Source organism: Bradyrhizobium sp. CCBAU 53340 (assembly GCF_015291645.1).
GTDB lineage: Bacteria > Pseudomonadota > Alphaproteobacteria > Rhizobiales > Xanthobacteraceae > Bradyrhizobium.
Window position 1 is genome coordinate 2722819 of the sequence record NZ_CP030055.1, and the last position, 111312, is coordinate 2834130.

The window sequence follows — 111312 nt, forward strand, 5'->3', positions numbered from 1 at the left end:
GCGCGACCTCACGAAGCTTGTCCTCGCCCGCTTCCCGGAAAAACTTGACGACTGCAGCATCGACATAGCGGCGATAGGCGCCGACCTCGTCGGCGCTGGGCCGGGTGATGTCGCCGCGATGATTGCGGGCATGGCGGGGGCCGGCGCTGACGTAATAGGAATTGAACAGGAAGGCGAAATCGGAGTGGAAGGGCCGGTAGCCAGGGGCGTGCTCACCGAGCAGGAATTGCTCCCAGAACCACGTGGTGTGGGCCCGGTGCCATTTCGCGGGGCTCGCATCGGGCATGGATTGGATCTGCTGGTCCTCGGGCGACAGCGGCGCGGCCCGGTGTTCGGTCTCGTTGCGAACCGCGAGAAATGCCTCTTCCAAGCGCCGGGCGAGGCGACCTGAATCGGAGGACGGTGACGAAAGCGAGGGGGCGGCCGCAGCGGAGGCTTGTTTCGTCACGTTTTTCTCCAGACAGGACAAGAGAACGTTGTTGGCGAACCCAGGTTCCAAAACCAAGGTTCGTCCTAGATAGGGGTTCCGTTACGGTATGAAAGTCCTCTCCGGTGATGATATTCGTGTCATCATGCAATGGGCTTGGGGCATAGGCCCTGCCACCGGATGGCCCCTTTTGGCCCGTTCGCCGCCATTTTACTTTGGACGCACAACGGTTTGGGCTACATATATGGGCAGGTATCGGGTTAGATCGGCTGAGCCGGCCCGGATTGATTGGTGAGGGCTCTGCCCCAGAAGGACACGGATATGAGCATCGCGGAATTCATCGACAACGAAGTGAAGTCGAACGACGTGGTTCTGTTCATGAAGGGGACGCCGCAATTTCCGCAGTGCGGTTTCTCGGGCCAGGTCGTCCAGATCCTCGACCACGTCGGCGTCGGCTATAAGGGCCTCAACGTGCTCGAATCCGCCGAACTGCGTAATGGCATCAAGGAATATTCGAACTGGCCGACCATCCCGCAGCTCTACGTGAAGGGCGAGTTCGTCGGCGGCTGCGACATTGTCCGCGAGATGTTCCAGGCCGGCGAATTGCAGCAGCTCTTCGCCGAGAAGGGCGTCGTCGTCGCGGCCTGACGCGTGACCGCGCTGACACGCCGGATCGGCGGCGTCCAGCTCGAGGTCATCGTTGCTGACATCACCACGTTGAGCGTTGACGCCATCGTCAACGCGGCCAACACGTCGCTCCTTGGCGGGGGCGGCGTCGATGGCGCAATCCATGACGCTGCCGGCCCCGAGCTTCTTGCCGAATGTCAGACTCTCGGTGGATGCCCGACCGGGGATGCCAAGATCACGAAGGGCTACCTTCTGCCCGCCCGCCATGTGATCCATGCGGTTGGTCCCGTCTGGTATGGCGGCACTCGCGGCGAGGCGGACGCACTTCGCTCCTGTTACCGCCGCGCGCTGGAGCTTTCCCAGTCCAATGGGCTGACCTCGCTGGCGTTCTCCGCGATCTCGACCGGTGTGTATCGTTTCCCGGCCGACCAGGCCGCGAAGATCGCAGTCCATGCGACGATCGAAGCGCTGCCGGCTGCGCCGCTGGTGGCCCACGTCATATTTTGTTGTTTCTCCGAGACAAGCGCCGCGCTCCATACGGATATTTTGGCGCGCTACGGCAGCCCTTGTGCCTGATGGCGCGGCCAGTACACTCCGCCAGACCATGTTCCGGGGAGGGGATATGATTTTACAGTCTGGACTGCGGGCGCTGGTTTGCGGCGCATTGTTGTCGTTCGGCGCGATCTCGCTGGCGCGCGCGGAAGGCACCTACGAGATTCCGGCCGGCGCCCATTTCAACCAGGACAAGCTCGCCAAGGTCAGTGACTTCTTCAAGAACGAGGTCGCGACCGGCAAGATCGCCGGCGCCACCGTGCTGATCCAGCAGCACGGCAAGCCGGTCTACCACGAGGCCTTCGGCGTGCAGGACGTGGTCAGCAAGGCGCCGATCACCGACAAGACGATCTTCCGCCTGTTCTCGATGAGCAAGGCGATCACGTCCGTCGTCGCCGTGAAGATGATCGAGGACGGCCAGATCAAGCTCGACGATCCACTCTCGAAATACATCCCGTCCTTCGCCAATGTGAAGGTCGGCGTCGAGAAGAAAGCCGAGGACGGCACCAAGTCGCTCGAGCTCGTGCCGCCTAACCGGCCGATCACGATCCACGATTTGATGACGCAGACCTCCGGCATCACCTATGGCTTCTACGGCGACAGCCTGGTGCGCCAGGCCTATCGCGCCGCCAATATCTATGCCGGCGATTTCGACCTGGCCGAGTTCGCCGAGCGCATCGCCAAGCTGCCGCTGCACAACCAGCCCGGCGCGCTGTGGCAATATGGCCATTCCACCGATGTCCTGGCGCGTGTGATGGAGATCGCGGCCGGCAAGCCGCTGATCGACATCATGCGGGAGAAGCTGCTCGACCCGCTCGGCATGGTCGATACCGGCTTCTTCGTCACCGACCCCGAGAAGCAGAAGCTGCTGGCGCAGCCGGTGCCGAACGATGCCGACTTCCGCGTCGGCCGGATCAACGATCCGACGGTGGTCAAGAAGATCCAGTTCGCCAGCGGCGGCATGGTCACCACCATGACCGATTATGAGCGCTTCGCGCAGATGCTGCTCAACGGCGGCAGCCTCGACGGCAAGACGATTCTCAAGCCCGAGTCGTTCAAGCTGATGACGACCGACCAGATCGGACCGAATTCGGGCGTCGACCGCGATTATTTCTATTTCCCCGGCGACGGTTTCGGCTTTGGTCTCGGGCTCGCGGTCCGCACCGATCCCGGCAATGCCAAGCCGCCGCCGCCCGGTGATCTCGGCGAGCTGAAATGGGACGGCGCCTCCGGCTGCTATTTCGTGATCGATCCCAAGCAGGACATGTTCTTCGTCCTGCTGGAGCAGACGCCGAGCGAGCGCCAGCGCGTGCAGCGGACGCTGAAGCAGTTGATCTATGAGGCCATGGAGAACTGAGGCTCTCGCCAGGGTCGTCTTCGTTGCCGCGCTTGTCCTGCTGATGGGTGCGGCGCGGCCGGTCCGCGCCGAAATGCCGATCGGCCGCAGCTTCACGGCTGCGGGACTTGCGCGCGTCAGCGCGTTTTTCCGCGGCGAGGTCGCCGCCGGCAGGATTCCGGGAGCCGTCCTGCTGGTCCAGCAGCACGGCAAGCCCGTGCTCTCCGAGAGCTTCGGTCTGCGTAACGTGAAGGCGGGGCAGGCGATGACGGAAGACAGCATCTTTCGTCTCTATTCGATGTCGAAGCCGATCACCTCGGTGGCGGCGATGATGCTGGTGGACGACGGCAAGCTCGCGCTCGACGATGCCGTCGCGAAATACATTCCAGCCTTTGCCGACGTGCAGGTCGGCATCCCCCAGGCCGACGGCAAGCTGGCGCTGCAGCCGCTCGCCCGGCCGATCACGGTGCGCGACCTGCTTCGCCATACCGCCGGCATCACCTATGGCTTCTACGGCGACAGTCCCGTGCGGAAGCTCTATGCGCAGGCCGGCCTGTTCGACGGCGACCCCGATAACGCTCAATTCGTCGAGCGGCTCGCGCGGCTGCCGCTGGCCGAGCAGCCCGAGACAGTTTGGGACTACGGCCATTCCACCGACGTGCTCGGTCGGGTGATCGAGGTCGTATCCGGCCTGTCGCTCTATCAATTCGAGAAACAGCGGCTGCTTGATCCGCTGGGGATGCGGGATACGGCATTCTTCGTCGCTGAGGAGGCCAAGCGGCCGCTGATCGCCGAGCCCTTGCCCGGCGATTGGTTCGACCGGCCCGTCGCCGGCATCACGGAAGCGACCGCGCCGCGTCGCTGGGAATCCGGCGGCGCCGGCATGGTCGGCACGATTCGAGACTATGCGCATTTCGCGCAGATGCTGCTCAGCGGCGGCGAGCTCGCGGGCCACCGCTATCTCAGGCGCGAGACGCTTGCGCTGATGACCTCGGACCAGCTCGAAGGGACTGGGGTCGGGAAGAATCCCGAGTTCTACTTTCCGGGGCGCGACAGCAGCTTTGGTCTCGGCTTTGCCGTGCGCACGATCGCAAGCGGCCCGCTGCCGGCAGGCGAATATCGCTGGGACGGTGTCGGGGGCACCTTCTTCTTCATCGATCCCGCCGACGACATGTTCGTGATCTGCATGATGCAATCGCCATCGCAGCGCGGTCCGATCCAAGACGAGCTGAAGCGGCTGGTCTACGCGGCGCTGGCGCGGTAGTTTCTTAGCTTGACGCGTTTTCTTGACGCGAACCGGTATCCACTTCGCTTGAAAACGCTTTGGCTACGCCCCGCGCACGATCTCGCGCACGTATCCGATCGTCTCCTCGATCTGGCTCGCATTGACGTCGAGATGGGTGCAGGCACGGATGCGGCCATCCATCATCGCGAGCGTCACGCCGCGTCGGCGCAGCGCCGCGACCATCTTGTCGCCGGGCACGCCGGCGCCGTCCGGCTTGAAAAACACGAGATTGGTCTCGGGCTCCTGCACCTCGATGCCTGCGATCTGCGATAGCCCGCGGGCGAGCGCGCGCGCATTGGCGTGGTCATCGGCAAGGCGATCGACATGATGGTCGAGCGCGTAGATGCAGGCGGCCGCGCAGATGCCGGCCTGCCGCATCGAGCCGCCGAGGCGCTGCTTCCACTGCCAGACCGCGTCGATGAATTCGCGGGTACCAGCAAGCACGCCGCCGATCGGCGCACCGAGACCCTTGGAGAAGTCGATCCAGGCCGAGTCCCAGCCTGCCGTCATGTCGCGCGGGGAGATGCCGCTCGCGACCGTGGCGTTGAGCAGCCGCGCGCCGTCCATGTGGGTGACGAGGCCATGTTGTTTTGCGATCGCGACAATCTCGTCGAGCGCGGCCTTTTTCCAGATCGTGCCGCCGCCGATATTGGCGGTCTGCTCGACGCTGACGACCGTCTGCGGCGGCTGGTAGCGCGTGCGCGGATGCAGTGCCTTGCGAAGCGTCTCCGGCGTGAACTGGCCATCGGCGCCCTTCAGTTGCGTGACCTGGAAGCCGCCGATCGCAGCATGCGCGCCGCCTTCGCGGGCGATAATATGCGCGGTCTCATGCGCCAGGATCTCGTCGCCGGGCCGGCAATGCACCAGCGTCGCGGTGACGTTGCACATCGTGCCCGAGGGCATGTAGACCGCCGCCTCCTTGCCGAGCAGCGCGGCGACGCGTTCGCACAGCGCATTCACGGTCGGATCATCGCCAACCTGCTCGTCGCCGACCTCGGCCCGCGCCATCGCTTCGCGCATCGCAGCCGTCGGCTTGGTCTGCGTATCCGAGAGCAGATTGATGCGTACCGGCGGCGCCTTGGGATCGATGGGGGGAGGGGTATAGAGCATGCGACGGCTCCTCAGAAATGCGGCCACTGAAATGTGGCTCTTAAGCAAAAAGGCCCCGGCGAACCGGGGCCTTTCGATATTCAGATCTTAGCGCGAATAGAATTCGACGACCAGATGGGGCTCCATCTGCACCGGGAACGGCACATCGGAGAGGCCGGGGACGCGCACATACTTCGCGGTCATCTTGCCATGGTCGACTTCGAGATAGTCGGGGGTGTCGCGCTCGGGGAGCTGGCTCGCTTCGAGAACGTGGGCGAGCTGCTTGGAGGCTTCCTTGACCTCGATCACGTCGCCGATCTTGACCTGGTAGCTCGAGATGTTGACCTTGCGGCCGTTCACCTTGATGTGGCCGTGGTTGATGAACTGGCGGGCGGCGAAAATCGTCGAGACGAACTTGGCGCGGTACACGACCGCGTCGAGACGCCGCTCCAGCAGGCCGATCAGGTTCTCGCCGGTGTCACCCTTGAGGCGGCTCGCCTCGACATAGATGCCGTGGAACTGGCGCTCGCTGATATTGGCGTAGTAGCCCTTCAGCTTCTGCTTGGCGCGGAGCTGCACGCCGAAGTCCGAGAGCTTGCCCTTGCGGCGCTGGCCGTGCTGGCCGGGGCCGTATTCGCGGCGGTTGACGGGGCTCTTCGGGCGGCCCCAGATGTTCTGGCCCATACGGCGATCGATCTTGTACTTCGCCTCACTGCGCTTAGTCATCGCGTCCTCTTCGGTTGCATGGTTATGAGGAAACGCGCCCTCCTGTGTGACAGGCCTTAATCCTGGCACCGACAGGTCCAATCCCCAAAGCTTAAGGGACTAGACCACGGGTCGCGAAACGCTTCGCGGGCCGAAATCGGCCCGCGAGCAGGCGGCTTTTAGGGGAGTTTGGGGTTCGCTGTCAATGCGAACGGCCCCGGAATCAGGTCGCAACGGCCCGGATCGGCTTCGGGCCAGCGGCGCGCAATTCGGCAGCGATTTCAGTGTTCAGAACCTGTTCCAGCCGGGTCAGGACCCGGGCGATGGGGGCCGCATCGGTGACCCGATGGTCCCAGCGGATCACGACGTGGATGGTCTGATCGGGCTCGACCACCCCATAGCTGACGATGAAGGGGCCGGGCGTGACCGGATGGAGCTCGCCGCCGCCATAGGCAGCCACCGAGCTCACCGCGAAGCTGCCGAACCAGTTACCCCTCTGCCGGCCGAAATTGAGCCCCACGGCCCAGGAGAGGCGCCGCAGCGGCAGCGGCAGCCGGGTCGCCCGCATGATCTTGCGGAACATCGGGACGTCGTCGACCGGGGCGGTCTTGGCGCGCCGGATCTCGGCATCGACCGCGGACAGCGCCATGGTCTCCGGGGCTGCGATCCGCTGCGGCATCACGCATTCCTCGCCGTCCTCGACCCGGGCAATGGCAATCAGCGCCACGCTCTTCGGCAGCTCATAGAGTGAGGGCCAGGGCCATTTGGCATAGACGGTCCGCAGGACCGGCTCGTCCCTGGCGACCAGCGCGAAAGCCTTGACGAACATGGCCGCCCAGCCGGCCGGCGCCATCGCCCCCGCGCGGGCCTCCAGCAGCGGGCGGATATTGAGGGAACGCGACAGGGACACGAACGGCACGTCCATCGAGGCGCGCATCAGGTCGCAAATCAGGCGGCGCGGCAGCGAAATGGTCTTGGGCGTCCCGCGCATCGCTCTTTCGGTTCCCGGAGATGAAAATATGGGCAGCGAGCGGGTCGCCCGCACGTTCGCTTTAGCACAACCAACCCGCTTTGGGGCGGCTGGTTCGCCTTACGTCGACACCGGCGGGCCGTTCTTTTCAATGCGTAAATATATAGTAATTTCAATGCTTTAAGTCGAAATCCGACTATAGCGCACGACGGCCGCTGCGATGGCAGGTATCAATCAGCGCCTGATCCCGTCGAAGGCCGCCATGATGCCGCGCTGGAACAGCGACCAGTCGAAGCCGAGCGCGATGGCGCGGTAGCCGCGGTCGATCAGGGCATTGGCCTGGTCGGCGGTGCGCGCGACGCCGCCGATCGGCACGCCGCTTTTGAGAATGCCGGCCTCGGCGCGCCCGATCAGCTCCCGCAATTCCGGATCGTCCATCTGACCGCGCTTGTTGATGGAGGTCGCGAGATCGCCGGGGCCGATGACGGCGACGTCGATGCCCGGTGTCGCCATGATCTCGTCGATGCGGTTGACGGCATCGACATGCTCGATGGTGACCATGCAGATCATCTCGTCGTCCGCCGATGCCATGTAGTCAGGCATCGACTGGCCCCAGCGGAACGGCGCGTGAAACGGACCCCACAGCCGGTCGCCGCGTGGCGGATAGCGCACGCTGCGCACCGCTTTCTCGGCCTCGTCGCGATTGGTGATCATCGGAAAGTTGATGCCGAAGGCCCCGATGTCCATCGGCGCTTTCGCAAGCCACGGCTCGTTCGCCGCGATCCGCACCAGCGGGGTGCAGGGCGTGCCCGTCGTCGCGGCGATCATCGCATGCGCCTCGGTCAATCCAATCGGGCCATGCTCGAGGTCGACGATGATCCAGTCGAGCGAGCGCGCCATGATCTGCACCATCTGCACGCTCGGGATCGTCGCGATCGCGCCGAAGGCAGGGCGCCCCTCGCTCCACATCTGGCGGAGGCGATTGAGCGGCTTGGCGGGGACCGACATGGAATGACCTTGCGCAGGATGACGACGGTGCGAACCTAGCAGCGCGCCGCCGGGGCGCAAGGTCAGGCGACGGCGCGGCCGCCGAAGAACGGCGTCAAAGCCGGGCCAAGCCCATGCACGCGGTTCGACGTGAAGATCATCTCGGCACCCGACTGCACGGTGGTGCCACTGCTCGGACCGAGCAGATCGGAGACGCGGCGAGCGATAGCCGGTGCCGGGTCGATCCAGTCGACCGGCCATGGCGCCAGCTTCTTCATCCGCTCGAGCAGCAGCGGGTAATGCGTGCAGGCGAGCACGATGGTGTCGGTGCGCGTGCCAGCGTCCGCGGCATCGCCAACGAAGCAGGGGGCAAGCTCGGCGAGGATGTCGCCATCGCTGATCTCGTGGCCGCCGAGCTCCCGTTCTGCGAGCGAGGCCAGCTCGGGCGAGCCGACCAGCGTGACCTCGCAGCCTTGCGCGAAATCGCGGATCAGCGCCTTGGTGTATTCGCGCTTCACGGTGCCCTTGGTGCCGAGCACCGAGACACGGCGGCTCTTCGATTGAGCGCAGGCCGGCTTGATCGCCGGCACCGTGCCGACGAAGGGCACGGAATAAGCGCCACGCAAGTGCGATAGGACCAGGGTAGAAGCCGTATTGCAGGCGATGACGACGAGGTCAGGATCATGGGCGCCGATCAGCTCCCCCATCAGCGGCACCACGCGGGCGATGATCTCGTCCTCGCTGTGATGGCCGTAGGGGAAGAAGGCGTCGTCGGCGACGTAGGTAAAATGCGCGTCCGGACGTGCGGCCACGACCTCACGCAGCACGGTGAGGCCGCCAAGACCGGAATCGAATACCAGGATCGTCGGAGAATTGGTCACGTGGCTACCATAGGGCGTCATGGTTACCATTCGGTTTTTGGGGCGGTTTTGCGGCGGGGGCGGCCGGCACCACGTTTGGAGCGATTCAATTTCGCCTTTGCGGCCTGTTTCCGCTATCAGCCGTGCTGCGCTGCGGTTGGGATACCCGCAAATTCTCGGGAGCCCACATGATCAGAAACACGAGGACCGGCTGGGGCAGCGTCGCTCGGTGGTTTCACTGGGGCCTGGCGATCGCGATCATCGGCATGCTCGGCTTCGGCTGGTGGATGAATCATATCCCGGCGCGCGCCGACAAATTCTTCTACCGCTCGATCCACGCCGATATCGGCTACGTGATCCTGCTGCTGACGGTGCTGCGGATCGTCTGGCGCGCGGTCAACCCGACCCCGGCGCTGCCGATCGAGACCTCGCGCTGGCAGAGGGTCGCAGCCCATGTCAGCCATGGCGCGCTCTATCTCACGGTGATCCTGGTCGCCATGATGGGCTGCGCGCATTCGGGCGCGCGCGCGACCAACTACTCGGACTTCTTCGGCCTGTTTCACGTGCCGCAATTCACCTCTCCGGACAAGGCGGCGGCGGATGCCTTCGAGGACCGCCACATCTTGCTCGCCTATGTGCTGCTGGCCTTGATCGCGGTCCACGTGGTTGCGGCCCTCTGGCATCACTTCGTCCGCCGCGACCGTGTCGTGGCGCGCATGGTGATGGATGAAGCGGGGTAGGGGACGGCACGAGGGCGGAGCTTTGCGCGCGCTCTCTCCACGTCGTCATTGCGAGCGCAGCGAAGCAATCCAGAATCTTTTTGTCGGAGGCTGTCTGGATTGCTTCGCTGCGCTCGCAATGACATCGTATGGTGCGACATCGCGGCTCATCCCATTTACAGCCGCAAGGAGGCGCCATGCTCACCGTCCATCATCTCGGCAAATCGCAATCCGAACGCATCGTCTGGCTCCTGCGAGGAGCTCGGGATTCCCTACGAGTTGAAGTGCTACGCGCGGGATTCCGTCACCATGCTGGCGCCCCCCGACTACAAGGCGCTGCATCCGATCGGGGCGGCTCCCGTCATCGTCGACGGCGATCTCGTGCTCGCCGAATCCGGCGCCATTGTCGACTATATCATCGCCAAATATGGCAACGGTCGCCTCGTGCTCCGCGCCGATGATCCCGACTTTGCGCAGTTCCTGTACTGGTTTCACTTCGCTAACGGCACGCTGCAAGCCGGCATGGGGCGGCTGATGCTGCTGAACCGGCTCAAGCTCACTGATGACAATCCGATGCTGGTTGCGACCAAAGCGCGCGTCGATCGTGCTTTCGACCTCGTCGATGCGCGGCTGCGCGACGCCGAATATCTGGCAGGCAGCACCTTCACCACGGCCGACATCATGATCGGCTTCTCGCTCACCACGATGCGGTATTTCCAGCCCTATGATCTCCAGCGCTGCCCGAATGTGGTCAAGTATCTCGGCCGTATCGGTGCGCGACCGGCCTACCGGCGCGCGATGGAGAAGGGTGATCCTGGCATGGCGCTGCTGCTGGGTTGAATCGTGGTCAGGCGATCTTGTTCGTGGTCGCCGCCCGTGCTGCGGCCAGCTGCTTCTGCAAGCGATCGATGTTTTGCAAGAGGCGCTGGCTTGTCAGCACCAGGAAGTAATAGCCGAACTGTGGATCCTGGAAGTAGATCTCGAGCAGCCGGTCATAGGTGATCGTCAGCACCTGGCCGTCCTCGATGCATTCGATCGTTCCGGTGCGCCGGTTGTCGGGCGTGAGGAAGCCGAACTCTCCCATGAGAGAGCCAGGTCCGATTTCGACGCCGATCTCCTTCACCAGGAATCTGCCGGTGACCGTGAGGAGCATCTCCTTGGCCGGGTCGCCCAATTTGAACAGCGTGTCGCCGCGGCGATATTTGCGCTCGGCCATGAACGGCTTGAGCCATTCGATCGACATGTCGCCTTCGGCGGCATGGCGCGCCTTCTTGACCAGCTTGAGCATCTGCCGCAACCGAAGCGCGTTGATCGGAAGCAACAGCAGATAGAGCAGGAACGTCGAGACGTTGGCGGAGAGCGCGCCGAAGAGGGCAAAGAAAGCGCAACCGATCATGTTGGCGACGCGCAGCGGCACCATCGTCCGCATCAGCAGCGTGGCAACGAAGAAGACGGCGCCAACCGCGGCGAACATGTTGGCCAGCGTGATATTGTGGACGAAGATCTCGAGCAGCCGGTTGAAGATCGCGTCCCAGGTGACGTTGTTGGGGTCGAGGCCCATCTGGACCAGGATCTTCGCAATCCTGAGATTGTCCGTCGCCGCATCGAGAATGCGGTCGAGGATGGACGAAATGTCTGCGCTGCCGGACGGCATGGTACTAACCCCGCGTAAGGCCTTCAGTCCTGGTCGGTATCCGCGGCACGTATAGCCGACATCGAATGACGACCGCTTGAAATGAAGCCTTCGGTCGCCCCGCCGCAAGGGGCAAATTTTAGCCTGATCGGCGGTTTCGGCAATTGCCCGTTGGTCGCGCGCATGATTCCCGCGCATCCCGTGATTCGGGCCGGCGCGGCGGGCAGAGCCTGGCATCCGGAGCAGGCGGTCGGCGCCAAAAAAGGCCGCCCAGCAAATCCTAGGGCTTGGCGCCGGGCTGGATGACCTGCTGCTCGACGAGGGTCAGGTGCCCGGGCAGGGAGCCGGCGCGCAGCAGCATGGCGACGCTGTTGGCCTCCTCGAGAGTGAAATTGCCGGAGATCTGGACCGAGCCGCTGGTGATGGGCTCGCGGATCACGGGGGCCGAGATCACTCTGTCGTCGAGCACGATGGCGAAGGGCTTGCCGACGTTCTCTTCGGTGACGTGGGCGAAACGTCGTGCGCCGCGTCCGTTGAAGCGGAACTGGGCGATCGGATCCTTCGTGCCGGTCGCGAAGCCGGGCGCGGCATAGTTGATGTCTTCGCCGTCGAGCAGGCTGGTCTTGGCGACCAGATAGGGCCGCTTGTCCTTGAAGCCGAGCAGAACTTCGGAGCCTTCGGGCGGCGTGCGGGATTGGGCCAGCTCCGGCAACATCGAAACATCGATCGGGCGGAAGCCGACCTTGACCTTCCGCGCAAAGATCCCGGTGATCCGTTCGGGGTCCGTCACCCCGGGCAGGAAGATGCGGATGCGGTCGGTCCCGTCAGGGACAACACTGGCAGGCTTGACATCGGCGTCCTTGAGACGCTGCTCGACCATGGCGATGGAGTCTTCGACCAGTTCGTTTAGTCGCGCCCTGGATGCGGCATCGGTCGGCGCGAGCCGGACCGCTCCGTCGCCGCCGTCGGTCACGGAAACTGCATGCGACGGCAATCCCTCGGCGGCCGAGGCGAGCTTGCGTGCGAGTTCGTCGCGGCCTTTGGCGTCCGTGATCTTCACATCGACGCCGCCGTTGCGGATCGCAAGATCTGAGAAAGCGATATGGCCGTCGTGCAAGATCTTGTAGACGTCGTCGCGCAGATCCGTGACGACGCTCTCGCGCAAGGTGTCGCCGTCCACCTTGTAGATGATGCGCGATCCGCCCAGCTTCTCCATCTTGTCGCCGACGAAGGCCGCGATCTTGGCGCGCATCTTGTCGAGCTGGCTCTCCGCGAGCGCCGCGCGCGGCAGGGCGATCATCAAGGCCGAGATCATCGATGTCATGGCGAGCGCAAGGATGCGCCGTGTGGCACGGCTGCGCAGGGACATAGTCATGATCACCTCACGTCTTGCGGCAGGACGCTGGCAGATGAGTCCGGTGCCAGTACTTGGTAACCGGATCGAGCAGGCAGGTTCAAAAGTCGCCCAAGCGAGGTTGATCGTCACTGCCTCCAGGCAATGGACGAACGCCAAATCATCCATCATTGTGGTCCGGCTCGACCGGCCATCGGTCGAGGCCCCGCCGAACCAAATGTCAAAAAGACGGACGGCGAGGGACGACATCTGAGGGAGGACGGTATTCCATGGCGGGCATCCACGCACTCGATCGATTTATCGGCAATGACTATCCGGACCTGGCGACGGACGCGGAAGTCCGGGCCTTCGAGCAGGTCCCTTATGCCGATCGGGTCGCGGCCGAGAGCACCTACGACGCCATCAAGCTCGGTGCCGCGCGCAATCCCGACGGGGCGGCGATCCAGTTTCTGCAAAACGCCGATCCGGCCGACACGCCACTCGTGGTCACCTACCGCGACCTCATCGCGCGCGTCACGCAGGCCGCCAACATGTTTCACGTACTCGGCGCGGAGAAGGGCGACGTCATCTCCTTCATGCTGCCGCTGCTGCCTGATGCCTTCGTGACGCTGCTTGGTGCGGAGGCCGCCGGCATCGCCAATCCGGTCAACCCGCTGCTCGAGCCGCACCAGATCGCGGAAATTCTGGAAGCGGCGAACACGAAAATCCTGGTGGCGCTTGGACCGATGCCGGGCACCGACATTTGGCAGAAGGTCGAGCAGATCCGCCCCTCGCTCAAGCAGCTCAAGGCGATCGTGCAGGTGGGGGGCGGCGGCGATCCCGCCAACGGCATTTTCGCGTTCAGCGACCTGATCAAGCAGCAGCCGGCTGACCGGCTTGTCAGCGGGCGCAAGATCGCGGGCCACGACATCGCGGCCTATTTCCACACCGGCGGCACCACCGGCACGCCGAAGCTGGTGCGGCACACCCACGCCAATCAAGTCTATCAGGCCTGGGCGCTCAATCTGCTTCTGAAGTCGAGGCCCGGTGCCAACCTGCTGTTCGGCATGCCGCTGTTTCACGTCGGCGGATCGCTGACGCAGGTGCTGCTGACGCTGTCCAGCGGCGGCTCGCTGGTCGTGCTGTCGCCGAGCGGCTGGCGCAATCCGAACTCGGTGAAGAACATCTGGGGGCTGGTGGAGCGCTTCAGGCCGGAAGCGCTGTCGAGCGTGCCGACGGTACTGGCCGCGGCGCTCGCGGTGCCGCCGGGCAATGCCGACATCTCCAGTTTGAAATATGCCGCCGGCGGCGGTTCGGCGATCCCTGTTGCCGTAGGCTCGGCGATCCAGGACAAACTCAATCTGCCGGTGGTCGAGGTCTACGGCATGACCGAGACCTCGAGCGTGCACACGCTGGCTTATCCGTCACGGCCGATCCGGCTTGGTTCGGTCGGTCTTCCCATGCCTTATTCCCGCGTGCGCATCGTGCAGCTCGATGCCGACGGCAAATTGATCCGCGACTGCAAGCCGGACGAGATCGGCGTCGTCATCATGGCCGGGCCCGGCGTGTTCGGCGGCTATCTCAACGACGCCCACAACAGGGGCGCCTTCGTCGACGAGGTCTGGGTCAATTCCGGTGACCTCGGCCGGCTGGATGCGGACGGCTATCTCTGGATCACCGGCCGCGCCAAGGACCTCGTCATTCGCGGCGGCCACAACATCGATCCGGCCCCGATCGAGGAAATCATGTTCCGCCATCCTGCCGTCGGCTTCGCCGCCGTGGTCGGACAGCCCGATGCCTATGCTGGTGAGCTGCCGGTGGGCTACGTACAGTTGAAGCCGGGTGCATCCGTCGAGCCGGGCGAACTGGAAGCCTGGGTACGCGAGCGCACGCCGGAGCGCGCGGCTGTTCCGGTGCAGGTCATTCCGATCGATCCGATGCCGGTGACCGGGGTTGGCAAGGTGTTCAAGCCGCAGCTCCGCTGGGATGCGGCGCAACGCGTGTTCACCAAGGTGCTGTCGCCGCTCGTCGCGCGCGGCATCGAGTGCAAGGTGAAGGTCGGCGCCCATGGCAGCCACGGCTCGATTGCCACCGTCACGCTTGCAGGTCTGCCGCCGGACCAGCGCGAGGCCGTCGCCGGCGAGGTGCACACGCTGCTCGCGCCGTTCGTGATGCGGCACGAGGTGGTGCAGGCGTAGCTGAGCGCAGACAAGGCTTGCGCCTTGTCGCACGCGCGTTGCGGACTAACTCGCCGGCATCCGCGTCTCGATCAGGCGTACCCAGAATGATGCGCCGTGGCCGAGGATGTTGTCGTTGAAGACGTAGGCCGGGTGGTGGCACTCGTTGCCGTCGCCCATGCCGACCAGCACCATGGCGCCGGGACGCGCTTCCAGCATGAACGAAAAATCTTCGGCGCCCATCATCGGGATGAACTTGTCGTTGACGCGATCGGCGCCGACAATGTCGCGGGCGACGTCGGCCGCAAGCCCGGCCTCGCGCGCATGGTTCATCGTCACCGGATACATCCGCGTATATTTCGTCTCGGCCGAGCCGCCATAGGCGCGGGCGATGCTGTCGGCGACTTCGCCAATGCGGCGCTCGACGAGGTCGCGCACGTCAGGGTCGAGCGTGCGCACGGTGCCGCCGAGCTCGGCGACCTCCGGGATGATGTTGAAGGCGGTGCCGGAGTGGAACTGCGTAACCGAGATCACCGCCGACTTCAGCGGATCGACGTTGCGCGCGACGATCGACTGCAAAGCATTGACGATTTGCGAGCCGATCAAGACGCTGTCGACGGATTTGTGCGGCCCAGCGCCGGCGTGGCCGCCCTTGCCGTAGACGGTGATCTGGATGTTGTCGGAGGAGGCGAGCATCGGCCCGGGCGTGGTTGCGAAATGGCCTTCGGGCAGGCCGGGCATGTTGTGCATGCCGTAGACCTCCTGGACATTCCAGCGCGTCATTAATCCGTCCTCGACCATGGCCTTGCCGCCGCCGCCACCTTCCTCGGCGGGCTGGAAGATCATGACCGCTGAGCCGTCGAAATTGCGCGTCTCGGCGAGGTACTTCGCGGCGCCCAGCAGCATCGCGGTGTGGCCGTCATGGCCGCAGGCGTGCATCTTGCCGGGCACCTTCGAGGCGTACGGCACGCCCGAGGTTTCCATGATAGGCAGGGCGTCCATGTCGGCGCGCAGGCCGATCGCCTTGCCGGAGCCGGACTTACGGCCGTGGATCACGCCGACGACCCCGGTGCGCCCGATGCCCGTCACCACCTCGTCGCAGCCGAACTGGCGCAATTTGTCGGCGACGATGCCGGCCGTGCGATGGACTTCGTAGAGCAATTCGGGGTTCTCGTGGAAGTCATGGCGCCAGGCGGCCATTTCGTCGGAGAGGGCGGCGATGCGATTGACGATCGGCATGAGGGGATCCGTTTCTTGTGGGCTTTGTCGTCATTCCGGGGCGATGCAAAGCATCGGACCCGAATCTCGAGATTCTCTGGGTGCGCAGCGGCGCACCATAGTTCACGCTTCGCATGCCCCGGAGTGACGGGAAGTTCAGCTCTCGCCGAACACGCGCTTGAAGATCGTGTCGACGTGCTTGAGGTGATAGCCGAGGTCGAATTGCTCCTCGATCTCGGCGTCCGAGAGATACTTCTTCACGTCCGCGTCCTTCTTCAGCAGCTGAAGGAAGTCGCCTTCGCCGCGCCAGACCGGCATGGCGTTGCGCTGCACGAGCTTGTAGGAATCCTCGCGGCTGGCGCCCTTCTGCGTCAGCGCCAGCAGCACGCGCTGCGAATGCACGAGGCCGCCGAGGCGGTCGAGATTCTTCTGCATGTTGGCGGGATAGACCAGCAGCTTGTCGATCAGGCCGGCGAGGCGCACCAGCGCGAAGTCGAGCGTCACCGTCGCGTCGGGACCCATCATGCGCTCGGCCGAGGAGTGCGAAATGTCGCGCTCGTGCCAGAGCACGACGTTCTCCAGCGCCGGCGTCACATAGGCGCGCACCATGCGGGAGAGGCCGGTGAGGTTTTCCGACAGCACCGGGTTGCGCTTGTGCGGCATCGCGGAGGAGCCCTTCTGTCCTTCGGAGAAGAACTCTTCGGCCTCCAGCACCTCGGTGCGCTGCATGTGGCGGATTTCCACCGCGATGCGTTCGATCGAGGCGGCGATCACGCCAAGCGTCGAGAAATACATCGCGTGGCGGTCGCGCGGAATGACCTGGGTCGAAATCGGCTCCGGCACGAGGCCCATGGCCTTGGCGACGTGCTCTTCGACGCGCGGATCGATCTGCGCGAAGGTGCCGACGGCGCCGGAGATGGCGCAGGTCGCGACTTCCTTCCGCGCCGCGATCAGGCGCTCTTTCGCGCGCGAGAATTCGGCATAGGCATAAGCGAGCTTGAGGCCGAAGGTGACGGGCTCGGCGTGGATGCCGTGGCTGCGGCCGATGGTCGGCGTCATCTTGTGCTCGAAGGCGCGCTTCTTCAGCGCGGCCAGCACCTTGTCGAGGTCCGCGAGCAGGAGGTCGGCGGCGCGGGTGAGCTGGACGTTGAGGCAGGTGTCGAGCACGTCCGAGGAGGTCATGCCCTGGTGCACGAAGCGCGCCTCGGGGCCGACGATCTCGGCGAGATGGGTGAGGAAGGCGATGACGTCGTGCTTGGTCTCGCGCTCGATCTCGTCGATGCGGGCGACGTCGAAGGTGGCGTCCTTGGCCTTGGCCCAGACCGTTTTGGCGGCCTCCTTGGGGATGGTCCCGAGCTCGGCGAGGGCGTCCGCCGCATGCGCCTCGATCTCGAACCAGATCTTGAACCGGGTCTGCGGCTCCCAGATCGAGGCCATTTCGGGACGGGTATAGCGGGGGATCATCTGACGGCTCCAGGACGGTGGGCGGGCGGCCCAGCGGGCGGCGACCGGCCAAAATGCTTTTTACGCCGTGATTTACCAGAGCGGGCAGGGCGAAACAAACGATCTGCGCCCGGAACGAGGGCGATCGCCGGGCTATCCACCGGACCCAGCCTGAGCCTTTTGAGGAGGCCGCCGCTGCAGATATTAACTGTCAATCACGGATCATTGACTGACAGATATTGAAATCTGTCAGCGAGACGTGTATATCCGTTCCCGGACGCTCCAATTGGGCGTCTCGTGGTCAGCTCCAGGGGAGCCCGACATCCGAAATACCGCTCGGATCGAGGGTCGTCATTTTAGGGCGAGGGCCGCGGAGGAATGGAGACTTAAGACAATGACGACCGAAATCATCAACTTCACCGGGACGATTGGGCATTGGCTCAATTTGCTGGTTGCGCGCCAGATCGCGGCGCAGGCTGCAAAACTGCCTCATTAAGATTTGAGCATGGTCTTGTCGGAAAACCGCTACACACTTTTCCGGACCATGCTCTAGGCGAGAGCTTTCCGAAACGACCGGCAGGGGCGCTTCGGAAGCAGCTCGATCGCCGGATGAATGGGCCCCGAACGGGAACATGGTGCTGGCATGAACGAAGCCGTTATTTTGACGCCGGAGCGGATCCTCGAAGTCACCGAGGACGTCTTGCGGCGCTACGGACTTGCCAAGGCCACAGTGGTCGACGTTGCGCGTGCGCTCGATGTGAGCCACGGCAGCGTCTATCGCCATTTCCCGAGCAAGGCTTCACTGCGCGAGGCTGTCGCCAAACGCTGGCTCGACCGCATCGACGCGCCGCTCCTGGCGATCGCCAAGGAAGAGGGCCCTGCGCCTGACCGGCTCGACCGCTGGCTGCGCACGCTGTTCGCGGCCAAGCGTTCGCGCGTGCTCGACGATCCCGAGATGTTCGAGACCTATCTGACGCTGGCGCGCGAGGCCTGCGCGGCCGTCAAATGCCACAAGGACACCATGATCGACCAGATCGCGGCGATCCTGGCCGACGGCGTCAAGCAGGGTGTATTCGCCGTGGACGACGTCAAGATGACGGCACGCGCGCTGTTCGATGCGACCTGCCGCTTCCATCATCCGGCCCACGCCGACGAGTGGAAGGATGCCGAGCTGCCGGCGCGTGTGGACGCGACGCTCGCGTTGTTGCTGCGCGGTTTGAAGGCCTAGATTTCCGCTTAGCTGACCCGTTTGTTCTGAAGCATAGCGCCGTCGCGAAGCGAGCGCGGGGACGGATTGTGTCTTCGTGGCTGAAAGGCGCCGTCGGACGCCGCCACAACCGGCGGACTCTCCGGATAGACGGCAATCGCGATCTCGACGTCGTCCTTCGATCGCTTTCGAAGGCGCTCGAATGTGAGTTCCTGATCGAGCGTAGGGCAGCGGAAGTGAACGACGGCGGTATCCGGCAGGCGACAAAGTTCATCGATGAGATCGCCTACCGTGATGATGGGGGAATGGGCGACTGCCCTGTGATGACCCTTGCTCATGACCCTCTACTCCTTCACTCCGCTAACAGGGATAGAATAGCCTCCGTTCCAGTCCACTCGACGGATTGAGAAATTTCTTGTCATTTGATGGAATGCGGCAGTCCTGCTGCTAGATTCTCGTGAGTCCACAGCCCGCCGCCAGCCGCACGAGCTGCGCGTCCGTGCGCGCACCGGTCTTGGTCTTGATCAGGTAGTGATAGTTCTGCACCGTCTTGACGCTGAGATTGAGCTGCGCGGCGATCTGCTCGGTGGTGGCGCCGCCGGCAAATTGCCGCAGGATCTCGATCTCGCGCTCGCCCAGTTGGTCCAGCACGGACCCCGCCGACAGGCTGTCCTCGGCCAGCACATGGGCGATGTCGTCGCTCATGGCGCGCTCGCCGCGCGCGACGCTTCGGATCGCATTGACGACGGCGGACGGCGCGCTGCTCTTGGTGACGAAGCCGGCGGCGCCGGCATTGAAGGCGGCTTTCACCAGCACGGCCTCGTTGTGCATGGTGAAGACGAGGATGCGCGCCCGCGGATTGCGCGCGCGGATGTTGCGGATCGCCTCGAGACCTGAGGCGCCCGGCATCGAGATGTCCATCACGACGACATCGGGGTCGTGAATCTTGAAGGCGCCGTAGGCATCCGCGGCGTTCTCGGCCTCCGCGACGACATGGAGATCGCCTTGGCTTTCCAGCACGCGCCGGTAGCCCTGGCGGACGATCGGATGGTCGTCGACCAGCAGCACCGCGATGCCTGTTGCCGCGACCTCGCTCATGACGGCCTCACGCGGCAAGCGGGATTGTCGCGGCGACACTCAGCCCGCGCCTCGCAGGCAGGATCGACAGCGAGCCGCCAGCCGCCGTCACGCGCTCGCGGATGCCGGTGAGGCCGAAGCCGGCCGATTGCTCGACGCGTGCCGCATCGCCGCCGCCATCGTCCTCGACGCGGATCAGAAGCGCACCGTCCTCGCCGGCGCATCGTTCGACATGCAACGAGATCTCGCGCGCCGCACCGTGGCGCAGTGCATTGGTCAGGCATTCCTGGGCGACGCGATAGGCGGCCGTGGCGGCCGGGCCGCTGATGTCGGTGAAATCGCCCTTGAGGTCGAGCTGGATCGTCGGCTGCGTCGCGCTCTGTGAGCGCCAGCTGTCGACGAGGTTGACGAGGCTCGCCTCGAGCCCGAGCTCCTCTGGCAGGGGATTGCGCAGCCGCCTCAAGGCATCGCGCAGCGAGGCCATCAGATGGTGCGTGGCCTGCGAGATCATGCGTGCATCCTGGGCGATGCCGCTATCCTTGCCTTGCTGTGTGCTCGCAGTCTCGATCGTGTTGGCGAAGGCCAGGATGGCCGAAAGATTTTGTCCGAACTCGTCATGCAGCTCGCGGGCGAGCGCGCGCCGCTCGTCATCGCGGATCTCGATCAGGCGCCGCGTCAGCGCGGCGCGCTGCTCGGTGGCCTCTTCCAGCCGGTTGCCGAGCGCATCGACGGCGCCGCCGATCATCGCGAGCTCCATGGAGCGGAAGCGCGGCAGCTTGGTGCGATACTGACCGCGCGCCATGCGTTGCAGGGCAAGCACGATGGCCCGCGCCGGAGCAAGCGTGTGTGCGATCGCCAGTGAAGCCAGCAGGGCAATTGCCGCTGCCATCAGCAGTGCGACGTCGATCACGTTGAGGATGTACTCCCAGGCGAGCGAGATCGCGGCGGCTTCGTCGGGCGTCGCAACCACCGTGCCGGCGGCCGCGGCGCGCGGACTGACGGGCCGCACCACTTCCGCATGGCTGCCGAGGAAGGTCGGAACGATGGCGGCGAACCAGCGCGGCGGCGTCCGGCCGATCCCCTGGCTCTGGCCGCAGAGCGGCTTCTCGAATGCGGTCGCCGGCTGGAACTCGACGCAGACGCCGGGCGAGATCAGCTTCATCGTTTCCAGCGTCCGCCATTCCGGAACCGGCATGAGATGCTCACGCATTCTGGTGCTGCGCAGCAAGAGTTCGTGCCAGTACAGGCCCTGAAGCGCCTGCGCGACCCGTTGCGCGGATGCCGCCGTCGCCCGGTCGACGCTGCGATAGGCATCGAACGTGGCCCAAACGGTCGCCGCGCCGAGGCACAGCGTAACGATGAGAAGCAGGCGGGCGACAAGCTGAAGCACGAGGCGCATGCGATCACCCCAAAGTTTGGTAAGCTCAGCCTAACAACGCCGCCGCGCCTTGCCAATTGCGGCGGTTGGGCCGGATTGCAGCTCGGGCAAATTTCCCAAGCCGGATTGGGCATGGGTCTTTGGACCTGAAGCGGCGGCTTTGGTCTAATCGGGACGAAATTGCAGGTGAGGAGCGGTGCAGCATGAGTTCGATGACGATTGGACCGATCGCGGGCTCGACTGCCGACCCATCCGAGCGCAGCGCGCTGCTGTTCTGGATGATCTTCACCGGGCTGTCGGTGTTCGCCGTCGTGCTGCTGTGGCGGTTCGGTCTGATCCATCTGATGCTGACGTCGGACCGGACCTACATTTCGAGCGTGATCGCGGTACTCTATCTCGTCACCTGCGGCCATTGCTTCCTGCGCACGCGGGCGATGGCCCGTGAAGGTGCGGCCGCGCGGCGCTGCCGCACGGTGCTGGCGGCGCCCGATGGCAGCAAAGTGCTTGATGCGAGGGCGACCACGCTGCCGCGCGGGCTGGTGCGCGATCATATCGAGAGCCTCGTGACCAAGGCCGCCGCGCAGGATTATCGCCCCGTCGACCAGACGCTGCTGCTGCGGACGCTCGCCGATCGCCTGCGCGGCTCCAACGGCTTCGGTGCGTTCGTCTCCGATACGCTGATGAAGCTCGGCCTGCTCGGCACCATCATCGGCTTCATCATCATGCTGGCGCCGATCGCCGGGCTGGATGCTGCCGACAAGGTCGCGATGCGCTCCTCGATGGGGCTGATGAGCGATGGCATGGCGGTCGCGATGTATACGACGCTGGCGGGGCTCGTCGGCTCCATCCTGGTCCGCATCCAGTACTACATGCTCGATGCCGCGACCCAGCGGGTGTTCTCCGATGCCGTGGTGCTGACCGAGACTTATGTGACGCCGGTGCTGGAGCGCAAAGGTGCCGGAACGCCGTCATGATGGATGATTTCGGCCTCTATCCGCGCGAAGAGCCGTTTGATCCCTTGGGCGTGATGCTGTTCAAGGCGCTCCAGGTGGTCGCCTTCCTGTTCTTTCTCGCGCTGCTCGCGGTCTCTCCAGATTCCAAGGACGGCAAGATCGACTCCAAGGCCGAGTTCATCATCACGCTGGACTGGCCGGACAATCATCCTGACGACCTCGACCTGTTCGTGCAGGATCCCGCCGGCAACATCGCCTGGTATCGGCATCGCGAGGCCGGCTTCCTCACGCTCGACCGTGACGACCGCGGTGGGGCCAATGACTTCATCACGGTCAACGGCAAGAAGATCGCTTCGCCGATCCGCGAGGAGATCGTGACGGTGCGCGGCATCGTCGCCGGCGAATACACCGTCAACGTCTCGCATTTCGTCGCCACGACCGGCGAGCCCGTGATGGCCAATGTCAAGGTGCAGAAGCTCAATCCGACCGCGCAGGTGATCTTCGACAACAAATTCACGCTCGACCATACCGGCGATGAGAAGACTGCGGTGCGGTTCCGGCTCGATGCCGAAGGCAAGGTCATCGATGTCAGCCAAAGACCGAAATCGCTGATGGAAACCTTCCGCAGCACCTGGCGCAATGGTGCCGATCTCGACCCCAGCACCGGTGTGAGCAGGAACGCGAAGAGGATCCGCCGTGATTAATCTGCAGACGGTGATCCTCTCGCTGTCGGTCGCCTATGCGGTGATCGGGGCGCTGCTGCTGGTCGTGCTGGTCTATGCCCGGCTGCACTGGTCGCTGAAGGCGGTTGCGGTGGTCGTGACCAGCGTGTTCTATGTCGTGAGCTTCACGGAAATGCGCGGGCTCTTGGGCTGGGCCAGCACGGACAGGCTGCCTGCCGCCTTCAAGCTGCTCAAGGCGCGGATCGTCGAGCCGCATTCGCTGGAGGGCGATCCCGGCTCAATCTATCTCTGGGTCGAGGAACTCGACGAGGATCACCGCCCGAGCGGCATCCCGCGCGCCTTCCGCGTCCCCTACAACGACACCCTGGCTGACAAGACCCATGCGGCGGAGAACGAGATCGCGGCCGGCCATCCGCAAGGCGGCCGTGCGGCGGACTTTGGCGGGGGTGAAGGCAGCCTGATCGACATGGTGCGGGAATATGTGACGCCCAAGGCCATCCTCGAGACCAGCGGCGGCGACTCCTCGACTGGAGAGTTCAATGCCCCACCAGCCGGTGCCCAGGGAGCGGTATTCACGCCGCTGCCGCCGCCCCGGATGCCGCCCAAGGACGAACAATAGGCTCCTGACCATCACGCAGCGGTCCGCTGGTAAACTGCCCCGCGCTGGCGCATCTTGTTGACCTCCCTCAAATTGGCTTTATCGGCTTCCAATAAGAATTTGAGGGTGGAGGGTGCGTGCTTCTCGCTGTCTTCTCGGATATCCACGGCAACCGGCAGGCGTTCGAGGCATGCCTGAAGGTGGCCCGCGCCAGGGCTGCGGAGCGGTTCATTCTGCTCGGCGATTTCGTCGGCTATGGCGCCGACCCGGAATGGGTCGTGGATACCGCCATGGATTTGGTCGCGCATGGCGCCGTGGCCGTTCGCGGCAACCATGACGAAGCCGTCAACACGACCACCGAAAACATGAACAACGAGGCGCAGATCGCGATCGAGTGGACCCGCAGGCGCCTCGATGCGGCGCAGCGCCGGTTTCTGGCCGAGCTGCCGATGCTCGTGGAGGACAGCGACCGTCTGTTCGTGCACGCGGAGGCCTCGAGCCCCAAGCGCTGGAACTACGTCCGCTCGACCGCGGATGCCGCCAAGAGCCTGATCGCGACGCCGTCCCACGTCACCTTCTGCGGCCACATCCACCGGCCCGCGCTCTATTCGATGTCGGTGACGGCGAAGATGACGAGCTTCGTGCCCAAGACCGACGTGCCGGTGCAGCTCCTGCGCGGACGGCAATGGCTTGCCGTGCTCGGCTCGGTCGGCCAGCCCCGCGATGGCGATCCGTCGGCATCCTTCGTGCTGTTCGACACGGTCTCGTGCCAGATCACCTATTGCCGCGTGCCCTATGACATCGCGAGCGCGGCGAACAAGATCCGCGAGAACGGCCTGCCACCCTGGCTCGCCGACCGACTGTCCCAGGGGCGCTAGGTCGATGCCGAAATCCCTGGTCAAGTCCGGCGCCGAGATCGACGGCTACACGATCGGCGAATGCGTCCATGCCGGCGGCATGGCGACGCTATGGATGGTCACCCGTCCCGGCATCGAGGCGCCGCTGCTGATGAAGGTCCCGCGGGTGTCGGAGGGTGAGGACCCCGCGGCGATCGTCTCCTTCGAGATGGAGATGATGATCCTGCCGCGGCTCGCCGGACCGCACGTGCCGCACTGCTACGGCACCGGCGATTTCGCGCGCCAGGCCTATGCCGTGATCGAGCGCATTCCGGGCACCACGCTCTACAAGCGGCTGCCTGAGCTGCCGCTGCCTTACGACGAGGCGCGGCTATTGGTCGCGAAGATCGCGGCCGCTCTGGCCGACCTGCACCGGCAGCACGTGATTCATCACGACATCAAGCCGAGCAGCGTGATGTTCCGCGAGAGTGGCGATGCCGTGCTGATCGATTATGGCCTGTCGCATCACGACCATCTGCCCGATCTGCTGCAGGAGGAATTCCGCCTGCCTTACGGCACGGCGCCCTATATGGCGCCGGAGCGGCTGCTCGGCGTGCGCGACGATCCGCGCAGCGATTTGTTCTCGCTCGGCGTGCTGCTCTATTTCTTCACGACCGGCGAACGCCCCTTCGGCGAGGGCGAGACGCTGCGTGCGATGCGTCGGAGGCTGTGGCGGGATCCGCATCCGCCGCGAAGTCTGCGCGCCGACTATCCGCCCTGGCTCCAGGAGGTGGTGTTGCGTTGCCTGGAGATCGAGCCGGTCTGGCGCTATCCGACAGCGGCGCAGCTCGCCTTCGATCTCGCCCATCCCGACCAGGTCAAGCTGACCGCGCGTTCGGAGCGGCTCAAGCGCGATCCCTGGAGCGTCGCGTGGCGGCGCCGTTTCAACCAGGACGTCAAGCAGCCGCGGGCAAGGTCGGATGTTGCCGAGCAGATCGCCTCGAGCCCGATCCTCGCAGTCGCGCTCGATACGGTGGAAGGTGAGCCGGAGCTGAATGAGGCGCTGCGCGTCACCACGGAACGGATCCTCGCCACGCTGCCGTCAGCGCGGCTTGCCTGCGTTAATGTCTTGAAGCTCAACCGCATCGCCATCGACAAGACGCTGGACGAGCAGGGCTCCAACAAGCATATCGACCGCCTTGTCTCGCTCCGGCATTGGGCAACGCCCCTGAAGCTCGACGAGAGCCGGCTGTCGGTCCATGTGCTGGAAGCCGTCGACCCCGCCGCTGCGCTGCTGGAATTCGCCGAGGTCAACCAGGTCGACCATGTCATCATCGGCGCGCGGCAGAGCTCGTTTCGGCGCACATTGCTTGGCAGCGTCTCGGCCAAGGTGGCTGCGGAGGCGACCTGCACCGTCACCGTGGTGCGGCCGCCGCGAATGGCTGCGGCGAAACCAGACGCCGGCGTGGTGTGGGGTTAGAGCATGATCCGGAAAAGTGCGCAGCGGTTTTCCGAAAAGATCATGCTCAAACAACAACCTAAAGTGCGATGACGATTCATCCTAATCGCATCGCGCTTTAGGAAAGATCAGGCCGCGTGAGCGGCATGGATCGCGCGCTTGCGGCGGATAGGCCAGGCGAACTGAGGTCCGGGATCGCCGTGGTCGGCATGGCCGCCGAAATACTGGATGATCTCCCGGCAGGGTTCGCAGGCGAAGAGGTTACGCGACGCGGCTGCCTTGGCCATTTCCTTAAGGCAGTTGGGGCAGTGCGGTTTCATGGTTTCAATCCGGAAAAGAAGTCTCAATGATAACGCTGCGATGCGAACGAATGATCGAGGTCTGAATTGTCGGGGCCCGCGTCGTCTTCGAGCCTATCGTCGGCGCGCTCAAGGCGGCCGAAGAAATAATCGAGGTTCGGATGCGGGCGACGCCGGATGCGGCAGCGGCGCTTCGGCTGACGCTTGACCAGGGCGATCTGCATGGCGTCAGGCACGGTCGCGGCGGATCATACGGGCGGAACGCGCCGGGACTTTCTCCGGCTCGGCCGATGGGCCAAACACAACGAACGCGCTGAAACCGATCCACAACGCCACGCCAGTCCAAATCAGGGTCGTCGTCATGATGTGCTCCCGTCAAAAGCAGGCAGGAGCTAGTAGCGATGATTTGCGCGAATCAGTGAAGCCCGGATGAGTACGGATCGTGGTTGCAATTTTAAGCATTGCCCGCCGCGGCCTCCGTAAAAGCCGCAGGCTTTCGGTGCTTGCGCTGCCTTGTGCAGCTCAGATCGCTTCGCCGCGCGCACCCGCGGCAGCATTGCGGATCGCTGCGATATTGTTCTTGTAGGCGTCCTGCGTGCCGCCCTTGAACACGGACGTGCCGGCGACGAAGGCGTTGGCGCCGGCAGCTGCAAGCGCGCCCGCGACGTCGGGGCCGACGCCACCATCGACCTCGATGTCGATCGGCCGACCGGCCGTCATCGCGCGGATATCGCGGATCTTGCCGATCGCGGAGGGAATGAAGGCCTGGCCGCCGAAGCCCGGGTTGACCGACATCACCAGCACGAGATCGACCAGGTCGAGCACGTATTCGAGTACGCTTATCGGCGTGCCCGGATTGAGCGAGACACCGGCCTTCTTGCCGAGCGCACGGATCGCCTGCAGCGAGCGGTGCAAATGCGGACCCGCCTCGGCGTGCACGGTGATGTGGTCGCAGCCGGCCTTGGCAAAGGCCTCAAGATAGGGGTCGCAGGGCGAAATCATCAGATGGGCATCGAACACCTTCTTGGTGTGCGGGCGCATCGCCTTGATGACGTCGGGGCCGTAGGAGATGTTGGGCACGAAATGCCCGTCCATCACGTCGAGATGGATCCAGTCGGCGCCGGCCGCATCCACCGCACGAACCTCCTCGCCGAGCCTGGAGAAATCCGAGGCCAGGATCGAGGGTGCGATGGCCAGGGGGCGGGGGGCGAAGGCTTGGGTCATGGCGCTGTTTCCCGTGGCGGCCGAAACGAGGATGGGGTCTCGCCTAACATGGGCCCCCGTGGCGGGCAATGCGGGACAGGCGTGCTTCCTGTGGGCGGAAATTTCTGCCGCGACCGGCATGAATTGCCGGTGTTCCCTCGCTGCTCCGGCCACTGCAAATGCGGATTTCATTGAGCTTTTTGCGCTGGCACGTCGCTTGCTGACCCAACCTCCAGAACATTGGCCGCGGCGTGCCGCATCGGTTGGAGTTGTGCAATGTTGTTTGCCCTTGGTGCCGTCTCGAGCGCGCTCGACGCGATCCAGTCGCTGACGAATTCGAAGTCCACCTCGTCGACCCAGAAAACGACGTCTTCGCAAGGTGGGGCCAATCCGTTCGCGATCGACAGCAGCAGCACGGTCAGCGGCGCGACCTCGCCGGTCAATTCGGGCAATGGTGCACAGATCTCGCCGGAGACGATGAGCGCCTTGATCGCCGCGCAGAGCCAGGACAGCGCGGGCACCGCGACGACCTCGACCTCGTCGAGCTCGACGTCCTCGACTCCGATGGGCCGGGATGCTGCGTTGAAGGACCTGTTCTCGCTGATCGATGCGGACGGCGACGGCAAGATCACCAAGTCCGAATTCGAGAACGCGCTCGGGGCCGGCGGCACCAATCTGGCCCAGGCCGACGATGTGTTCTCGAAGCTGGATTCGAATTCCGACGGCAGCGTCAGCCTGGACGAGATGTCGAAGGCGCTGAAGAGCGGCCATCACGGCCACCATGCCCATGGAGCGAGCGGCTCGGGCGATGCGTCCGGCAGCGGCTCGTCGAGCGGCGGATCGACCGCGACCACGACGGCCAATGCAGACGGCTCGACCACCACAACCGTCACCTATGCCGACGGCTTCAAGATGTCGACGACCGTGCCGGGCGCCTCCAGCTCGTCAAATGGGAATGGCGGCGGCCATTCGCCGTATGACTGGTTCGGCCAGATGATGCAGCGCCAGGCGCAAACCGCAGCGGGTTCCGCGGCCTCGTCGATGTCGATGAGCGTGTAGGCCGCATCCGCAGCTAGCCGGCATATTCGTGCGTGACGTCGCGATAGGTGTAACGGTCACGGATCTCGTGGTTGAAGAATGTCCCTTTCGAGCGTGCATTCCTGAACGCGGCGGCGACCTCGGGCGGAACATCCTCGTAGACGTAGAGGCGGCCGCTGACGAAAGTGACCTTCAGCTCGTGGCTGTCGGGGGCATAGCGAAAAAAGCGGATCACGGAAGACGGCATGACGGTGCACCTTTGCCCGTCGACTAACGTCTGATCCGCCGTTTCGTTTCTAGCCGAACCGATCCTTCCACGCCGGTTGCGCGCCGGGGAACGGCAGCGCGGCGGCGCTGTAGACGCCACGGGCGATCGCGCGGGCAACGACGTTGGCGGCGACCATGCCGAGTTCGGTCATGCCGACCACAGGATCGATCGGCTTCGCACCCGTCGCGGCGGCAAACAGCACGTCACCATCGGTCGGCGCATGCACGGGATAGATCGCACGGGCAAAACCGGTATGCGCGATCATCGCCAACCGTTTGGCCTGGGGCTTGGTCAGCACCGCATCGGTGACGACGACGCCGATCGTGGTGTTCTCGCGCTCGGTTGCGGCGGGGCCGCCCTTGATGCGCATCTTGAGCATGTCGCCGGTGAACTTGTCCGGCAGTCCGCGGCCGCCGAACTCGCCATCGACCTCGAACGGCGCCGCCCAGAACCACGGACCGTCGCCGACGGTGGCGCTGCCGACCGCATTGACGGCGATGATCGCCGCGACCCTGACGCCGTTGCTGGTGACGGCGGATGCCGAGCCGAGCCCGCCCTTGAACGTCGCCGTGGTGGCACCGAAGCCTGCGCCGACGCTGCCGAGCTCGTACTCCGTTCCGGCAGCGACGGCCGCGGCATAGCCGAGATCGCGATAGGGCGCGAAGCGACCCCATGCCTTGTCGCCGCCATTGAGCAGATCGAACAGGATCGCGCCCGGCACGATCGGGATCAGCGCCTCGCGCACACGGAAGCCGCGGCCCTGCTCGGCGAGCCAGGCCTGGATGCCGCCGCCGGCCTCGATGCCGAAGGCGGAGCCTCCGGACAGCGCGATCGCGTCAACGCGCTCGACCGTGTTGGCAGGATCGAGCAGCGCGTCCTCGCGCGTGCCGGGGCCGCCGCCACGGACGTCGATCGCGGCCACCGCCGGCTGGTCGAACACGATCGCCGTTGCGCCCGAGGCAAGCCTGGCGTCGTGGGCATGGCCGACGCGGACCCCGGCGATATCGGTGAGGAGGTTTTTCAAAGGCGGCACTCCATGCGCTGCAGCATGATCCGGAAACGTGCGAAGCGGTTTTCCCTCGCGACAAACGCGGAACGCGTTTGCGCGGAGATCATGCTCAAACAAGATCTGAAGCGCGATGGCGCTCCGACCAACATCGCAGCGCGCTTCAGACCTCAGCGATAGCGCAGGTGAGCGAGCGGCTCAACTCGCCAGCGCTGTTCTCAGCATCTTGGCGAGCTCCGACTTGCGGTAGGGCTTGGCCAGCAGCAGCACGCCGGAATCGAGCCGGCCGTGATGGACAATGGCGTTTTCCGTATAGCCGGAGGTGAACAGTGTCTTCAGATCCGGTCGCCGCCGCGCCGCTTCGTCGGCGAGCTGGCGACCGTTCATGTTCCCCGGCATGATGATGTCGGTGAAGAGCAGGTCGATGTCCTTGTCGGCGTCGATGATGACGAGGGCTTCGGCGGCGTTGGCCGCTTCGAGCGCGGCATAGCCGAGGCTCTTGACCTGGGTCACGACATACTGCCGCACCAGCGCGTCGTCCTCGACGATCAGGATCTTCTCATCGCCGCCGGTGATAGGCACGTTCTGAAGCGCCTCATACTCCGTTTCCTGCACGCCGGTGGACCGCGGCAGGTAGATCTTCACGCTCGTGCCGTGGCCTTCCTCGCTGTAGATCTTGATGTGTCCGCCGGACTGCTTGACGAAACCGAACACCATGCTGAGACCGAGGCCCGTGCCCTTGCCGACCTCCTTGGTGGTGAAGAAGGGATCGAAAACCCGCTCGAGCAGGTCCGCCGGAATCCCCGAACCGGTGTCGCTGACCGCGATCATCACGTAATTGCCGGCGACGACATCAGGATTCATGCTGGCATAGCCGTCGTCGAGGAAGATGTTGCGGGTCTCCAGCACAAGCGTGCCACCATCGGGCATGGCGTCGCGCGCGTTCAGCGCGAGATTGAGGATCGCGGTCGAGAGCTGGCCCGGATCGACCAGGGCGGGCCAGGCATCCTCGGTGAGCTGCGGCATGATGGTGATCTGCTCGCCGAGCGTCGGGTGCAGCAGCTTGGCGGCTTCGAGCGCCAGCGCATTGACGTCGATCTCGCGCGGCTGGAGCGGCTGCTTGCGGGCGAAGGCGAGCAGGTGCTTGGTCAGCTGCGCGCCGCGCTCGGCGGCGTCGTCGATCAGCTTGGTGATGGCGGCAAGCTCGGGTCGGTCGGCGACGGCGTCCGCCAAGATGCCGATCGTGCCGGTGATGACGGTGAGCACGTTGTTGAAATCGTGGGCGACGCCACCGGTCAACTGGCCGATCGAATCCATCTTCTGGACCTGCCGGAGCTGCGCCTCTGCGGCCTGCTTGTCGGTCAGGTCGCGGCCGATGAAGAAGTGGCGCTTGACGGGCTCCGACCAGGTGCCCATCCAGTTCAGTGTCACCTCGTGGCCGTCATAGTGATAATAGCGCGCCTCGAAGCTGCGCTTGACCGCGCCACGTCGCGCCGCGCGCATCTCGCTCCGGGTCTTGTCGAGGTCGTCGGGATGGATGAATTCGGTCGCACTGTGCCCGATCAGATCGGCCGGGGTGAAGCCGAGGATGTCCTTCACGCTCGGGCTGACCTGGATGAAATTGCCGTATCCGTCGGTGACCAGGATCAGATCCTGCGAGGTCTCGAAGATGCGTTCGCGCTCCTCGATCTCGCGGCGCAGTTTCTCTCGCGCTTGCTTTTCCTCGGTGATGTCATGCGCGATCTTGGATGCGCCGATGATTTCACCGTTGTCAGATCGCAGCGGCGAGACGTTCAGGACGACGTCGATCTGCCGGCCGTCCTTGTGGGTGCGGACGGTCTCGTGCTGGGCAATCGACTCGTTGCCGCTGATACGGTTGAGAAGGCCCCTGGCTTCGGCCTTCCGGTCCTCCGGGACCACGAGATAGATCGACTGGCCGATGGCTTCGGTGGCCGAATAGCCGAACAGGCGCTCGGCGGCCTTGTTCCAGCCCGTGATGAGGCCGTCGAGCGACTCGGTGATGATGGCATCGTTGGAGGACTCGACCACGGCGCCGTAGAGCGCAAGACGCTTGCCGTAATAGTCGCGATCGGACGCCGATTGTTCGCGCAACCGGCCGACGAGCCCCATCGTGCTCGCCTGGAGGCGGACGTTCTCGATCAAGAGCACGGCGAGCACGAAGCTCGCGGCGCAAAGCCCGTAGAGCCGGCCGACGTAGAAGCCGAGGTCATAGCGGGCGACATTGACGATGGCCGATAGCGCGATGTCGAACAGCCAGGCGCACATCGTGACCATGAGCCAGATGTCGATCACCGTATGCGGCTTGCGGAACCACAGCGTGATCAGCGCCGCAAAACTCAAGGACCAGACGAACGACACCACGCCGATCATCGTGGTGGTATAGCGACCGTCCTTCAGCAAGACCGGCAGCAGATCGTGCTGCGCGGTGACGATCCAGGCAATGACGATCATCGCGGCGATCACGCCGAGCACGGCGAGCATAATCGAGCGCTCGGTCGGCGCTGCGATCATGTTGCCTCCGTTGCCGTCCTTCAACCATCCATAGGCCAGCACGAACAACGGGAAGCCGCCATGCCAGATCATGTAGAGCCAGACGGTGGTCTGTGAGCTGGCACCCAGCAGCCCGGTTGGAGCGAACAGTCCCGGGAAGGTGAGGGCGTGGGTCAATGCCGCCGCGGCCGTGAACAGATATCCGGTCGACAGCAGCAACAGCGCGCGGCTGCGCAGGACGGAGAATTGCGACAGCAGCAGAACCGCGGTGATGACGTCGCTGACGGCGAGCGCCGATTGGTAGCTGGCCACAAAGGCCGGCACCTCGATCAGCGGAATCCCCGCGAAGGGAACGGCCAGCGCGAACAGGACGGCGGAGATTCCGACAATCGCCAATGCTGCAGTGCGATCGCTCTGCTTGGCCGGTAAAGTCGAAAGAAATGTGCTTCGGTCGTTCTTTGCGTGCACGTTGACCTCTCGCTAGGTCGGCATGGGGCAGTCTACGTGACTTCGTTTGGCCGGCTGCCTTGGCTTTCCATGGTAGCCCGCTCCGGGCGCGTGTCTCGAGGGGATGCTCCGGCGACTCAACCGAGGGTTACAGCTTACTTAACCTGAACACGGAATCGGAATAGGGAATCGGTAAGATTGGCTTTACTGGACGGGCCTCATACTGCCGTGGCGCACCGCGCCGCTGAATTGAACCAATTAATGATGCAAATCCGGGAGTTGTTCCCATGCCCCGTGTCCTGATTGTTGACGACCAGAAGGACGTGCGCGCCATGGTTTCGATCGTCCTTCGGGTCAACCGTTATGACGTGGTTGAAGCAGATACGGGCGTGGCCGGCCTGAAGGCTTTTAGCGAGGGCGGCTTTGACGCGGTGATTGTCGACATTTTCCTGACCGACAGTAGCGGTATCGAGGTCATGGCCGCTATTCGCGAGCGTGTCCCCGGATTTCCGATCGTGGCCGTCTCGGGCATGACGGCACTGGATTTCATCGGCGAGGCGGCCGGCCTGGACGGTGTCGTCTGCCTGCAAAAGCCGTTTCGACCGAACGACCTGCTGCAAGCGCTCCGAAAGGCTCAGGAAGCGGCGGGCGGCGAACTCTCCGCTGCCGTCTGACGGTGCTGCAAAGGAAAACGCCCCGGCGAACCGGGGCGTTGACGTCGATTCGACGAAAAGGTCAGCCACCCTGTCTCAGGTGCCGTTGGCGTTGAGCTCAGCGTAGCCGCCCTTGGCATCCCACTTGTAGACGACATAGTCGATCTGCTTGATGTCGCCCTTGGCGTCATATTCGAGCTGGCCAAGCACCGTATCCCACTTGCCTGCCTTGATTGCCGCCATGACCTTCTTGGCATCGGTGGAGCCGGCCTTCTTGACCGCCTGCGACCAGACCTGCATCGCCGCGTAGGTGTAGAGGGTGTAACCCTCCGGATCGATGCCCTTGGCCTTGAAGGCCTCGACGATCTTCTTCGCAGTCGGCTTGTTGCGCGGATCGGGACCGAAGGTGAACAGCGTGCCTTCGCCGGCCGGGCCCGTGATCGAGGCGTATTCCTTATCGGCCAGCGCATCGCCCGACATCAGGATCGTCTTCATGCCCTGGTCGCGCATCTGGCGCAGGATCAGGCCGGCTTCCTGGTGATAGCCGCCGACATAGACGAGGTCGATGTTCTCCTTCTTCAGGCGCGAGACGATCGCGTTGAAGTCCTTGTCGCCCTTGTTGTAGGACTCATTGAGCTTCTCTGTGATGCCGGCCTTGTTGAGCGCCTTCTTGGTCTCGTCGGCCAGACCCTTGCCGTAAGTGGTCTTGTCGTTGAGGATCGCGATGTTCTTGCCCTTGAAGTTCTTGGCGATGTACTGGGCCGCGATCAGGCCCTGCTGATCGTCGCGGCCGCAGACGCGCGCCACGTTCCAGAGCTTCCGCTCGGTGAACAGAGGGTTGGTCGAGGCAGGGGTGATCTGGAGGACGTTACCGTCGGCATAGGCTTCCGAAGCCGGGATCGACGACGACGAGCAGAAATGGCCGGCGACGAACGGGATCTTCGCGCCGGCGATCTTTTCGGCGACTGAGCGGGCCTGCTTCGGATCGCAGGCGTCGTCCTCGGAATCGAGCACCAGCTTCTTGCCGGTGACGCCGCCGGCGGCATTGATGTCGGCCACCGCCAGCTCGGCGCCGTTCTTCATTTGGCGGCCAAAGGCGGATTCGGTGCCGGTCAACGGGCCGGCGACTGCGATGGTGATGTCGTCTGCGAACGCCGCCGTCGACAGCGCAACCGACGCGCCGAATGCCAGACCGATGAGTTTGAGTGATTTCATGAGATACCTCGCGAGTGATCGCCTGTGGGAGTTGCCGGGCAAGCCCGGTCCAAACCGACGCCATTGTTCAATGAATTTTTCGAGAAGTCACCGGCAAAATACGAGCATAGGCAAAGATATCTCGCCGCATTCGCGCGCAGGCCAGTCAGTGCCGACCGCCTTCCAGATAGGCCGCGCGAATTTCTGGGCGCTGCAGCAAGTCGGCACCGGACCCGGCCAGCGTGATCAGGCCGTTGACCATGACATAGCCGCGATGGGCAAGCTTCAGCGCGTGATTGGCGTTCTGCTCGACGATCAGAACGGTCAGGCCGTCCTGGCGGTTCAAGGTGCGGATCGCGTCGAAAATCTGCCGCGCGATCAGCGGCGCAAGCCCGAGCGAAGGCTCGTCGAGCAACAACAGGCGCGGGCGGCTCATGAGGGCGCGTCCGATCGCCAGCATCTGTTGCTCGCCGCCCGACAGGGTTCCGCCGCGCTGAGCGACCCGTTCCTTCAGACGAGGGAACAGCGCAAAGACGCGTTCCAGCGTTGTTTCCCGTTCCGCCTCGGTGCTGTCGGTGACATCGGCGCCCATGCGCAGGTTTTCCGCGACGCTCATGCGCGGGAAGATCCGGCGGCCTTCCGGCGACTGCGCGATGCGCAGGTGCGCGATATGATGGGTTGGGACAGAGGTAATGTCCTTGCCGTCGAACAGGATCTGGCCGGCGCGGGCGCGCGGCTTGCCGAAGATCGTCATCATCAACGTCGATTTGCCGGCGCCGTTGGCGCCGATCAACGCGACGATCTCGCCAGAATTGATCTCGATGTCGACGCCTTTCAGCGCTTCGATCTTGCCGTAGGCGGCGCGCAAGCCGCGGATGGCGAGCAGGGGGGGGGACACCGCGCTCACGATCCGCTCTCCATTACCGCCATGGCTTCCTCTTCGTCGGCGCCGAGATAGGCGGCGATCACCTTGGGATCGTCGCGGACCTCGCGCGGCGAACCTTCCGCGATCTTCACGCCGTGGTCCATCACGACGATATGGTCGGAGATCTCCATCACCACGGACATGTCGTGCTCGATCAGGAGAATCGAGGTGCCCTCGGCCCGGATCGAGAGCAGCAGCTCGCTCAAGGCCGCGCTCTCCCGCGCGTTGAGCCCTGCGGCAGGCTCGTCGAGGCACAGCAGCGCGGGCCCGGTGCACATCGCGCGCGCGATCTCGAGCCGGCGCTGATCGCCATAGGCGAGGTTGCCCGCGGCGTCGTCGGCGCGGTCCAGGAGGCCCACCCGTTTCAGCCAACGGGTCGCAAGGTCGATGGCGTCTTGCTCCGCGCTGCTGTAGGAGGGCGCGCCAATCAGGCCGAGGAAGGTGAGGCCCGAGGCGCGCATCAGCATATTGTGCTGCGCCACCATCAGGTTCTCGAGCGTCGTCATGCCCGGAAATAGACGGATGTTCTGGAAGGTGCGCGCGATCTTCGCCTGCTTAGCGATGCGGAAATCCTTCAGCCGCTCGATGGCGAAATGGCTGCCGTTTTCATGCGTCAGGCGGATCGAGCCGCCGCTCGGCTTGTAGAAGCCGGTGATACAGTTGAACACGGTGGTCTTGCCGGCGCCGTTCGGTCCGATCAGCGCGGTGATCTTGCCGCGTTCGGCGGCAAACGACAGATCGTGCACGGCGAGGATGCCGCCGAAGCGCATGGTCAGCCGGTCGACGCTCAGAATGGTCTCGCCGCTCATCCGTGGCCCTCCTTGACGAGGTCGGAGGAGATGGCTTGCGCCTTGGTCAGATACACGGTCGGCGCACGATGGCCGATGATGCCGCGCGGCCGCCAGATCATGATCAGCACCATCGCCATGCCGAACACCAGCATGCGGTAGGTCTCGAGTCCGCGGAATAGCTCGAAACCGCCGATCATGGTGAGTGCGGCAAGCGCCACGCCGAGCTGCGAGCCCATGCCACCGAGCACGACGATGGCGAGCACCAGCGCCGATTCCTGGAAAGTGAAGGACTCCGGGCTGATGAAGCCCTGGCGGGTGGCGAAGAACGCGCCGGCGAAGCCGCCGAACATCGCACCGGTTGCGAAGGCGGTCAGCTTGGTGGTCGTCGTGTTGATGCCGAGTGCGCGGCAGGCGACTTCGTCCTCGCGCAACGCCTCCCAGGCGCGGCCGATCGGCAGGCGCCGCAGACGGATCGTCACCCAGTTAGTGAGCAGTGCCAGCGCCAGGATCAGATAGAACAGGAAGACGATGCGATGGGTCGGCGAGTAGTCGATGCCGAGCTTTGCGGCCAGCCCGTCGTCGCTGTTGTCGAGTGGGATGCCGAACAAAGTGGGGCGTGGAATGCCTGAGACGCCGTTCGGTCCGCCGGTCAGGTCCTGCCAATTGATGATGACAAGCCGGATGATCTCGCCGAAGGCCAGTGTCACGATAGCGAGATAGTCGCCACGAAGCCGAAGCACCGGAAAGCCGAGCATCACGCCCCAGCAGGCGGCCAGCATGCCCGCAAGCGGCAGGCAGACCCAGAACGACCAGCCGAAATTGGTGGCCAGCAGCGCGTAGGAGTAGGCGCCCACCGCGTAGAAGGCGACATAGCCGAGGTCGAGCAGGCCGGCGAGCCCAACTACAACATTGAGGCCCCAGCCGAGCATCACATAGGTGAGCACGAGGATCGCGAGGTCGAGGATGTAGCGCTGATTGTAGAAGATCACCGGGACGAACAGGGTGAAGACGAGCAGCGCCGGTCCGAGGAAGCGGCCTGCCAGCGAGATGCCTTGTTGCACGGCGGGCGGCACGAGCTTCTCGGCCCCGCTCGGCCCGATCCACTGTCGCAGCAATTCAATCAAGATGGAGCCGCCGAACACGACACCGACGATGGAGGCGAGATCGCCGAACCGGGTCCAGAAGGTCAGTTGTCCGTCGGGACCGGCCTCGGTGCGGATGCCGATCATGAGCGAGAACAGCACCAGCGCAACGCATGCGCTGAGGAAGGCTTTTTTCAGGATGAAGGGGATGCCGGAGGTGCGGCTGACATGCGTGGTTTCGGTTGGAATGGCTGTCACGCGCGGCGCCCGTCAGACTTTTTCGACTTCGGGCCGGCCCAGCAGACCGGTCGGCATGAAAATCAGGACGATGATCAGGATCGAGAAGGCGGCGACGTCCTTGTACTCCACCGAGAAATAGGCCGACCAGAAGGTTTCGATCAGGCCGATCGCGAGCCCGCCCAGCACCGCGCCGGGCAGCGAGCCGATGCCGCCGAGCACGGCGGCCGTGAATGCCTTGATGCCAGCGACGAAGCCCATGAAGAAATCGACCTGGCCGTAATAGAGAAGGTACATCATGCCCGCGACTGCGGCGAGCGCCGCGCCGATCACGAAAGTCATGGAAATGGTTCGATCGACGTCGACACCGAGCAGCGCCGCCATGGTCTGGTCCTGCTCGCAGGCCCGCATGTCGCGGCCGAGCCGTGTCCGCGAGACAAGCCAGGTGAATATGGCCAGCAGCACGATGGTCACTAGCACGACCATGATCTGCATGTTGGAGAGCTGCACCGCAAAACCTTCGGGACCTTCATGCAGCGTATAGCCTCCCGTGATGATCGGCGGCACGGGCTTGACGCGCGCGCCCTGCGCGACTTGCGAATAGTTCGTCAGCACGAAGGACATGCCGATCGCCGACAACATCGGTGCGAGACGGAAGGAGTGCCGCAGCGGCCGATAGGCGATGCGCTCGACCGTCCAGCCATAGAGTGCGGTGACTGCCATCGCGACCAGCAGAACGACCAGCAGGATCAGTGGGATCGCGGTCAGACCGAGCGAGACCAGGAGCAGGAAGGAGATCAGTGCGATGAAGCCGCCGATCATGAAGATGTCGCCATGGGCGAAATTGATCATGCCGACGATGCCGTAGACCATCGTGTAGCCGATCGCGATCAGGCCGTAGATGGAGCCAAGCACGAGGCCGTTGATGAGCTGCTGGGTGAAATAATCCATAGGCCTGCCGTTACCAAACCTGACGCGGGCTCGAAGGGAGCTCAGATAGAGGGTGAGTTTCTTATGAGCTTCTCGGGCCCCGGCAGCCCCTAAGCGTTCTTCCCGTTTTGTAACAGGAGGGAACTGGCGGCTGCAACTGGCCAGGTATCGGCATAAAGGCTTGTACAGAGATCATTTCGTGGCGGAACTCATCTTCCTGGTTCCGCACCTGCGAGAAGCCAGGTTCCGCGGGGCAACCAAATCGGCCGCCGGTTGTTATCTTGCACTGACGTCCAACAAGGGAGTTTCCCCCAATGACGAAGCAGCAGAACCAGAATCCGGGCCAGCAGAGTCAGAGCCCCGGCCAGCAGCGCCCGAGCCAGCAGCCAGGGCAGCAGCAGGGCGGCGGCCAGAAACCCGGACAGCAGCAGCAGGACCCGATGCGCCAGGGCGACAGGCCCGGCCAGCAGGGCGGCCAGCGCAGTCAGGACGATTAGTTTGGAAGCCCAAGAGTGAAGGAGCAGGCCCCGCCGAAAGGCGGGGCTTTTTCTTTGGCCGAATGGCCGGCGTACGGTCCCTGGGGGCAGTTAAGGTAAACAAACGGTTTAAATTGCCGCCACAGTCTGATGCGAGTTAGCTCCCGGCAAAGCCTTCTGTCCGAAGGCGCGTAGCAGGCGAAGCGGGTAGCGGCATGTTCAGGAATTGGCGGATCGGCTCGGTCAACGGCGCATTGCTGGCGGCCTATTTCATCCCGGCCTGGACGCTGGTCGCTTTCAACATCTTCGTGGCACCGGTACACGGACTTTATGAGCGGCCGAGCGTTGCGGTGGCGCTGTTCCTCAGCGATCAACTCCAGATGTCCGGTATGAGCACGGTGCGCGCGGCGTGGCTCTTGGCGCTGGGACGGCTGACCGTCGTGGCGTTCTTTGCAATCTATCTCGCGCTGCTCGCCATTCCGCGCACCCGCAAGAGTGGGGCCAGCGACGAGGCGCTCGGCATTGCGCTTTCGATCGGCAGCCTGATCTCGTTCGCCAGCATGGTGATGGCCTCGAAGGTCGCCGAGATGGCCGCGCTTCGGCTGCACGCCACCGAGTTGCTGCTGCTGCTCGGCGCCGCGATCGTGCTGGTGATCGAGCGGCCGGCGGCTGCGCCGAAGTCCGTCGAGATCGCCGACACCGTGCCGCTAGGCCTTGATAAGGCCGAGCTCCTGCACAATCGCTGAGGCTTCCTTGACGGCGTGGTTCGCCGCCGGGACGCCGCAATAGATCGCCTGCTGCAACAGGATTTCCTTGATGTCGTCGGGGGTGAAGCCGCCCTCGGCCAGCGCTGCGCGCACGTGCAGGCGGAATTCGTCCCATTGTCCGAGCGCGACCATGGTGCCGATGACAAGCACGCGGCGCGTGCGTTCGTCGAAATGCGGCCGCGTCCAGATCTCGCCCCAGGCGTAGCGGGTGATCATGTCCTGGAAGTCGGTATTGAAGGCGTTGCGGTTTGCAATCGACTTGTCGACCCATGCATTGCCTAGCACCTTGCGGCGTACGGTCATGCCGGCATCGCGGCGCGTCTGGTCGTCCATTCTATCCTCCTCTCCGTCATTGCGAGCGCAGCGAAGCAATCCAGGGATGGGTCGACGGAGACAGTCTGGATTGCTTCGTCGCTTCGCTCCTGGCAATGACGGTTGTTGCTAGCGCTGCGTCAAAAATCCCACCACCGCGTCGGTGAACGCGTGCGGCTGCTCGACATTGGAAATGTGGGCGGCGTCGATGATGGTCATGCTGGCGCCGGGAATGTTGGAGCGGATCAATTCGCCCGCCGAGATCGGGGTTGCCTGGTCGTGGCGGCCGGCGATCACCAGCGTCGGGCTCTTGATCTTGGGCAGCAGTGCCCGCTGGTCCAGCGTCGACAGCGCCTCGCAGCAGGCCAAATAGCCCTCGACCGGGGTCGCGAGCAGCATCGATTTCATCCTGGCGGTGATCTCGGGCTCGCGCTCGCGAAAATCCTGCGTCAGCCAGCCCGCGATCACGCCGTCGGCGACCGCCGCGATGCCGCCCTTCTTCACCGCCTCGATGCGCTCCAGCCATTTGGTCGGCTCGGCGTAGTAGCAGGAGGTGTTGGCGAGGATGAGCTTGCCAAATCTTTCAGGCGCATTGGCGCCCAGCCATTGCCCGACCATGCCGCCCATCGACAGGCCGCACCAATGCACCTTCTCGATGTTGAGATCGTCGAGGATCGCCAGCACGTCGCGGCCGAAGCGCTCCATCGTATAGGGGGCGGGCGGGACGTTGGACTTACCGTGGCCGCGGCGGTCGTAGCGGATAACGCGGAATACCTGCGTCAGGGCCTTCATCTGCGGCTCCCACATCTGCAGCGTGCAGCCGAGCGAGTTGGAGAGCATCAGGGTCGGCCCGCCGTCGCGACCCTCGACGGAGACGTTGATCAGGCAACCGTCGGCATCGATCATGGGCATTGCGGCGTCTCCGTTTAGCTCTGTTCGCGGTCGAGGTTGTCGAGCAGGCGATCGATCAAGGCTTGTGACGCACCTTGATAGGCCATCGGCTCGAACAATGCCGCAATTTTCTCTGGCGTCAGATGCGCGGTCACCTGCGAATCGGCGGCGAGAATTTCGCGCAGATGCTTCTTCTCGGCGACCGCGCGCTTGCTCGCGCCTTCGATGAGATGATGCGCCTCGCTCTTGCCGATCTTGTCGGCCAGCGCAAAGGTGACGGCTTCCGCCATGATCAGCCCATGCGTTGCATCGAGATTGCTGCGCATGCGCGCGGCGTCGACGTCCAGCCCTTCGGCGATGTCGACGATGGCGGCAAGCGCGCCTGACGTGACCAGCATCAATTGCGGCAATGTCGGCCATTCCGCATGCCAGGGGCCGGCGCTGCGCTCATGGTCCTGCACCTGGGCCGCAAGAATCGTCGCGACAAGCTGCGGGGCCATGGTCGCGCAGCCAAGGGCGCTTGCGGCCGCGACTGGGTTACGCTTGTGCGGCATGGTCGAGGAGCCGCCGCGGCCTTCGCCGGCAGGCTCGAACGCTTCGCCGACATCGGTCTGCATCATCAGCGAGACGTCGCGCGCGATCTTGCCGCAACTTCCGGCAAGAATCGCAAAGCTCGAAGCGGCTTCCGCGATGCGGTCGCGATGGGTGTGCCAGGGCGCTTCGGGCAGTGGCAGGTTCAGCTCCTGGGCAAGCCGTTCGGCGACCGCGAGCCCCTTGTCGCCGAGAGCTGCGAGCGTACCGGCGGCGCCGCCGAATTGCAGGGCGAGGCCCTCGCGGCGAAGCCGGCGCAGGCGGCAGCGGGCCCGGGCGAGGCTGGAGGCATATTCGGCGGCCTTGAGCCCGAACGGCATCGGCAGCGCATGCTGGAGCCAGGTTCGCGCCACCATCGCGGTGTTGCGATGGGCGCGGGCGAGCGCGGCAAAGCCCTTGATGGCGCGGTTGAGGTCGGCGTCAAGCGCATCGATGGCCGCGCGCAAGCCGAGCATGGTTGCGGTGTCGATCACGTCCTGGCTGGTCGCGCCCCAATGCACGTAGCGCGCGGCCTCGCTGTCGGCCTTGCCGACATTGGCGGTCAGCATCTTGACCAGCGGGATCGCAAGATTACCCGACCGGGTCGCGGCCTCGGCCAAGGCCGTCATGTCGAAGGTCTCGGCCTTGCAGGCCGCTTCGATCGGTCCCGCCGCGGATGCGGGAATCACGCCTGTGGCAGCCTCGGCCCGAGCCAAGGTTGCCTCGAAATCGAGCATGTTCTGCAGCGTGGTCCGGTCGTCGCAGACGGTGCGCATGGCTGTGCTCGACAGCATCGGCGCAAGCAGGGGGGAGAGGGCTGTGCTCATGTTGCGCGGGACCTAATCACCATGATCTGGCTCTGCCAATCCCTGACGATCAGCACAAGGCTTTTTGCAGGTGCGAATATGCATTGCATGTGACCGGGGGCTGCCCTTTCCTTTGCGGCCGTCGTGCGTTACTTGAGCAATATTGTTCTGATGCAATCCCGGGAGGCGCGCCATGGCCATGACAATGAACGGCGAAGTCCAGCTAGCGGCGCCGCGCGAGGCCGTGTGGGACAAGCTCAACGACCCCGCGGTGCTGAAGGCCTGCATTCCCGGCTGCGAAGAGCTGGAGAAGACCGACGACGGCGGCTTTCGCGCGACGGCAAAAATGAAGGTCGGACCGGTCTCGGCGCGCTTCAAGGGCAAGGTGATGCTCTCAGATCTCGATCCGCCGAACGGCTACAAGATCTCTGGTGAAGGCGAGGGCGGCGTGGCCGGGTTTGCCAAGGGCGGGGCAACCGTGAAGCTTGCCGAGAAGGATGGCGGCACGCTCCTCTCCTATGATGTCGAGGCGCAGATCGGCGGCAAGTTGGCGCAGCTCGGGCAGCGCCTGATCAACGGTGCCGCCAAGAAGCTGGCCGACGAGTTTTTCGCGAATTTCGCCAAGGCGGTACAGGGCTGAGGCTCTGGCTTTTCGTCATGGCGCCTTGCGCTTGGGGCAATGTTGCCCCCGGCCATAATGGCCCATATGATGGGTTGGAATAATTATAAGAAAGAACCGCTTCGACGGGACCCGTCGGGGCGCTGACAGAGAGTGCTTATGGCAAAAATCTCCCTCATCGTGAACGGCAATCCTGTTACCGGCAATGTCGACCCGCGGACGCTGCTGGTGCAGTTCCTGCGCGAGAATCTGCGGCTGACCGGCACCCATGTCGGCTGCGACACCTCGCAGTGCGGCGCCTGCGTCGTGCATCTCGACGGCAAGGCCGTGAAGTCCTGCACCACGCTGGCCGTGATGGCCGACGGCCATGAGGTCAAGACCATCGAGGGACTGGCCGACGACGGCGCGCCGCTGCATCCGATGCAGGAGGCCTTCCGCGAGCACCATGGCCTGCAATGCGGCTTCTGCACGCCCGGCATGATCATGACCGCGATCGACATCGTGCATCGCAAGGGCCACGAGCTCGACGACCATACGATCCGGGAAGAACTCGAAGGCAACCTCTGCCGCTGCACCGGCTACCAGAACATCGTCGCCTCGATCGCCGCCGGCGCCAAGGCGATGGCGAAATCCGATCTCGCGTAACCGCGCGCGCATCCCGATCAGGACACCCCCATGTACGAATTCAAATACCATCGCCCCGGGACCGTCCGGCAGGCCGCCAATCTCCTGGTGAAGAACGAAGACGCCAAGGTGATCGCCGGCGGTCACACGCTGATTCCGGTCATGAAGCAGCGGCTCGCGAGCCCGCCGCATCTGGTCGATCTCTCCCATATCGAGGGGCTGAACACGATCGAGATGAAGGGCCGTTCGCTGGTGATCGGCGCTACCGCCAAGCACGCGGAAGTCGCGACCTCGGCCATCGTCGGTGAGGCCATTCCGGCGCTCGCCAATCTTGCCAGCCAGATCGGCGATCCCGCGGTGCGCCACAAGGGCACGATCGGCGGCTCGCTCGCCAACAACGATCCGACCGCTGACTATCCGGCCGCCGTTCTCGCGCTCGGCGCGACCATCGTCACCAACAAGCGCCGCCTCAAGGCCGAGGAGTTTTTCCAGGGCCTGTTCTCGACCGCGCTGGAAGCCGACGAGATCATCACCAAGGTGATGTTCCCGCTGCCGAAGAAGGCCGCCTATATCAAATTCCGCAACCAGGCCTCGCGTTACGCGTTGGTCGGCGTGTTCGTGGCACGGCGTCCGTCGGATGTGCGCGTCGCGGTCACCGGTGCCGGCTCGAACGGCGTGTTCCGCGTCGAGGCATTCGAGGAAGCGCTGAAGAAGCGGTTCTCGTCCAAGGTGCTCGATGGCATCGACGTGCCCGCCGAAGGGCTGAACAGCGACATTCACGGCAGCGCCGAATACCGCGCGCATCTCATTGGCGTGCTGACGCGGCGCGCCCTCGACGCGGCCAACGCCAAGGAGTGAGGTGTCTTCACTCCTCGGCCAAACTTGCCCTGGTGAGGGCGCAAAAGAGACTGGCTATTCATGACTTCAGCGACCCTGCCGGCATCGGTCGATGCGATGCTCGAACTCTTGACCTCGCGCGGCTATCTCGCCGAGCGGTCGCTGGCGACGGTGACGTATCTTTCGTTGCGCATGGGCCGGCCGCTGTTTCTCGAAGGCGAGGCTGGTGTCGGCAAGACCGAGATCGCGAAGGTGCTCTCGGCCGCGCTGGGGCGGAAGCTGATCCGCCTGCAGTGCTACGAGGGTCTCGACGTCTCCTCGGCGGTCTATGAGTGGAACAGCGCCGCGCAGATGATCGCGATCCGGATGGCGGAAGCCGCCGGCGACACCGATCGCGAGCAGCTCTCGAGCGATATTTTCGCCGACCGCTACATGATCAAGCGGCCACTGCTGCAGGCGCTGGAGCCTGATGTCGCAGGGCCTCCGGTGCTGCTGATCGACGAGCTTGACCGCGCCGACGAGGCGTTCGAGGCTTACCTGCTCGAAATCCTCAGCGACTTCCAGGTGACGATTCCCGAATTCGGCACCGTGAAAGCGCCGCACCCGCCGATCGTCATCATCACCTCCAACCGTACCCGTGAGATCCACGATGCGCTGAAGCGGCGCTGTCTGTATCACTGGGTCGACTATCCCGCCGCCGAGCGCGAGCTTGCCATCGTCAAGACGCGCGTGCCCGGCATCTCGGCAAAGCTGTCGCAGCAGGTCGTGCACTTCGTGCAGGCGCTGCGCAACCAGGATTTCTACAAGTCGCCTGGTGTCGCCGAGACCATCGATTGGGCCACCGCCTTGTCCGAGCTCGATGCCCGCTCGCTGACCCCGCAAGTGGTCGGCGACACGCTGGGCGCGCTGCTCAAATACCAGGACGACATCACGCGGATGCAGGGCGACACTCTGCAGAAGGTGCTGAAGGAAGCGACGAGCGAGAATTAAGCTCGCGCGTCACAACGAATTTGTCATTCCGGGGCGCGCGTAGCGCGAGCTAGGGTGCGCAATTGCGCACCTGAGAATCCATACTCCCGATCGTGGTTATGGATTCCGGGCTCGCGCCAAGGGGTGCCCCGGAATGACGGCTGAGAGTGCTGAACCATGGCCATCAACCACCTCGCGCCGGAGCAAACCGAGCAATTCGCCGACAACATTGTCGGTTTCGCCCGTGCGCTGCGCTCCGCCGGCATGCCGGTCGGCCCTGGCGCGGTGATCGACGCCATGAGCGCGCTGCAGGTGATCGAGATCGGCAATCGTCCCGACGTCTTCACAACGCTGGAGGCGATCTTCGTCAAGCGCCATGAGCATGCGCTGATCTTCAAGCAGGCTTTCAACCTGTTCTTCCGTGCCTCGGAGGAATGGAAGCACATGCTGGATTCGGTGCCGCTGCCGGAGCAGGCCAAGAAGAAGCCGCAAGCCGGCTCGCGCCGCGTGCAGGAGGCAATGTCGCAGCCGCGGATGACGGAGACGCAGCAGCACCGGGAGCAGGATCTGCGCCTGTCGGTCTCCGACAAGGAGATCCTTCAGAAGAAGGATTTTGCGCAGATGAGCGCCGCCGAGATCACGGAAGCGCTGCGTGCCATCGAGACGATGCGGCTGCCGCAGGCGGAATTGCTGACGCGCCGCTACCTGCCCGATCCACGGGGCCTGCGGCTCGACATGCGCCGCACGCTCCGGGCATCCTTGCGCACCGGCGGCGACATCATCGATATTCATCGCCTCGGGCGGATCGAGAAGCCGGCGCCGATCGTGGCTCTGCTCGACATCTCCGGCTCGATGAGCGAGTACACCCGCCTGTTCCTGCATTTCCTGCATGCCATCGGCGATGCGCGCAAGCGCGTCTCGGTGTTCCTGTTCGGCACCCGGCTCACCAATGTGACGCGTGCGCTGCGCCAGCGCGATCCCGACGAGGCGCTGGCGAGCTGCTCGGCCTCGGTCGAGGATTGGGCCGGCGGGACGCGGATCTCGGCTTCGCTGCACAACTTCAACAAATTGTGGGCGCGGCGCGTGCTGAGCCAGGGCGCCATTGTGCTGCTGATCTCGGACGGGCTGGAGCGGGAGGCGGATTCCAAGCTGGCCTTTGAGATGGACCGGCTGCATCGCTCCTGCCGGCGGCTGATCTGGCTCAACCCGCTGCTGCGGTTCGGCGGCTTCGAGGCCAAGGCCCAGGGCATCAAATTGATGCTTCCGCACGTTGACGAATTCCGCCCGGTACATAATTTGAGTTCGATCCAGGAGCTGATCACCACGCTTTCCCGGCCGCTGCCGCCGCATCACCGCAGCCTGATCCGCTCCGCAGCTTGAGAGGCCCACCATGCTCGATCGCGATGAGGATATCCTGAAGGCGGCGGAGGACTGGCAGAAGGCCGGCCGTGGCGTCGCGCTGGCAACCGTTGTGGAGACTTGGGGGTCGGCTCCGCGTCCGGCGGGCTCGAGCCTCGTCATCAATGACCAAGGCACGTTCCTGGGCTCGGTCTCCGGCGGCTGCGTCGAGGGCGCCGTGGTCACCGAAGCCATGGACGTGATCGAGAGCGGCAAGCCGAAGATGCTCGAGTTCGGCGTCGCTGACGAGACCGCCTGGAATGTCGGGCTGTCCTGCGGTGGTACCATCCGCGTCTTCGTCGAGAAGGTCGGCTGACCGTGAAACTCTCAATCCTGCACGAACTCAATGCCGAGCGCGCCGTGCGCCGGCCGGTGATCTTGGTGACCGATACCGAGAGCGGCGAGCAGCGCCTGGTGAAGGTGGCTGATTTCGCCAAGGATCCGCTGCGCGCCGAGTTGGACAAGCAGCTTCGCATGGGCAAGAGCGCCAATGTCGAGGCTGGCGGCAAGAAGCTGTTCCTGAATGTCTACGCGCCGACGGCAAAGCTCGTCATCATCGGCGCGGTCCATATCAGCCAAGCGCTGGCGCCGCTGGCGCGCTCGCTCGGCTACGACGTCACCGTGGTCGATCCCCGCACGGCCTTCGCGAGCCCCGAGCGCTTCCCCGACATTCCGCTGATCGCGGAGTGGCCGGACACCGCGCTGCCGCCCCTCAATATCGATGCCTACACTGCTTTCGTCGCTGTGACGCACGATCCGAAGATCGACGATCCCGCGCTGCTGCACGCCTTCGAGCGCAACTGCTTCTATATCGGCGCGCTCGGCTCGCGGAAGACGCATGCCAAGCGCGGCGACCGGCTGCGGGCGCAGGGTGCGAAGGAAAGCGACATCGCGCGCATTCACGCGCCCATTGGCCTCGCAATCGGCGCGGTCTCGCCGGCCGAGATTGCGGTAGCGATCATGGCCGAGATCACCGCGGTGCTTCGGCTGCCACCCAAAGAAAAAGAAGAAGCGGCATGAAGTTCGGCCCGGCGAGCCCCAGGGACGCGATCGGCGGGGTGACCGTCCACACCCTGCGCCAAGGTTCGCTGGTGCTGAAGAAAGGCACGACCATCGGTCCTGCCGAGGTCGAGCAGCTCACGCGCGCCGGGATCAAGGACATCGTCGTCGTACGCATGGAGCAGGGCGACGTCTCCGAGGATGTCGCGGCCGCCAGCATCGCGCTTGCGATCGGCGGCGAGGGCATTCATGTCGAGCGCGCCTTCACCGGTCGCGCCAATCTGTTCGCCGCCCAGCCGGGCGTGCTGGTGATCGACCGCGCCGCGGTCGACCGCATCAACAATGTGGATGAGGCCATCACCTTTGCCACGCTCTCGGCGTTCAAGCCGGTCGTCGAAGGCGAGATGGTCGGCACCGTCAAGATCATCCCGTTCGGCGTCGAAGGTGTCTTGCGCGATGCCGCGGTGAAGGCCGCTGGCAAGGACGTGCTGAAAATCGCGCCCTACGTCATCAAGCGTGTCGGCGTAGTCTCGACGCTGCTGCCGGGGCTGTCCTCCAAGGTGATCGACAAGACGCTGCGCGTCACCGCCGAACGGCTCGCGCCGGCCGGCGCGGCCGTCATCGCAGAGCGTCGGGTGCAGCATGACGAGCGCGCGCTGTCGGCTGCGATCAAGGAATTGCTCGCGCTCGGCGCCGAGCTCGTGATCGTGTTCGGGGCATCGGCGATCGCCGACCGCCGCGACGTCATCCCGGCGGCGGTCACGGGGATCGGCGGCGAGATCGAGCATTTCGGCATGCCGGTCGATCCCGGCAATCTCTTGCTGATCGCACGCGCCGGCAGCGTGCCCGTGCTGGGCGCGCCGGGCTGCGCGCGCTCGCCGGTCGAGAATGGTTTTGACTGGGTGCTGATGCGGCTGCTCGCCGGCATCAAGGTGACGCGCTCCGAGCTGATGGGCATGGGCGTCGGCGGCCTGCTGATGGAGATCGTGACGCGGCCGCAGCCGCGCGCAAAGCCCGAGACCGAGGGCAACAGCCAGGTCGCTGCCGTCGTGCTCGCCGCGGGGCGCTCGACCCGGATGGGCGGTCCGAACAAGCTGCTCGCCGAGCTCGAGGGCAAGAAGCTGGTGCGGATCGCGACGGAGCAGGCGCTGGCCTCCAAAGCCTCCGAGGTGATCGTCGTCACCGGCCATCAGAGCGAGCTGGTCGAGCAGGCGCTGCAGGGCCTGAAGGTGCGCTTCGTCAAGAACCCCGATTTTGCCGGCGGCATCGCGAGCTCGGTCAAATCGGGCATTGCGGCCGTGTCTGACGCTTGCGACGGTGCCGTGGTCTGCCTCGGCGACATGCCGCTGATCGATGCCGGCCTGATCGACCGCCTCATCGACAGCTTTGCGCCGGATCGCGGCAATCTCATCGTCGTGCCCGTCAGCGAAGGCCGCCGCGGCAATCCCGTGCTGTGGTCGCGCCGTTTCTTCAAGGAATTGATGACGCTCGACGGCGATGTCGGTGCGCGGCATTTGATTGCCAAGCACACCGAAGCCGTCGCCGAAGTGCCCGTCGACGGCGAGAGCGCCTTCCTCGACATCGACACGCCGCAGGCCTTGGAAGCTGCAAGAGGCGGATGACGGTGCCGTAGGGTGGGCAAAGGCGCGCAGCGCCGTGCCCACGGTCTTTCTGGGTTGTATCGCTGAATTGGTGGGCACGCTTCCGCCTTCGCTCTGCGAGCTTCGGCGGACAAGTCGCTTTGCCCACCCTACAGCGCCGTTTCTGTGGCGACACATTACGGATTGCCGCAGATCACCAATTTCAACCACCCGTTCACCATCTGGAAACGACCGCTGCTTAGAGTCCTCGCCACCTGCCTTGGGGGGAGGGGTTTTTCCATGGCTTCGAACGTCGTCGCGCGCCGTTGCGCGATGTTTTTCTTTGCGCTGTCGGTTTGTGTCGCCGGCGCCCGTCATGTCACCGAAGCCCATGCGGCCGGTGCGTTTGCCGTCGGCAAGTGCGGCGCCTACGGCCAGGCCTATGATTACGGCGCCGAGCGCGAGGCGCGCGCCGCTGCGAAGAAGCAGTGCAAGGGCGACTGCACGACGGTGACGATGAAGCGCGCCTGTGCGGCGATGTCGGTCGATATGGCCAACCCGTGCGGCGCCTATGGCTACGCCGTGAAGCCGAAAATTTCGGCCACGCTCAATGCCGCCACCCGCGAATGCTACAAATTTGGCGGCAAGGAATGCGTGATCCGCGCCTGGGCCTGCGACGCCAAGGGTTGATCAAGGCCCGCGCAGCCTCAAGGGCTAGCGCAGCCATCCCGCGTTGGTCGTCACCAGTTTTGCCGGTTGCCCCGGCGCATCCATCGACCAGGGTACCTTGGCCCCGGTGAATTCCGACCAGGCCTTGAGCAGGCGGGCCTCGATGCCGACCATGGCGTGGGCCTGCCAGCCGGCGATCGCTGCCGCGGCCATGCCGCTGCCGTTCGTTTCAGCGCCTACATCCGCAAGCAGTGACGTCGTCGTCGCCATGTCGTTGTAGATGCCGAGCTCCTGCTGGAGATCGGCGAGCCTGCGCGAGAAGCGCTTTGCCGATTTGCCATGGCCGCAAAGCGGTAGCAGGAAGTCGGCGACATAGCGCAGCTTCTTCGCGGCGAGGCGGACGCGGTGCCGCTCTTCGGTCGGCAGCGATTTGAATTTGCGGCCACGCTTCAGCACCTTCGCATACTGAGCCGACAGGATATTGCGCGCGAACTTGATCGCCGGCTCCGCAAGTTGCGATAGCCCCTCGGGAGCGACTTCGCCGCGCCAGCCCCGTGCTTCGATCCAGCCGCCGAGTCCGATGACGAAATACTGGCAGCGCCGGTCGGCGAGGGCGAGGCGGGCCTCGTCGTAGCAGGCCGCGCGACGCTGGTCGGCGAGCTCACCCAGCGCGTCGAAGCCGGCGACCGAGGGACAGCCTTCGGCAACGGTCCGCAACGTCTCCTGTCGAAACACGTCCCAATCGCGTGCGCCGGAAAGATGTCCTGCAAGCCACTTTGCCTCCGCACGCATCAAGTCGAGCTTGTTCAGCGACACCACCGAGCCCATCAAGTCGAGCGCGGATCGCAGGCGCCGCAGCGCGACGCGCAGCTGATGCATCCCTTCGGGATCGCGACCATCCTCCGCGGCGGGCAATGACTGGAGCAGGTGCAACAGACAGGAGCGCAGAATTTCGGAGAAGGCCTCGTCCAGCGAAATCGACGGATCGAGACGAAGCTTGGGCGGCTTCGGTGCCCGCGGCAGCGTATCGGCAGCGAGATCGAATCCGCGCGCCGATTTGGTCCGGATCGACGGCTTCACCGGTCCATGCTCGGCGAGCCGCAGCGCCAGCTCCCAGATGATGGACGCGCTGCCGCTCTTGAGCTCCAGCTCGATCTCGCTGACGGGCAGCGACCTCTCGCCAGAGATCAGTTGCCCTTGATCGAACGCGATCTCGACCGCACCCGGTGGCAGATCGACCACGCGCAGATGCCGACGAATGTCGGTTGTGAAGACGGCCTCGAGCGGATGACGTTCGAAATCATGACGCAGCTTCTCAGGGATGAAGGGGAGCGCCAGGGCGACGTCGGGAGTAAAGGAGGGCACGCTTGCCTCCCACTCGCCGCGCCGCAGCGGATCGTTGGCCGATTCAGCTTTCACTGTCTGCGTAAAGCGCGCGCCACTCTGGCGGACTCGAAAGCTCAATCCGCTACGTTGCAGTGCGCGCTTGGGCGTGTCGTAATACACCGCCTTGAGATGCTTGCGCGTGCCCTTGTTGCGCGCATTGGCCGCGATGATCGGTGCATTGTTGAAATCGGCCAGCCGATCGGAAGGCACGATCAACTTGAGTTCGATCTCCGTCCCGCGAGGTGCGGCGTCACGGGCAGGCGCGCCTTCCTTTTCACTCGTTTCAGCGCGCACTTCATCGGCGGGAAGGCCGGCTTGAAGAGACCCGTTGCGCGAGGAGTCGTGGTCGGCGTGCCCGGAACCGGTCACCTCACCAGCAGCAGCAACGGCAAAACTGTCGAATTTCTTGGCGTCATCCGGAACCGGATGGCTGTTGGTCTTCGCAAGCCGTTGCACGGGTTCGAGGGCTCGCTTGATCGCGCCAGTTTCGGACATGCAGAGTTTATGACAGTTCAGTGACAGAGCGCCGACGTATACCCGACTTGATCAGCGAGGAGAAGCGCAGCCGGTCGCATCTCCATTGAAATTTCCGAGCTGTGATCGATGCGGCAACCCGGGTTACGTTCATGTCCCACGTCGGCATGCGAAGAATCTTCGTTTCTTTCCCGACGCTTGGATGTGTTGGGAGATTTCATGCAGTTCGACACCAAGGTTGCCGTCGTCATTCGCAACGATCTGCAAGCCTGGCAGAAGCTCAATGTTGCATCGTTCTTGACAAGTGGCATCGCCGCCGCCTTTCCGGAGTGCATCGGCGAGCCTTATGAGGATGCCTCAGGCACCAAATATCTTGCGCTGATCGGTCAGCCGATCCTGATCTTTGGTGCTGAAGGTCCGGCCCTGTCCCGCGCGCTCGATCGGGCGCTCACGCGCAACGTCACGCCCGCGGTCTATACCGAGGACATGTTCAAGACGACGCATGATGCCGCCAATCGAGCGGCGGTGAGGGCCGTTGCCCGCGCCTATCTCAATCTCGTCGGCATCGCCATGCGCGCCGAGCGCAAGGTGATCGACAAGATCGTCGATGGTTTGAAGTTCCATCAGTGACGCCGTGCATGTCGCAGCGCCGCGATGGTGCGCCTTTGCGCAAACTTTGTGCGGTTTGACTCCGATCAAGGGGGAGCCGTGCGTCCTGGCTAGTCTGTTCCCGTGCAAGGAGCAGACTGATGCCAACCATGAAAGCCGCCGTTGTCAAACAATTCGGCAAGCCGCTCGTGATCGAGGACGTGCCGGTGCCGCAGCCCGGTCCGGGCGAGGTGCTGGTGAAGGTGAAGGCCTGCGGCGTCTGCCACACGGACCTGCATGCCGCATCCGGCGACTGGCCGGTGAAGCCGGTTCCGCCCTTCATCCCCGGGCACGAAGCCGCCGGCATCGTCGCTGCGCTCGGGCCGGGTGTGAAGAATCTGAAAGTTGGCGATGCCGTTGGCGTGGCCTGGCTGCATGACGCGTGCATGTCGTGCGAATATTGCGAGACCGGCTGGGAGACGCTGTGCGAGCACCAGCACAACACCGGCTACAGCGTGAACGGCGGCTTTGCCGAATATGTCATTGCTTCCGCTGCCTTTGCGGCAAAGCTGCCGGCGACGGTCGATTTTGCTGCCATTGCACCGATCCTGTGCGCCGGCGTCACCACCTACAAGGGATTGAAGGAGACCGAGGCGAAGCCCGGCGAGTGGGTCGTGATCTCAGGCGTCGGCGGGCTCGGCCACGTTGCGATCCAATACGCCAAGGCGATGGGACTCAAGGTCGCGGCCATCGACATCGCCGAGGACAAGCTCGCGCTTGCGCGTGAGGCGGGCGCCAATCTCGCGGTCAACGCACTCGCAGCGGGTGCCGTGGATAATGTCCTCGCAGCGACCGGGGGCGGGGCGCACGGCGTGCTGGTGACGGCGGTCTCGACCGCCGCCTTTGCCCAGGCGCTGAAGATGGTACGCCGGAAGGGTACTGTCAGCCTCGTCGGCCTGCCGCCGGGCGAATTCCCGACGCCGATCTTTGATGTCGTGCTCAAGCGCATCACCGTGCGCGGCTCCATCGTCGGTACGCGCCGGGATCTCGACGAGGCGATTGCCTTCGCGGTCGACGGCAAAGTCAAGGCCGAGGTGGCGAAGGTGCCGCTCGCGAAAATCAACGACGTGTTCGATCGCATGAAGGTCGGCAAGATCGACGGCCGCATGGTACTTGATTTCGGCTAGCCTCCGCGGGGAGAAACATGGCCCCGGCAACGAAGATCGTCTTCCTCGGTGCGAGCAGCGCATCCTTCGGGATGAGCATGTTCAGGGACCTGTTTTCCAGTCGCGATCTGGCTGGTTCAACGCTGGTGCTGGTCGGCCGAAACGTCGACCGGCTCGACCGATCGACGCGGCTTGCAAGGCTGCTCAACGAGAAGTCCGGCGCTGGTCTTGCGATCGAGATGACGACGGATTGGCGTGCGGCGCTCGATGGCGCCGAGTTCGTCGTGCACTCCACCGCGATCGATCGCAATCGGCTGTGGCGGCTCGACTTCGAAATTCCGCGCAAATTCGGCATACGTCATACGCTGGGAGAGAACGGTGGTCCCGGCGGCCTGTTCTTCACGCTACGCACCTTGCCCGTTGTCTTCGACTTCGTGCGCGAGATGGAACGCCGCTGCCCGCGCGCCACCTTCATCAACTTCTCCAATCCGGAAAGCCGCATCATCCTGGCGCTGAAGCGGTATAGCGGCATACGGAGCCTCGGCCTTTGCCACGGGATCTTCCTTGCCCGGGACAACGTGGCCCGAATTCTGGGGATGCCGGGAGAACGGATCGATGTGTGGGGTGCAGGCCTCAATCATTTCCAATGCCTGACCGAGATTCGAGATCGCGAGACGGGCGAGGATCTCTATCCGTTGCTCCGCGAGAAGGAGAGGGATTTCGATCCAAGCTTCTCACCCCTGACGCGCAAATTGCTGCATGCCTTCGGCTATTGGCTCGGCTGCGGCGACGCCCATGTCGGGGAGTACCTCTCGTTCGGTTGGGAGGCCGGGGAGGGCGGCTACAATTTCGATTGGGACGAGAGCGAACGCGTCAAGCTGACGAGGCTGATCGACGACGTGCTCGCGAACCGGGCTGAGGTGCCGGACTGGTGGCTGAAGCCCTCGGGTGAGCGCGCGATCAACATCATCACTTCCATCTTTCATAACCGCAAGCAGCTTATCGAGTCCGCCGTCGTCCATAATCGGCAGCTGATCCCCAACCTGCCGGCCGATGCCGCGGTCGAGGTGCCGGTCATGGCCGATGTCGCGGGCATCCATCCTGTTTCGCTCGGTCCGCTGCCGGATGGCGTGGCCAAGTTGATGACGGTCCAGGTTCAGGTGCAGCAAATGGCTGTGGAGGCGGCGATGCATGCATCGAAGGACATGGCGTTGCAGGCGTTGCTGCTCGATCCCGTCATCCACTCCGAACGGGCTGCGCGCGGCCTGCTCGACGAGCTGTGGGCGATCAATCGGCCTTACATCCGGGCATGCATTTGAAGCGCCGGAAACACTCGGCGCGTCGTGAGGCGAGGTTTTCACATCGCTGGCATGCCTGCGAACTTCGGCAGGGTGACATCGAGATGATCCCAACTGTGGCCGCGCGCAGCATAAGTGACCACCTGCGGCTTGTAGCGTGCGGGCTCGTCGAGGCTCGCGGCGCGGATGGTGAAAATATCAGGCATGGCCTGGAAGGTCATGTAGACCGCGACACCGCATGCGGGGCAGAAGGCGCGCGTCTTCACGTTGCCGCTGTCACCGGTCATGTCCCACGTCCTGGCTTCGCCCGTCACCGTAACGCCGGCGCGACCGAAGGTGGCGTAGGAGCCGTGACCGGTGCCGCTTTCGCGCTGACAGTCCCGGCACTGGCAGTGATTACTGAACAGCGGTTCGCCGGCAATGGAATAGCGGATCGCGCCGCAGGCGCAGCCGCCGGTAAAGGGCCTGGTCATCGCAACAACTCCTCAACTGTCTTCGCCGCTGATTTCGTCGAGCTGCCGAATGACCTTCTTCCAGCCGCCGCTCATGACGGTGTAGGCACTGTCGTTCCTCGGCATGGCGAAGCCCGCATGCACCAGCTGGATGCGCGTGCCGGCTTCAACCGGGGTGAGGGACCACGTCACAACAGTATCGAGCGGCGCGCCGTAGCCGGTGTTGCGTTCATCGCCACCCTTCCAGGCATAGACGAGACGCCTGAACGGGACGACTTCCAGAACGCGGCAATGGATGACGCCATCCCAGTGGCCGCCCGGCTTGGTCTGGTAGGTGAAGACATTGCCTTCGACCGCTTCGAAACCGGTCGGCGGCATCAGCCAGCGTGCAATCAGTTGCGCGCTGGTCAACACCTTCCATACCGTCTCCGGCGCGTGAGGGAGTACCTCGTCCATCACGATGTCTTTGGTCTCGGCTTGCAACGCAGCTGCACTCACGGGTCGATCTCCTTCAAGAGGTCACGCAGATTCTCGAAGCGCTCGCGCCAGAAGACACCGTAATGATCCATCCAGGTGACCAGCGGTTCGAGTCCTTGCGGGGCGGCGCGGTAATAGACGTTGCGGCCCTCGGCGCGTTCGGCGACGAGGCCGGCCTGCTTCAGCGATTTCAGGTGCTGCGAGATCGCGCCCTGCGTCACGCCACTGCCGCGCGTCAGCTCGGCGACGCTGATCTCCTTGCTGTCGAAAACGCGCTCGAACACCGCACGGCGGGTAGGATCGGCGAGGGCGCGCATCACGGCGGTGACGGGATTTGGGGCGGCTTCGATCATGTCAACAAATTAGCGATCGCTAATGAATTAGTCAATACTAATTCGTTCGCGCGCCAACGACCCGGAATCTCGATTGACTATGACTGACTAGTCAGTCATAAATTGAAAATGACAAAACGGCCCACCAAAGCGGCTACGGCCAAAGCAGCGCCCCACCATCCGGAAGGCGGCAGGGACGCCGCGCCGGCATCGAACCGCGCCGCGCGCGCAGCGGAGCGACGCGCGGCGATCGTGGAGGCGGCGATGGAGGAATTCATTTCGCGCGGCTTTGCCGCGACACGGCTCGACGACATCGCCAAGCGGGCGGGCGTCGCCAAGGGCACGATCTACCTGCACTTCAGGGACAAGGAATCGATGTTTGAGGAGCTGGTCCGCGTCGTGATCGTGCCCGTGGTCGCGCGGCTCACGGCGCTGCCGCCGCCGACCGGTTCGGTGCGGGACCTCATCGAAGGCTTCGCCGGCAACTTTCTGAAAGAGGTGATCGGCACAAGGCGCGGCGATCTCGTTCGGCTGATCGTGGCGGAAGGGCCGCGCTTTCCCTCGGTCGCCGACTTTTACTACCGCGAGGTCGTCTCGCGCGGGATCGCCAGCATGCGCGCGCTGATCGAACTCGGCGTCGCCCGCGGCGAGATTCACCAGAAGAATCTCGCGCGCTATCCGCAGATCCTGATCGCGCCGGCGATGATCGCGGTGATCTGGCAGAGCCTGTTTGCGCGGCATGCGCCGCTCGATGCGCAGGACATGCTGCGTGTCCATCTCGATTTGATTTTTGGCGAACGGAGGACGACATGACGTCGTCGCAAAGGATTTTCAGGTTTGCATTGGCCGCCGCGCTGGCAATCGGGCTTGCTGCCTGCAAGGAGAAGCGCGATCCCGGTTTCCAGGGCTGGGTCGAGGCGGACATGATCTTCGTCAGCCCGGACGAAGCGGGGCGGGTGACCAAGCTGAACGTCCGCGAGGGCGAGGAGGTCAAGGTGGGCGAGCCCCTCTATTCCGTCGACGACGATCTCCAGCTCGCCGATCTCAACCAGAACAAGGCAACGCTCGCGAATGCGCAGCAGACCTATGACCGCGCGGCGTCGCTGAGCAAGACCGGCTCGGGCACGCAGGCCAATCTCGATTCGGCCGTCTCCGCCTTGCGCGTCGCCGAAGCGCGGGTTGCGACGTCGGAGACTCGAATGTCGCGGCGCAAGGGCTTTGCGCCGGTCACCGGCACTGTTCAGCAGATCTATTTTCGCGAGGGCGAGATGGTGGGGGCACAGCGGCCGGTGCTCTCGATCATGCCACCCGGCAACATGAAGCTGCGCTTCTTCGTGCCGGAAACGGAGTTGCCGAAGCTGTCGATCGGCGACGAGGTGCGGGTCGCCTGCGACAATTGCGCCGCCGATCTCACCGCCAAGATCTACTTCATCGCGACCACGGCCGAATACACTCCGCCGGTGATCTACAGCCTCGATGAGCGCAACAAGCTCGTCTACCTGATCCAGGCGCGGCCCTCGCGGCCGGATGCCTTGCGCGTCGGCCAGCCCATCAGCGTCTATCTCAACCCGAAGACCCCGGTGGCGGACAAGCGATGAACGGTGCCAACGACATCGCGATCGACGTCAAGGGCCTGACCAAATCGTTCGGCGGACGCGAGGTCGTGCACGATCTGTCGATGCAGGTGAAGCGCGGCTCGATCTACGGCTTCCTCGGGCCGAACGGCTCGGGCAAGACCACCACCATCCGCATTCTCTGCGGCCTCTTGACGCCTGACAGCGGCGAGGGCACCTGCCTCGGCTACGACATCCTGAAGGACGCCGAAAAGATCAAGCGGCAGGTCGGCTACATGACCCAGCGCTTCAGCCTGTATCAGGACCTTTCGGTGCGCGAGAATCTCGAATTCGTCGCGCGGCTCTATGGAATCGCCGACGCACGCGGTGCGGCGCGCGACATGATCAAGCGGCTCGGCCTCTCGGGCCGCGAGGGGCAGCTCGCCGGCGAGCTCTCCGGCGGCTGGAAGCAGCGCCTCGCATTGGGGGCCTGCACGTTGCCCAATCCAAAACTGTTGCTGCTGGACGAGCCGACCGCCGGCGTCGATCCCAAGGCGCGGCGCGACTTCTGGAACGAGATCCATGCGCTGGCAGCCGATGGTCTCACCGTGCTGGTCTCGACCCATTACATGGACGAGGCCGAGCGCTGCCACGAGATCGCCTATATCGCCTATGGCCATCTCCTGGCACACGGCACCGTCGACGAGGTGATCGCGAAATCCGCGCTGACCACCTACACGGTCACCGGCGAGCTGAGCGGTCTTGCGGCCGATCTCGCCGGCAAGCCCGGGGTCGACATGGTGGCTCCGTTCGGCACCTCGCTGCACGTCTCGGGCCGCGACGTTGCGGCGCTCGAAGCCAGCATCGCGCCATGGCGGGAGAAGAGCGGCCTGCACTGGCAGAAATCGGCGCCGTCGCTGGAGGACGTCTTCATCGAGCTAATGGGCCGCTCCAGGGACAATTTCCAATGAGCACCATTCGCGCAACCGGCCCCTTGCGGGAGATCCGCGACCGTTTCGGCTTCTGGCGGCGCTCCTATGCCATGATGGCGAAGGAGTTCATTCAGCTTCGCCGGGACCGCGTCTCGTTCGCGATGATCGTGGCGATCCCGGTGATGCAGCTTCTTTTGTTCGGGTATGCCATCAACACCACGCCGCATCATCTGCCGAGCGCGGTGCTGCTGCAGGAGGATTCTGATCTTGCCCGCTCGGTCCTGAAGGCGCTGGAGAACACTGCCTATTTCCGCTTCGTCTATGAAGTGCACGACGTCGACGATTTCGACAATCTGCTGAAGTCCGGCAAGGTGCTGTTCGGCGTCGAGATCCCGCGCGGCTTCGAGCGTGCGGTGCGGCGCGGCGACAAGCCGGCGCTTCTGGTCGCAGCCGACGCGACCGATCCGGTCGCCGCAAGCTCCGCACTGGGCTCGCTCGGCATGATCGTGCAGACTGCGCTCGCGCACGATCTCTATATCGGCGATCCGCCGGCCCTGCCGTTCGAGATCCGCGCCCATGCGCGCTACAATCCGGCAGCGGAATCACGGCTCAACATCGTGCCGGGACTGGTCGGCACCATCCTCACCATGACCATGCTGATCTTCACCGCGCTGTCGGTGACGCGCGAGATCGAGCGTGGCACCATGGAGAGCCTGCTGTCGATGCCGATCAAGCCGGTCGAGGTGATGATCGGCAAGATCGTTCCCTACATCCTGGTCGGCTTCATCCAGGCCTTCCTGATCGTCAATATCGGAGTGTTCCTGTTCGGCGTACCCGTGCTCGGCAATCTGCTGCTGCTGGCGGCACTTTCGACCCTCTTCATCGCCGCTAATCTTGCGATCGGCTACACGTTCTCCACCATCGCGCAGAATCAGCTGCAGGCGATCCAGATGTCGTTCATGTTCTTCCTGCCGAGCATTCTCTTGTCCGGCTTCATGTTCCCGTTCGCGGGCATGCCGACCTGGGCGCAATATGTCGGCGAATGCCTGCCGCTGACGCATTATCTGCGCATCGTCCGCGCCATCATGCTGAAGGGCGCCACCATGCCGAACTTGCGCTTCGACACCGCGGCGCTGGCGGCGCTGATGCTGATCGCCATGACCATCGCCGTGACGCGCTTCCGCCGCACGCTGGATTGAGGCAGACTGCCCCGGAATCGGGGGATGGAATGGTCAGCCTTTTGAAAGCCCGGCACAAAGCCGTCCTGTCGGAGGAGTTCGAGCACGAGCTGACGCGCGAAGTGCTGCGCACCGAATTGCTGCGGGTGAAGGCGCTGATCGCCACAGGCCTCGTCATGATGGTCTTGCTCACGGCGACCTTCGTGATCGACCCTGCCATCGTGAACCGGATCTGGCACGGGACAGAGGGCATGACCCGCGAATACGTGCTCGTGGCGGGCTTCCTGCTCTTCGAGGTCTGGGTCCACAGCCAGATCAGGCGAAACCTGAAACTTGATCGCGACCTGCCGGTGATCAGACGCTATATCGGCACCCTGATCGAAACGTCGCTGCCGACGTTGATCCTGATCCTGCAGATCCGCAGCATGGGCGCCGGGCCCGCGCTCGGTTTCGTGTTGCCGATGGTCTATTTCATCTTCGTCATTCTTTCGACGCTGCGACTCGATTTCTGGCTGTCCACCTTCACGGGATTTGTCGCGGCAAGCGAACTCCTCGCCGTCGCGCTGTACTACAATTCGGCCAGCGACAGCGGCGAACCCCTGATCTACTTCCACACCGTGCGCAGCGCCATCATCCTGGTTTGTGGCGTGCTGGCAGGCTCGGTCGGCGCGCAGTTGCGCCGGCAGTTCGCCGCGAGCATCGCGGCGGCCACCGCGCGCGATCGGGTGACCAATCTGTTCGGCCAGCACGTCTCGCCACAGGTGGTCGAGCGGCTGATGTCGGAGGGGACGAGCGCGGCCGGGGACCTGCGCCGCGTCGCGGTGATGTTCGTCGATTTCCGCGGCTTTACAGCCGGGGCGCAATCGCGCACGCCACAGGAGGTGGTCGACCGGCTCGACGGCGCCTTCGCGGTGCTGGTCGATATTCTCGATCGCCATGGCGGCATCGTGAACAAGTTTCTCGGCGACGGTTTTCTCGCGCTGTTCGGCGCACCTTTGGAGGCCTCCGATGCGGCGCATCGTGCGGTCGCCGCCGGCCGCGACATGCTGACCGCGATGGACCACATCAATGCGCAGACGAGCCGGCCGCTGCGGATCGGCATCGGCATCCATTTCGGCGAGGTCGTCGCGGGCAATATCGGCTCGCCCCGACGCAAGGAATATACCGTCATCGGCGACACCGTGAATTTTGCATCGCGGCTGGAGGCGCTGAACAAGGAGTTCGGCTCACAGTTCCTGATCTCTGCATCCGTGCGCGATGTGCTTGGCGACGACGGCGAGGATGCGGTGGCCCTCGGCGAGGTCACGGTGCGCGGTTACGAACAGCCGGTTGCCGTGTTTCAACTTGGATAGGGAAGTGCTCGCGTTTCTTTGAAGCGGCACGCTGAAATATTTCAACTGGCTCTCCGCTCCTGCACTCAGGAGGCCGAAACCTCTCGGCCTTCTGATGTCACGCGGAGAAGATCCATGACCCGATTGACCTTTGTTTCGGCCGCCTTGATTGCCGCTTCCGTCTACCAGACCCAGTCTGCAGCCGCACGCGACGTTGCCCCGACGCGGCGCGCCGCAGCTCACGCCACGGCAGATTGCGTCAGGGCGCCGGCTGAGGGCGCGTATGCCTCCGCTCCCTACAAGGAGCCGCCCTGCATGCCAAAGACCACGAACTGACGACCGGCGCGGGCCGGTCCGGCGGCGTTCGCCGGACCGGCCCACGGCAGGCCGCAGCAATCACAATCGGGCTTGACTCCAGCTTCATATAGTCATCTATATGACTATATGAATTTGGCCCCGCGTGACGACCGCCTGCCACGTTACCAGCGCCTGCGCGACGACCTCGCCGCGCGGATCAACCGCAATGAGTGGCGGCCGGGCGAGCCGATCCCGTCGGAGGCCGAGCTTGGAGCGCATTACGGCGTCGCCATCGGCACCGTGCGCAAGGCGATCGACCAACTCGTGGCAGACGCGGTGCTGGAGCGGCAGCAGGGCCGCGGCACTTTCGTGCGTCGCGCACGCTTCAATTCCTCGCTGTTCCGCTTCTTCCGCTTCCAGTCCGAGAGCGGCGAGCGGCGCGTGCCGAAGAGCCGCATCCTCAGGCGCAAGAGCGTGCCGGCGACTTCAGCCGTGGCATCGGCGCTCCGCATTCCCACAGGCGAGCCCGTGATCAGCCTGTCGCGCCTGCGGCTGATCGACGACGTGCCGCTGCTCGCGGAAGAGATCTGGCTCCAGCAGTCGCGTTTTGCCGAAATCCTGGAGATCGATACGGCCGAGTTCGGCGATCTCTTGTATCCGCTCTACGAGGAGCGCTGCGGTGAGGTCGTGGTTTCCGCCGAGGAAATCCTGACCGTCGAGACCGCCAACGAGATGCAGGCGCGCCTGCTCAGGCTCGAGGCCCATGCGCCGCTGATCGTGATCGAGCGCCTTGCGCTCGACCTGGAGCGGCGGCCGATCGAATGGCGCCGTTCGCGCGGACCGGCGGACCGCTTCCGCTATCACGCCGAGATCCGGTGAGCGCGGCTTTCAACGACATCAAACAATAACGCGTACAGGGGTAGGAAACATGTCGAACTGGTACAGTGAGAGCTCGCCGCTGGAGCGGCGCACGTTCTGGGCAAGCTTTGGCGGCTGGGCGCTGGATGCGCTCGATGTCCAGATGTTCGGCCTCGCCATCCCCGCGCTGATCGCGGCTTTCGGCATCAGCAAGGCGGATGCCGGATTGCTCGGCTCGGTCACCCTGTTCTTCGGCGCGTTCGGCGGCTGGCTTGGTGGCGCGCTCGGCGATCGCTTCGGTCGCGTTAAGGCGCTCCAGATCACGGTCGCGACCTTTGCGCTTGCAACCTTCGCGTCGGCATTCGCGATGAGCTACGCCCAGCTCCTGGTGCTCAAGGCGGTCCAGGGCCTCGGCTTCGGCGCCGAATGGGCCTGCGGCGCGGTGCTGATGGCGGAGATCATCCGCCCCGAGCATCGCGGCAAGGCGCTTGGCACCGTGCAGAGCGCCTGGGCGGTCGGCTGGGGCGCGGCGGTGCTGCTGTCCGCACTGGTCTTCACCTATGCGCCGGCTGAGATCGCCTGGCGGATCCTGTTTGCGATCGGGCTGTTGCCGGCACTGCTCATCATCTTCATCCGCCGCGGGCTGAAGGAGCCGCCGCGTGCCATTGCAAAGGATGCAGAGGCGCCGTTCCTCGCCACGCTATCGGGGATCTTCCATCGCGACGTGCTGCGCTCGACGCTGGTCGGCGGTCTGTTCGGCATCGGCGCCCATGGCGGCTATGCCGCGCTCACGACGTTCCTGCCGACATTCCTGCGAGAGGTCCGGCACCTGTCGGTGCTCGGCTCCAGCTTCTATCTTGCCGTCATCATCGTCGCCTTCTTCTGCGGCTGTGTCGCGAGCGGCATCATCAGCGACCGCGTCGGCCGCCGCGCCAATGTCGCCTTTTTCGCAGCCGCCTGCATCGTCACCGTGTTGGTCTATATCTTTGCACCGCTGACCAACAACCAGATGCTGGTACTCGGATTTCCGCTCGGCTTCTTTGCGGCCGGCATTCCAGCGAGCATGGCGGCGCTGTTCAGCGAGCTCTATCCCGCGGGCGTGCGCGGCACCGGGGTCGGCTTCTGCTACAATTTCGGCCGCGTCGTCTCCGCTGCGTTCCCTTTCCTGGTCGGCTTCCTCAGTGATCGCATCGGCCTCGGTCCCGCGATCGGCATCGATGCGGCCTTTGCCTATGCGCTGGTGCTGATCGCGGTGCTGCTGCTGCCCGAAACCCGCGGCAAGGTGTTCGAGGTGCCAGCGGCAACGCGCGCCTGACCACGAATGAGGAGAAGCCACCATGACAATCTTCCAGCGCGGCCTTTCGCGCCGCCAGTTCGGCGTGGGCCTCGTGTCCCTCGCGATGGCACCGGCAACCCGAGCCATGAGTGAGACGGCCTTGCCTGTCATCGATACCCACGCGCATGTGTTTCACCGCGGTCTCAAGCTCGCGCCGGGCCGGCGCTATGCGCCCGACTACGACGCGCCGCTGTCGCTCTATCTCGAGCAGCTCGATCACAACGGCATGACCAATGGCGTGCTGGTGCAGCCAAGCTTTCTCGGCACCGACAATTCCTATCTGGTCGACTGCCTGAAACAGACCGGCGGCCGCCTGCGCGGCATTGCGGTGGTCGATCCCGCGGTCACCGCGGACGAGCTGCGCGCGCTCGACAAAGCCGGTATCGTCGGCATCCGCCTCAATCTCGTCGGTCAATCCTTGCCCGACCTTGCGGCAAGCGAATGGAAGGCGCTGCTCGCTAACGTGAAGGCGATGGGTTGGCAGGTCGAGATCCAGCGCAACGCGTCCGATCTCGCCGTGCTCACCCCGCAGCTGCTCGATCTCGGCGTCACCGTGGTGCTCGATCACTATGCGCTGCCGGATCCCAAGCTCGGCGTCTCGGATCCCGGCTTTCAGTCCGTGCTGAAGTTAGGGGCGACGCGGAACGTGTGGGTCAAGATCTCTGCGCCGTATCGCAACGGCCCGGCCGGCGAGAGCTTTGCCAAGGAGGCCTATCCGCTGCTGCGCAGTGCCTATGGTCTCGATCGCCTGCTGTGGGGCAGCGACTGGCCGCACACGCAGTTCGAGGCAACGCAGACCTACGCGAAGAACCGCCAATTCCTCGACACCCTCATCGCCGACGAGCGCGAACGCGTGCAAGTGCTGTCCTCGCCGCGGCCGCTCTTCCGCTTCTGACACGCGCAGCGATTGCTCCGATTGCACTCAATTTTGGGGCATGACTGATGATGTTTTGCGCTTGTAGAGTGCTGCGCGAGGCGGCCAGTTTGCGGCCGCCATTTGCGTGAGGACATGCCATGCAGCGCCGCTACGTCACCGTCGACGTGTTCACCGACCGCGCCTTCGGCGGCAACCAGCTCGCCGTGGTGCTCGATGCCGCCGGGCTGTCGACGCAGCAGATGCAGGCGATCGCGACCGAGTTCAACTATTCCGAGACGACCTTCGTGCTGCCGCCGCGCGACAAGGCCAACGATGCCGAGGTGCGCATCTTCACGCCGGTGCTGGAGATTGCGTTCGCCGGCCACCCCAATGTCGGCACCGCCTTCGTGCTGGCCTCGATGGCGAAGGAGCCGAAGCCGCGCCTGATGTTCGAGGAGAAAGCCGGCCTCGTGCCGGTCGATATCGTGCGAGAGCAGGGAAGGGTGATCAGGACCGAGCTCACCGCGCCGCAGCCGCTCGCGCGGTATGCGCCGCTGTCACCGGCTGAAGCCGCAAGCTGCATTTCACTCAATGCAGATGACATCAAGACCGACAACCACGCACCGCATGTGGTCACCGTCGGAAACGCATTTCTGGTGATGGAGCTGCATTCGCGCGAGGCGCTGAAGCGGGCCCGGCCGGATGCTGCGGCCTACGGCAAGATTCTGCCGCGCGATGGCGCCCGCTCGGTGTGGTTCTATACGCGCGACGTGCCTTCAACTGAGTCGCCATGCGAGCGGCAGGCGCGCATGTTCATGCGCGGCGCCAGCGGCCTCACCGAGGATCCCGCCACCGGCAGCGCAACGGTCGCGGCTGCCGCGCTGTTCGCCGATCTCGATCCTGTCAGGGATGGCGAGCTGAAGCTCACGATCGGCCAGGGCTTTGACATGGGCCGCCCCAGCATCCTCCAGACGCGCGTCGTGAAGCAGGACGGCAAGATCGTCTCCGCGCATGTCGGCGGTGCCTGTGTGCAGATGATGGAGGGGACGTTCAGGCTGGCGGGGGAGGGGTAGGCTCTCCTCGCCGGTCACTGTCGGCCCGCAGTGCGCGCCCGTGCTAGATCCGTCATCCTGAGGTGCGAGCGCTTGCGAGCCTCGAAGGATGAACGGTCAAGGTGCCGCCGCGTCGCCACGCCGTCGTCCTTCGAGGGCCGCTGAAGAAGCGGCCACCTCAGGATGACGGCTACTGCTAGACCGTTGTATGATCCGGCATGTGCCTCGAATGCGGGCTACACCTGCCGCCCCGCCAGATTCTTCACTGCCACCCCGTCGCGCTCCTCGATGATCTCCGCGATCATCTGGCGGTGGCAATGGGTATGATCGCGCTCGTAGCAGAGCAGGCAGACGGGACCCGCCTTCTTCACCAGCGCCGAGAGCTCATCCATCTGTTCCCTGGCCTCGGGCGTCTTCAGGTGCTTGGAGAAAATCTTCTCCAGCACGTCGTATTGGCCGCTGCGGGCCGCGAGGCGGCCTTCCTTCGGCGTGCCTAGCGCTGCCAGATGAACATAGGCGATGCCGCGCTCATCCAGCCCCGCGGCCAACTGTTTCTTGGAAAAGCCGGGCCGCCGCGACGACGTCACCGCGCGCACGTCGACGACGAGCTTGATGCCGGCCTGCTCCAGTTCGTCCAGCACGGCCTTGGGTGGCGTCTGCTCATAGCCGATGGTGAAGAGCTTTTTTGCCTTGGCCATAAGGCACCTCAGGCAATGAAAAGGGGGGGCGTCATGCCCGGGCTTGTCCCGGGCATCCACGTTCTTTGTGCGGCGGTGCAAGGCCGTGGATGGCCGGGACAAGCCCGGCCATGACGTGCGGAGGCTGTAGTGCTCCTAACCGCATGCATCATAGGCGCTAGCTCCTCAGCTCACTCGCGCGATCAGTTCCATGGCGCCGTGCGGTGCGCGCACCTTGCCCTCGTGGATGACATAGGCGAACACGTCGCGCAGTTCCTTCTTCGGCTTGGTCTTGTCAACCTTCGGCAGGTCGTCGGGTTCACTTCCCTCAGCCCAGGCCTGGAAGCGCGCGGCCCAGGCGTCGAGCTGCTTCGGCGGGTAGCAGGTCTTGATCTCGTCATTGCCCTTTTGCAAGCGCGCATAGACGAAATCACCGGCGACATCGGCGATCGCCGGATACTTGCCATGCTCGGCGAACACGACCGGCGTCTCGAACTCGCGGATCAGCGCGATGAAGTCAGGCGTGCAGAAACTGTCGTGGCGCACCTCCACCACATGGCGCAGTGCGCGCCCCTCGAGCTTGCGCGGCAGCAGCTCCAGGAACTTGCCGAAATCGGCACCGTCGAACTTCTTGGTGGGCGCGAACTGCCACAGCACCGGTCCCAGATGATCGCCGAGTTCCAGTACGCCGGAATCATAGAACCGCTTGATGGAATCGCCGGCCTCGGCCAGCACGCGGCGATTGGTGGCAAAGCGCGGTCCCTTCACCGAGAACACAAAACTATCGGGGACTTCGCTCGCCCATTTGCGAAAGCTTTCCGGCTTCTGCGAGCCGTAATAGGTGCCGTTGATCTCGATCGAGGTCAGCTTGGAGGCCGCGTAGGACAGTTCCTTCGCCTGCGTCAGCTTCTCCGGGTAGAACACGCCGCGCCAGGGCTCGAAGGTCCAGCCGCCGATGCCGATGTAGATGTTGCCGGATTTTTTGGACGCGGTTTTTGCTTTGGCCACGGGGGATCTCGCATCGACAGGAAGGGGAAGGGCGTATCCTATTCAAACCGGAAGTGATTGGCCAGTTGCGACTCCCCCAAACCATCAATAGCACGCCGACATCAACCCGAGCTTCGGATAGAGACGGTCAAGCGCGGCGATCTCGATCTTCATCTGCGCGATGATCCAGTCGCGGATCTCGGCGGCGACGGGGCGCATCGGCCGGTTGCGCGGCGGCAGGAATTCGCAGATACGGCGCGTCGTGGCGAGTGTGTCGGAGGCGGGCACCAGCGCCCCGGTTAGGAGCCAGTGAGAGGCCACGGTCAGCCAGCCGAGCGCAATGCCCTGGCCGAGCAGCGCGGCCTGCACCACGACCGCATAGTCGGTCAAGCTTAGCGCTTTGGCCGCGCCGCGGCGTCCGGTAAGGAGCGAGGCGTAATCTGCAGCCCAGTCGTCCGGCGTCTCCGCGAGGCGGATGATGGTATTGCCTTCGGCGGGATCAGCCTCGCCGAGATAGCCCGGGCTGCACATCGGCAGCATGACTTCCTTCATCACCAATGTGCCGCCGGAGGACGGCTCGTCGCGGTCGCGGAAGCGCATGCCAAGATCGACGTTCTCCACGGCTCCGCGCAGTGCGCCGGAGATGAGTTGGAAGCGCAAATCGACCTGCGGAAACTGCCTCTGCAGCTTGTCGATGCGCGGCATCAGCCAGTGCGTGGTGAAGGCGGAGGAGACCGACAGTGTCACGGTCTCGGTGCCCTTGCGACGGCGCTCGATCTCGGTGAGGCCGGTCTCGATGCTGCGAAATCCTTCGAGCACGCGGCGATAGAGCAGCTCGCCTTCTTCGGTGAGCACCGCGCGTCCCGCCTTGCGGTCGAACAGGCGCACGCCGAGATGCTCCTCGAATTGCCCGAGCATGCGGCTCACTGCCGGCTGCGTGACATTCAGTTCGGCGGCGGCAGCCGTGAAGCTGCCATTGCGCGCCGCTGCGTCGAAGACGAACAGGGCGTTACTTGAGGGCAGCATCCGGCGCAGCTCGGGCATAACACCATGTTATGAGCGCCGTGAGAATTTGGCAATTGCCGGTTTTCGGCAAGTCTGTTGTCATCGGCATCGCGAGCTTAAAGGCTAGGTTCGCGAGCGAGGATTAGGTGCACTGCACGCTGCAACCGTGCGTGCCCAAAATCGGTGTCTATAAAGCAAGCTTATGGCGCGCAGCGAGGCACGCCGTCGAGGGACATGGCGAGGTCGATCGTTGGACAAACGAGCGGAAAGCGTCGAGATCAGGTCCGCGAGCAAGTCATATGGCGCCGTTCGCGCCCTCGACCATGTGTCCCTCAATGTTGCCGCCGGCGAGTTCGTCTCGCTGCTCGGTCCGTCCGGTTCCGGCAAGACCACGCTGCTCGGCATTCTGGGCGGCTTCATCCTGCCGACGTCAGGCACCATCCTGTTCGGCGGCCGCGATGTCACTTACATGCCGCCGCACAAGCGCGACATCGGCGTCGTGTTCCAGAACTACGCGCTGTTCCCGCATATGAGCGTCGGCGAGAATGTTGCCTTTCCCCTGCGTGCGCGCCGTTTGCCGAAAGCGAGCTGGCCCGACAAGGTGCGCGCGGCGTTGTCGATGGTCGGCCTTGCCGGCTACGAGGAGCGCGGCATCGCCCAGCTCTCCGGCGGCCAGCGCCAGCGCGTGGCGCTCGCGCGCGCCATGATCTTCGAGCCGCGGCTGATCCTGATGGATGAGCCGCTTTCCGCGCTCGACAAGCAGCTGCGCGAATCCATGCAGATCGAGTTGCGCGCGCTGCACAAGCGCATCCAGGCCACCATCATATACGTCACCCATGACCAGCGCGAAGCGCTCACGATGAGCGACCGCGTCGCCGTGATGAGGGACGGCCGCCTGGTCCAGATCGACAAACCCGAGCAGCTGCACGATCATCCCGCCGATTCCTTTGTCGCGAGTTTCATCGGCGAGGCGACAATGCTGCCGGTCCGCCGCGTCGATGCGTCCAGCGTCGCGCTCGGCAACGCCTTGCTGCGCAGCGCTCGGCGCATTCCTGACGGTGACGCCCTGATGCTCGCCGTGCACAGTGAAAAGCTCCTAATCGACGACGGCGCACAAGACGCCGCCTGCAATCGCCTGACTGGGACAGTCACCGACACCGTCTACCAGGGCGAGAGCCTGCGCATCTTCCTGGCGCTGGCCGGCGGCATCACGCTCAGCCTGCGCCAGCCCAGCTATCACCAGGCCTATAGCCGGATCCCGCCGCTCGGCGGCAGCCTCACCGTCACCCTTCACCCCGAGGACACCATCGTCGTGCCCCGGGTGGACTGAATCCCTGTCGCAAACCTGAGAGAAGAAGAACATGTCGACCCAAGCCGCGTTCAGCAATTTCAAGGTTCTCACCTTCGACGTCGTCGGCACCTTGATCGATTTCGAAACCGGTGTGCTCGAAGCCGTGCGCAAGATCGGAGGCAAGAAGGCGGCCGAGCTCAGCGACGAGCAGATATTCGAGCCCTACAAGCGTGGCCGCGACAAGCATTACGAGCGCTCCAGCGAAGCGATGTTCCACGTCTATCGCCATCTCGCGACCGAGCTCGGACTGCCGGCTGATGATGCATCCTGCGACGTGTTCCAGCTCTCGGTGCTGCGCTGGGGGCCGTTCGTGGATTCGGTCGAGGCGCTGAAGCGGCTGCGCACGAAATTCCGTCTCGTGGCGATGACCAATGCCGACCGCGTCGCGCTGTCCTGCTACGCGCATGCGCTCGGCAATCCGTTCGACGACACCGTTTGCGCCGACGACACTGGCGTGGCGAAGCCCAACCCGGAATTCTTCGCCTATAACAAGGGCCGGCAATCCGCGTTCGGCTACAAGCAGTCCGACATCCTGCACGTGGCGCAGAGCCAGTATCATGACATCGGGATCGCGCGAAAACTTGGCTACAAGGTGTGCTGGATCGAGCGCCGCCAGGGCATTGCCGGCTTCGGGGGCACGCCCGCCGTAGAGGCGCTGACCAAGCCGGACTTCCATTATCCGACGCTGAAGGCGCTTGCCGACGCCGCCATTGGCCCCGCGTCATAAATCCGTGAGCGCGGGCATGACACGGGACTGGAGCGTGCTGCCATCGGCCAACTCGCTGTGGGAAGCCACGGCGGAGCCGGCACGCGACTTTCCCGTGCTCTCCGGCGAGCAACAAGCGGATGTGGTGATCATCGGTGCCGGCTACACGGGCCTCTCCGCCGCGCACCACGTCGCCAAAAGCGGGCTCAGCCCCATCGTGATCGAGGCCAATCGCCCGGGCTGGGGCGCGAGCGGACGCAATGGCGGCGTGATCACCGCGAAATTCCGCCTCTCGTTCCGCGAGATCGATGCCATGCACGGCCGCGCCATGGCAAAGCGCATGTACGAGATCGCGCATGAATCGACCGACATGGTCGAGGAGCTCGTCTCCGAATTCGGCATGACCGGCGCGAACCTCACCCGCACCGGCCAGGTCAAGGCTGCCCACAACGAGACGACGCTGAAGGCCGCGATCGACGAAGCCAACTGGATGACGCGCGAGATGGGCTCTGCCGAAGTCCGCATCCTCGACAAGCACGGAGTGTGCGAAGAGACCGGCTCCGGCGTCTTTGTCGGCGGCGTGCTCAATCCCGGCTCGGGCGGCATCCATCCGCTGAACTATCTGCGCGGGCTTGCCGATGGCGTGGCGCGCCGCGGCGTGCCGATCTTTCAGGAGTCGCCGGTCATCAAGCTTCGGCGCGAGAAGGAGGGTATCGTCGCCGAGACGCCACGAGGCGCAGTGCGTGCCAAGCAGGCGATTATCGCTACCAACAGCTATTCGGATCTGACCGGCGCCACCGTACATCTGCAACGCACGCTGATCCCGTTCCGCAGCGCCCTGGTCGCCACCGAGAAGCTGCCGCGCAATCTCGCCGGAAAGCTGATGCCGACGGGGCGCACCTATACCGAGACCAAACGCATGATGCGCTGGTTTCGCATGGTCGACAACCGCGTGATCTTCGGCGGCCGCGGCGCCTTCGGCAGGCAGGATTCGCAAGCCGCGTTCGACGCCTTGCGCAAGGCGATGGTCGGCATCTTCCCGGATCTCGCCGATATCCCGCTCGAATACAAATGGTCGGGCCTCGTTGCCATGACGCTGGACTCGGTGCCGCATATCGGCCGGCTCGACGAGCGCACGCTGTTCTCGGTGGGCTACAACGGCGCCGGAGTTGCGATGTCAAGCCTGATGGGCCGCTATCTGGCCGCTTTCGTGCGCGGCGAGACGCCCAACGTCGGCCTGCTCGACGCGCGGTGCATGAAGACCATTCCTTTCTATCCGCTGCGTGAGCCCGCCGTGCGCATGGTCGCCGGCTGGTATCAGTTTCTCGATGCGATCGGTCGGTGAAGATATCTTTGGAGGAGGCGAGGATGAATATGAGGCGGACTATTGGACTGGGTTGTGGGCTGGTCGGCGCAATCGGATGGATCAGCGCGGCTGATGCCGCCGAGCAGATCACTTTCGTCTCGCAAGGCGGCGCCTATCAAGAGGCGCAGACGGTGGCGATTCTCGATCCTTCAGCCAAGAAGCTCGGCATCACCATCAACCAGGATTCCATTCCGGACGCCTGGCCCGCGATCAAGACCCAGGTCGGCAGTGGCAAGCCGATCTGGGATGTCGTCGATACTCCGACCGGCTATTGCCTGCGCGGCGGAGAGCAGGGGCTGATCGAGAAGCTCGACTTCGCGAAAATGCCGAACGCCGCGGCGATGCCGGAGGCCTATCGCAGCCCCTATTCGGTCTCCTACGAATTCTATTCCAGCGTTCTGGCCTACAGCCAAAAGACCTTTCCGAAGGACGCGCCGAACAGCTGGGCCGATTTCTGGGACGTCAAGAAGTTCCCGGGCCGCCGCGCGCTGCGCAACCATCCGATCGCGACCCTCGAGGCCGCGCTGATGGCCGACGGCGTCGCGCCTGACAAGCTCTACCCGCTCGACGTCGATCGCGCCTTCAAGAAGCTGGAGGAGATCAAGCCGAACATCACGGTGTGGTGGACCTCCGGCGCGCAGTCGGCGCAACTGCTCAATGACGGCGAGGTCGATATGGAGATGGCCTGGAACGGCCGCGTCAGCGCGGTGGCCAAGGAGGGCGCCAAGGTCGCCTTCACCTACAACCAGGGCATCCTGCAGAGCACCTCGCTCTGCATCCTCAAGGGCGCGCCGAATCTCGACACCGCGGTCAAGTTCCTGAATGAAGCCGTCGATCCTGTGCACCAGGCCAATCTGCCGCTCAACATCGATTACGGCCCGGGCAATCCCAAGGCGTTCGAGACCAGCGTGATCAAGCCGGAACGCGCGGCGCAATTGCCGAGCGAGCCCGTCAATGCGGCCAAGCAGGCGCTGATGTCCTACGCCTGGTGGTCCTCGCCCGCGGGCGAAGCCGCCGAGAAGCGTTGGGCATCCTTCATGCAGAAGTAAGCGAGGTCAGCCGTGGCGACATCCGTGCCGGATCCCTCCCAAAAGCATCAGCGCCGCGAGCACGGCCTGATGCTGGCACTGGTGTCGCCGGCGCTGCTGGTGATCCTGGCGCTGATCGTGCTGCCGGTCGGCTGGCTCGCCTGGCAGTCGATCTACCATGACGGCTTCACGCTGGAGAACTATCTCCGCGTCTTCACCGAGGACATCTACTGGCGCAGCTTTGCGCTGACCTTCGAGATCAGTTTCGCGGTTACCGTCATCGCACTACTGCTCGGCTATCCCGTTGCCTACCTCGCCAATTCCGTGCCGAAGGGATGCAGCATTCTCATCCTGTCGCTGGTCGTGTTGCCGTTCTGGACGTCCGTGCTGGTGCGTGCCTATGCCTGGCTGGCCCTGCTCCAACGCACCGGTGTTATCAATCAGTTCCTGCGCTATCTCGATGTGATCTCCGAGCCGCTGGCGCTGGTCCACAACACTCTCGGCACGGTGGTGGCGACCGTGCACATCCTGCTGCCCTTCATGGTGCTGCCGCTCTATGCCACCATGCAGAAGATTCCGAGCGATCTGATGCAGGCCGGCGCCAGCCTGGGCGCGAGCCCGTCGCTGACTTTCTTTCGCGTGTTCCTGCCGCTGTCGCTTCCGGGCGTGCTCGCCGGCTGCACCATGGTGTTCGTGCTTTGCCTGGGCTTCTACATCACGCCGGAGCTGCTCGGCGGCGGACGCACGGTGATGGTGTCGATGCTGGTGAGCCGCAATGTCGAGCTCTACAACCAGTTTGGCGCCGCCAGCGCGGTCGCGGTGGTGCTGCTCCTCAGCGTGCTCGCCATCTTCTTTATGGTCAGCCGCTTCATTCCGCTCGATCGTGTGCTGGGGCAGAAATGATACGCCTCTCGCCCGCTCGGATTGCCCTCTACATGATCAGCGCGCTGGTGCTGGTCTATCTGATCCTGCCTGTGCTGATCATCGCGCCGATCTCGTTTTCCAGCGCGCGCTTCCTGACGTTCCCGCCGCCGTCGTTCTCGACGCGCTGGTACCAGCAATATTTTGGCAACCCAGCTTGGATGCAGGCGACGCGGGTGACGCTGACGGTCGCGCTGTCGACCGTGGTGATCGCGACCCCGTTCGGCGTGGCTGCGGCCTATGCCATCAGCCAGTCGAAACTGCGGATCATGCGTTTCATTCATATGGCACTGCTGCTGCCGCTGGTGGTGCCGATCATCATCACCGCAGTCGGCATCTTCTTCGTCTATGCCAGGGTCGGCCTGGTCGCGACCATGCCGGGCCTCGTGCTGGCGAACGTGATGCTGGGGTTGCCCTATGTCGTGATCTCCGTGCTGGCGGGCTTGCAAAGCTTCGACGCCGCGCAGGAGATGGTCGCGCGCAGCCTCGGCATGAACCGCCTGCGCAGCTTTTTCGCGGTGACGCTGCCGCAGATCAAATCCAGTGTCGTAGCCGGCGGCATCTTCGCCTTCATTTCCGCGATGGACGAGACCATCGTCGCGCTGTTCATCTCCGGTGGCCAGTACCAACCGCTGACCAAGCGCATGTTCACCGCGCTCCGAGATGAGATCGATCCCACGATTGCCGCGATCTCGACGCTGATGACCGCGGCTTCCTTCATGCTGGTGCTGCTGGCGAGCGCCCGGCAGCGGAGGAACTCTTGACGCGCGGCGTTCCGGGGCAGAGCTTCGCCCCTTGGTGCACCCACCAAATGTCCGCGTGGAAATACCAGGGTCGCGCAGATCGTGCCCTGACTTTCTTCTGTAGCTCATAGGCAGTGTTATTGTCGGTTCGAGGAGACTGTCGACAGCAAGAGAAAAGAAGGAGAACAAGATGCGGATGCTGATGCTCGGGGTGGTGCTCGTCGCGATGACATCTGCCGCCATGACCCATTCTGCTCTGGCGGATGATGACGGCACCAAAGGCGCGCAGAAGCTCGCCATGCAGGGCCGCGACGATTACTGGCATTGTCTGGCGCGGGAGTATTCGCGCGACAGCAATCAGGGCCTGTCGGAGCAGGAGTTCGGCCGCTCGGTCGCCGGAGCCTGCCCGTCGGAGCGGCAATACTACCGGGTGGCGCTGCTCGACTATCTCACCTCGCAATACCCGAACATCGAATCCGGCGCCCATCTCGCGACCGCGAACAAGGCGGTGGAGGCGGCGCAGAAGGACATCGTGACCGCTTTCGTCAAGCACAGGCCGCCGGCGAAGTAGGGAATGGGAGGTGGCGAATAGCGACTAGAGCAAGCCCGGGTTACGTCATTCGCGATTCGCCATTCGCCCTTCTTCGGCCCTTCCGGCACCGCGCTGATCCATGGTATCATTGGATCTATCTGGAGCAGGGATAGGCTTTCATGTCGTCTGAGTCGGTAGGTGGCATTTTTGGCGCGATCGTCGCGGCGGTCGTGCTGGCGGTCGCCGTCGTCTTCGGGCCGATCGGGCAGTACGGCAAGCCCCCCAAGCCGGCCAAGGTCGAGCCGGCTCCGACCGCCGCGGTGCCCATGACCCCGGTGGCGCCAACGCCGCGGGGCCCGGTGATCCGGGAAGTCCCGAACCAGTAATGGGCTCGAAATAGGGCCCCTTTGCCCCCCTTGCGAAGCCGATCTCGCATTCCTATCTAGGCTTCAACGGCGACGTTGAGCCAAAAGCTCCGGCGCTGGGACGACCTTGGAATAGCTTGGGCCTGCGCCGGATGTACGCGCGGTCCGCCGTTCCGGGGTCGTTGGCATTTTGGGGCCCCTTTTTGGGGCCGTCCCCCAGAGACCCCTGGCCCGGTAGCGCAAGAACTTGGCATCGCAGGACGCGGCGGATATACGCTGCCGTCATGAATGAAGCGATCAGACCGGGCGCCGACGGCCAGGCCCAAGAGGGGCCGGAACTGTCGGTCATCGTCCCGACTTTCAACGAGCGCGATAACGTCACGGTGCTGTACCGGCGGCTGGAGGCGACGCTCGTCAACGTCGCCTGGGAGGTCGTGTTCGTCGACGACAATTCGCCCGACGGCACCTCGGACGTAGTGCGGGCGCTGGCGCAGCAGGACAGCCGCGTGCGCTGCATCCGCCGCATCGGCCGCCGCGGCCTGTCGGGCGCCTGCATCGAGGGCATCCTGGCGTCGAGCGCGCCCTATGCGGCCGTGATCGACGCCGATCTCCAGCATGACGAGACGCAGCTGCCGAAGATGCTGCTGCTGCTCGCAAGCGATCAGGCCGACCTCGTCGTCGGCAGCCGCTACATCGAAGGCTACAAGAGCGAAGGGTTCAACAAGCAGCGCGCCGGCGCCAGCGCACTGGCGACCGAGGTCGCCAAGAAGATGCTCCGGGTCGAGATCGCCGATCCGATGAGCGGCTTCTTCATGGTTCGCCGCGATCGTTTCGAGCAATTGGCGCCGAAACTGTCGGTGCACGGCTTCAAGATCCTGCTCGATCTCGTTGCGACTGCGCACGGCAATTTGCGTGCGGTCGAAATTCCCTACACCTTCGGTGCCCGTCAGCACGGCGAGAGCAAGCTCGATTCCATGGTTGCGCTCGACTTCCTCGGCCTGGTGCTGGCGAAGCTGACCAACGACATCGTCTCGCTGCGCTTCATCCTGTTCGCGATGGTGGGCGGTATCGGGCTCGTGGTGCATCTCACCACGCTGTTCATCGCGCTTCAGCTGATCAAGGTGCCGTTCGCGGAGGCGCAGGCCGCCGGCGCCATCGTCGCCATGACGACAAATTTCATCATGAACAATTTCCTCACCTATCGCGACCAGCGGCTGAAGGGTTTTGCGATCCTGCGCGGCCTGATCATGTTCTACATCGTGTGCAGCGTCGGCCTGCTCGCCAATGTCGGCGTCGCCTTCTCGGTGTACGACCAGGAGCCGATCTGGTGGCTGGCTGGCCTTGCCGGCGCGATGATGGGCGTGGTGTGGAACTACGCGATGTCCGGACTGTTCGTCTGGCGCAAGAAATAGCGCGCCAAGGATCGAGGTATGGGCGGGGCTGACGCGCGGATCGTCCGCAATACGGCGCTGGTGATCCTTGCGCTGGTCGCATTGCGGCTGGTCGCGGCCGCCTTCACGCCGATTACCTTCGACGAAGCCTATTACTGGATGTGGTCGAAGAGCCTTGCGGGCGGCTATTACGACCACCCGCCGATGGTGGCTTATGTCATCCGCGCCGGCACCATGATCGCCGGCGATACCGAGCTCGGTGTCCGCCTGGTCTCGATCCTGCTGGCGCTGCCGATGAGCTATGCGATCTATCGCTCGGCCGCGATTCTGTTTGGCGGTGCTCGCGTGGCGGCGACCAGTGCCATCCTGCTCAACGTGACCATGATGGCCTCGGTCGGCACGCTGATCGTCACGCCGGACGCGCCGCTGCTGGTCGCCTCCAGCTTCGTGCTGTTCTTCCTTGCAAAGGTGCTGGAGACCGGTCGAGGCATCTGGTGGCTCGCAGTCGGCGCGGCGGTTGGCGCGGCGCTGCTGTCGAAATACACAGCGATGTTCTTTGGCGCCGCGATCCTGATCTGGCTCGTGTCCGTGCCGAAGCTCAGGCGCTGGTTCCTGTCGCCTTGGCCTTATCTCGGCGGCCTCGTTGCCCTTGCGCTGTTCTCACCGGTCATCCTGTGGAATGCGGACCACCACTGGGTCTCGTTCGTCAAGCAACTCGGGCGCGCCAGGATCGAGGATTTCCGACCGGTCTTCATAGCGGAGCTGATCCCGACCCAGATTGCGTTCGCAACGCCGCTGGTCTTCATCCTTGGTGCGATGGGGCTGCATGCGCTGACCTGGCGACGCGCTGGCGCGCTGGCTTCGCGCCTGCTGATCGAGACGATGTTCTGGACCATCGTCGCCTATTTCGTCTGGCATTCGCTGCATGCCCGCGTCGAGGCCAACTGGTTCGCGCCGGTTTATCCGCCCTTCGTGGTCGCCGCCGCAGCCGCAGCCAACCTCGCGCAATGGAAGCCGCGGGCTCAGCGCCTGGTGGGCTTTTGCCTGCGCTGGGCCGCGCCTGCCGGCATCGTTATGTTTGCCGCGTTGATCCTGCAGGCCAATACCGGTTTGCTCTCGGGCTATCGCCGCGATGCGACCGTGCGCAGCGTCGGCGTCGGCTGGCGCGAGCTTGCCAGCGGGATCGAGGCGGAGCGCGTGCGCAGCGGTGCGACCTGCGTGCTCACGCCGGATTACGGCACCACCGGCTGGCTCGCCTTCTACCTGCCGCGCGGCACCTGCGTGGTGCAGCAGAACCAGCGCATCCGCTGGGTCAACATGCCCGAGCCCGATCCGAAGCTGCTTGCGGGCAAGCTGCTCTATGTCGACGAGATCAGGCCCGACGGCCATCCGTTCCTGAACGAGCTGTTCGCGAAAGTGACGCGCCTCGGCGAGTTGCAGCGCAAGCGCGGGCCGCTCGTGGTCGAGACCTACGGCATCGATCTGCTGGAAGGCGCCAGGGGCGACGTACTGGACCGCTCGCCGCCGCCCGAACTTCAGCCTTGAGCGCAGCGCATCTCACCAGCGGGGGATTTCTCCGGTCGGAACGGTGGTCGAGACAGCGTTGTTGTTCCTGGGAATGACGAGCGGACTGAGGCAGGCGAAGGCCTCGATGGATTGATAGATGAAGTTCATCATGCCATCGACGCCCAGAACCGGGACCATGCGATTGAACACCGGAAGTTTGAGAAACCGGTTCTCCATCGGCAAGCACAGCTCCAGCAGTTTCTTTGCTCCGCGAGGCGAAACCACGTACCCGGCCGTGCCGAAGCAGCTGCTGAGCCGCAAGGCGGTGACCTCCGAGGTCGATGTCTGGAACGCCGCCGCGTTTTGATCGGTCGGCTGCTTGGGCGAAAACACCATGGCGGACCTGAAGCCAGGCGTCAGCTCAACTTCAAGGGTGGAGTCCGTGTTGTAGCCGAGTGCGACGTAGTCCCAGTCCTCGAGACGACGAACGACATCGAGGCGCTCGGTGATGTCATGGCGGACAATCGCATCGTCTTCGAACACGAGCGCCGGGATTCCGGATTGAATTGTCTGTTGCCAGATCCGGACGTGGGAGGCCGCACAACCGACGGCACCCGCAGTGAACTGCGATCCTGGTACAACCAGGTTCATGCCGAGTGCCTCTTCCGGCGAGAACGAGGCACCATCGGATGCCTCAAATCGTTCAAAGGCGATTCCCGTTCCGGCATTCAGCCTCAGGAAGCTTTCGAACTTCTCCGGCTGACGATTGAGGTTGACGACAAAGTTCTTCATGCAGGGACCAGATGCAAGGTTCGGATAAAGCGCGCCGATCGCTGCTCGCAGCCATATCAACGGTCCCGGCGATTCGCCACGCAGCGGCGCGGCGCGCCGGAAGCGGTGTCCAGCTTCAAGCAAGCTCCAGCGGATAGGTGGGAAGCGGCAACCTTTCTGACGTCCCGGGAATCGGGTTGCCGTCCGCTCTCCCATGATCCGGAAGGTCCTCGATGAATTATCATGACGGCACTCTCGCAAGAGCAAACGAGATCTCGACAGAGCCGTCATCGCTGACGCGGGATGAAGTCTACCAGATCTGCCTTCGTCACCTGAAGACGGGCGAGCTCGAGCAGGCCGAGGCCCGTTGTCGCGAAGGGCTTGCCTCGGATGCGAACCATGCCGGGTTGCTTCATCTGATGGCCGGTGTGTCGCTGCTCAACGGGGATTACGATGCCGCCATCAATTGGGCCGGCCGCGCACTCACGAACGAGATGAAGGCGACCTATCTCGCAACGTTCGGGACGGCGCTGCTGGGCAAGGGGCTGCAGGCGCAGGCGTTCGAAGCGTTTCAGCGCGCGGTGGCGCTCGATCCCGTTGATGCTTCAATCTGGGAGAATTTCGGCAATGCTCTGAACAGGGTGGGGCAGGCCAACCAGGCGAGCCTCTGCTTCCTGATCGCGCGTGCCTATCAGAAGCTGCCGTTCCTCGGCGAGTGCCGGTCTGTTCCTCGCAACGGCTGGAATGCCCTGACGGCGCAATTCAATCCGCATCTTCAAAGCCGCGCAAAGTCGAACGAAGCGCGCGATCCCATTCATTGCTTCTGGTCGAACGCGCCCTTGAGCGAGATGTCGCGCCTGTCGCTCCAGTCGATGGTCCGTCAGGGCCATCCGGTCAAGCTGTACACTTACGACAACGTCGCCGCCATGCAGGCGCGTGTACCGCCGGGGGTGATGGTGGCCGACGCCGGAAATCTCGTGCTCAGCGCGATCTACCAGCATGCGGTTCTGAACAGCGAGATCCGCTACTTCAGCGACATCTTCCGCTACGCCGTTCTGCACGAATTCGGCGGCTGGTGGCTCGATACGGATATCGTTCTTGTGAAGCCCCTGGATTTCGGACGGGAACACGTTTTCTCCGCGCAATGGTCGGGAGTCGAGAACGGGCACGTCTGCGTCGGCGACGTGATGCGCGCGCCCAAGGGCTCGGTTCACATGGCCAATCTGTATGCCTTGTCGCTTCAGCGCCTGTTCAGCGAAAAGCGCGTCGAATACGGCGCGGTGGGACCGCTGTTGCTCAGCGAATATCTGCTCGTGGCCGGTGACGAAGAGCTGCAAGCGTCGATCTTGCCGCCGACGACCTTCAACGCCATCGACTGGCGCGAAGTTGACTTGTTCGCCAGCGAAGGCCGGGCCGGCTTCGAGCTGTTGAGCGACGCGCGTGTGACCGGGGTCCATCTCTGGGGCAAGATGTGGGCCGAGCGGGGCTTGCGCTTCGATGCCGTCCCCGAGCAGAGCGTGGCCGGCTATCTCAAGAAGCTGGTGCTCGAACCGAACTGGTTGACGCAGCTCGCTGCGAAATACGACTCCGACAAGGGCGCCGTCTACAAGGGCCACATGGCCCATCACTATACCCGCGTCTATCACGAGCTGTTTCGATCGAAGGCCCTCGAGCCCATCCGCATCCTGGAAATCGGCCTATGCCGCGGCCGCGTCGAAGGCTGGGCCCAGGATCAGGTGCCGTCGCTGCAGATGTGGCTCGACTACTTCCCGAATGCCGAAGTCATCGGCGCCGATATCGAGGATTTCAGCTGGTTCTCCCATCCCCGCGTCAGGATCCACCGCGTCGATCAGGGCGACCGGACCATGCTGGAAGAACTCGCCGGCAAGGAAGAGCCGCTGGACATCATCATCGACGATGGCTCGCATGCCTCGGTGCACCAGCACCTGACGCTCGGCGTGCTGTTTGCCGCGCTGAAGCCGGGCGGCCTGTTCGTCATCGAGGATCTGGATTGGCAGCCGCCGGAGATTCCATCGGGCGGTGCGCCCCTGGTCAAGGATGTGCTCAACGCGATGAAAGCGGGCGGCGCCTTCACGTCCAACGTCATGACCGAGGCCGAAGCGAAGCTGATCTCGGACGAGGTCGACGAGATTCTTCTCAACGACAGCTTTCGCGAATTGATGTCGCGCGGCCTGCTCGGTGGCCTCGGCGTGCTGAGGCGCAAGGCGCAATAGCCGGAAGCGGGAGCGGCCTCGGTCGATCATCTCGACCTTGGCCGGCGCCTTTTTCGGGCGTCGAATCCTGGCCTCTCCGCACAGGCGGGGTGAGGCGGTGGCGGTGCGAACGCACCAGCCTCGCGCAACGCATCCCCCGCTATCTTCCGGACATTGATGACCACGAAAATGACTTGGTTGATGCGTTTAGAGATGCGGCCGAAGACGTCCGCTGAGCGTGCTGAACCGGCCGAGAATTATAGTTAACAGCGTCGCCTAAGTCCGTAGTTCTGCGGGCTTTTTTCTCGAAATGGCACAGCGTTAACGAGTTGCCCTACATCCGCCCGAACTTAATCCGCATTTAACTAAAAGTCGCCTTAATGACGCTCCGACCCTCTGCGAGATGCTGTTTCCGGATCGTGACCAGCGGCACTTCGGAGGGGGACTTAGTGACACCGTCCTGGACGCAAGGCGAATGAGTACGAGTATCGCTGCGCAGAGTTACGCGGCACGGAAGCCAAACAATTCTCGGAAGTCTTCCCGGAAAATGACCACCCAAAACGTGCTTGGCGCCGCCGTGGCCGGTTGCGTCTTGCTTGCCGGCTGGACCGTCTACAACAACATCTTCGCCGCCAGCGTCTATCCGACCGTCGGCAGCGCCGGTTACGACGAACCCGTGATCAAGCGCACGCCCAAGGTCGCGCTGCGCGAGGCGGACGAGGCCATCCGGGAGACGTTTGCGCTGCTGCCCGACCGGCTCCAGGTCGCCGCGCCGATTTCGCGCGAACAGTTCAACGAGCGCTTTGCCGCGGCGGCGACGCAGGGCGTGGATTCGAACGCGGCGAGCGCTGCGCCTGCGGCGAAGGTCGCTGAAGCTCCGAAGCCGACCGTTGTTGCCAAGGTCGCCGAAGTGCTGAAACCGCTCAACCCGGCCAAGGTGGCTGAGCGGGTCGCCGACAAGGTCGCTGACGTCGCGAAGGGCAAGCGCTCGGACGCGCAGGTCCAACTTGCTTCGGCCGACCCGGCCCAGATCGTGCCGGCGCCTGAAGCCAAGAAATCCTTTGCCGATCGCGCCAAGGCCGCGGTGATGTCGATCACCGGTCCGCGCCAGTCGATGGTCGAAAAGCTCTGGGGCAAGCGTGAGTCCTCCGGCGGCCTGCTGGCCTATGCCTCGGCCGACGCCAGCGTGACTTCGGCGATCGCGCCGAAGGAGCAGAACCCGATGTTCGGCGGCGCGCCGCCCTATGAGCGCGACACTGCAGTCTACGACATCACCGCCAAGACCGTTTACCTGCCCGATGGCACCAAGCTCGAGGCGCATTCCGGCCTCGGCGACAACCTGGACGATCCGCGCTCGCAGCGCGTCCGCATGCGCGGCGTCACCCCGCCGCACATCTACAATCTGAAGCCGCGCGAAGCGCTGTTCCACGGCGTGCCCGCGCTGCGCCTGACCCCGATCGGTGGCGAGAGCGCGATCTACGGCCGCGACGGCCTGCTCGCGCATACCTTCATGCTCGGGCCGAACGGCGATTCCAACGGTTGCGTGTCGTTCAAGGACTATTACGCATTCCTCGACGCCTATCGCAACAAGGGCATCCGCAAGCTCGCGGTGCTGGCGCGGGTTCAGTAGGCCCGGTCAATTCGAGATCATGCAAAAGGGCCGCTCGCTGCGGCCCTTTTTCGTTTTCTGTTTCCGTAGCGACCTCTACGCTGCGTTGGCCGGCATGGCCTTGCGCAGCGCCATCTCGGTGGCGATCGCCTCTCGCACTACGGGCCGCGCCTGCATGCGTTCGAGATATCGAGTGAGCGATGGCCATTGCGCGATGTCGACGCCTGCGGGACGAAGCAGCAGCAGAGCCCAGGTGAGATGTGCGTCCGCGACGGTGAAGCGGTGACCGACGAGGAATTCGCGGTCCGCCAGATGCGCTGACGGCACCGACAGCGTCTGCGCGATTCGCGCGCGCGGCTTGGCGAGGGAGCCGTCGTCCTTGTACCAGAAGGTCGGGAACAGGAACGCCTTGTGGATCTCGGCGCCGATGAAACTGAGCCATTCCTGCAGGCGGTAGCGATCCAAATCTCCCGGCCGCGTCGCAAGGCCGTGCTCGGGCTTCAGGTCGGCAATGTATTGCAGCACCGCCGCGCACTCGGTCAGCCGCTCGCCGTTCTCCAGCACCAGCACCGGCACGGCGCCCTTCGCGGAGATGTCGCGAAAATCGCCGTCGCCGTCCGCGACCGTCTTGGTCGCGAGATGTACCTGATGATAGCTCGCCTCGAGGCCAGCTTCCATCAGGGCGATGCGGCTCGCGAGCGAGCAGGCCATCGGCGAGAAATAGAGTTGCAGCATCGCATTGCTCCGTTATGTCAGCGCATCGCCGCGCGCGATGATCGCGAAGCGGTCGGACAGTTCGGCCAGCGCAACCTCGTGGATGGTCCGCGCATCCAGCGTGCCGCCGCGACCGTCCGGCAGGTCGCGCGTGGCGCAGGCGTCGGCATCGATGGTGGTGCGAAAGCCGAGATCGAGCGCGGCGCGTGCGGTCGAGCTCACGCACATATGCGTCATGAAGCCGGCCAGCACGATGTTCTTTTTTTCTGTCGCGTCAAGACGCGCCTTCAGATCGGTGCCGGCGAACGCGTTGGGCAACTCCTTTTCGATCACCAGCTCGCCGGCATGCGGCGTCAGCTCGGCGACGATGGCGCCGCGCTCGGCGCTGCGATCGAACAGGCCGCCCGCCTTGCCGCGATGGGCGATGTGGATGATCGCCGCGTTTGCTTCGCGTGCCCGTGCCAATAGCTTGGCCGCGTGCGCGATCGCGGGCTTGGCGTCGGGCAAGGCGAGGGGGCCTGCGAGATATTCGTTCTGGATGTCGATCAGCACCAGCGCAGCGTCGGCAAGGCGCGGCGGGGTGAGGTCGGCGTCGGCGAGCTGGAGCAGGGTCTTTGCGGTCGTCATGGTCTTGGCGATTCTCCGAAAGCGAAAGGCTGGTCCAGCATAGCCCCGGGACGGCCTGCCGATATGCAGGGATATTGCAGCGGGCGGCTGCGATATTGCAGGCGCCTCGCGGCCGATGTAGCCTCGCCCTATGAACTGGGACGATCTGCGCATCATCGCCGCCGTCAGGGACGAGGGCACCTATGCCGGCGCCAGCGCGCGGCTGCGCATCGACGAGACCACGGTCGGGCGCAGGCTGTCGCGCATCGAGCGCGCGCTCGGCCTGCGCCTGTTCGAGGCCGCCGACGGCGTGCGCAGGCCGACGCGCAGTTGCGAAGCTGTGCTGGCACATGTCGAGGCGATGGCGGCGCACGCCGCCGAGATCGGCCGGCTCAGCGAGAGCCTGGAAGGCCCGGTCGGGCGCCTGCGCATCGCCTCCACCAACACGGTCGCCGAGGCGGTGCTGTCGCCGCGCGCGAGCGACTTCCTGCTCGTTCATCCCGGGCTGACGCTGCAATTCCTCACCTCGAGCGAGAACGTCAAGTTCTCGCGCTGGGAGGCCGATCTCGCCATCCGCCTGCGTAAGCCCGACAAGGGCGACTTCGCGATCTCCAAGCTCGGCGACATCAAGCTCTATTATGTCGAGCCCCTTGCCACCGAGGGCGAGCCGATGTTGTGCGCCTATCCGGATGAGTTAGGTGCCATTCCCGAGATGCAATTCCTGCGCACCAGGAAAGCCCGCGCGCGCTGCGTCACCGATAACGTCCGCGTCATCCGCAATTTGATCCGCGCGCATCAGGCCGCCGGCGTGTTGCCGGAGTACGTTTGCGCGGACTTGCTCGGCGATCGCCGCCTGCGCGCCACATTGCTGCCGAAGCGGCGCGACGTCTGGCTGCTCGTGCAAAACCACCTCAAGCGCGACGCCGCAACCCGCGTGACGATCGACTGGGTGAGGGCGTGTTTTCAGGAGATGTCGCGGGAGTGAGGCGATGTGGCGATCGCAATATTGAGAGTACAGCTTTTGGTTGATGTGTTCTCCGCTTGATCCTAACATCCGCTCGTCATTCCGGGCTCGGCGCTTTGCGCCGCCCCGGAATGACAAATCAAAAAATCTTCTCATACCCCCCTTGCAACCCGAACGTGCTTCGTCTATTAGCGCGCTCCTTCGCTAGGCCATGTGCCCGGGCTCGTTGAGATCCCGGCTGGCGCGGATCGCTCTGCGATGTCGTGTTCCGCCGAATGAAGGCAAGAGCAGGATGTAGCTCATGGAGAGCGTCGGGGTGAAACCCGAAGGCATCGGTTCGATTCCGGTCTCTTGTCCCACAAAGGATAGCTCAGTTGGGTAGAGCAGATGACGTTAATCATCGGGTCGCGGGTTCGAATCCCGCTCCATCGCTCCGGGTCAGCCTGAAAAACTGACACCTCTGACGAGGACCGGACGCGCGCTTCAGTCGCAGTCCGGCCGTTTTGCCGCAAGGCTTTCCGTCCGAACATCGACACTGTGAGACCGGCTTTGCGCCGCGGGTAGATACCGCTTGCGCCGATGCCGGGTGGCTACGCACGGCCGCGCGACAGATGTCGCGCGATCGCGCGCGTGCGCCCGTCATCGCGCAAGCTAAAGCCCCGGCCCGCCGATGTCATGGGAAGCGTCGTCCGCGTCCTCACGTTCCTTTGCAAACGAAACCTGTTGTCCGGCATCCAGCCGGGCGCAAACGAAGGAGGCGTGCCATGAGCTGGCACTTGCTGACGTTGAACGTGACGGTGAAGGATGGCGAGCGCGCGTTGCTGACGCGCAATGGGCAGCTCGTGCGCGTGCTCGCGCCCGGTCGTCATCGCCTGTTCGATCCCCTGCACGAGCTGAAGGCCGAGGTGCTCGATGTGGTCCGCACCGAATTCTCCGCGGAGCGCTACGCGGTGCTGAAGGCAGCGCGGCCTGATCTCGCCGCCGAGCTGTTCGAGGCGGTCGAGACCCGGGCGGACGAGATCGCGATCGTCAGCCTCGACGGCCGGCCCGTGCATCTGATGACGCCCTGGCAGGTGCGTGTCTACTGGAAGGTCGCAACCCGCATCGATGTCGAGCGCATCGATGTGTCCAGCGATCCCAAGATCGACGCGCGGCACCTGAGCATGATCGAGCGCAACCGTTCGGCCGTGTCGTCCGAGACGGTGGTCGAGAACCACGAGGCGGGTCTGCTCTATGTCGAGGGCCGGCTCGTCGAGCGGCTCGCGCCCGGCCGGCACGCCTTCTGGACCGTCGGCCGCAAGATCGAGGTGAAGCGCCTCGACCTGCGGCCCCAGGCGGTCGAGATTACCGCGCAGGAGATGCTGACCAGGGATCGCATCGCCCTGCGGGTGACGCTGACGGCGTTCCGCAAGGTGGTCGATCCCGAGCGCACGGTTGCCACCGTGCCCGACGTGGATGCGTGGCTGTATCGTTTGGTGCAGTTCGCGATCCGCGAGGCGGTCGCGGGCCGGACGCTGGACGAGGTGCTGTCTGCGAAGGCGGCGCTGGATGCGGAGCTGCGCGACTATGTGCGTGCACGCGTTGCAGAGGCCGGTGTCGAGGTGACCGAGCTCGGCGTCAAGGACGTGATCCTGCCCGGCGAAATCCGGGAGCTGGTGACAAGGTGGTGGAGGCGGAGCGGGTCGCCAAGGCGAACCTGATCCGCCGCCAGGAGGAGACGGCGGCAACGCGCTCGCTCCTGAACACTGCCCGCCTGATGGAGGAGAACCCCTTGCTGCTCCGGCTCAAGGAGCTGGAGTCGCTGGAGCGGCTGGTCGAGAAGGTCGGCCGCATCGATCTCCACGCCGGAAACGGCGAGGGCCTCGATGCTCTCCTGACCCGGCTCGTGCGCCTGAAGGCGCCCGAGAGCGCGTGAGAACGAGGAAGGGCCGCCCACGGGCGGCCCTTCAACTATCCGTCAAATGACGGCTCGCGCTGAACGCCCGTTTGTACTCGCGCGACCAAGATCATCAAGTGCATCGGGATTGCGCGCGCCGTTGCGTGCGCTAAACTTGGCATACAACCTATCGGGCAGGCGTTCAGGCGATGACAACTGTTCAAGACACCATCCGGCCGAAGGCCAGATCCAGCGAATGGAAAGCCGTTATCATCCTGATCCTGCTTGTCCCCGTGTTGTGGTCGCCACTCTTCCTGTTCCGCACCTTCGTGTATCAGCCGTTCAACATTCCGTCCGGCTCGATGATTCCAACGCTGGCGGTCGGCGACTACGTCCTTGCCGCCAAATACGCCTATGGCTACGGCCGCTTCTCGTTTCCCTATGCGCCGTCATTTATCTCCGGCCGTTTCCGGGCGGCCGATCCCGCCTATGGCGATATCGTCGTATTCGCCGTGCCCAAGGACACCTCGACCGTCTACGTGAAACGCGTCGTCGGCCTGCCGGGCGATCGCATCCAGATGCGGAACGGCCAGCTCTTCCTCAATGACAAGCCGGTGACGCGCGTCGCATTGAAGGATGTGGCTGCCGCAGCCGCCTGCGGCGGCGAGGTCGGCGCAAGGGCCAAGCGCTGGCGGGAGACGATGCCGAACGGGGCGAGCTACATCACCTACGATTGCGTCGACAATGGCTTCGTCGACAACACGCAAGTCTACACGGTCCCGCCAGGCCATTTCTTCGCGATGGGCGACAACCGCGACAACTCGACGGACAGCCGCTTCCAATCGGCGATGGGCTTCATCCCCCTGGACAATCTGGTCGGCAAGGTGACGCGAATCTACTGGTCGCTGGATTCCAGAGGCGAGCTGCGCCCGGATCGGATGGGGAAGGTGTGGTGAGGGAGCCCGCCTCCTTCCATTCGTCATTCCGGGGCGGCGCGCAGCGGCGAGCCCGGAATCCATAACCACAGGCGGGTGCGATGGCCTATCCGGCAATAGCCAACTGACAATTGTGGTTATGGATTCCGGGCTCGCGCCCCAAGAGGGCGCGCCCCGGAATGACGAGTGGAGCGAGTTGCCCCCCCAGACAAAAACCCCGGCATCGCTGCCGGGGTTTCGCATTTCGTATTGTGCCTGAATGGCTGGATCAGAAGTCCATGCCGCCCATGCCGCCGCCCGGGGGCATCGCGGGGCCAGCGCCGCCCTTCTTGGGCAGCTCGGCGACCATGGCTTCCGTGGTGATCAGCAGCGCGGCCACCGAAGCTGCGTTCTGGATCGCGGTGCGGACCACCTTGGTCGGGTCGATGATGCCCTTCTTGACGAGGTCGGCATATTCGCCGGTCTGGGAATCGAAGCCGTAATTGTAGGCCTTGTTCTCCAGGATCTTGCCGACGATCACCGAGCCGTCTTCACCGGCGTTGATCGCGATCTGGCGAGCGGGAGCCGACAGTGCCTTGCGCACGATCTCGACGCCGGTCTTCTGGTCGTCGTTCTTGGTGCGCAGGCCCTTGAGCTGCTCGGAGGCACGGAGCAGGGCGACGCCGCCGCCCGGGACGATGCCTTCTTCCACAGCCGCGCGGGTCGCATGCATCGCGTCATCAACGCGATCCTTGCGCTCCTTCACCTCGACCTCGGTCGCGCCGCCGACGCGGATCACCGCGACGCCGCCAGCGAGCTTGGCGAGACGCTCCTGGAGCTTCTCACGGTCGTAGTCCGAGGTGGTTTCCTCGATCTGCGCCTTGATCTGGGCCACGCGCGCCTCGATGTCGGCCTTCTTGCCGGCGCCGTTGACGATCGTGGTGTTCTCCTTGTCGATCATCACCTTCTTGGCGCGACCGAGCATGTTGAGCGTGACGTTCTCAAGCTTGATGCCGAGATCTTCCGAGATCGCCTGGCCGCCGGTCAGGATCGCGATGTCCTGCAGCATGGCCTTGCGGCGATCGCCGAAGCCCGGAGCCTTGACGGCCGCGACCTTCAGGCCGCCGCGCAGACGGTTGACGACCAGGGTCGCGAGCGCTTCGCCTTCGACGTCCTCGGCGACGATGACCAGCGGCTTGCCGGTCTGCACCACGGCCTCGAGCAGCGGCAGCAGCTCGTTCAGCGAGGAGAGCTTCTTCTCGTTGATGAGGATGTAGGCGTCGTCCATCTCAACGCGCATCTTGTCGGCGTTGGTGACGAAGTAGGGCGAGATGTAGCCGCGGTCGAACTGCATGCCCTCGACGACGTCGAGCTCGGTCTCGAGCGACTTGGCTTCCTCGACGGTGATGACACCCTCGTTGCCGACCTTCTTCATGGCGTCGGAGAGGAACTTGCCGATCTCGGCATCGCCGTTGGCGGAGATGGTGCCGACCTGGGCGATCTCGTCGTTCGAGGTGACCTTCTTCGAGTTCTTCTCGAGGTCCGCCACGACGGCTTCGACCGCGAGGTCGATACCGCGCTTGAGGTCCATCGGGTTCATGCCGGCGGCAACCGACTTGGCGCCTTCCTTCACGATCGCGGCCGCGAGCACGGTGGCGGTGGTGGTGCCGTCGCCGGCCGCGTCAGCGGACTTGGAGGCGACTTCGCGCACCATCTGGGCGCCCATGTTCTCGAACTTGTCGTCGAGCTCGATCTCCTTGGCGACGGTGACGCCGTCCTTGGTGATGCGGGGGGCGCCGAACGACTTGTCGAGCACGACGTTGCGGCCCTTCGGACCGAGCGTGACCTTCACCGCGTTGGCGAGGATGTCGACGCCGCGCAGCATCTTGTCGCGCGCTTCAACCGAGAATTTGACTTCTTTGGCTGCCATCTGGATTTTTCCTTGAGGATTTTGACTGGAGGGAGAGAGGGGCTCTTAGGCCGCCTTCTTCTTGGAAGCGGGGACGTCGAGGACGCCCATGATGTCGCTTTCCTTCATGATCAGCAGGTCTTCGCCGTCGATCTTGACTTCAGTGCCGGACCACTTGCCGAACAGCACGCGGTCGCCGACCTTCAGGTCGATCGGGACCAGCTTGCCAGCTTCGTCGCGGCCACCGGGGCCAACGGCGACGACTTCACCCTGGGAGGGCTTTTCCTTGGCAGTGTCGGGAATGATGATGCCGCCAGCGGTCTTCTCTTCTGCGTCGATGCGCTTGACCACGACGCGGTCGTGAAGCGGACGGAATTTCATGCAGTCCTCCTAAGCATTTGCACGAGTTGAGGATTTCAACATTGTTAGCAATCTACGCTCGCGAGTGCCAGCGTAGGCGAAGGTGAAATAGGACAGGAATTTTGCGGGGGCAAGGGCTTCTAGCAGAAAAATCGGCACTCTGAAGGCCCAAGTGCCAGAAAGCTTTACCATCGTTAACCGATCTCGCAGGCCCTTTTGGAGGCCCCTTGGCACTGTATTAGCACGGAGCCGCTTCTGCTGCTAACGCATTGAATTTCAACAGCTTGTTAAACTTTTGGGCTTGAGATGAATTGTCAGTTTGCGTCACATTTCTCTCATGTGAGCGCATCGTTTCCGGGTGGCTCCCGGGGCACGGATCAAGCCACCCCCTGTATGCGCTCCTGCAAAGGAGGTTTGGCATGGGACTGCGCGTTGGGGGCGTTTCCGAGGACTTCCGGAAACAGATGCTGGGTTACGGGCTGACGACGGCACAAATTCTCTACCGGATGCCGGATCACCCCTCGCTGCTCCAGACCTACGTCTGGCAGAACTACGACACGTTTCCGAAATTCCCGGCGTTGACCGACTTCCTCGCGTTCTGGACCGAGAAGCTCGACGGCCCGCTGCATTCGGTGACGGTGGCGCATTCCAAGCTGATCAAGCCGGCCGAGCTGCGCGCCGTGGACGGCGTGTTCCGGTTGAACTGACGCAGACGCCGCTCTCGTAGGGTGGGCAAAGGCGCGGCTCTTCGCGCGCCGTGCCCACCATCTCTCCATGATCGCACACCGAACGTGCGCACGTTTGCGCTTTGCCCACCCTACAGGACCTGTTTCCGTGTTAGCCTTCCGCCCATAACAAACAACGGGAGGCCGGCCCATGGCCAAGAAAGCAAAATCGCGCAGCGCAGCCCAGACCGCGGTGAAGAAGCGGAGCGGCGCCAAGGCCGCATCACGATCCTCAGCGCGCAAGGCCGTGAAATCCAAGGCGCGCACGACGCCCACGAAAGCTGCTACGAAAAAGCCCGCCCGCCCGAAGCAGCGCATCGCCATCAGCCATCACCGCGAGGAAGACTTCAAAGCCGACGGCCTGCGCGCCTACGCGAGGTACCGCGACCTCGGCATCGCCGACGCGACCCATGGCCTCGCACAAGCTCACGTCATCCGCCTGCAAGGCCCGTGCGATCCCGCCGAAGTCTCAAAGCTTCACTTCCACGACGTCGACTTCCAGATGGTCTATGTGCTCAAGGGCTGGGTGAAGACCTACATGGACGGGCAGGGTGAGACCTTGATGACAGAAGGCAGCGCCTGGACCCAGCCGCCGAAGATCAAGCACATGATCCTGGATTATTCCGACGACGTCGAACTGCTGGAGGTGATCCTGCCGGCTGAGTTCAAGACGGTGGAGTTGAAGGCGTAGGAGCGGTCGGGAAGGGCACAGGTCTCTCCACTCGTTATTGCGAGGAGTCCTCGCGACGAAGCAATCCAGACTTTCTCCGCGGATGCAGACTGGATTGCTTCGCGGAGCCTGTCATCGGGCCGCGCGTTGCGCGGACCCGGTGGCTCGCAATGACGGCGGAGAGATTTACGGAACACGCAATCGCTAAAATGCACGCGATCCGCGACACCGGGCCGTTACTAGTTGGAAGGTTCCGGCCATCCGCAGCGCTGGCGGTAACCTCTCGAAAATACCTCTCGCATCAACTCAAGGTCGTAGAAATGCGGGAATGCTTTCATGGCGACCAACAGCTTTGGCCGACGCGGCGTCGCGGCACCAGCCCCAAGCCGATCGTTTCAACCCGCGCCGATCGCTCCTGCGGCCACGGACGATCGCGATCAAACCAGTGAGGGTTCGCTTTTTGCCGACAACAAGCTGCTGGCCGATATCCCCATCCTCACAATCGGCCTGATTTTCGGCCTGATGGCGATCTTCGCACTGCAACGCAGTCTGGCTGTCGACATTGCGCGCGACGGCTCACTTGATGTCCGCTCGTTGATTGCTCAGGGCGCGTCCGGCTACGACCTGGTTGTCGGACGAAACGAATGGTGGCGGATCGGACTGGCGCCGCTTCTGCATGGCAGCCAGTGGCACCTCATCGGCAACTGCGTTGCGCTGTTCATCGTTGGCGTCAGGGTGGAGAGCCTGATCGGCCGTGGCTGGTTTTCGCTGATCTTCGTCGTCAGTGCGTTGGCCGGTGAGGCCGCCTCGCTGCTGGGCAATGGCTCCGGCATGGTAGGCGTCGGCGCATCCGGCGCCATCACCGGGCTCATCGCCGCGCTGTTCGTTGCGAGCTTCGAGCCGGAGGCGGACGCCGAGACGACGATATCGAGGCTGAAGACGTCGCTCTTTTTCGGTGTTCCAGCGCTGCTGCCGCTTGCCTTTGGCGCCTCGGGCAATGTCAATTATTACGCCCATGGAGGCGGTGCGCTGGCTGGCGCTGCGCTTGCCATCACGCCGTGGCTCGCCTTCTGGTCCTATGACAGCCTGCCGCGAAGCGCCGGCCTGGTGTTGCTCGGAGGATTGGCCGGATCCCTGATCTGCGCCGGCTTCGCCGCTATTCATTATCGGTCCTACGTGGCTGACGTCGGGCAATATATCCGTGCCTCGGAAATGCCGGCGAGCACGCGCGAAATGGCCAGCCGATCCTCTGATTTCGTCAACCGCTATCCGAAAGACCCGCGAGCTCATGTGTTCCGTGCAATCTACTTCATTGAGCAAAACAGCCTCGGCCCTGCCGAGACGGAAGTGCAAACCGCGATGTCGCTCGCCGCTTCGGACGTGACGGGTGGGCCGGTGCGATCATTAGCCCAGGCCTTGTTGGCGCAGTTGCTGCTCGCGCGAGGACAGACCAGCGAGGCGAAGGCCATGGCGGCCGCGGTGTGCCGCGCCAAGCTGGGTGAGGTGCGTCGTATGCTGGAGAAGTCGAAATTGTGCGGTTGAGCGGGCAGGATTGACGGCGTAGGCGCTCTCTCCCCCGTCATTGCGAGGAGCCCTTGCGACGAAGCAATCCAGAATTTCTCAACGGAACGAATCTGGATTGCTTCGCGGAGCCTGTCATCGGGCCGCGCGTTGCGCGGACCCGGTGGCTCGCAATGACGAGCGGGGAGAGGCCTACGTCAACACCCCGACGATCGCGCCCATCAGACACGTCGTCAGCGTCCCCGATACGATCGACTTCAGCCCCAGCGCATTGATCTCGTCGCGCCGCTCCGGCGCCATGACGCCGAGGCCGCCGATCATGATGCCGAGGCTGGCGAAATTGGCGAAGCCGCACATCGCGTAGAGCATGATCAGGCGCGAGCGCGCATCGAGCGTGCCCGGCGGCAGCTTCGAGAAGTCGACATAGGCGACGAGCTCGTTGAGCACGGTCTTGGTGCCCATCAGGCTGCCGGCGGTGATCGCCTGGCCCCACGGCAGGCCCATCAGCCAGCACACCGGCGCCATGATCAGCCCCAGCACCCGCTGCAGCGAGATTGCGGCGCCGCCGACGTTCGGCAGCAGCCCGAGCACCGCATTGGCGAGATAGACCAGCGCTACCAGCACCAAGAGCATCGCGACGATGTTGATCAGCAGCTCGATTCCCGCACTGGTGCCCTTCACGATCGCATCCATCGTGCCTGATACCGCCATCTCCGGATCCTCCAGCGCACCGCCGGTGCGCTTGTCCGAGGTTTCAGGGATCATGATCAGGCTGACGAGGATTGCGGCCGGTGCGCCCAGCACCGAGGCGATGACGAAATGCGCGGCGGCGTCAGGGATCAGCGGCGCAAGCAGCGTCGCATAGAGCACCAGCACGGTGCCGGCAATGCCCGCCATGCCGCCCGTCATCACCAGAAACAGTTCGCTGCGCGACATCTGCGAAAGATACGGCCGCACGAACAGCGGTGCTTCGACCATGCCGAGGAAGATGTTGGCGGCCGTCGAGAGCCCGACCGCCCCGCCGACCCCGAGCGTGCGCTCGAGCAGCCAGGCCATGCCGCGCACGACAGGCGGCAGCACGCGCCAATAGAACAGCAGCGTCGTCAGCACGCTCATGACCAGCACGATCGGCAGCGCCTGGAACGCCAGGATGAAATCGGCGCCCGGCGCCTTCAGCTCGAAGGGCAGGGCGCCGCCTCCGACATAGCCGAACACGAAGGAGGAGCCGGCGCGCGAGGCTGCGGAGATGGCGCCGACTGCGTCGTTGATGGCGCCGAAGGCGTGCGCTACGAAAGGCACCTTCAGCAGCACGACCGCGCTGACGAAGGTGACGACAAGGCCGATCACCGCCTGGCGCAGCGAGACCGCGCGGCGATTCTCCGCGAGCACGAAGGCGATCAGCAGCAATGCGAAAACGCCGAGTGTCGATTGCAGCCGCAGCATGATGTCCCCAATCCCCCAATGATTATGGCCGCGCGTGCGTTGCAAAGGCAATGCCGGATAGCCCTGTGCGCCGCCCGCTGTTGACATCCAGGCCCGCCTCAGCCACGCGGGCGCGTCGATATCAGGGGCGAATACTCCGCGCGTGACCGAAGAGGCGATGCCAGAACAGCCAGTTGCAGCGAACCGGCCGGTCACCGCCGGTGAGCTCCTCCGCCATCCCGCCTTCCTGTTCTTTCTGCTCTCGCGCAGCCTGTCGCGTTTCTCCAGCCAGATCGCGGCGGTGGCGATCGGCTGGCAGATCTACGACCTCACCGGCTCGGCCTTCGACCTCGGCATGGTTGGCCTCGTGCAATTCGCGCCCACCGCGCTGCTCGTTTTCGTCGCCGGCCACGCTGCCGACCGTTTCGAGCGCAAGCGTGTGGTCCAGCTCTGCCAGCTCGTGGAAGCCGCGACCGCGCTCTATCTCGCATTGATCACCTATCTCGGCGCGGTCAGCGAGGTCCAGATCTTCGTCGCGACCTTCATGCTCGGCATTGCCGGCGCGTTCGAGAGCCCGACCACTGCGGCGCTGCTGCCGCTGATCGCGCCGCAGGGGTCGCTCCAGCGCGCCACCGCCGTGTCCAGCGGCGCGGCCCAGGTCGCGACCATCACCGGTCCGGCCCTCGGCGGCTTAGCCTACGCGATCGCGCCGCATCTGGCCTATGCCGTGATGCTGCTGTTCTGGATTCTCGGGATGATCCTGACCGGCTTCATCCAGCCGCGCCCGCAGGCGGTCGCCAAGGAGGGAACGGACGAGGACAACATCTTTGCCGGCGTCCGCTTCATCCGGCAGAGCCCGGCGATCCTCGGCACCATCTCGCTCGACCTGTTCGCCGTGCTGTTCGGCGGCGTCACCGCGCTCTTGCCGATCTATGCCCGCGACATCCTCCAGGCCGGTCCGGTCGGGCTCGGCGTGCTGCGTGCTGCGCCCGCGGTCGGCGCGCTGCTGATGACCACGGTGCTGGCGCGCCACGCCATCACGCGGCATGTGGGCCTGCGCATGTTTCAGGCCGTGATCGTGTTCGGCCTCGCCACGATCGTATTCGCGCTGTCGTCCTGGATGTGGCTGTCGGTGCTGTCGCTCGCCATTCTTGGCGCCGCCGACACGATCAGCGTCGTGATCCGCTTCTCGCTGGTGCAGCTTTCAACACCCGACGAGATGCGCGGCCGCGTCGGCGCGGTGAACTTCCTCTTCATCAACGCCTCGAACCAGCTCGGCCAGTTCGAGAGCGGCCTGACGGCGGCGCTGTTCGGGGCAATGCCGGCCGCCGTGCTCGGCGGCGTCTGCACGGTGGCGGTGGCCTTACTGTGGATGAAGCTGTTCCCCAGCCTGCGGCAGGTGGAGAGCTTGGAGTAGGGAAGCCGGGTTCGGGGCTTGGCCGATATTGCAGCGCCCACCGAACGAATGTCAAAAGAGTATCGGTTCGGCATCTGAATCGTGGTGGCGGCTCCGGCTGCCACCCGATACGGTTTCGAACAATAGAGAGAGCTGAGCAAAATTCAGCCATCGGGGACGAGCCCAGACGTTTACAAGCCGGGCCGACCCAGGAGGGAACGGAAATGGAACCAGACCTGGAAGTCGTGCAGATACGGCGCGGCGAGTCGTTCAAGGCTTGGTCGCACGGGTATCCGTTCCACACCGTCCGGTGGCACTTTCATCCGGAATACGAGATCCATCAGGTCGTGGCGACGAGCGGTCGCTATTTTGTCGGCGATTTCATCGGCCAGTTCGAACCAGGCAATCTCGTGCTCACGGGACCCAACCTTCCGCATAATTGGGTGAGCGACGTGCCTGCGGATATGACCATCCCGCTGCGCGGACGCATCATCCAGTTCAGCGAAGAATTCATCGGCGACACGATGAAGCTCATGCCCGAGCTCTCTGGCCTCGGTGCGCTGCTGGAATTCTCCCGGCGTGGCGTGCTGTTCTCGGGCAGCACAAGCAAGGAGCTCGCTCCGCTGATGGAGGAGATCGTGGCGGCGAAGGGCGTGCGTCGGATCGAGCTGTTCATGATGATCCTGGGGACGCTCTGCCGCGCTCGGGGCGCGTTGCCGCTCTCCAGCCCGGACTATTTGCCCGACCCGTCCGGCTACATGTCGGCCGGAATGAACAAGGCGCTGGCCTTCATCCGCGAAAACCTGACGCAGCCGTTTGGCGAGGCAGATCTCGCGGCGATCGCCGGCCAGTCGCAAAGCGGATTTTCGCGCTCGTTCCGCCGCCACACCGGCATGTCGCTGGTGCAATACGTCAAGCGGCTCCGCATCAATCTGGCCTGCCAGATCCTGACGAGCGACGAATACGCCTCCATCACCGACATCTGCTTCCAGGTCGGCTTCAACAATCTCTCCAATTTCAATCGTCAGTTCCTGGCCGAGAAGGGCATGCCGCCCTCGCGCTTCAGACGATTGCTGGCGGACAACATCAACGCGGCACGCGCCGCATAACCGGGAGGAGCAGAGGAGGAGGACGATTACGGGAAGAATGACGCGGGCGCGCCGATGGCCGCCTGCGAAGGAGATTGCTTGTCCGGAAATTCCGCGTGGCTTCGGAGGATATCGGCGCTGACCGCCGTTGCCGTCCGGCTGCGGAAGCAGGGACGGCGTGTCTCCTAGAGATCAATTGATGGCACTCTAACACCTAGTTTCGGAAAGGGAAGTCCGGATGACGAAACTCTTGTTCAAGACTACGGGTACAGCCGCGCTCGTCCTGTCGCTGCTCGGCGCAACGGCCTTGTTCTCGCAGGCTGCGGAGGTGAAGGACGCGACTGTTGCTTTCCTCATGCCCGACCAGGCCTCCACCCGCTACGAGCAGCACGACTATCCAGGTTTTGCTGCAGAGATGAAGAAACTCTGCGCGAGCTGCAAGGTCATCTACCAGAATGCCAGTGCGGACGCCGCGCGCCAGCAGCAGCAGTTCAATTCGGTGATCTCGCAGGGCGCCAAAGTGATCGTGCTCGATCCTGTCGACTCGACAGCCGCAGCTTCGCTGGTCAAGATGGCACAGTCCCAGGGCATCAAGGTGATCGCCTACGACCGCCCGATCCCCGACGCCAAGGCCGACTTCTACGTCTCCTTCGACAATGAAGGCATCGGCAAGGCCATCTCGGAATCGCTGGTCAAGCATCTGAAGGACGCCAAAGTCACGGCGAAGGAGGGCGAAGGGGTGCTCGAGATCAATGGATCACCCACCGACGCCGCCGCAGGCCTGATCAAGAAGGGCATTCATGCGGGCCTCGAGAAGAGCGGCTATCCTATCCTTGCGGAATACGACACGCCGGACTGGGCCCCGCCCAAGGCGCAGCAATGGGCAAGTGGCCAGGTTACCCGCTTCGGCAAGAAGATACTTGGCGTCGTGGCCGCGAATGACGGGACGGGCGGTGGTGCGATCGCGGCCCTCAAGGCCGCCGGTGTCGATCCATTGCCGCCGGTGACGGGCAACGACGCGACGATTGCTGCGCTCCAGCTCATCATCGCCGGCGATCAGTACAATACGATCTCCAAGCCCAGTGAGATCGTCGCGGGCGCTGCAGCCCATGCGGCGATGGAATTCCTCTCGGGCGGTACGCCCAAGGCGGAAACCACTCTGTTTAACACGCCGTCGAAGCTGTTCATTCCGGCTGTTGTGACCGAGCAGAACCTGAAGGCGGAGATCATCGACAAGAAGATTCAGACCGCCGATCAGCTCTGCACGGGCAGGTATGCCGCCGGATGCAAGAAGCTCGGCATCACGCAGTAAGCGAAGAAGTGTCCCGGCCGCTCGTTGCGGCCGGGACGAACGAAGGGAAGGCGAACGCGGAAATGTCCACGATCTCGGATGTCGATCACCCGCAGCAGAGGACAGGCGAACTGGTCCTGAGCCTTCGCGGCATTTCCAAGAATTTCGGCGCCGTATCCGCCCTGACCGACGTCGATCTCGACGTTCATGCCGGCGAGGTCGTGGCGCTTGTCGGTGACAACGGCGCTGGCAAGTCCACGCTGGTGAAGATCCTTGCCGGTGTGCACCAGCCCACCTCGGGTACGATTGCCTTCGATGGCGAACAAGTCGTCCTGCCCGATCCCGCTACGGCACTCGGTCTGGGCATCGCCACGGTCTTCCAGGACTTGGCGCTCTGCGAGAATCTCGACGTGGTCGCCAACATCTTCCTGGGCCGCGAGTTGAATCCCGCCCGGCTCGACGAGGTTTCCATGGAAGTCCGTGCCTGGACGTTGCTCAACGAACTCTCGGCGCGCATTCCGAGTGTGCGTGACCCCGTTGCCTCGCTCTCGGGCGGGCAGCGTCAGACCGTGGCGATCGCGCGCTCGTTGCTGACCGAGCCGAAGCTTATCCTGCTCGACGAGCCGACCGCCGCGCTCGGTGTCGCCCAGACCGCGGAAGTCCTCGACCTGATCGAGCGCGTGCGTGCCCGCGGCCTCGGCGTCATCGTGATCAGCCACAACATGGAGGACGTGCGCGCCGTCGCCGACCGGATCGTGGTGTTGCGCCTCGGCCGCAACAACGGCGAATTCGGACCCGACGTTTCCAACCAGGATCTCGTCACCGCCATCACCGGCGCCGACGAGAATTCGGTCTCCCGCCGTGCCAGCCGACGCCAGGCGCAGCAGTCGCGGCAGGTGCTGACATGACCGACGAGACGCAGCGGGTTCCGACCGCGCGGTTGCTGGACCGTCGCGACGAGCGCGTCGCACATGAGGATACGATCGGCAGCACGATCGGCGCCTTCGTCGACCGCGTGCGGTCGGGCGACCTCGGCTCTCTGCCAGTGGTGGTCGGGCTGCTGATCATCTGCACCGCATTCCAGAGCCTCAACCCGGTCTTCCTGGCGCCTGACAATCTGGTCAATCTGCTGTTCGATTGCTCGACCGTAGGCGTCATCTCGCTCGGCATCGTCTGTGTCCTGATGGTCGGCGAGATCGACCTCTCGGTTGGCTCGGTGAGCGGGTTCTCCTCCGCGCTGGTCGGCGTGCTCTGGGTCAACCAGGATTGGCCCGTAGCGGTGGCTGTTGTCACGGCGCTGGTGCTGGGCGCCTCGATCGGCGGGCTCTATGCCTTCTTGTTCAACCGGCTGGGCATGCCGAGCTTCGTCTCGACGCTGTCAGGCCTGCTCGCTTGGCTCGGTTTGCAACTCTATCTGCTCGGCTCGTCCGGCTCGATCAACCTTCCCTACGGGTCCCCACTGGTCAATTTCGGACAGATGCTGGTCATGCCGCCGATCGTATCTTACGCGCTCGCGGCACTTGCCGGCGTGGTTATGTTCGCGACCGGCTATCGCATGGCCGCGCGCAGGCGAGCGGCGGGACTGTCTGCAAGCTCGCTCGGCCGCCTTCTGCTGAAGGGCGCTCTGGTCGTCGTCGTGCTCGAATTCATCGTCTACTATCTCAATCTCGCGCGCGGTGTTCCGTGGATGTTCGGCCTGTTCGTCGGCTTGTGCGTGGTCATGAACTACGCGCTGAAGCGGACCAAATGGGGCCGCTCAATGAGCGCGGTCGGAGGCAATCGCGAGGCCGCCCGTCGTGCCGGCATCAACGTTCGCCGGATCCATACGAGCGCCTTCATGCTGTGCTCCACGCTGGCAGCCGCCGGCGGTATCCTTGCTGCCGCGCGGCTGGCGTCTTCCAGCCAGCAGGCCGGCACGGGAGATGTGAACCTCAATGCCATCGCCGCCGCGGTCATCGGCGGCACCAGTCTGTTTGGCGGCCGCGGCAGCGCTTATTCTGCATTGCTCGGTATCATCGTCATCCAGTCGATCGCCAGCGGCCTTACGCTGCTCGATCTCTCTTCGTCGCTTCGGTACATGATCACGGGTGCGGTGCTTGCCGTCGCTGTCATCGTCGACTCGCTGGCACGACGCTCGCGCGTATCCCATGGCCGAGCCTAGACAAACTCCAACAAGAGGACCGACCGTGGGCCAGGAACTTGCAGGAAAGGTTGCCGCGATTACCGGCGCTGCCTCGGGCATTGGTCTCGAATGCGCGAGGACAATGATCGCGGCGGGGGCGCGCGTGGTGCTGGTCGATCGGGCCGAGGATGCGCTGAACAGTGTCTGCCTTGAACTCGGCGACCACGCGATCCCGTTGCGCATTGATCTCACTGATCAGGCGAGCATGGCGGGCATGATGCCGCAGCTGCTGGAAAAGGCCGGCCGGCTCGATATCTTCCATGCCAATGCCGGCACCTATGTCGGCGGCGAGGTGCTTGGCGGTGACCCCGACGCCTGGGACCGCATGCTCAACCTCAATGTCAACGCGCTGTTCCGCTCGATCCACGCGGTTCTGCCACATATGGTGGAACGCAAGAGTGGTGACATCATCGTCACCAGTTCGATCGCCGGTCTCGTCCCCGTGGTCTGGGAGCCGATCTACACTGCCTCGAAACATGCCGTGCAGGCCTTTGTCCATACCGTGCGTCGGCAGGTCGCGAAATACGGCCTGCGCGTCGGCGCCGTGGCGCCCGGCCCGGTCGTGACCGCGCTCATCAGCGACTGGCCCAAGGAAAAGCTCGACGCAGAGATGGCGGCAGGTGGCCTGATCCAGCCGACGGAAGTCGCGCAGGCCGTGCTCTTCATGTTGACTCGTCCGAGAAATGTCACGATCCGCGACCTCGTGATCCTGCCGCAGAGCAACGATCTCTAGGCTTCCGCATCTGCGATCTGAACGTTGCTTCATGGTGAGGGTCTCCGGGATGACGCGCTATTTTCTGGGCATCGACGTCGGCACGGGCAGTGCGAGAGCCGGGGTCTTCGATCGCTCCGGCAGACTTGTCGCCACCGACAAGGCCGACATCACGCTTTGGCGGGAGGCCGGCGATATTGTCGAGCAGTCGAGCGAGGACATCTGGCGCGCCGTATGCCGCAGCGTGCGCAGCGCGGTCGGAAAGGCCGGCATCGCGCCGGACGGCATTGCCGGCATTGGCTTTGACGCGACCTGCTCGCTGGTGGTGCTCGGCGTTGGCGGCGCACCGCTTGCCGTGGGCCCGTCCGGTGATCCCGCTCGCAATATCATCGTTTGGATGGACCACCGCGCCGTCGAGCAGGCGCGTCGGATCAACCGCACCGGCGCGAAAGTTCTCGACTATGTCGGCGGAGCGATCTCACCCGAGATGGAGACGCCGAAACTGTTGTGGCTTGCCGAAAACATGCCCGGCAGCTTTGCGGACGCCTGGCAGTTCATGGACCTGACTGATTTCCTCACCTGGCGTGCAACCGGGAGCCTTGCCCGCTCCACCTGCACCGTCACGTGCAAGTGGAGCTATCTGGGCCACGAAGACCGTTGGGATGCCGATTTCTTCCGCTCGGTCGGTCTCGGCGCGTTGGCGGACGAGCAGTTTTGCCGGATCGGCACCGAGATCGTGCCTGGCGGCACGCGGCTGGCTGCCGGGCTGACAGCGGAGGCAGCGACCGACCTTGGCCTCAAGGTTGGTACGTCCGTTGCGGCAGGCCTCATCGACGCACATGCGGGCGGTGTCGGAACGGTGGGTGCTCGCGGAGCTGCGGGTACGGCGCTCACGCGTATGGCCTATGTGTTCGGAACGTCTGCCTGCACCATGTCGACCACGCAAAACCCGGTCTTCGTTCCCGGCGTCTGGGGACCTTATTTCTCGGCCATGGTGCCGGGGCTATGGCTCAATGAGGGTGGACAGTCAGTCGCTGGTGCAGCAATTGACCATCTCGTACAGATGCATCCGTATTCGGCACAGGCGACACACGCGGCGCGTCAGGACCAACGGACGCTCGCCGATTGGCTCGCCGGTCAGGTAGACGCGCGCGGCGGTGCAGAGAGGGTTCGGGACTTGGTCGGCGAGCTTCATGTCGTGCCTGAATTCCTCGGCAACCGCGCGCCCCTCGCGGATCCCGATGCGCGTGCGCTGATCGCCGGGCTGGATATGCGCTCCGACCTGGAGAGCTTGCTCGCCCTCTATCTTGCCGGCCTGTGCGGCCTGGGTTACGGCGCGCGGCAGATCGTGCGGGCCCAGCAGGATAAAGGCATTGCCATCGATACGATCGTCGTCAGCGGTGGTGCGGCCCAGAGCCGCCTGGTGCGGCAGGTGCTCGCCGATACGACCGGTTTGACGGTTGCTGCCTCGGCATCTCCGGAGCCGGTGTTGCTCGGCTCCGCGATGCTCGGATCGGTCGCTTCGGGCGATCACACCGATGTCAGCCAGGCGATGGAGGCGATGTCTGCCTTGGGAGAAATACATCCTCCCGACGCGGCGCTGGCAAGCTGGAACGACAAGCGCTCCGCAGCCTTCGAGGCCTTGCAGCAGGTCGGGCGATCAATCCGAAGCCACGCTGGTTAGCCTGGTTTCGCGATATGCGGGCAGGGTCCGCTCTGTTTCCCGTCATTGTAGAGGCAACGCAGGGATTTAGCTGACATCACTGCGCTTGCCGAATGCAGGTAGCAACCCCACGCCGTCTACTGTGCATGGGGTTGTTTTCGCAGTCTTCGTTCAGCCCCGTCCGACGAACGGCATCTTCGTCGCCATCACCGTCATGGTCAGCACGTTGGCATCGAGCGGCAGGCCGGCCATGTAGGCGACGGCATCGCCGACCGCCTTCGCATCCATGCGCGGCTCGTGCTTGGTGGTGCCGTCGGGCTGCAGCACGCCGGGGCCGTTGACCATGCGGTCGGTCATCGGGGTCGCGGCGTTGCCGATGTCGACCTGGCCGACCGCGATGTCGTACATGCGGCCGTCGAGGTTGCTGGCCTTGGTGAGGCCGGTGATGGCGTGCTTGGTCGAGGTGTAGGCCGCCGAGAACGGCCGCGGCGCATGCGCCGAGATCGAGCCGTTGTTGATGATGCGGCCGCCGCGCGGGGTCTGGTCCTTCATGATGCGGAAGGCGTGCTGGGTGCACAGGAACGGGCCGGTGAGGTTGGTGTTCACCACCGCCTGCCACTGCTCGAGGCTGAGGTCCTCGAAGTTCACCGCCGGCGCGCCCATGCCGGCATTGTTGAACAGCACGTCGAGACGGCCATAGGTCGCCTTCACCTTGTCGAACAGCGCGGCGATGGAATCAGGCTTGGTCATGTCGGCAGTCACGCACAGGCTCTTGCCCGCGGGGCCGAGCTTTGCGGTCTCCTCGAGCATGTCGAGCCGGCGGCCCGCCAGCACCACGGTGAAGCCGGTGTTCATCAGTGCGAGCGATGCCGCGCGCCCGACGCCGGTGCCGGCGCCCGTCACCAATGCGATCTTTTTCGCTTCACTCATCGTTTCCTGCCTTTTCTTTGAGTTGTCAGGTTTTGGGTTCTTTTTCGTTCTTGTAGGGCGGCCGCGGGATGTTCTGGTGTGCCGCGCGCAATGCCGCCGACCAGCGCGAGCGCAGGTCGTGGAAGTAGGGCTCGCCGGCCTCGATGCGATGGTTGAGGTCCGCATCGTAGACATCCGAGCGCACCACCAGCACGTCGATCGGCAGGCCGACGCCGAGATTGGAGCGCATGGTCGAGTCCATCGAGATCAGGCCGGTCTTCAGCGCCTCGTAAAGCTCGACGTCGTAATGCATGGCGCGGTCGAGCACCGGCTTGCCGTATTTGTGCTCGCCGATCTGCAGGTAGGGCGTGTCGGTCGTGCACTCGATGAAATTGCCGGCGGTGTACACCATGAACAGGCGCATGCGCGCGCCCTTGATCTGGCCGCCGAACAGGAACGAGACGTCGAAGGACACATCCTCCGACTTCAGCGCCGGTCCCTCGGTCGCGTGCACCGCCCGGATTGCCCGGCCGATGCGCTGGGCGGCCTGGAACATGGTCGGCGCGTTCATCAGCGTCTCGATCTCGCCCGTGTTGGGATCTTCCAGACCCTCGGTCAGGGTGGAGAGCACCGACTGGCTGATGGCGAGGTTGCCGGCGCTGGCGATCGCCATGATGCGGTCGCCCGGCTTGGAGAAGATGTGCAGCTTGCGGAAGGTCGAGACGTTGTCGAGGCCGGCATTGGTGCGGGTGTCGGCGATCATCACCAGACCGTCCCGAACCAGGATTCCGCAACAATAGGTCATTTCCAGTCCCCGAACGCGTTTGCGCGGAATTACTAGCCAATTTCGCCGGCCGCTCCAACCCCCGATTCCTCGGGGGAGGTCGGCGACCTCAGTCAGTTGCGTCGGCGAGGAACGCCTGGTCGACGGGAACGCCGAGCGCGGTGACCAGCCGGTTGGTCTCCGCGGCCATGCCGACGATGGCTAGCATCTCGCCATATTCGGCCTCGGTCATGCCCTTGGCCCGCGCGGCGGCCGTGTGCGAATGGATGCAGTAGCTGCAGCCATGCGCGATCGACACAGCGACATAGAGCATCTCCTTGACCTTGGGATCGAGCGCGCCCGGCGCCATCACCTCCTTGAGGCTCTCCCAGGTCCGCCGCAGCGTCTTCGGATCATGCGCCAGCGCGCGCCAGAAATTGTTGATGAAGTCCGATTGCCGCAGCTTGCGGATGTCGTCGAAGACGGCGCGCGCCTCGCTGGAAAGCTCGTCGTCCGAAAGCAGTTTTACAGTCGCCATAACATCCTCGCGGATCCATTCCGATCCGGCGATCGTAGCACGGCCCACGCGCTGGGTTGGTCGCGTCTAGCTCTGCCGCTGCGATTGTGATTGCGACGGCCCGCCGCGGCCGGCCTGCTCGACCTTGACCGCGACCGTCAGCGTTTCCGCCCCGCCGCCATAGCGGGTGCCGCGCACCGGCGCCGCGCCGAGATAGTCGAGCCCGATCGCGACGCGGACATGGGCATCCGTGGTGCAGATGCTGTTGGCCGGATCGAAGCCGACCCAGCCGAGATCGGGAACGTAGGCTTCCGCCCAGGCGTGGCCCGCATCCTGATGCACGGTGCCGTCGGAGCGCAGGAAATGGCCGGAGACGAAGCGCGCCGGCACGCCGCCGGTGCGGGCGCAGGCGATGAAGATATGCGCATAGTCCTGGCAGACACCGCGCTTGAGCGTGAACGCTTCGGCGGCCGAGGTGCCGCTGTTGGTCGGGTCCTCGTCGAAGGTCATGTGATCGCTGATCTGCGACATCAGCGTGTGCAGGAAGCCGAGCGTGTCGTTCTCGGCCTCGCTGCGCAGCTGGCGCGCCACAGCCGCCATCGCCGGATTGACGGTCGTAAGGTCGGTGGGACGCAGGAACATTCCGGCCGGAAAACGCTCGTCGGCGCCGCGCAGCACGCCGCCGGTATCATGGGTCTCGATCAGCCCTTCGGCGGTGATCTTGATGTCGCTGACGGGCCCGCAGGACAGCACATGGGTGACGTTGCCGAACGCATCTTCGTGCATGTCGAGCTTGGTGTCGGTCGAGACGTCGATCTGCCATTCCGCCACATATTGCCCGTCATGGCTGCAGGGCGTCGTGCGCAGGATCTGGATCACGCTCGTCGCCGCCGGCTCGTAGCGATAGGTCGTGGTGTGCTGGATTCGCAGGCGCATGGTGTTTTGATTCCGTCATTCCGGGCGTCCCGGAACGACTGCGTGGATCAGATCAAATACTGCTTCGTGATGATTTCGCCCAGCCTGGAATTGTCGGCGATGAATTCCTGAATGAATTCATGCACGCCATGCTGGAAAATGTCGTTCATATTGCTGTGTTCCAGCCGGTTGCGGATGCCGCGGGCGTGGCGCTGGGCCGGGCCCTGGCGGCCATAGGCGACGCCGATCTGGTCGAGATTGCGCACGAGATTGTCGTAGCAGCTCGCCAGGGAGCGCGGCAGCGTGCCGTTGAGGATCAAGAGATCGGCGACCAGCCACGGCTTCAGCGTCTCGCGATAGACCCAGTGATAGGCGGTGAGCGCCGACACCGAGCGCAGGATCGAGCTCCACTGATAGAAGTCGAGCGGGCCGCCGACATGCTCCTCTTCCGGCAGCAGTACGTGATACTTCACGTCGAGAATCCGCGCGGTGTTGTCGGCGCGTTCCAGGTGCAGGCCGAGGCGCGAGAACCAATAGGCGTCGTTGCGCAGCATGGTCCGGTAGGCCGAGCCGTCGAAGCGCAGCGAGGTCTCCTGCACGAAGCGCAGGAATTTTGCCAGGTCCTCGCGGGTCGAAGTGCCCTTGCTCCAAAGCGCCTGAAGCTCGATCCAGGCCGAGTTGATGGTGTCCCACATCTCGCTGGTCAGCGCGGTGCGCACCGAGCGCGAGTTCAGCCGCGCCGCCTCGATGCAGTTCCTGATCGAGGACGGGTTGTCGGCCGAGAACGAGAGGTAGTCGACGACGTTGTGCTCGTTGGCTTCCTCATGGGTCTGATAGAAGCTCTCCGCGACGCCGGCGGTCAGCAGCGCGGAATCCCATTCGTTGGTCTTGCCGATATAGGCGGCGGGAAGCGCGGTGACGCGCAGGGTCGCATCGATCGTGCGCGCGAGATATTCGGCCCGTTCGACATAGCGGGCGAGCCAGTAGAGGTTTTCGGCGGTGCGCGACAGCATCTCTCTACTCGTCCAGAATCCAGGTGTCCTTGGTGCCGCCGCCCTGGCTCGAATTGACCACCAGGGAGCCTTCCTTCAGCGCGACGCGGGTGAGCCCGCCCGGCACGATCGTCGTGCTCTTGCTGCCCGTGAGCACGAAGGGGCGAAGATCGACATGGCGCGGCGCAAGGCCACTTGCCGTGCAGGTGGGGCAGGTCGAGAGCGCCAGCGTCGGCTGCGCGATAAAGCCTTCCGGCTCGCGCTTGAGCTTTTCGCGGAACGCTTCGATCGTCGCCTTGGTCGCAGCGGGGCCGATCAGCATGCCGTAGCCGCCGGAGCCGTGCACTTCCTTGACGACGAGCTCGCTTAGATTGTCCAGCACGTAAGCCAGATCCTTCGGCTCGCGACAGCGCCAGGTCGGCACGTTCTTCAGGATCGGCTCCTCGCCGAGATAGAACTTCACGATGTCGGGCATGTAGGAGTAGATCGCCTTGTCGTCGGCGATGCCGGTGCCGACGGCATTGGCGAGCGTGATGTTGCCGGCGGCATAGGCCGACATCAGCCCGGGCACGCCGAGCGCGGAGTCGGGCCGGAAGGTGAGGGGATCGAGAAAGTCGTCGTCGACGCGGCGATAGATCACGTCGACCCGTTTCAGCCCCTCGGTCGTCCGCATGAACACTTCGTTGTTCTTGACGACGAGGTCGCGCCCTTCCACGAGCTCGATGCCGAGCTTGTCGGCGAGGAAGGAGTGCTCGTAATAGGCGGAATTGTAGACGCCTGGCGTGAGCAGGGCGACCGTCGGCTCGCTCGATGCGCCATGTGGCGCGACCGAGCGGAGCGCCGAGAGCAGCTCGTCCGGATAGCGCTCGACCGGCGCCACCCTGTGGCGGGCGAACAGATCCGGAAACAGCCGCATCATGATCTCGCGGTTTTCCAGCATGTAGGACACGCCGGACGGCGTGCGCGCATTGTCCTCCAGCACGATGAAGTCCTCGGCATCGACCCGGACAATGTCGATGCCGGCGATGTGCACGTAAACGTCGTGCGGCACCTGCTGGCCGTTCATCTCGGGCCGGAACACCGGGTTTTGGAAGATCAGATCATCGGGCACGATCTCGGCGCGGAGGATCTCGCGGCCGTGATAGATGTCGCGCAGGAACATGTTCAGCGCCTTGACGCGCTGCTTCAGTCCCTTTTCCAGCACCGTCCATTCCTTGCCGGACATGATCCGCGGGATCACGTCGAAGGGGATCAGGCGCTCGGTGGATTCGGAGTCGCCATAGACGGCGAAGGTGATGCCGATGCGGCGGAACAGGAGCTCGGCCTCCTGGCGGCGATATTCGAGCGCCTCGGGAGGCGTCTCCTTGAGCCAGCGAGCCAGCTCCTGATAGGCGGGGCGAAGGTCCCCACCGGGGATATTCATTTCATCAAACGCGACTGCCATAGATCCCGACTTGTCTCACTGGCCATGCGGCAAGAGTGCATGACTTTGAGGAGGTAGCAAGGGGCGGGCCAGCGGGATAAGCATGGAGAGCGGGCATTTGCCTGATGTGGCCGAGAAGGTGCCTGAAAAAATGGCTGAGGACTGCTTATTTCGGCAGCAAAAGCGCGTGACTTCAACGCGTTACCCCGGCAAATTCGGCGAGACAGGTGAGGGACTTAAGGCATGAGCGAGATCGTTACGGCGGGCATTCTGGTCATCGGGGATGAAATCCTGTCCGGCCGAACCAAGGACAAGAATATCGGCTTCATCGCCGAATACCTGACCAATATCGGCATCGACCTCAAGGAAGTCCGGGTCGTCTCCGACGACGAGGACGACATTATCGCGGCGTTGAATGCACTGCGGCAACGCTACACCTATGTCTTTACCACCGGCGGCATCGGCCCGACCCATGACGACATCACCGCCGACAGCGTTGCCAAGGCCTTTGGCGTCGGCATCGACCACCATCCCGAGGTGGTCGCCCGTTTCAGGGAGCGCTGGAGCGAGCAGGACCTCAACGAGGCCCGCCTGCGCATGGCCCGCATTCCCGATGGTGCCGAACTGATCCAGAGCGCGACCATCCTCGCCCCCGGCTTCAAGATCGGCAATGTCATCGTCATGGCCGGCGTGCCGTCGATCATGCAGGCGATGATGGACATCGTCTCGCCCAAGCTGAAGTCGGGCGTGCGCATGCTGTCCGAATCGGTTCGTGCCAATGCGCGGGAAGGCGACATCGGCAGCCCCTTGAGGGCGATCGCCGCCGCTCACCCCGACACCATCATCGGCAGCTATCCGTTCATGGACGAGGAGCAGAAGCCCAACACCAATCTGGTGGTGCGTTCGCGCGATGCGGATAAGCTCGCCGCAGCAATGGCGGCGGTGAAGGAAATGCTGGCGGGATTGAACATCACCCGGTAGCAAATGAGCTGCCGGCAGACGAATGTTAGGAGACGATGATGGCTGGTGAAACACCGCAATTGAGCGCGGAGGAACGGGCAGGTCGGCCCTTTCCAGTGTCGTGGGACCAGTTCCACCGCGACTGCCGGGCGCTGACCTGGCGTCTCAACGAAGTCGGTCCGTTCCACGCCGTGATCGCGATCACCCGCGGCGGCCTGGTGCCGGCCGCGATCGTGGCGCGCGAGCTCGGCTTGCGCGTGATCGATACGGTCTGCATCGCCAGTTACGACCATGACAAGCAGGGTGATCTCCAGGTTCTCAAGGGCATTTCCGAACAGGCGATGAAACTTGGCGGCGGCACCGGCAAGGGGCTGTTGATCGTCGACGACCTCGTCGACACCGGCAAGACCGGCAAGCTGGTTCGCGAGATGCTGCCGGACGCGCATTTCGCCACCGTCTATGCCAAGCCGAAGGGGCGTCCGCTGGTCGATACCTTCATCACGGAGGTCTCGCAGGACACCTGGATCTTCTTTCCCTGGGATACTGCGCTGTCCTATCACCCGCCGCTCCGCGACGGCGCGGCGTGAGCTTTCTTCACCTCGCCCCGCGTGCGGGGAGAGGTCGCGCCGAAGGCGCGGGTGAGGGGCACTCTCCGCGAGTCCAGCGCTCACCATATTTGCGGATGCAGCCCCTCACCCCAGCCCTCTCCCCGTAAGAACGGGGAGAGGGAGACGAGCAGCGCCCATGCCCCTGCAAAACCGCGTCACCCCCACCGGCGACATCATCGCCACCCCACATCGCGGGATGTTCACCGGCAATCGTGGCATCATCCATGATCCCGCGACCAAGACGCTTCTGAAGAAGCGTTGGTCCTCGCCGGCCTGGCTCACCTGCACCTGCGAATTCCGCGGCCGCCGCCGCGAGGTGATGGCGCAGCGAAGCTGGACCGAGCTGTTCTTTCTTGATGAGGCCACAGCGCTCGCCGCCGGGCACCGTCCCTGTTTCTACTGCCGCCGCGACGATGCCAATCACTTCCGGGCCGCGTGGGAGAAGGGCAACCGCGTACACGACGTCCGCATGCACGACATCGACACGGTGCTGCACCACGAGCGGCTCGATCACGGCAAGAAGCGGCTGCACGCGCTCTTGGTGCCGCTCGACCAATTGCCCGAGGGCGCGATGCTGCAGCAGGGCGAGGCAAGCTATCTGGTGATGCAGGGCAGGACGCTAAAGTGGTCGGCGGCGGGATATGCCGCGGCGGAGGACGTCCCCGGTGAGGCAACGCTGCTGACGCCGCCGTCGACACTCCGCACGCTGAACGCCGGCTATCGACCGGTGCTGCACCCCTCCGCGCAGCCCTAGCGCCGAATCCCTTCCATCACCCCAGCTTCTCGCGCGCGAGCGCGGCGCCGGCGCCGAGTGCCATCAGCTTGGCTTCGGCGATCTCGCGCCGCATCGGCGCCATGCCGCAATTGGTGGTGGCGATGATGTTGCTCTTGGGCACGAATTTCGAGACGGCGTCGATCACCTGCACGACGTCCTCCGCGGTCTCGACCGTGTCGCTGGCGACGTCGATGACGCCGGCCTGCACGATCTTGTTCTTCAACAGCGCGAGCAGATCAAGCGGAACCTTGGAGTTGCGGCACTCGATCGCGACCTGCTGAATCGGGCTGGCGTCGATCGCCGGGAAGATCTGCTCGTACTGCCGCCATTGCGCGCCAAGCGTCTCCTTCCAGTCGGTGTTGGCTTTGATGCCGTAGCCGTAGCAGATGTGCACGGCGGTGGTGCAGGTCAGTCCCTGCGCGGCGCGCTCCAGCGCCTTGATGCCCCAGTCATTGACCTCGTCCATGTAGACGTTGAAGGCGGGCTCGTCGAACTGCACGAGATCGACGCCGTCGGCCTGGAGCGCCTTGGCTTCCTCGTTGAGCAGCTCGGCGAAGGCAAAGGCCATCTTGACGCGGTCGCCGTAGTAACGGTCCGCGATGGTGTCGATGATCGTCATCGGGCCGGGCAGGGTGAATTTCAGCTTCTTCTTGGTGTGCGTGCGGGCAACGCGCGCCTCAAAGGCATGGACGCGGTCCTTGAGCCGGAGCGGGGCGACCACCTGCGGCACCATCGCCTTGTAGCGGTCCTTGCGGATGCCCATCTCGACCTTGTGGGCGAAGTCGATGCCCTCGATCTTCTCCAGGAAGCCGTGGACGAAATGCTGCCGGGCCTGCTCGCCCTCGGTAACGATGTCGATGCCGGCGTCCTCCTGGATCTTCAGCCAGATCAGCGTCGCATCGCGCTTGGCACGAAGCAGCTCGTCGCCGCCGGACTTCCAGGGCGCCCAGAGCATGTTGGGCTCGGCGAGCCATTCCGGCTTCGGCAGGGAGCCGGCGATCGTGGTTGGAAACAGCATGGCGGCCCTCCCGGCAGGTTATGTTGCGC

The 111312-nt window shown here is 64.2% G+C and carries 116 protein-coding genes, 2 tRNA genes and 1 pseudogene (1 of these 119 only partly in view); 71 read left to right on the forward strand and 48 right to left on the reverse strand.

All coding sequences use genetic code 11. The annotated features are described in order from the left end of the window. Nucleotides 1-499, reverse strand: the start of a protein-coding gene (egtB, locus tag XH89_RS12755) for an ergothioneine biosynthesis protein EgtB (protein ID WP_194468463.1). It extends 800 nt beyond the left edge of the window; 499 of the gene's 1299 nt are visible here — the first part of the coding sequence; its start codon is at nucleotides 497-499; the stop codon falls past the left edge of the window. 249 nt (nucleotides 500-748) lie between these two features. Here egtB and grxD point away from each other — a divergent pair, with 249 nt between their 5' ends. From grxD to XH89_RS12775, 4 genes are read left to right on the forward strand one after another with little or no spacing between them, the layout of a single operon-like run. Beyond that, nucleotides 749-1075 carry a Grx4 family monothiol glutaredoxin gene (gene grxD, locus XH89_RS12760; protein ID WP_194467391.1) on the forward strand — a complete coding sequence of 109 codons (327 nt, stop codon included), beginning with the start codon at nucleotides 749-751 and terminating at the stop codon, nucleotides 1073-1075. Between the two features lie 3 nt (nucleotides 1076-1078). Then, complete coding sequence (locus XH89_RS12765) at nucleotides 1079-1630, forward strand: O-acetyl-ADP-ribose deacetylase (protein WP_194467392.1); 552 nt, start codon at nucleotides 1079-1081, stop codon at nucleotides 1628-1630. A gap of 46 nt (nucleotides 1631-1676) precedes the next feature. Next, a complete protein-coding gene (locus XH89_RS12770; RefSeq protein ID WP_194467393.1) occupies nucleotides 1677-2963 on the forward strand; it encodes a serine hydrolase in 1287 nt (428 codons plus the stop codon). Beyond that, a complete protein-coding gene (locus XH89_RS12775; RefSeq protein WP_194467394.1) occupies nucleotides 2944-4206 on the forward strand; it encodes a serine hydrolase in 1263 nt (420 codons plus the stop codon). Before XH89_RS12770 ends, XH89_RS12775 begins: the two co-directional genes overlap by 20 nt. Before the next feature lie 63 nt (nucleotides 4207-4269). Here XH89_RS12775 and XH89_RS12780 read toward each other — a convergent pair whose 3' ends face one another. The 5 genes from XH89_RS12780 to murI form a co-directional block, all read right to left on the reverse strand. After that, nucleotides 4270-5337, reverse strand: a complete 1068-nt coding sequence (locus tag XH89_RS12780; RefSeq protein ID WP_194467395.1) for a low specificity L-threonine aldolase — start codon at nucleotides 5335-5337, stop codon at nucleotides 4270-4272. Between the two features lie 87 nt (nucleotides 5338-5424). Beyond that, nucleotides 5425-6042, reverse strand: coding sequence for a 30S ribosomal protein S4 (rpsD, locus tag XH89_RS12785; RefSeq protein ID WP_128965520.1), 618 nt, complete (start codon nucleotides 6040-6042; stop codon nucleotides 5425-5427). A gap of 202 nt (nucleotides 6043-6244) precedes the next feature. Continuing rightward, nucleotides 6245-7012: an acyltransferase gene (locus XH89_RS12790; protein ID WP_194467396.1), complete on the reverse strand. Its 768-nt coding sequence runs from the start codon at nucleotides 7010-7012 to the stop codon at nucleotides 6245-6247. 213 nt (nucleotides 7013-7225) lie between these two features. Next, nucleotides 7226-7999 (reverse strand): HpcH/HpaI aldolase/citrate lyase family protein, encoded by a 774-nt coding sequence (locus tag XH89_RS12795; protein WP_194467397.1) that lies wholly within the window; start codon nucleotides 7997-7999, stop codon nucleotides 7226-7228. Nucleotides 8000-8061: 62 nt separating this feature from the next. Further along, a complete protein-coding gene (gene murI / locus XH89_RS12800; protein ID WP_194468464.1) occupies nucleotides 8062-8859 on the reverse strand; it encodes a glutamate racemase in 798 nt (265 codons plus the stop codon). 167 nt (nucleotides 8860-9026) lie between these two features. Between murI and XH89_RS12805 the strand changes: the two genes are divergently transcribed. Both XH89_RS12805 and XH89_RS12810 read left to right on the forward strand, forming a co-directional pair. After that, a complete protein-coding gene (locus XH89_RS12805) occupies nucleotides 9027-9578 on the forward strand; it encodes a cytochrome b (RefSeq protein ID WP_194467398.1) in 552 nt (183 codons plus the stop codon). A gap of 176 nt (nucleotides 9579-9754) precedes the next feature. Next, nucleotides 9755-10397 (forward strand): annotated as a pseudogene (locus XH89_RS12810) (glutathione S-transferase family protein). A 7-nt stretch (nucleotides 10398-10404) separates the two neighbouring features. Here XH89_RS12810 and XH89_RS12815 read toward each other — a convergent pair. Together XH89_RS12815 and XH89_RS12820 are read right to left on the reverse strand one after the other, a co-directional pair. Beyond that, entirely contained in the window at nucleotides 10405-11211 is an 807-nt protein-coding gene (locus XH89_RS12815) for a Crp/Fnr family transcriptional regulator (RefSeq protein WP_194467399.1), read from the reverse strand. 259 nt (nucleotides 11212-11470) lie between these two features. Next, nucleotides 11471-12565, reverse strand: coding sequence for a preprotein translocase subunit SecD (locus tag XH89_RS12820; protein WP_194467400.1), 1095 nt, complete (start codon nucleotides 12563-12565; stop codon nucleotides 11471-11473). Here XH89_RS12820 and XH89_RS12825 point away from each other — a divergent pair. Together XH89_RS12825 and XH89_RS12830 are read left to right on the forward strand one after the other, a co-directional pair. Beyond that, a complete protein-coding gene (locus tag XH89_RS12825; RefSeq protein ID WP_194467401.1) occupies nucleotides 12564-12797 on the forward strand; it encodes a hypothetical protein in 234 nt (77 codons plus the stop codon). The genes XH89_RS12820 and XH89_RS12825 overlap by 2 nt on opposite strands. 16 nt (nucleotides 12798-12813) lie before the next feature. Further along, a complete protein-coding gene (locus XH89_RS12830) occupies nucleotides 12814-14721 on the forward strand; it encodes an acyl-CoA synthetase (RefSeq protein ID WP_194467402.1) in 1908 nt (635 codons plus the stop codon). Between the two features lie 45 nt (nucleotides 14722-14766). On the opposite strand, the gene XH89_RS12835 is transcribed toward XH89_RS12830, so the two are convergent. After that, nucleotides 14767-15939 (reverse strand): M20 aminoacylase family protein, encoded by a 1173-nt coding sequence (locus XH89_RS12835; RefSeq protein WP_194467403.1) that lies wholly within the window; start codon nucleotides 15937-15939, stop codon nucleotides 14767-14769. A 135-nt stretch (nucleotides 15940-16074) separates the two neighbouring features. Continuing rightward, nucleotides 16075-17382, reverse strand: a complete 1308-nt coding sequence (gene purB / locus XH89_RS12840) for an adenylosuccinate lyase (protein WP_194467404.1) — start codon at nucleotides 17380-17382, stop codon at nucleotides 16075-16077. Between the two features lie 622 nt (nucleotides 17383-18004). Between purB and XH89_RS12845 the strand changes: the two genes are divergently transcribed. Continuing rightward, nucleotides 18005-18589 (forward strand): TetR family transcriptional regulator, encoded by a 585-nt coding sequence (locus XH89_RS12845; RefSeq protein ID WP_194467405.1) that lies wholly within the window; start codon nucleotides 18005-18007, stop codon nucleotides 18587-18589. A gap of 8 nt (nucleotides 18590-18597) precedes the next feature. On the opposite strand, the gene XH89_RS12850 is transcribed toward XH89_RS12845, so the two are convergent. From XH89_RS12850 to XH89_RS12860, 3 genes are all read right to left on the reverse strand, one after another. Further along, entirely contained in the window at nucleotides 18598-18906 is a 309-nt protein-coding gene (locus tag XH89_RS12850; protein WP_194467406.1) for a hypothetical protein, read from the reverse strand. A 109-nt stretch (nucleotides 18907-19015) separates the two neighbouring features. After that, nucleotides 19016-19666, reverse strand: a complete 651-nt coding sequence (locus XH89_RS12855; protein ID WP_194467407.1) for a response regulator transcription factor — start codon at nucleotides 19664-19666, stop codon at nucleotides 19016-19018. 7 nt (nucleotides 19667-19673) lie between these two features. Further along, nucleotides 19674-21044 (reverse strand): sensor histidine kinase, encoded by a 1371-nt coding sequence (locus XH89_RS12860; protein ID WP_194467408.1) that lies wholly within the window; start codon nucleotides 21042-21044, stop codon nucleotides 19674-19676. Nucleotides 21045-21226: 182 nt separating this feature from the next. On the opposite strand from XH89_RS12860, the gene XH89_RS12865 reads away from it, so the two are divergent. The 5 genes from XH89_RS12865 (at nucleotide 21227) to XH89_RS12885 (ending at nucleotide 25573) form a co-directional block, all read left to right on the forward strand. Next, the gene (locus XH89_RS12865; protein ID WP_194467409.1) at nucleotides 21227-21997 is read left to right on the forward strand and encodes a MotA/TolQ/ExbB proton channel family protein; all 771 of its coding nucleotides are present in this window, start codon (nucleotides 21227-21229) and stop codon (nucleotides 21995-21997) included. After that, the gene (locus tag XH89_RS12870; protein ID WP_194467410.1) at nucleotides 21994-22680 is read left to right on the forward strand and encodes a hypothetical protein; all 687 of its coding nucleotides are present in this window, start codon (nucleotides 21994-21996) and stop codon (nucleotides 22678-22680) included. Before XH89_RS12865 ends, XH89_RS12870 begins: the two co-directional genes overlap by 4 nt. Further along, nucleotides 22673-23278: a hypothetical protein gene (locus tag XH89_RS12875; protein ID WP_194467411.1), complete on the forward strand. Its 606-nt coding sequence runs from the start codon at nucleotides 22673-22675 to the stop codon at nucleotides 23276-23278. The genes XH89_RS12870 and XH89_RS12875 overlap by 8 nt, the downstream gene beginning before the upstream one ends. A 116-nt stretch (nucleotides 23279-23394) precedes the next feature. Next, the gene (locus XH89_RS12880; protein WP_194467412.1) at nucleotides 23395-24135 is read left to right on the forward strand and encodes a metallophosphoesterase; all 741 of its coding nucleotides are present in this window, start codon (nucleotides 23395-23397) and stop codon (nucleotides 24133-24135) included. 4 nt (nucleotides 24136-24139) lie between these two features. Beyond that, complete coding sequence (locus tag XH89_RS12885) at nucleotides 24140-25573, forward strand: bifunctional serine/threonine-protein kinase/universal stress protein (RefSeq protein ID WP_194467413.1); 1434 nt, start codon at nucleotides 24140-24142, stop codon at nucleotides 25571-25573. A 107-nt stretch (nucleotides 25574-25680) separates the two neighbouring features. Here XH89_RS12885 and XH89_RS12890 read toward each other — a convergent pair whose 3' ends face one another. The 4 genes from XH89_RS12890 to rpe form a co-directional block, all read right to left on the reverse strand. After that, entirely contained in the window at nucleotides 25681-25872 is a 192-nt protein-coding gene (locus XH89_RS12890) for a hypothetical protein (RefSeq protein WP_194467414.1), read from the reverse strand. 23 nt (nucleotides 25873-25895) lie between these two features. Beyond that, nucleotides 25896-26075, reverse strand: a complete 180-nt coding sequence (locus XH89_RS12895) for a hypothetical protein (RefSeq protein ID WP_194467415.1) — start codon at nucleotides 26073-26075, stop codon at nucleotides 25896-25898. Nucleotides 26076-26079: 4 nt separating this feature from the next. Then, complete coding sequence (locus tag XH89_RS41820; protein WP_256440122.1) at nucleotides 26080-26214, reverse strand: hypothetical protein; 135 nt, start codon at nucleotides 26212-26214, stop codon at nucleotides 26080-26082. 159 nt (nucleotides 26215-26373) lie between these two features. After that, a complete protein-coding gene (rpe, locus tag XH89_RS12900; protein ID WP_194467416.1) occupies nucleotides 26374-27075 on the reverse strand; it encodes a ribulose-phosphate 3-epimerase in 702 nt (233 codons plus the stop codon). 255 nt (nucleotides 27076-27330) lie between these two features. Between rpe and XH89_RS12905 the strand changes: the two genes are divergently transcribed. Next, on the forward strand, nucleotides 27331-28113 hold the full coding sequence (locus XH89_RS12905; RefSeq protein ID WP_194467417.1) for an EF-hand domain-containing protein: 783 nt from the start codon (nucleotides 27331-27333) through the stop codon (nucleotides 28111-28113). 13 nt (nucleotides 28114-28126) lie between these two features. Here XH89_RS12905 and XH89_RS12910 read toward each other — a convergent pair whose 3' ends face one another. The 3 genes from XH89_RS12910 to XH89_RS12920 form a co-directional block, all read right to left on the reverse strand. Then, the gene (locus XH89_RS12910; RefSeq protein WP_194467418.1) at nucleotides 28127-28339 is read right to left on the reverse strand and encodes a KTSC domain-containing protein; all 213 of its coding nucleotides are present in this window, start codon (nucleotides 28337-28339) and stop codon (nucleotides 28127-28129) included. A gap of 49 nt (nucleotides 28340-28388) precedes the next feature. Beyond that, nucleotides 28389-29384, reverse strand: a complete 996-nt coding sequence (locus tag XH89_RS12915) for a P1 family peptidase (RefSeq protein ID WP_194467419.1) — start codon at nucleotides 29382-29384, stop codon at nucleotides 28389-28391. Between the two features lie 180 nt (nucleotides 29385-29564). After that, a complete protein-coding gene (locus tag XH89_RS12920) occupies nucleotides 29565-32345 on the reverse strand; it encodes a PAS domain S-box protein (RefSeq protein WP_194467420.1) in 2781 nt (926 codons plus the stop codon). A gap of 266 nt (nucleotides 32346-32611) precedes the next feature. On the opposite strand from XH89_RS12920, the gene XH89_RS12925 reads away from it, so the two are divergent. Beyond that, nucleotides 32612-32998, forward strand: coding sequence for a response regulator (locus tag XH89_RS12925; protein WP_194467421.1), 387 nt, complete (start codon nucleotides 32612-32614; stop codon nucleotides 32996-32998). 75 nt (nucleotides 32999-33073) lie between these two features. Here XH89_RS12925 and XH89_RS12930 read toward each other — a convergent pair whose 3' ends face one another. The 5 genes from XH89_RS12930 to XH89_RS12950 form a co-directional block, all read right to left on the reverse strand. Continuing rightward, entirely contained in the window at nucleotides 33074-34192 is a 1119-nt protein-coding gene (locus tag XH89_RS12930; protein ID WP_194467422.1) for a branched-chain amino acid ABC transporter substrate-binding protein, read from the reverse strand. Between the two features lie 145 nt (nucleotides 34193-34337). After that, complete coding sequence (locus XH89_RS12935) at nucleotides 34338-35069, reverse strand: ABC transporter ATP-binding protein (protein WP_194468465.1); 732 nt, start codon at nucleotides 35067-35069, stop codon at nucleotides 34338-34340. Between the two features lie 5 nt (nucleotides 35070-35074). After that, a complete protein-coding gene (locus XH89_RS12940; RefSeq protein WP_194467423.1) occupies nucleotides 35075-35905 on the reverse strand; it encodes an ABC transporter ATP-binding protein in 831 nt (276 codons plus the stop codon). Beyond that, the gene (livM, locus tag XH89_RS12945; protein ID WP_371825211.1) at nucleotides 35902-37227 is read right to left on the reverse strand and encodes a high-affinity branched-chain amino acid ABC transporter permease LivM; all 1326 of its coding nucleotides are present in this window, start codon (nucleotides 37225-37227) and stop codon (nucleotides 35902-35904) included. Before livM ends, XH89_RS12940 begins: the two co-directional genes overlap by 4 nt. A 12-nt stretch (nucleotides 37228-37239) precedes the next feature. Beyond that, nucleotides 37240-38157: a branched-chain amino acid ABC transporter permease LivH gene (locus tag XH89_RS12950; RefSeq protein ID WP_194467424.1), complete on the reverse strand. Its 918-nt coding sequence runs from the start codon at nucleotides 38155-38157 to the stop codon at nucleotides 37240-37242. 293 nt (nucleotides 38158-38450) lie between these two features. Here XH89_RS12950 and XH89_RS12955 point away from each other — a divergent pair, with 293 nt between their 5' ends. Together XH89_RS12955 and XH89_RS12960 are read left to right on the forward strand one after the other, a co-directional pair. Beyond that, on the forward strand, nucleotides 38451-38633 hold the full coding sequence (locus tag XH89_RS12955; protein WP_194467425.1) for a hypothetical protein: 183 nt from the start codon (nucleotides 38451-38453) through the stop codon (nucleotides 38631-38633). Between the two features lie 194 nt (nucleotides 38634-38827). Next, complete coding sequence (locus XH89_RS12960; protein ID WP_194467426.1) at nucleotides 38828-39358, forward strand: hypothetical protein; 531 nt, start codon at nucleotides 38828-38830, stop codon at nucleotides 39356-39358. Here the strand turns inward: XH89_RS12960 and XH89_RS12965 are convergent. From XH89_RS12965 to XH89_RS12975, 3 genes are all read right to left on the reverse strand, one after another. Further along, entirely contained in the window at nucleotides 39320-39712 is a 393-nt protein-coding gene (locus tag XH89_RS12965) for a carboxymuconolactone decarboxylase family protein (protein ID WP_194467427.1), read from the reverse strand. The genes XH89_RS12960 and XH89_RS12965 overlap by 39 nt on opposite strands. 108 nt (nucleotides 39713-39820) lie before the next feature. Beyond that, nucleotides 39821-40603 (reverse strand): 3-oxoadipate enol-lactonase, encoded by a 783-nt coding sequence (pcaD, locus tag XH89_RS12970; RefSeq protein ID WP_194467428.1) that lies wholly within the window; start codon nucleotides 40601-40603, stop codon nucleotides 39821-39823. 14 nt (nucleotides 40604-40617) lie between these two features. Beyond that, nucleotides 40618-41979: a 3-carboxy-cis,cis-muconate cycloisomerase gene (locus XH89_RS12975; RefSeq protein WP_194467429.1), complete on the reverse strand. Its 1362-nt coding sequence runs from the start codon at nucleotides 41977-41979 to the stop codon at nucleotides 40618-40620. 172 nt (nucleotides 41980-42151) lie between these two features. Here XH89_RS12975 and XH89_RS12980 point away from each other — a divergent pair, with 172 nt between their 5' ends. The 9 genes from XH89_RS12980 to XH89_RS13020 all read left to right on the forward strand — a co-directional run bounded on the left by XH89_RS12980 (nucleotide 42152) and on the right by XH89_RS13020 (nucleotide 49674). Beyond that, nucleotides 42152-42598 (forward strand): carbon monoxide dehydrogenase subunit G, encoded by a 447-nt coding sequence (locus XH89_RS12980; RefSeq protein ID WP_194467430.1) that lies wholly within the window; start codon nucleotides 42152-42154, stop codon nucleotides 42596-42598. A 138-nt stretch (nucleotides 42599-42736) separates the two neighbouring features. Then, nucleotides 42737-43222 (forward strand): (2Fe-2S)-binding protein, encoded by a 486-nt coding sequence (locus tag XH89_RS12985; protein WP_194467431.1) that lies wholly within the window; start codon nucleotides 42737-42739, stop codon nucleotides 43220-43222. A 30-nt stretch (nucleotides 43223-43252) separates the two neighbouring features. Next, the gene (locus XH89_RS12990; protein WP_194467432.1) at nucleotides 43253-44059 is read left to right on the forward strand and encodes a xanthine dehydrogenase family protein subunit M; all 807 of its coding nucleotides are present in this window, start codon (nucleotides 43253-43255) and stop codon (nucleotides 44057-44059) included. A 60-nt stretch (nucleotides 44060-44119) separates the two neighbouring features. Next, a complete protein-coding gene (locus XH89_RS12995) occupies nucleotides 44120-45028 on the forward strand; it encodes a MoxR family ATPase (RefSeq protein WP_194467433.1) in 909 nt (302 codons plus the stop codon). Nucleotides 45029-45184: 156 nt separating this feature from the next. Then, entirely contained in the window at nucleotides 45185-46387 is a 1203-nt protein-coding gene (locus XH89_RS13000) for a VWA domain-containing protein (RefSeq protein WP_194467434.1), read from the forward strand. Nucleotides 46388-46397: 10 nt separating this feature from the next. Beyond that, complete coding sequence (locus XH89_RS13005; RefSeq protein WP_008137521.1) at nucleotides 46398-46721, forward strand: XdhC family protein; 324 nt, start codon at nucleotides 46398-46400, stop codon at nucleotides 46719-46721. A gap of 2 nt (nucleotides 46722-46723) precedes the next feature. After that, nucleotides 46724-47425, forward strand: a complete 702-nt coding sequence (locus tag XH89_RS13010) for an XdhC family protein (RefSeq protein ID WP_194467435.1) — start codon at nucleotides 46724-46726, stop codon at nucleotides 47423-47425. After that, nucleotides 47422-49026, forward strand: coding sequence for an NTP transferase domain-containing protein (locus tag XH89_RS13015; RefSeq protein WP_194467436.1), 1605 nt, complete (start codon nucleotides 47422-47424; stop codon nucleotides 49024-49026). Before XH89_RS13010 ends, XH89_RS13015 begins: the two co-directional genes overlap by 4 nt. Before the next feature lie 258 nt (nucleotides 49027-49284). Then, nucleotides 49285-49674 (forward strand): DUF4189 domain-containing protein, encoded by a 390-nt coding sequence (locus XH89_RS13020; protein ID WP_194467437.1) that lies wholly within the window; start codon nucleotides 49285-49287, stop codon nucleotides 49672-49674. Between the two features lie 24 nt (nucleotides 49675-49698). Here XH89_RS13020 and XH89_RS13025 read toward each other — a convergent pair whose 3' ends face one another. Next, nucleotides 49699-51534, reverse strand: coding sequence for a CYTH and CHAD domain-containing protein (locus XH89_RS13025; protein WP_194467438.1), 1836 nt, complete (start codon nucleotides 51532-51534; stop codon nucleotides 49699-49701). 198 nt (nucleotides 51535-51732) lie between these two features. Here XH89_RS13025 and XH89_RS13030 point away from each other — a divergent pair, with 198 nt between their 5' ends. From XH89_RS13030 to XH89_RS13040, 3 genes are all read left to right on the forward strand, one after another. After that, the gene (locus tag XH89_RS13030; protein WP_194467439.1) at nucleotides 51733-52143 is read left to right on the forward strand and encodes a DUF2000 family protein; all 411 of its coding nucleotides are present in this window, start codon (nucleotides 51733-51735) and stop codon (nucleotides 52141-52143) included. Between the two features lie 119 nt (nucleotides 52144-52262). Beyond that, the gene (gene adhP / locus XH89_RS13035) at nucleotides 52263-53288 is read left to right on the forward strand and encodes an alcohol dehydrogenase AdhP (RefSeq protein WP_194467440.1); all 1026 of its coding nucleotides are present in this window, start codon (nucleotides 52263-52265) and stop codon (nucleotides 53286-53288) included. Nucleotides 53289-53305: 17 nt separating this feature from the next. Continuing rightward, nucleotides 53306-54586 carry an alpha-glucosidase/alpha-galactosidase gene (locus XH89_RS13040; RefSeq protein ID WP_194467441.1) on the forward strand — a complete coding sequence of 427 codons (1281 nt, stop codon included), beginning with the start codon at nucleotides 53306-53308 and terminating at the stop codon, nucleotides 54584-54586. A 38-nt stretch (nucleotides 54587-54624) separates the two neighbouring features. On the opposite strand, the gene XH89_RS13045 is transcribed toward XH89_RS13040, so the two are convergent. The 3 genes from XH89_RS13045 to XH89_RS13055 are packed head-to-tail and all read right to left on the reverse strand — an operon-like array spanning nucleotide 54625 to nucleotide 55847. Then, nucleotides 54625-55038: a GFA family protein gene (locus XH89_RS13045; protein WP_194467442.1), complete on the reverse strand. Its 414-nt coding sequence runs from the start codon at nucleotides 55036-55038 to the stop codon at nucleotides 54625-54627. A 12-nt stretch (nucleotides 55039-55050) separates the two neighbouring features. Continuing rightward, the gene (locus tag XH89_RS13050; protein ID WP_194467443.1) at nucleotides 55051-55515 is read right to left on the reverse strand and encodes an SRPBCC domain-containing protein; all 465 of its coding nucleotides are present in this window, start codon (nucleotides 55513-55515) and stop codon (nucleotides 55051-55053) included. Beyond that, a complete protein-coding gene (locus XH89_RS13055) occupies nucleotides 55512-55847 on the reverse strand; it encodes a helix-turn-helix transcriptional regulator (RefSeq protein WP_194467444.1) in 336 nt (111 codons plus the stop codon). Before XH89_RS13055 ends, XH89_RS13050 begins: the two co-directional genes overlap by 4 nt. Nucleotides 55848-55955: 108 nt before the next feature. Here XH89_RS13055 and XH89_RS13060 point away from each other — a divergent pair, with 108 nt between their 5' ends. From XH89_RS13060 to XH89_RS13105, 10 genes are all read left to right on the forward strand, one after another. Beyond that, a complete protein-coding gene (locus tag XH89_RS13060) occupies nucleotides 55956-56639 on the forward strand; it encodes a TetR/AcrR family transcriptional regulator (protein ID WP_194467445.1) in 684 nt (227 codons plus the stop codon). Then, entirely contained in the window at nucleotides 56636-57424 is a 789-nt protein-coding gene (locus XH89_RS13065) for an HlyD family secretion protein (protein ID WP_194467446.1), read from the forward strand. The genes XH89_RS13060 and XH89_RS13065 overlap by 4 nt, the downstream gene beginning before the upstream one ends. Further along, entirely contained in the window at nucleotides 57421-58350 is a 930-nt protein-coding gene (locus tag XH89_RS13070; RefSeq protein ID WP_194467447.1) for an ABC transporter ATP-binding protein, read from the forward strand. The genes XH89_RS13065 and XH89_RS13070 overlap by 4 nt, the downstream gene beginning before the upstream one ends. After that, nucleotides 58347-59510, forward strand: coding sequence for an ABC transporter permease (locus tag XH89_RS13075; protein WP_194467448.1), 1164 nt, complete (start codon nucleotides 58347-58349; stop codon nucleotides 59508-59510). Before XH89_RS13070 ends, XH89_RS13075 begins: the two co-directional genes overlap by 4 nt. A 29-nt stretch (nucleotides 59511-59539) precedes the next feature. Continuing rightward, complete coding sequence (locus XH89_RS13080) at nucleotides 59540-60841, forward strand: adenylate/guanylate cyclase domain-containing protein (RefSeq protein WP_194467449.1); 1302 nt, start codon at nucleotides 59540-59542, stop codon at nucleotides 60839-60841. 114 nt (nucleotides 60842-60955) lie between these two features. Continuing rightward, nucleotides 60956-61156 carry a hypothetical protein gene (locus tag XH89_RS13085; protein ID WP_194467450.1) on the forward strand — a complete coding sequence of 67 codons (201 nt, stop codon included), beginning with the start codon at nucleotides 60956-60958 and terminating at the stop codon, nucleotides 61154-61156. Between the two features lie 108 nt (nucleotides 61157-61264). Beyond that, nucleotides 61265-61996, forward strand: a complete 732-nt coding sequence (locus XH89_RS13090; protein WP_210345246.1) for a GntR family transcriptional regulator — start codon at nucleotides 61265-61267, stop codon at nucleotides 61994-61996. Nucleotides 61997-62045: 49 nt separating this feature from the next. After that, on the forward strand, nucleotides 62046-63290 hold the full coding sequence (locus tag XH89_RS13095) for an MFS transporter (protein ID WP_194467452.1): 1245 nt from the start codon (nucleotides 62046-62048) through the stop codon (nucleotides 63288-63290). Nucleotides 63291-63312: 22 nt separating this feature from the next. Further along, nucleotides 63313-64206 (forward strand): amidohydrolase, encoded by an 894-nt coding sequence (locus tag XH89_RS13100; protein ID WP_194467453.1) that lies wholly within the window; start codon nucleotides 63313-63315, stop codon nucleotides 64204-64206. Nucleotides 64207-64325: 119 nt separating this feature from the next. Next, on the forward strand, nucleotides 64326-65240 hold the full coding sequence (locus tag XH89_RS13105; protein WP_194467454.1) for a PhzF family phenazine biosynthesis protein: 915 nt from the start codon (nucleotides 64326-64328) through the stop codon (nucleotides 65238-65240). A 215-nt stretch (nucleotides 65241-65455) separates the two neighbouring features. Here XH89_RS13105 and XH89_RS13110 read toward each other — a convergent pair whose 3' ends face one another. The 3 genes from XH89_RS13110 to XH89_RS13120 all read right to left on the reverse strand — a co-directional run bounded on the left by XH89_RS13110 (nucleotide 65456) and on the right by XH89_RS13120 (nucleotide 67927). Continuing rightward, a complete protein-coding gene (locus XH89_RS13110) occupies nucleotides 65456-65917 on the reverse strand; it encodes a DUF488 family protein (protein ID WP_194467455.1) in 462 nt (153 codons plus the stop codon). A gap of 165 nt (nucleotides 65918-66082) precedes the next feature. Beyond that, nucleotides 66083-66904 (reverse strand): DUF72 domain-containing protein, encoded by an 822-nt coding sequence (locus XH89_RS13115; protein ID WP_194467456.1) that lies wholly within the window; start codon nucleotides 66902-66904, stop codon nucleotides 66083-66085. Nucleotides 66905-66988: 84 nt separating this feature from the next. Beyond that, the gene (locus tag XH89_RS13120; RefSeq protein ID WP_194467457.1) at nucleotides 66989-67927 is read right to left on the reverse strand and encodes a LysR family transcriptional regulator; all 939 of its coding nucleotides are present in this window, start codon (nucleotides 67925-67927) and stop codon (nucleotides 66989-66991) included. A gap of 211 nt (nucleotides 67928-68138) precedes the next feature. Here XH89_RS13120 and XH89_RS13125 point away from each other — a divergent pair, with 211 nt between their 5' ends. From XH89_RS13125 to XH89_RS13170, 10 genes are all read left to right on the forward strand, one after another. Continuing rightward, on the forward strand, nucleotides 68139-69218 hold the full coding sequence (locus XH89_RS13125) for an ABC transporter ATP-binding protein (RefSeq protein ID WP_194467458.1): 1080 nt from the start codon (nucleotides 68139-68141) through the stop codon (nucleotides 69216-69218). Nucleotides 69219-69249: 31 nt separating this feature from the next. Then, complete coding sequence (locus XH89_RS13130) at nucleotides 69250-69966, forward strand: HAD family hydrolase (RefSeq protein WP_194467459.1); 717 nt, start codon at nucleotides 69250-69252, stop codon at nucleotides 69964-69966. A 16-nt stretch (nucleotides 69967-69982) separates the two neighbouring features. Continuing rightward, entirely contained in the window at nucleotides 69983-71290 is a 1308-nt protein-coding gene (locus tag XH89_RS13135; RefSeq protein ID WP_194467460.1) for an FAD-binding oxidoreductase, read from the forward strand. Nucleotides 71291-71313: 23 nt separating this feature from the next. After that, nucleotides 71314-72360 (forward strand): ABC transporter substrate-binding protein, encoded by a 1047-nt coding sequence (locus XH89_RS13140; RefSeq protein WP_194467461.1) that lies wholly within the window; start codon nucleotides 71314-71316, stop codon nucleotides 72358-72360. A gap of 69 nt (nucleotides 72361-72429) precedes the next feature. Further along, a complete protein-coding gene (locus XH89_RS13145) occupies nucleotides 72430-73242 on the forward strand; it encodes an ABC transporter permease (RefSeq protein WP_194468467.1) in 813 nt (270 codons plus the stop codon). Beyond that, nucleotides 73239-74024 (forward strand): ABC transporter permease, encoded by a 786-nt coding sequence (locus XH89_RS13150; protein ID WP_194467462.1) that lies wholly within the window; start codon nucleotides 73239-73241, stop codon nucleotides 74022-74024. Before XH89_RS13145 ends, XH89_RS13150 begins: the two co-directional genes overlap by 4 nt. Nucleotides 74025-74193: 169 nt before the next feature. Next, nucleotides 74194-74574, forward strand: coding sequence for a hypothetical protein (locus XH89_RS13155; RefSeq protein ID WP_194467463.1), 381 nt, complete (start codon nucleotides 74194-74196; stop codon nucleotides 74572-74574). Between the two features lie 140 nt (nucleotides 74575-74714). Continuing rightward, a complete protein-coding gene (locus XH89_RS13160) occupies nucleotides 74715-74921 on the forward strand; it encodes a hypothetical protein (RefSeq protein ID WP_194467464.1) in 207 nt (68 codons plus the stop codon). A gap of 263 nt (nucleotides 74922-75184) precedes the next feature. Next, on the forward strand, nucleotides 75185-76312 hold the full coding sequence (locus XH89_RS13165; RefSeq protein WP_194467465.1) for a glycosyltransferase family 2 protein: 1128 nt from the start codon (nucleotides 75185-75187) through the stop codon (nucleotides 76310-76312). 18 nt (nucleotides 76313-76330) lie between these two features. Then, nucleotides 76331-77836, forward strand: a complete 1506-nt coding sequence (locus XH89_RS13170; RefSeq protein WP_194467466.1) for a glycosyltransferase family 39 protein — start codon at nucleotides 76331-76333, stop codon at nucleotides 77834-77836. Nucleotides 77837-77848: 12 nt separating this feature from the next. Here the strand turns inward: XH89_RS13170 and XH89_RS13175 are convergent, their stop codons facing one another. Next, entirely contained in the window at nucleotides 77849-78784 is a 936-nt protein-coding gene (locus XH89_RS13175; RefSeq protein ID WP_194467467.1) for a glycosyltransferase family 25 protein, read from the reverse strand. 17 nt (nucleotides 78785-78801) lie between these two features. On the opposite strand from XH89_RS13175, the gene XH89_RS13180 reads away from it, so the two are divergent. Both XH89_RS13180 and XH89_RS13185 read left to right on the forward strand, forming a co-directional pair. Beyond that, nucleotides 78802-80802: a glycosyltransferase gene (locus tag XH89_RS13180; protein WP_194467468.1), complete on the forward strand. Its 2001-nt coding sequence runs from the start codon at nucleotides 78802-78804 to the stop codon at nucleotides 80800-80802. 526 nt (nucleotides 80803-81328) lie between these two features. Then, nucleotides 81329-82411 (forward strand): DUF2778 domain-containing protein, encoded by a 1083-nt coding sequence (locus XH89_RS13185; protein ID WP_194467469.1) that lies wholly within the window; start codon nucleotides 81329-81331, stop codon nucleotides 82409-82411. A gap of 75 nt (nucleotides 82412-82486) precedes the next feature. Here XH89_RS13185 and XH89_RS13190 read toward each other — a convergent pair whose 3' ends face one another. Together XH89_RS13190 and XH89_RS13195 are read right to left on the reverse strand one after the other, a co-directional pair. Continuing rightward, nucleotides 82487-83125 (reverse strand): glutathione binding-like protein, encoded by a 639-nt coding sequence (locus XH89_RS13190; RefSeq protein WP_194467470.1) that lies wholly within the window; start codon nucleotides 83123-83125, stop codon nucleotides 82487-82489. 12 nt (nucleotides 83126-83137) lie between these two features. Then, nucleotides 83138-83731, reverse strand: coding sequence for a cysteine hydrolase family protein (locus XH89_RS13195; protein ID WP_194467471.1), 594 nt, complete (start codon nucleotides 83729-83731; stop codon nucleotides 83138-83140). A 130-nt stretch (nucleotides 83732-83861) separates the two neighbouring features. Here XH89_RS13195 and XH89_RS13200 point away from each other — a divergent pair, with 130 nt between their 5' ends. From XH89_RS13200 to lepB, 6 genes are all read left to right on the forward strand, one after another. After that, nucleotides 83862-84695, forward strand: coding sequence for a LysR family transcriptional regulator (locus tag XH89_RS13200; RefSeq protein WP_194467472.1), 834 nt, complete (start codon nucleotides 83862-83864; stop codon nucleotides 84693-84695). Nucleotides 84696-84961: 266 nt separating this feature from the next. Continuing rightward, nucleotides 84962-85033 (forward strand) — tRNA-Ser (locus tag XH89_RS13205). A 4-nt stretch (nucleotides 85034-85037) separates the two neighbouring features. Then, nucleotides 85038-85102 (forward strand) — tRNA-OTHER (locus tag XH89_RS13210). Between the two features lie 336 nt (nucleotides 85103-85438). Continuing rightward, nucleotides 85439-86374: a slipin family protein gene (locus tag XH89_RS13215; protein WP_246767821.1), complete on the forward strand. Its 936-nt coding sequence runs from the start codon at nucleotides 85439-85441 to the stop codon at nucleotides 86372-86374. Further along, entirely contained in the window at nucleotides 86341-86589 is a 249-nt protein-coding gene (locus tag XH89_RS41245; RefSeq protein WP_246767822.1) for a hypothetical protein, read from the forward strand. The genes XH89_RS13215 and XH89_RS41245 overlap by 34 nt, the downstream gene beginning before the upstream one ends. 170 nt (nucleotides 86590-86759) lie before the next feature. Then, nucleotides 86760-87506 carry a signal peptidase I gene (gene lepB, locus XH89_RS13220; protein ID WP_194467473.1) on the forward strand — a complete coding sequence of 249 codons (747 nt, stop codon included), beginning with the start codon at nucleotides 86760-86762 and terminating at the stop codon, nucleotides 87504-87506. A 247-nt stretch (nucleotides 87507-87753) separates the two neighbouring features. Here lepB and groL read toward each other — a convergent pair whose 3' ends face one another. Next, nucleotides 87754-89394: a chaperonin GroEL gene (groL, locus tag XH89_RS13225; protein ID WP_194467474.1), complete on the reverse strand. Its 1641-nt coding sequence runs from the start codon at nucleotides 89392-89394 to the stop codon at nucleotides 87754-87756. 45 nt (nucleotides 89395-89439) lie between these two features. Further along, nucleotides 89440-89754 (reverse strand): co-chaperone GroES, encoded by a 315-nt coding sequence (gene groES / locus XH89_RS13230; protein WP_128951016.1) that lies wholly within the window; start codon nucleotides 89752-89754, stop codon nucleotides 89440-89442. A gap of 398 nt (nucleotides 89755-90152) precedes the next feature. On the opposite strand from groES, the gene XH89_RS13235 reads away from it, so the two are divergent. The 3 genes from XH89_RS13235 (at nucleotide 90153) to XH89_RS13245 (ending at nucleotide 92670) form a co-directional block, all read left to right on the forward strand. After that, nucleotides 90153-90440: an usg protein gene (locus XH89_RS13235; protein WP_194467475.1), complete on the forward strand. Its 288-nt coding sequence runs from the start codon at nucleotides 90153-90155 to the stop codon at nucleotides 90438-90440. Between the two features lie 169 nt (nucleotides 90441-90609). After that, nucleotides 90610-91149 (forward strand): cupin domain-containing protein, encoded by a 540-nt coding sequence (locus XH89_RS13240; protein WP_194467476.1) that lies wholly within the window; start codon nucleotides 90610-90612, stop codon nucleotides 91147-91149. Between the two features lie 315 nt (nucleotides 91150-91464). Next, nucleotides 91465-92670, forward strand: coding sequence for a rhomboid family intramembrane serine protease (locus XH89_RS13245; RefSeq protein WP_194467477.1), 1206 nt, complete (start codon nucleotides 91465-91467; stop codon nucleotides 92668-92670). A 171-nt stretch (nucleotides 92671-92841) separates the two neighbouring features. On the opposite strand, the gene XH89_RS13250 is transcribed toward XH89_RS13245, so the two are convergent. Then, nucleotides 92842-94092, reverse strand: a complete 1251-nt coding sequence (locus tag XH89_RS13250; protein WP_194468468.1) for a NupC/NupG family nucleoside CNT transporter — start codon at nucleotides 94090-94092, stop codon at nucleotides 92842-92844. A gap of 157 nt (nucleotides 94093-94249) precedes the next feature. Here XH89_RS13250 and XH89_RS13255 point away from each other — a divergent pair, with 157 nt between their 5' ends. The 7 genes from XH89_RS13255 to XH89_RS13285 all read left to right on the forward strand — a co-directional run bounded on the left by XH89_RS13255 (nucleotide 94250) and on the right by XH89_RS13285 (nucleotide 102424). After that, nucleotides 94250-95488: an MFS transporter gene (locus XH89_RS13255; RefSeq protein ID WP_194467478.1), complete on the forward strand. Its 1239-nt coding sequence runs from the start codon at nucleotides 94250-94252 to the stop codon at nucleotides 95486-95488. A 203-nt stretch (nucleotides 95489-95691) separates the two neighbouring features. After that, entirely contained in the window at nucleotides 95692-96576 is an 885-nt protein-coding gene (locus XH89_RS13260) for an AraC family transcriptional regulator (RefSeq protein WP_194467479.1), read from the forward strand. A gap of 217 nt (nucleotides 96577-96793) precedes the next feature. Continuing rightward, nucleotides 96794-97867 (forward strand): sugar ABC transporter substrate-binding protein, encoded by a 1074-nt coding sequence (locus XH89_RS13265; RefSeq protein WP_194467480.1) that lies wholly within the window; start codon nucleotides 96794-96796, stop codon nucleotides 97865-97867. 62 nt (nucleotides 97868-97929) lie between these two features. Continuing rightward, nucleotides 97930-98754, forward strand: a complete 825-nt coding sequence (locus tag XH89_RS13270; RefSeq protein ID WP_194467481.1) for an ATP-binding cassette domain-containing protein — start codon at nucleotides 97930-97932, stop codon at nucleotides 98752-98754. Beyond that, a complete protein-coding gene (locus XH89_RS13275) occupies nucleotides 98751-100007 on the forward strand; it encodes a sugar ABC transporter permease (protein WP_194467482.1) in 1257 nt (418 codons plus the stop codon). Before XH89_RS13270 ends, XH89_RS13275 begins: the two co-directional genes overlap by 4 nt. A gap of 25 nt (nucleotides 100008-100032) precedes the next feature. Next, nucleotides 100033-100761, forward strand: coding sequence for an SDR family oxidoreductase (locus XH89_RS13280; RefSeq protein ID WP_194467483.1), 729 nt, complete (start codon nucleotides 100033-100035; stop codon nucleotides 100759-100761). Between the two features lie 49 nt (nucleotides 100762-100810). After that, the gene (locus XH89_RS13285; RefSeq protein ID WP_194467484.1) at nucleotides 100811-102424 is read left to right on the forward strand and encodes an FGGY-family carbohydrate kinase; all 1614 of its coding nucleotides are present in this window, start codon (nucleotides 100811-100813) and stop codon (nucleotides 102422-102424) included. Nucleotides 102425-102574: 150 nt separating this feature from the next. Here XH89_RS13285 and XH89_RS13290 read toward each other — a convergent pair whose 3' ends face one another. From XH89_RS13290 to XH89_RS13315, 6 genes are all read right to left on the reverse strand, one after another. Continuing rightward, complete coding sequence (locus tag XH89_RS13290; RefSeq protein WP_025037199.1) at nucleotides 102575-103333, reverse strand: SDR family oxidoreductase; 759 nt, start codon at nucleotides 103331-103333, stop codon at nucleotides 102575-102577. Nucleotides 103334-103358: 25 nt separating this feature from the next. Continuing rightward, nucleotides 103359-104117 (reverse strand): peptidase, encoded by a 759-nt coding sequence (locus XH89_RS13295; RefSeq protein ID WP_194467485.1) that lies wholly within the window; start codon nucleotides 104115-104117, stop codon nucleotides 103359-103361. 88 nt (nucleotides 104118-104205) lie between these two features. Continuing rightward, a complete protein-coding gene (locus tag XH89_RS13300; protein WP_194467486.1) occupies nucleotides 104206-104613 on the reverse strand; it encodes a carboxymuconolactone decarboxylase family protein in 408 nt (135 codons plus the stop codon). A gap of 66 nt (nucleotides 104614-104679) precedes the next feature. Then, nucleotides 104680-105528 (reverse strand): transglutaminase family protein, encoded by an 849-nt coding sequence (locus tag XH89_RS13305; RefSeq protein ID WP_194467487.1) that lies wholly within the window; start codon nucleotides 105526-105528, stop codon nucleotides 104680-104682. Between the two features lie 47 nt (nucleotides 105529-105575). Beyond that, nucleotides 105576-106520: an alpha-E domain-containing protein gene (locus tag XH89_RS13310; RefSeq protein WP_194467488.1), complete on the reverse strand. Its 945-nt coding sequence runs from the start codon at nucleotides 106518-106520 to the stop codon at nucleotides 105576-105578. A 4-nt stretch (nucleotides 106521-106524) separates the two neighbouring features. Then, nucleotides 106525-107943 (reverse strand): circularly permuted type 2 ATP-grasp protein, encoded by a 1419-nt coding sequence (locus XH89_RS13315; RefSeq protein ID WP_194467489.1) that lies wholly within the window; start codon nucleotides 107941-107943, stop codon nucleotides 106525-106527. Nucleotides 107944-108165: 222 nt separating this feature from the next. On the opposite strand from XH89_RS13315, the gene XH89_RS13320 reads away from it, so the two are divergent. The 3 genes from XH89_RS13320 to XH89_RS13330 all read left to right on the forward strand — a co-directional run bounded on the left by XH89_RS13320 (nucleotide 108166) and on the right by XH89_RS13330 (nucleotide 110244). Continuing rightward, nucleotides 108166-108903, forward strand: a complete 738-nt coding sequence (locus XH89_RS13320; RefSeq protein WP_183240492.1) for a molybdopterin-binding protein — start codon at nucleotides 108166-108168, stop codon at nucleotides 108901-108903. A gap of 38 nt (nucleotides 108904-108941) precedes the next feature. Next, entirely contained in the window at nucleotides 108942-109469 is a 528-nt protein-coding gene (gene gpt / locus XH89_RS13325) for a xanthine phosphoribosyltransferase (protein WP_194467490.1), read from the forward strand. 157 nt (nucleotides 109470-109626) lie between these two features. Further along, nucleotides 109627-110244, forward strand: a complete 618-nt coding sequence (locus XH89_RS13330) for a hypothetical protein (protein WP_194467491.1) — start codon at nucleotides 109627-109629, stop codon at nucleotides 110242-110244. A 16-nt stretch (nucleotides 110245-110260) separates the two neighbouring features. Here XH89_RS13330 and XH89_RS13335 read toward each other — a convergent pair whose 3' ends face one another. Continuing rightward, the gene (locus XH89_RS13335; RefSeq protein ID WP_194467492.1) at nucleotides 110261-111283 is read right to left on the reverse strand and encodes a methionine synthase; all 1023 of its coding nucleotides are present in this window, start codon (nucleotides 111281-111283) and stop codon (nucleotides 110261-110263) included. Nucleotides 111284-111312 lie beyond the last annotated feature (29 nt).

Bases quoted from the DNA above. Each gene is read 5' to 3' on its own strand.
- grxD (WP_194467391.1), top strand. From the start codon at position 749: ATGAGCATCGCGGAATTCATCGACAACGAAGTGAAGTCGAACGACGTG.
- XH89_RS12770 (WP_194467393.1), top strand. From the start codon at position 1,677: ATGATTTTACAGTCTGGACTGCGGGCGCTGGTTTGCGGCGCATTGTTG.
- XH89_RS12775 (WP_194467394.1), top strand. From the start codon at position 2,944: ATGAGGCCATGGAGAACTGAGGCTCTCGCCAGGGTCGTCTTCGTTGCC.
- XH89_RS12780 (WP_194467395.1), bottom strand. From the start codon at position 5,337: ATGCTCTATACCCCTCCCCCCATCGATCCCAAGGCGCCGCCGGTACGC.
- rpsD (WP_128965520.1), bottom strand. From the start codon at position 6,042: ATGACTAAGCGCAGTGAGGCGAAGTACAAGATCGATCGCCGTATGGGC.
- XH89_RS12790 (WP_194467396.1), bottom strand. From the start codon at position 7,012: ATGCGCGGGACGCCCAAGACCATTTCGCTGCCGCGCCGCCTGATTTGC.
- XH89_RS12795 (WP_194467397.1), bottom strand. From the start codon at position 7,999: ATGTCGGTCCCCGCCAAGCCGCTCAATCGCCTCCGCCAGATGTGGAGC.
- XH89_RS12805 (WP_194467398.1), top strand. From the start codon at position 9,027: ATGATCAGAAACACGAGGACCGGCTGGGGCAGCGTCGCTCGGTGGTTT.
- XH89_RS12815 (WP_194467399.1), bottom strand. From the start codon at position 11,211: ATGCCGTCCGGCAGCGCAGACATTTCGTCCATCCTCGACCGCATTCTC.
- XH89_RS12825 (WP_194467401.1), top strand. From the start codon at position 12,564: ATGATCACCTCACGTCTTGCGGCAGGACGCTGGCAGATGAGTCCGGTG.
- XH89_RS12820 (WP_194467400.1), bottom strand. From the start codon at position 12,565: ATGACTATGTCCCTGCGCAGCCGTGCCACACGGCGCATCCTTGCGCTC.
- XH89_RS12830 (WP_194467402.1), top strand. From the start codon at position 12,814: ATGGCGGGCATCCACGCACTCGATCGATTTATCGGCAATGACTATCCG.
- XH89_RS12835 (WP_194467403.1), bottom strand. From the start codon at position 15,939: ATGCCGATCGTCAATCGCATCGCCGCCCTCTCCGACGAAATGGCCGCC.
- purB (WP_194467404.1), bottom strand. From the start codon at position 17,382: ATGATCCCCCGCTATACCCGTCCCGAAATGGCCTCGATCTGGGAGCCG.
- XH89_RS12845 (WP_194467405.1), top strand. From the start codon at position 18,005: ATGAACGAAGCCGTTATTTTGACGCCGGAGCGGATCCTCGAAGTCACC.
- XH89_RS12850 (WP_194467406.1), bottom strand. From the start codon at position 18,906: ATGAGCAAGGGTCATCACAGGGCAGTCGCCCATTCCCCCATCATCACG.
- XH89_RS12855 (WP_194467407.1), bottom strand. From the start codon at position 19,666: ATGAGCGAGGTCGCGGCAACAGGCATCGCGGTGCTGCTGGTCGACGAC.
- XH89_RS12860 (WP_194467408.1), bottom strand. From the start codon at position 21,044: ATGCGCCTCGTGCTTCAGCTTGTCGCCCGCCTGCTTCTCATCGTTACG.
- XH89_RS12865 (WP_194467409.1), top strand. From the start codon at position 21,227: ATGAGTTCGATGACGATTGGACCGATCGCGGGCTCGACTGCCGACCCA.
- XH89_RS12870 (WP_194467410.1), top strand. From the start codon at position 21,994: ATGATGGATGATTTCGGCCTCTATCCGCGCGAAGAGCCGTTTGATCCC.
- XH89_RS12885 (WP_194467413.1), top strand. From the start codon at position 24,140: ATGCCGAAATCCCTGGTCAAGTCCGGCGCCGAGATCGACGGCTACACG.
- XH89_RS12890 (WP_194467414.1), bottom strand. From the start codon at position 25,872: ATGAAACCGCACTGCCCCAACTGCCTTAAGGAAATGGCCAAGGCAGCC.
- XH89_RS12895 (WP_194467415.1), bottom strand. From the start codon at position 26,075: ATGCAGATCGCCCTGGTCAAGCGTCAGCCGAAGCGCCGCTGCCGCATC.
- XH89_RS41820 (WP_256440122.1), bottom strand. From the start codon at position 26,214: ATGACGACGACCCTGATTTGGACTGGCGTGGCGTTGTGGATCGGTTTC.
- rpe (WP_194467416.1), bottom strand. From the start codon at position 27,075: ATGACCCAAGCCTTCGCCCCCCGCCCCCTGGCCATCGCACCCTCGATC.
- XH89_RS12905 (WP_194467417.1), top strand. From the start codon at position 27,331: ATGTTGTTTGCCCTTGGTGCCGTCTCGAGCGCGCTCGACGCGATCCAG.
- XH89_RS12910 (WP_194467418.1), bottom strand. From the start codon at position 28,339: ATGCCGTCTTCCGTGATCCGCTTTTTTCGCTATGCCCCCGACAGCCAC.
- XH89_RS12925 (WP_194467421.1), top strand. From the start codon at position 32,612: ATGCCCCGTGTCCTGATTGTTGACGACCAGAAGGACGTGCGCGCCATG.
- XH89_RS12930 (WP_194467422.1), bottom strand. From the start codon at position 34,192: ATGAAATCACTCAAACTCATCGGTCTGGCATTCGGCGCGTCGGTTGCG.
- XH89_RS12940 (WP_194467423.1), bottom strand. From the start codon at position 35,905: ATGAGCGGCGAGACCATTCTGAGCGTCGACCGGCTGACCATGCGCTTC.
- XH89_RS12950 (WP_194467424.1), bottom strand. From the start codon at position 38,157: ATGGATTATTTCACCCAGCAGCTCATCAACGGCCTCGTGCTTGGCTCC.
- XH89_RS12955 (WP_194467425.1), top strand. From the start codon at position 38,451: ATGACGAAGCAGCAGAACCAGAATCCGGGCCAGCAGAGTCAGAGCCCC.
- XH89_RS12960 (WP_194467426.1), top strand. From the start codon at position 38,828: ATGTTCAGGAATTGGCGGATCGGCTCGGTCAACGGCGCATTGCTGGCG.
- XH89_RS12965 (WP_194467427.1), bottom strand. From the start codon at position 39,712: ATGGACGACCAGACGCGCCGCGATGCCGGCATGACCGTACGCCGCAAG.
- pcaD (WP_194467428.1), bottom strand. From the start codon at position 40,603: ATGCCCATGATCGATGCCGACGGTTGCCTGATCAACGTCTCCGTCGAG.
- XH89_RS12975 (WP_194467429.1), bottom strand. From the start codon at position 41,979: ATGAGCACAGCCCTCTCCCCCCTGCTTGCGCCGATGCTGTCGAGCACA.
- XH89_RS12980 (WP_194467430.1), top strand. From the start codon at position 42,152: ATGGCCATGACAATGAACGGCGAAGTCCAGCTAGCGGCGCCGCGCGAG.
- XH89_RS12985 (WP_194467431.1), top strand. From the start codon at position 42,737: ATGGCAAAAATCTCCCTCATCGTGAACGGCAATCCTGTTACCGGCAAT.
- XH89_RS12990 (WP_194467432.1), top strand. From the start codon at position 43,253: ATGTACGAATTCAAATACCATCGCCCCGGGACCGTCCGGCAGGCCGCC.
- XH89_RS12995 (WP_194467433.1), top strand. From the start codon at position 44,120: ATGACTTCAGCGACCCTGCCGGCATCGGTCGATGCGATGCTCGAACTC.
- XH89_RS13000 (WP_194467434.1), top strand. From the start codon at position 45,185: ATGGCCATCAACCACCTCGCGCCGGAGCAAACCGAGCAATTCGCCGAC.
- XH89_RS13005 (WP_008137521.1), top strand. From the start codon at position 46,398: ATGCTCGATCGCGATGAGGATATCCTGAAGGCGGCGGAGGACTGGCAG.
- XH89_RS13015 (WP_194467436.1), top strand. From the start codon at position 47,422: ATGAAGTTCGGCCCGGCGAGCCCCAGGGACGCGATCGGCGGGGTGACC.
- XH89_RS13020 (WP_194467437.1), top strand. From the start codon at position 49,285: ATGGCTTCGAACGTCGTCGCGCGCCGTTGCGCGATGTTTTTCTTTGCG.
- XH89_RS13025 (WP_194467438.1), bottom strand. From the start codon at position 51,534: ATGTCCGAAACTGGCGCGATCAAGCGAGCCCTCGAACCCGTGCAACGG.
- XH89_RS13030 (WP_194467439.1), top strand. From the start codon at position 51,733: ATGCAGTTCGACACCAAGGTTGCCGTCGTCATTCGCAACGATCTGCAA.
- adhP (WP_194467440.1), top strand. From the start codon at position 52,263: ATGCCAACCATGAAAGCCGCCGTTGTCAAACAATTCGGCAAGCCGCTC.
- XH89_RS13040 (WP_194467441.1), top strand. From the start codon at position 53,306: ATGGCCCCGGCAACGAAGATCGTCTTCCTCGGTGCGAGCAGCGCATCC.
- XH89_RS13045 (WP_194467442.1), bottom strand. From the start codon at position 55,038: ATGACCAGGCCCTTTACCGGCGGCTGCGCCTGCGGCGCGATCCGCTAT.
- XH89_RS13055 (WP_194467444.1), bottom strand. From the start codon at position 55,847: ATGATCGAAGCCGCCCCAAATCCCGTCACCGCCGTGATGCGCGCCCTC.
- XH89_RS13060 (WP_194467445.1), top strand. From the start codon at position 55,956: ATGACAAAACGGCCCACCAAAGCGGCTACGGCCAAAGCAGCGCCCCAC.
- XH89_RS13065 (WP_194467446.1), top strand. From the start codon at position 56,636: ATGACGTCGTCGCAAAGGATTTTCAGGTTTGCATTGGCCGCCGCGCTG.
- XH89_RS13070 (WP_194467447.1), top strand. From the start codon at position 57,421: ATGAACGGTGCCAACGACATCGCGATCGACGTCAAGGGCCTGACCAAA.
- XH89_RS13075 (WP_194467448.1), top strand. From the start codon at position 58,347: ATGAGCACCATTCGCGCAACCGGCCCCTTGCGGGAGATCCGCGACCGT.
- XH89_RS13080 (WP_194467449.1), top strand. From the start codon at position 59,540: ATGGTCAGCCTTTTGAAAGCCCGGCACAAAGCCGTCCTGTCGGAGGAG.
- XH89_RS13085 (WP_194467450.1), top strand. From the start codon at position 60,956: ATGACCCGATTGACCTTTGTTTCGGCCGCCTTGATTGCCGCTTCCGTC.
- XH89_RS13090 (WP_210345246.1), top strand. From the start codon at position 61,265: ATGAATTTGGCCCCGCGTGACGACCGCCTGCCACGTTACCAGCGCCTG.
- XH89_RS13095 (WP_194467452.1), top strand. From the start codon at position 62,046: ATGTCGAACTGGTACAGTGAGAGCTCGCCGCTGGAGCGGCGCACGTTC.
- XH89_RS13100 (WP_194467453.1), top strand. From the start codon at position 63,313: ATGACAATCTTCCAGCGCGGCCTTTCGCGCCGCCAGTTCGGCGTGGGC.
- XH89_RS13105 (WP_194467454.1), top strand. From the start codon at position 64,326: ATGCAGCGCCGCTACGTCACCGTCGACGTGTTCACCGACCGCGCCTTC.
- XH89_RS13110 (WP_194467455.1), bottom strand. From the start codon at position 65,917: ATGGCCAAGGCAAAAAAGCTCTTCACCATCGGCTATGAGCAGACGCCA.
- XH89_RS13120 (WP_194467457.1), bottom strand. From the start codon at position 67,927: ATGCCCGAGCTGCGCCGGATGCTGCCCTCAAGTAACGCCCTGTTCGTC.
- XH89_RS13130 (WP_194467459.1), top strand. From the start codon at position 69,250: ATGTCGACCCAAGCCGCGTTCAGCAATTTCAAGGTTCTCACCTTCGAC.
- XH89_RS13135 (WP_194467460.1), top strand. From the start codon at position 69,983: ATGACACGGGACTGGAGCGTGCTGCCATCGGCCAACTCGCTGTGGGAA.
- XH89_RS13140 (WP_194467461.1), top strand. From the start codon at position 71,314: ATGAATATGAGGCGGACTATTGGACTGGGTTGTGGGCTGGTCGGCGCA.
- XH89_RS13145 (WP_194468467.1), top strand. From the start codon at position 72,430: ATGCTGGCACTGGTGTCGCCGGCGCTGCTGGTGATCCTGGCGCTGATC.
- XH89_RS13150 (WP_194467462.1), top strand. From the start codon at position 73,239: ATGATACGCCTCTCGCCCGCTCGGATTGCCCTCTACATGATCAGCGCG.
- XH89_RS13155 (WP_194467463.1), top strand. From the start codon at position 74,194: ATGCGGATGCTGATGCTCGGGGTGGTGCTCGTCGCGATGACATCTGCC.
- XH89_RS13160 (WP_194467464.1), top strand. From the start codon at position 74,715: ATGTCGTCTGAGTCGGTAGGTGGCATTTTTGGCGCGATCGTCGCGGCG.
- XH89_RS13165 (WP_194467465.1), top strand. From the start codon at position 75,185: ATGAATGAAGCGATCAGACCGGGCGCCGACGGCCAGGCCCAAGAGGGG.
- XH89_RS13170 (WP_194467466.1), top strand. From the start codon at position 76,331: ATGGGCGGGGCTGACGCGCGGATCGTCCGCAATACGGCGCTGGTGATC.
- XH89_RS13175 (WP_194467467.1), bottom strand. From the start codon at position 78,784: ATGGGAGAGCGGACGGCAACCCGATTCCCGGGACGTCAGAAAGGTTGC.
- XH89_RS13180 (WP_194467468.1), top strand. From the start codon at position 78,802: ATGAATTATCATGACGGCACTCTCGCAAGAGCAAACGAGATCTCGACA.
- XH89_RS13185 (WP_194467469.1), top strand. From the start codon at position 81,329: ATGACCACCCAAAACGTGCTTGGCGCCGCCGTGGCCGGTTGCGTCTTG.
- XH89_RS13190 (WP_194467470.1), bottom strand. From the start codon at position 83,125: ATGCTGCAACTCTATTTCTCGCCGATGGCCTGCTCGCTCGCGAGCCGC.
- XH89_RS13195 (WP_194467471.1), bottom strand. From the start codon at position 83,731: ATGACGACCGCAAAGACCCTGCTCCAGCTCGCCGACGCCGACCTCACC.
- XH89_RS13200 (WP_194467472.1), top strand. From the start codon at position 83,862: ATGAACTGGGACGATCTGCGCATCATCGCCGCCGTCAGGGACGAGGGC.
- XH89_RS13215 (WP_246767821.1), top strand. From the start codon at position 85,439: ATGAGCTGGCACTTGCTGACGTTGAACGTGACGGTGAAGGATGGCGAG.
- lepB (WP_194467473.1), top strand. From the start codon at position 86,760: ATGACAACTGTTCAAGACACCATCCGGCCGAAGGCCAGATCCAGCGAA.
- groL (WP_194467474.1), bottom strand. From the start codon at position 89,394: ATGGCAGCCAAAGAAGTCAAATTCTCGGTTGAAGCGCGCGACAAGATG.
- groES (WP_128951016.1), bottom strand. From the start codon at position 89,754: ATGAAATTCCGTCCGCTTCACGACCGCGTCGTGGTCAAGCGCATCGAC.
- XH89_RS13235 (WP_194467475.1), top strand. From the start codon at position 90,153: ATGGGACTGCGCGTTGGGGGCGTTTCCGAGGACTTCCGGAAACAGATG.
- XH89_RS13240 (WP_194467476.1), top strand. From the start codon at position 90,610: ATGGCCAAGAAAGCAAAATCGCGCAGCGCAGCCCAGACCGCGGTGAAG.
- XH89_RS13245 (WP_194467477.1), top strand. From the start codon at position 91,465: ATGGCGACCAACAGCTTTGGCCGACGCGGCGTCGCGGCACCAGCCCCA.
- XH89_RS13250 (WP_194468468.1), bottom strand. From the start codon at position 94,092: ATGCTGCGGCTGCAATCGACACTCGGCGTTTTCGCATTGCTGCTGATC.
- XH89_RS13255 (WP_194467478.1), top strand. From the start codon at position 94,250: ATGCCAGAACAGCCAGTTGCAGCGAACCGGCCGGTCACCGCCGGTGAG.
- XH89_RS13260 (WP_194467479.1), top strand. From the start codon at position 95,692: ATGGAACCAGACCTGGAAGTCGTGCAGATACGGCGCGGCGAGTCGTTC.
- XH89_RS13265 (WP_194467480.1), top strand. From the start codon at position 96,794: ATGACGAAACTCTTGTTCAAGACTACGGGTACAGCCGCGCTCGTCCTG.
- XH89_RS13270 (WP_194467481.1), top strand. From the start codon at position 97,930: ATGTCCACGATCTCGGATGTCGATCACCCGCAGCAGAGGACAGGCGAA.
- XH89_RS13275 (WP_194467482.1), top strand. From the start codon at position 98,751: ATGACCGACGAGACGCAGCGGGTTCCGACCGCGCGGTTGCTGGACCGT.
- XH89_RS13285 (WP_194467484.1), top strand. From the start codon at position 100,811: ATGACGCGCTATTTTCTGGGCATCGACGTCGGCACGGGCAGTGCGAGA.
- XH89_RS13290 (WP_025037199.1), bottom strand. From the start codon at position 103,333: ATGAGTGAAGCGAAAAAGATCGCATTGGTGACGGGCGCCGGCACCGGC.
- XH89_RS13295 (WP_194467485.1), bottom strand. From the start codon at position 104,117: ATGACCTATTGTTGCGGAATCCTGGTTCGGGACGGTCTGGTGATGATC.
- XH89_RS13300 (WP_194467486.1), bottom strand. From the start codon at position 104,613: ATGGCGACTGTAAAACTGCTTTCGGACGACGAGCTTTCCAGCGAGGCG.
- XH89_RS13305 (WP_194467487.1), bottom strand. From the start codon at position 105,528: ATGCGCCTGCGAATCCAGCACACCACGACCTATCGCTACGAGCCGGCG.
- XH89_RS13310 (WP_194467488.1), bottom strand. From the start codon at position 106,520: ATGCTGTCGCGCACCGCCGAAAACCTCTACTGGCTCGCCCGCTATGTC.
- XH89_RS13315 (WP_194467489.1), bottom strand. From the start codon at position 107,943: ATGGCAGTCGCGTTTGATGAAATGAATATCCCCGGTGGGGACCTTCGC.
- XH89_RS13320 (WP_183240492.1), top strand. From the start codon at position 108,166: ATGAGCGAGATCGTTACGGCGGGCATTCTGGTCATCGGGGATGAAATC.
- gpt (WP_194467490.1), top strand. From the start codon at position 108,942: ATGGCTGGTGAAACACCGCAATTGAGCGCGGAGGAACGGGCAGGTCGG.
- XH89_RS13330 (WP_194467491.1), top strand. From the start codon at position 109,627: ATGCCCCTGCAAAACCGCGTCACCCCCACCGGCGACATCATCGCCACC.
- XH89_RS13335 (WP_194467492.1), bottom strand. From the start codon at position 111,283: ATGCTGTTTCCAACCACGATCGCCGGCTCCCTGCCGAAGCCGGAATGG.